Annotated in this window: 111 protein-coding genes and 1 tRNA gene (2 of these 112 running past the window's edge); 42 read left to right on the plus strand and 70 right to left on the minus strand. The window is 69.9% G+C overall.

The genetic code is table 11. The annotated features are described in order from the left end of the window. Window positions 1-287, plus strand: the 3' portion of a protein-coding gene (locus GKS42_RS19120; RefSeq protein WP_154795271.1) for a hypothetical protein. The gene continues 505 nt to the left of window position 1, outside the view; 287 of the gene's 792 nt are visible here — the last part of the coding sequence; its start codon lies beyond the left edge, outside the window; the stop codon is at window positions 285-287. Between the two features lie 63 nt (window positions 288-350). Here GKS42_RS19120 and GKS42_RS19125 read toward each other — a convergent pair whose 3' ends face one another. The 3 genes from GKS42_RS19125 to fdxA all read right to left on the minus strand — a co-directional run bounded on the left by GKS42_RS19125 (window position 351) and on the right by fdxA (window position 3,223). Further along, window positions 351-1,649, minus strand: coding sequence for a citrate synthase (locus tag GKS42_RS19125; RefSeq protein ID WP_154795272.1), 1,299 nt, complete (start codon window positions 1,647-1,649; stop codon window positions 351-353). A 122-nt stretch (window positions 1,650-1,771) separates the two neighbouring features. Continuing rightward, on the minus strand, window positions 1,772-2,899 hold the full coding sequence (gene dapC / locus GKS42_RS19130; RefSeq protein ID WP_154795273.1) for a succinyldiaminopimelate transaminase: 1,128 nt from the start codon (window positions 2,897-2,899) through the stop codon (window positions 1,772-1,774). 3 nt (window positions 2,900-2,902) lie between these two features. Then, window positions 2,903-3,223 (minus strand): ferredoxin, encoded by a 321-nt coding sequence (gene fdxA, locus GKS42_RS19135; protein WP_154795274.1) that lies wholly within the window; start codon window positions 3,221-3,223, stop codon window positions 2,903-2,905. Window positions 3,224-3,352: 129 nt separating this feature from the next. On the opposite strand from fdxA, the gene GKS42_RS19140 reads away from it, so the two are divergent. Then, on the plus strand, window positions 3,353-3,595 hold the full coding sequence (locus GKS42_RS19140; RefSeq protein ID WP_154795275.1) for a putative acetyltransferase: 243 nt from the start codon (window positions 3,353-3,355) through the stop codon (window positions 3,593-3,595). Window positions 3,596-3,604: 9 nt separating this feature from the next. Here GKS42_RS19140 and GKS42_RS19145 read toward each other — a convergent pair whose 3' ends face one another. From GKS42_RS19145 to GKS42_RS19165, 5 genes are all read right to left on the minus strand, one after another. Further along, window positions 3,605-5,797, minus strand: coding sequence for a VanW family protein (locus GKS42_RS19145; protein ID WP_154795276.1), 2,193 nt, complete (start codon window positions 5,795-5,797; stop codon window positions 3,605-3,607). Window positions 5,798-5,906: 109 nt separating this feature from the next. Beyond that, the gene (locus tag GKS42_RS19150) at window positions 5,907-6,425 is read right to left on the minus strand and encodes a flavin reductase family protein (protein ID WP_290368029.1); all 519 of its coding nucleotides are present in this window, start codon (window positions 6,423-6,425) and stop codon (window positions 5,907-5,909) included. Next, window positions 6,412-7,815, minus strand: coding sequence for a PIG-L family deacetylase (locus GKS42_RS19155; protein WP_232847747.1), 1,404 nt, complete (start codon window positions 7,813-7,815; stop codon window positions 6,412-6,414). The genes GKS42_RS19150 and GKS42_RS19155 overlap by 14 nt, the downstream gene beginning before the upstream one ends. A 59-nt stretch (window positions 7,816-7,874) precedes the next feature. Then, complete coding sequence (gene typA, locus GKS42_RS19160) at window positions 7,875-9,803, minus strand: translational GTPase TypA (protein ID WP_154795277.1); 1,929 nt, start codon at window positions 9,801-9,803, stop codon at window positions 7,875-7,877. Between the two features lie 199 nt (window positions 9,804-10,002). Further along, a complete protein-coding gene (locus GKS42_RS19165; RefSeq protein ID WP_154795278.1) occupies window positions 10,003-11,820 on the minus strand; it encodes an ABC transporter ATP-binding protein in 1,818 nt (605 codons plus the stop codon). A gap of 86 nt (window positions 11,821-11,906) precedes the next feature. Here GKS42_RS19165 and GKS42_RS19170 point away from each other — a divergent pair, with 86 nt between their 5' ends. After that, a complete protein-coding gene (locus GKS42_RS19170; protein ID WP_154795279.1) occupies window positions 11,907-12,530 on the plus strand; it encodes a PH domain-containing protein in 624 nt (207 codons plus the stop codon). Between the two features lie 17 nt (window positions 12,531-12,547). Here the strand turns inward: GKS42_RS19170 and GKS42_RS19175 are convergent, their stop codons facing one another. The 3 genes from GKS42_RS19175 to GKS42_RS19185 all read right to left on the minus strand — a co-directional run bounded on the left by GKS42_RS19175 (window position 12,548) and on the right by GKS42_RS19185 (window position 17,221). Further along, window positions 12,548-13,624 (minus strand): ABC transporter permease, encoded by a 1,077-nt coding sequence (locus GKS42_RS19175; protein ID WP_232847748.1) that lies wholly within the window; start codon window positions 13,622-13,624, stop codon window positions 12,548-12,550. Then, entirely contained in the window at window positions 13,621-15,156 is a 1,536-nt protein-coding gene (locus GKS42_RS19180; protein WP_154795280.1) for an ABC transporter permease, read from the minus strand. Before GKS42_RS19180 ends, GKS42_RS19175 begins: the two co-directional genes overlap by 4 nt. Before the next feature lie 196 nt (window positions 15,157-15,352). Further along, the gene (locus tag GKS42_RS19185) at window positions 15,353-17,221 is read right to left on the minus strand and encodes an ABC transporter family substrate-binding protein (protein WP_154795281.1); all 1,869 of its coding nucleotides are present in this window, start codon (window positions 17,219-17,221) and stop codon (window positions 15,353-15,355) included. Between the two features lie 506 nt (window positions 17,222-17,727). Here GKS42_RS19185 and GKS42_RS19190 point away from each other — a divergent pair. Further along, on the plus strand, window positions 17,728-19,947 hold the full coding sequence (locus tag GKS42_RS19190; RefSeq protein WP_154795282.1) for an NADP-dependent isocitrate dehydrogenase: 2,220 nt from the start codon (window positions 17,728-17,730) through the stop codon (window positions 19,945-19,947). Between the two features lie 67 nt (window positions 19,948-20,014). Here GKS42_RS19190 and GKS42_RS19195 read toward each other — a convergent pair whose 3' ends face one another. After that, window positions 20,015-20,422, minus strand: a complete 408-nt coding sequence (locus GKS42_RS19195) for a nuclear transport factor 2-like protein (protein WP_154795283.1) — start codon at window positions 20,420-20,422, stop codon at window positions 20,015-20,017. Between the two features lie 165 nt (window positions 20,423-20,587). Between GKS42_RS19195 and GKS42_RS19200 the strand changes: the two genes are divergently transcribed. Next, window positions 20,588-21,376 (plus strand): helix-turn-helix domain-containing protein, encoded by a 789-nt coding sequence (locus tag GKS42_RS19200; protein WP_154795284.1) that lies wholly within the window; start codon window positions 20,588-20,590, stop codon window positions 21,374-21,376. Window positions 21,377-21,397: 21 nt separating this feature from the next. On the opposite strand, the gene GKS42_RS19205 is transcribed toward GKS42_RS19200, so the two are convergent. Then, window positions 21,398-22,588, minus strand: a complete 1,191-nt coding sequence (locus tag GKS42_RS19205) for an AI-2E family transporter (RefSeq protein ID WP_154795285.1) — start codon at window positions 22,586-22,588, stop codon at window positions 21,398-21,400. A gap of 167 nt (window positions 22,589-22,755) precedes the next feature. On the opposite strand from GKS42_RS19205, the gene GKS42_RS19210 reads away from it, so the two are divergent. Next, the gene (locus GKS42_RS19210) at window positions 22,756-23,814 is read left to right on the plus strand and encodes a hypothetical protein (protein WP_154795286.1); all 1,059 of its coding nucleotides are present in this window, start codon (window positions 22,756-22,758) and stop codon (window positions 23,812-23,814) included. Window positions 23,815-23,875: 61 nt separating this feature from the next. Here GKS42_RS19210 and GKS42_RS19215 read toward each other — a convergent pair whose 3' ends face one another. Next, window positions 23,876-24,460, minus strand: a complete 585-nt coding sequence (locus GKS42_RS19215) for a DinB family protein (protein ID WP_154795287.1) — start codon at window positions 24,458-24,460, stop codon at window positions 23,876-23,878. A gap of 88 nt (window positions 24,461-24,548) precedes the next feature. Between GKS42_RS19215 and GKS42_RS19220 the strand changes: the two genes are divergently transcribed. Beyond that, entirely contained in the window at window positions 24,549-25,982 is a 1,434-nt protein-coding gene (locus GKS42_RS19220) for a glucose-6-phosphate dehydrogenase (RefSeq protein ID WP_154795288.1), read from the plus strand. Here the strand turns inward: GKS42_RS19220 and GKS42_RS19225 are convergent. The 6 genes from GKS42_RS19225 to GKS42_RS19250 form a co-directional block, all read right to left on the minus strand. Beyond that, window positions 25,948-27,051, minus strand: coding sequence for a class I SAM-dependent methyltransferase (locus tag GKS42_RS19225; RefSeq protein WP_168217900.1), 1,104 nt, complete (start codon window positions 27,049-27,051; stop codon window positions 25,948-25,950). The genes GKS42_RS19220 and GKS42_RS19225 overlap by 35 nt on opposite strands. Before the next feature lie 103 nt (window positions 27,052-27,154). Beyond that, window positions 27,155-28,414 (minus strand): MFS transporter, encoded by a 1,260-nt coding sequence (locus GKS42_RS19230; RefSeq protein WP_435529677.1) that lies wholly within the window; start codon window positions 28,412-28,414, stop codon window positions 27,155-27,157. A gap of 128 nt (window positions 28,415-28,542) precedes the next feature. Then, a complete protein-coding gene (locus GKS42_RS19235) occupies window positions 28,543-29,799 on the minus strand; it encodes an MFS transporter (RefSeq protein WP_232847749.1) in 1,257 nt (418 codons plus the stop codon). 118 nt (window positions 29,800-29,917) lie between these two features. After that, the gene (locus GKS42_RS19240; protein ID WP_232847750.1) at window positions 29,918-30,964 is read right to left on the minus strand and encodes a Gfo/Idh/MocA family protein; all 1,047 of its coding nucleotides are present in this window, start codon (window positions 30,962-30,964) and stop codon (window positions 29,918-29,920) included. After that, window positions 30,961-31,971, minus strand: a complete 1,011-nt coding sequence (locus GKS42_RS19245) for a Gfo/Idh/MocA family protein (RefSeq protein ID WP_154795291.1) — start codon at window positions 31,969-31,971, stop codon at window positions 30,961-30,963. The genes GKS42_RS19240 and GKS42_RS19245 overlap by 4 nt, the downstream gene beginning before the upstream one ends. Before the next feature lie 126 nt (window positions 31,972-32,097). Continuing rightward, window positions 32,098-32,508, minus strand: coding sequence for a VOC family protein (locus GKS42_RS19250; protein WP_154795292.1), 411 nt, complete (start codon window positions 32,506-32,508; stop codon window positions 32,098-32,100). A 169-nt stretch (window positions 32,509-32,677) separates the two neighbouring features. Here GKS42_RS19250 and GKS42_RS19255 point away from each other — a divergent pair, with 169 nt between their 5' ends. From GKS42_RS19255 to GKS42_RS19265, 3 genes are all read left to right on the plus strand, one after another. Continuing rightward, window positions 32,678-32,977: a hypothetical protein gene (locus GKS42_RS19255; RefSeq protein WP_154795293.1), complete on the plus strand. Its 300-nt coding sequence runs from the start codon at window positions 32,678-32,680 to the stop codon at window positions 32,975-32,977. Window positions 32,978-33,088: 111 nt separating this feature from the next. Beyond that, on the plus strand, window positions 33,089-33,421 hold the full coding sequence (locus tag GKS42_RS26620) for an SHOCT domain-containing protein (RefSeq protein WP_232847751.1): 333 nt from the start codon (window positions 33,089-33,091) through the stop codon (window positions 33,419-33,421). 50 nt (window positions 33,422-33,471) lie between these two features. Next, window positions 33,472-33,870 carry a VOC family protein gene (locus tag GKS42_RS19265; protein WP_154795294.1) on the plus strand — a complete coding sequence of 133 codons (399 nt, stop codon included), beginning with the start codon at window positions 33,472-33,474 and terminating at the stop codon, window positions 33,868-33,870. A 15-nt stretch (window positions 33,871-33,885) separates the two neighbouring features. Here GKS42_RS19265 and GKS42_RS19270 read toward each other — a convergent pair whose 3' ends face one another. After that, window positions 33,886-34,275 carry a VOC family protein gene (locus GKS42_RS19270; RefSeq protein ID WP_154795295.1) on the minus strand — a complete coding sequence of 130 codons (390 nt, stop codon included), beginning with the start codon at window positions 34,273-34,275 and terminating at the stop codon, window positions 33,886-33,888. A gap of 9 nt (window positions 34,276-34,284) precedes the next feature. After that, window positions 34,285-35,031 carry a nucleotidyltransferase domain-containing protein gene (locus tag GKS42_RS19275; RefSeq protein ID WP_210769221.1) on the minus strand — a complete coding sequence of 249 codons (747 nt, stop codon included), beginning with the start codon at window positions 35,029-35,031 and terminating at the stop codon, window positions 34,285-34,287. Window positions 35,032-35,107: 76 nt separating this feature from the next. On the opposite strand from GKS42_RS19275, the gene GKS42_RS19280 reads away from it, so the two are divergent. Next, the gene (locus GKS42_RS19280) at window positions 35,108-35,896 is read left to right on the plus strand and encodes an alpha/beta fold hydrolase (RefSeq protein ID WP_154795296.1); all 789 of its coding nucleotides are present in this window, start codon (window positions 35,108-35,110) and stop codon (window positions 35,894-35,896) included. Window positions 35,897-35,902: 6 nt separating this feature from the next. Here GKS42_RS19280 and GKS42_RS19285 read toward each other — a convergent pair whose 3' ends face one another. Together GKS42_RS19285 and GKS42_RS19290 are read right to left on the minus strand one after the other, a co-directional pair. Further along, window positions 35,903-36,571, minus strand: coding sequence for a nucleoside/nucleotide kinase family protein (locus GKS42_RS19285; RefSeq protein WP_154795297.1), 669 nt, complete (start codon window positions 36,569-36,571; stop codon window positions 35,903-35,905). Window positions 36,572-36,631: 60 nt separating this feature from the next. Beyond that, window positions 36,632-37,606: an SDR family NAD(P)-dependent oxidoreductase gene (locus GKS42_RS19290; protein WP_154795298.1), complete on the minus strand. Its 975-nt coding sequence runs from the start codon at window positions 37,604-37,606 to the stop codon at window positions 36,632-36,634. Between the two features lie 125 nt (window positions 37,607-37,731). Here GKS42_RS19290 and GKS42_RS19295 point away from each other — a divergent pair, with 125 nt between their 5' ends. Then, the gene (locus GKS42_RS19295) at window positions 37,732-38,334 is read left to right on the plus strand and encodes a TetR/AcrR family transcriptional regulator (protein WP_154795299.1); all 603 of its coding nucleotides are present in this window, start codon (window positions 37,732-37,734) and stop codon (window positions 38,332-38,334) included. Between the two features lie 28 nt (window positions 38,335-38,362). Here GKS42_RS19295 and GKS42_RS19300 read toward each other — a convergent pair whose 3' ends face one another. From GKS42_RS19300 to GKS42_RS19325, 6 genes are all read right to left on the minus strand, one after another. Then, window positions 38,363-38,908: a hypothetical protein gene (locus GKS42_RS19300; protein ID WP_154795300.1), complete on the minus strand. Its 546-nt coding sequence runs from the start codon at window positions 38,906-38,908 to the stop codon at window positions 38,363-38,365. Between the two features lie 116 nt (window positions 38,909-39,024). Next, window positions 39,025-40,152 carry a fatty acid desaturase family protein gene (locus GKS42_RS19305; protein ID WP_232847752.1) on the minus strand — a complete coding sequence of 376 codons (1,128 nt, stop codon included), beginning with the start codon at window positions 40,150-40,152 and terminating at the stop codon, window positions 39,025-39,027. 84 nt (window positions 40,153-40,236) lie between these two features. Beyond that, window positions 40,237-40,908, minus strand: coding sequence for a response regulator (locus tag GKS42_RS19310; RefSeq protein WP_290368030.1), 672 nt, complete (start codon window positions 40,906-40,908; stop codon window positions 40,237-40,239). A 64-nt stretch (window positions 40,909-40,972) separates the two neighbouring features. Beyond that, a complete protein-coding gene (locus GKS42_RS19315) occupies window positions 40,973-42,313 on the minus strand; it encodes a sensor histidine kinase (protein WP_154795301.1) in 1,341 nt (446 codons plus the stop codon). A gap of 258 nt (window positions 42,314-42,571) precedes the next feature. Continuing rightward, window positions 42,572-43,435, minus strand: a complete 864-nt coding sequence (locus GKS42_RS19320) for an AraC family transcriptional regulator (protein ID WP_154795302.1) — start codon at window positions 43,433-43,435, stop codon at window positions 42,572-42,574. A 96-nt stretch (window positions 43,436-43,531) separates the two neighbouring features. Further along, window positions 43,532-43,786 carry a GrpB family protein gene (locus GKS42_RS19325; RefSeq protein WP_168217901.1) on the minus strand — a complete coding sequence of 85 codons (255 nt, stop codon included), beginning with the start codon at window positions 43,784-43,786 and terminating at the stop codon, window positions 43,532-43,534. 77 nt (window positions 43,787-43,863) lie between these two features. On the opposite strand from GKS42_RS19325, the gene GKS42_RS19330 reads away from it, so the two are divergent. Further along, the gene (locus tag GKS42_RS19330) at window positions 43,864-44,703 is read left to right on the plus strand and encodes a DUF4261 domain-containing protein (RefSeq protein WP_154795304.1); all 840 of its coding nucleotides are present in this window, start codon (window positions 43,864-43,866) and stop codon (window positions 44,701-44,703) included. Here the strand turns inward: GKS42_RS19330 and GKS42_RS19335 are convergent. Both GKS42_RS19335 and GKS42_RS19340 read right to left on the minus strand, forming a co-directional pair. Then, window positions 44,700-45,128 (minus strand): GNAT family N-acetyltransferase, encoded by a 429-nt coding sequence (locus tag GKS42_RS19335; RefSeq protein ID WP_232847753.1) that lies wholly within the window; start codon window positions 45,126-45,128, stop codon window positions 44,700-44,702. The two genes, GKS42_RS19330 and GKS42_RS19335, sit on opposite strands and share 4 nt — an antisense overlap. 234 nt (window positions 45,129-45,362) lie before the next feature. Further along, the gene (locus GKS42_RS19340; protein WP_154795306.1) at window positions 45,363-45,830 is read right to left on the minus strand and encodes a hypothetical protein; all 468 of its coding nucleotides are present in this window, start codon (window positions 45,828-45,830) and stop codon (window positions 45,363-45,365) included. Window positions 45,831-45,975: 145 nt separating this feature from the next. On the opposite strand from GKS42_RS19340, the gene GKS42_RS19345 reads away from it, so the two are divergent. Next, window positions 45,976-46,404, plus strand: coding sequence for a hypothetical protein (locus GKS42_RS19345; RefSeq protein WP_154795307.1), 429 nt, complete (start codon window positions 45,976-45,978; stop codon window positions 46,402-46,404). Window positions 46,405-46,435: 31 nt separating this feature from the next. Here the strand turns inward: GKS42_RS19345 and GKS42_RS19350 are convergent, their stop codons facing one another. From GKS42_RS19350 to GKS42_RS19370, 5 genes are all read right to left on the minus strand, one after another. Then, window positions 46,436-47,533: a hypothetical protein gene (locus GKS42_RS19350; protein WP_154795308.1), complete on the minus strand. Its 1,098-nt coding sequence runs from the start codon at window positions 47,531-47,533 to the stop codon at window positions 46,436-46,438. Beyond that, window positions 47,530-48,075 (minus strand): GNAT family N-acetyltransferase, encoded by a 546-nt coding sequence (locus GKS42_RS19355; RefSeq protein ID WP_154795309.1) that lies wholly within the window; start codon window positions 48,073-48,075, stop codon window positions 47,530-47,532. Before GKS42_RS19355 ends, GKS42_RS19350 begins: the two co-directional genes overlap by 4 nt. Window positions 48,076-48,127: 52 nt before the next feature. Continuing rightward, window positions 48,128-49,288: a hypothetical protein gene (locus GKS42_RS19360; protein ID WP_154795310.1), complete on the minus strand. Its 1,161-nt coding sequence runs from the start codon at window positions 49,286-49,288 to the stop codon at window positions 48,128-48,130. 70 nt (window positions 49,289-49,358) lie between these two features. Next, the gene (locus GKS42_RS19365; protein ID WP_168217902.1) at window positions 49,359-49,904 is read right to left on the minus strand and encodes a type VII secretion system-associated protein; all 546 of its coding nucleotides are present in this window, start codon (window positions 49,902-49,904) and stop codon (window positions 49,359-49,361) included. Between the two features lie 144 nt (window positions 49,905-50,048). After that, entirely contained in the window at window positions 50,049-50,420 is a 372-nt protein-coding gene (locus GKS42_RS19370) for a hypothetical protein (protein WP_154795312.1), read from the minus strand. A gap of 182 nt (window positions 50,421-50,602) precedes the next feature. On the opposite strand from GKS42_RS19370, the gene GKS42_RS19375 reads away from it, so the two are divergent. Beyond that, window positions 50,603-51,259 (plus strand): ankyrin repeat domain-containing protein, encoded by a 657-nt coding sequence (locus tag GKS42_RS19375; protein ID WP_154795313.1) that lies wholly within the window; start codon window positions 50,603-50,605, stop codon window positions 51,257-51,259. Window positions 51,260-51,506: 247 nt separating this feature from the next. Further along, window positions 51,507-51,707 (plus strand): hypothetical protein, encoded by a 201-nt coding sequence (locus GKS42_RS19380; protein ID WP_154795314.1) that lies wholly within the window; start codon window positions 51,507-51,509, stop codon window positions 51,705-51,707. A 49-nt stretch (window positions 51,708-51,756) separates the two neighbouring features. On the opposite strand, the gene GKS42_RS19385 is transcribed toward GKS42_RS19380, so the two are convergent. After that, complete coding sequence (locus GKS42_RS19385; protein ID WP_154795315.1) at window positions 51,757-52,494, minus strand: DUF6357 family protein; 738 nt, start codon at window positions 52,492-52,494, stop codon at window positions 51,757-51,759. Between the two features lie 251 nt (window positions 52,495-52,745). On the opposite strand from GKS42_RS19385, the gene GKS42_RS19390 reads away from it, so the two are divergent. Continuing rightward, window positions 52,746-53,381 (plus strand): VOC family protein, encoded by a 636-nt coding sequence (locus GKS42_RS19390; protein ID WP_168217903.1) that lies wholly within the window; start codon window positions 52,746-52,748, stop codon window positions 53,379-53,381. 198 nt (window positions 53,382-53,579) lie between these two features. On the opposite strand, the gene ychF is transcribed toward GKS42_RS19390, so the two are convergent. From ychF to GKS42_RS19405, 3 genes are read right to left on the minus strand one after another with little or no spacing between them, the layout of a single operon-like run. Beyond that, complete coding sequence (ychF, locus tag GKS42_RS19395) at window positions 53,580-54,665, minus strand: redox-regulated ATPase YchF (RefSeq protein ID WP_154795317.1); 1,086 nt, start codon at window positions 54,663-54,665, stop codon at window positions 53,580-53,582. 22 nt (window positions 54,666-54,687) lie between these two features. After that, window positions 54,688-56,277: a hypothetical protein gene (locus GKS42_RS19400; RefSeq protein ID WP_154795318.1), complete on the minus strand. Its 1,590-nt coding sequence runs from the start codon at window positions 56,275-56,277 to the stop codon at window positions 54,688-54,690. Next, window positions 56,259-57,170: an ABC transporter ATP-binding protein gene (locus GKS42_RS19405; protein ID WP_154795319.1), complete on the minus strand. Its 912-nt coding sequence runs from the start codon at window positions 57,168-57,170 to the stop codon at window positions 56,259-56,261. Before GKS42_RS19405 ends, GKS42_RS19400 begins: the two co-directional genes overlap by 19 nt. Window positions 57,171-57,248: 78 nt before the next feature. Here GKS42_RS19405 and GKS42_RS19410 point away from each other — a divergent pair, with 78 nt between their 5' ends. The 5 genes from GKS42_RS19410 to GKS42_RS19430 all read left to right on the plus strand — a co-directional run bounded on the left by GKS42_RS19410 (window position 57,249) and on the right by GKS42_RS19430 (window position 63,209). After that, window positions 57,249-58,979 (plus strand): DNA recombination protein RmuC, encoded by a 1,731-nt coding sequence (locus GKS42_RS19410; protein ID WP_232847754.1) that lies wholly within the window; start codon window positions 57,249-57,251, stop codon window positions 58,977-58,979. 199 nt (window positions 58,980-59,178) lie between these two features. Then, window positions 59,179-60,111, plus strand: a complete 933-nt coding sequence (locus GKS42_RS19415; protein ID WP_154795320.1) for a carbohydrate ABC transporter permease — start codon at window positions 59,179-59,181, stop codon at window positions 60,109-60,111. Continuing rightward, complete coding sequence (locus tag GKS42_RS19420) at window positions 60,111-61,028, plus strand: carbohydrate ABC transporter permease (protein ID WP_154795321.1); 918 nt, start codon at window positions 60,111-60,113, stop codon at window positions 61,026-61,028. Before GKS42_RS19415 ends, GKS42_RS19420 begins: the two co-directional genes overlap by 1 nt. Before the next feature lie 53 nt (window positions 61,029-61,081). Continuing rightward, window positions 61,082-62,464, plus strand: coding sequence for an ABC transporter substrate-binding protein (locus GKS42_RS19425; RefSeq protein ID WP_154795322.1), 1,383 nt, complete (start codon window positions 61,082-61,084; stop codon window positions 62,462-62,464). Window position 62,465: 1 nt separating this feature from the next. After that, window positions 62,466-63,209, plus strand: a complete 744-nt coding sequence (locus GKS42_RS19430) for a glycerophosphodiester phosphodiesterase (RefSeq protein ID WP_154795323.1) — start codon at window positions 62,466-62,468, stop codon at window positions 63,207-63,209. Here GKS42_RS19430 and GKS42_RS19435 read toward each other — a convergent pair whose 3' ends face one another. Continuing rightward, the gene (locus GKS42_RS19435) at window positions 63,210-63,929 is read right to left on the minus strand and encodes an HAD-IA family hydrolase (protein ID WP_168217904.1); all 720 of its coding nucleotides are present in this window, start codon (window positions 63,927-63,929) and stop codon (window positions 63,210-63,212) included. It lies immediately after the preceding gene. A gap of 143 nt (window positions 63,930-64,072) precedes the next feature. On the opposite strand from GKS42_RS19435, the gene GKS42_RS19440 reads away from it, so the two are divergent. Next, window positions 64,073-65,008 carry a sugar-binding transcriptional regulator gene (locus GKS42_RS19440; RefSeq protein ID WP_168217905.1) on the plus strand — a complete coding sequence of 312 codons (936 nt, stop codon included), beginning with the start codon at window positions 64,073-64,075 and terminating at the stop codon, window positions 65,006-65,008. A 32-nt stretch (window positions 65,009-65,040) separates the two neighbouring features. Here the strand turns inward: GKS42_RS19440 and GKS42_RS19445 are convergent, their stop codons facing one another. Beyond that, window positions 65,041-66,048 (minus strand): 4-hydroxy-3-methylbut-2-enyl diphosphate reductase, encoded by a 1,008-nt coding sequence (locus tag GKS42_RS19445; protein ID WP_154795326.1) that lies wholly within the window; start codon window positions 66,046-66,048, stop codon window positions 65,041-65,043. 113 nt (window positions 66,049-66,161) lie between these two features. Here GKS42_RS19445 and xseA point away from each other — a divergent pair, with 113 nt between their 5' ends. Genes xseA through GKS42_RS19465 form a run of 4 tightly spaced genes read left to right on the plus strand, consistent with a single transcriptional unit; the run spans window position 66,162 to window position 69,302 of the window. Continuing rightward, window positions 66,162-67,442, plus strand: coding sequence for an exodeoxyribonuclease VII large subunit (gene xseA, locus GKS42_RS19450; protein WP_154795327.1), 1,281 nt, complete (start codon window positions 66,162-66,164; stop codon window positions 67,440-67,442). Next, window positions 67,439-67,726, plus strand: coding sequence for an exodeoxyribonuclease VII small subunit (locus GKS42_RS19455; RefSeq protein WP_154795328.1), 288 nt, complete (start codon window positions 67,439-67,441; stop codon window positions 67,724-67,726). The genes xseA and GKS42_RS19455 overlap by 4 nt, the downstream gene beginning before the upstream one ends. Continuing rightward, complete coding sequence (locus tag GKS42_RS19460; RefSeq protein WP_154795329.1) at window positions 67,723-68,646, plus strand: carbohydrate kinase family protein; 924 nt, start codon at window positions 67,723-67,725, stop codon at window positions 68,644-68,646. The genes GKS42_RS19455 and GKS42_RS19460 overlap by 4 nt, the downstream gene beginning before the upstream one ends. Next, window positions 68,643-69,302: a carbonic anhydrase gene (locus GKS42_RS19465; protein ID WP_154795330.1), complete on the plus strand. Its 660-nt coding sequence runs from the start codon at window positions 68,643-68,645 to the stop codon at window positions 69,300-69,302. Before GKS42_RS19460 ends, GKS42_RS19465 begins: the two co-directional genes overlap by 4 nt. Before the next feature lie 54 nt (window positions 69,303-69,356). Here GKS42_RS19465 and GKS42_RS19470 read toward each other — a convergent pair whose 3' ends face one another. The 7 genes from GKS42_RS19470 to GKS42_RS19500 all read right to left on the minus strand — a co-directional run bounded on the left by GKS42_RS19470 (window position 69,357) and on the right by GKS42_RS19500 (window position 78,092). Next, complete coding sequence (locus GKS42_RS19470; protein WP_154795331.1) at window positions 69,357-70,625, minus strand: ABC transporter ATP-binding protein; 1,269 nt, start codon at window positions 70,623-70,625, stop codon at window positions 69,357-69,359. 37 nt (window positions 70,626-70,662) lie between these two features. Continuing rightward, window positions 70,663-71,508 carry a carbohydrate ABC transporter permease gene (locus GKS42_RS19475; RefSeq protein ID WP_154795332.1) on the minus strand — a complete coding sequence of 282 codons (846 nt, stop codon included), beginning with the start codon at window positions 71,506-71,508 and terminating at the stop codon, window positions 70,663-70,665. Beyond that, the gene (locus tag GKS42_RS19480) at window positions 71,508-72,479 is read right to left on the minus strand and encodes a carbohydrate ABC transporter permease (RefSeq protein WP_232847755.1); all 972 of its coding nucleotides are present in this window, start codon (window positions 72,477-72,479) and stop codon (window positions 71,508-71,510) included. Before GKS42_RS19480 ends, GKS42_RS19475 begins: the two co-directional genes overlap by 1 nt. Continuing rightward, window positions 72,476-73,747 carry an extracellular solute-binding protein gene (locus GKS42_RS19485; protein ID WP_154795333.1) on the minus strand — a complete coding sequence of 424 codons (1,272 nt, stop codon included), beginning with the start codon at window positions 73,745-73,747 and terminating at the stop codon, window positions 72,476-72,478. The genes GKS42_RS19480 and GKS42_RS19485 overlap by 4 nt, the downstream gene beginning before the upstream one ends. A 211-nt stretch (window positions 73,748-73,958) precedes the next feature. Then, window positions 73,959-75,500 (minus strand): UDP-N-acetylglucosamine 1-carboxyvinyltransferase, encoded by a 1,542-nt coding sequence (locus tag GKS42_RS19490; RefSeq protein ID WP_154795334.1) that lies wholly within the window; start codon window positions 75,498-75,500, stop codon window positions 73,959-73,961. Between the two features lie 117 nt (window positions 75,501-75,617). Then, the gene (gene phoH2 / locus GKS42_RS19495; RefSeq protein WP_154796847.1) at window positions 75,618-76,973 is read right to left on the minus strand and encodes an RNA 5'-3' helicase PhoH2; all 1,356 of its coding nucleotides are present in this window, start codon (window positions 76,971-76,973) and stop codon (window positions 75,618-75,620) included. A gap of 357 nt (window positions 76,974-77,330) precedes the next feature. Continuing rightward, window positions 77,331-78,092 (minus strand): isoprenyl transferase, encoded by a 762-nt coding sequence (locus GKS42_RS19500; protein WP_154795335.1) that lies wholly within the window; start codon window positions 78,090-78,092, stop codon window positions 77,331-77,333. A 185-nt stretch (window positions 78,093-78,277) separates the two neighbouring features. Here GKS42_RS19500 and trhA point away from each other — a divergent pair, with 185 nt between their 5' ends. Together trhA and GKS42_RS19510 are read left to right on the plus strand one after the other, a co-directional pair. Further along, the gene (gene trhA, locus GKS42_RS19505) at window positions 78,278-78,994 is read left to right on the plus strand and encodes a PAQR family membrane homeostasis protein TrhA (protein WP_154795336.1); all 717 of its coding nucleotides are present in this window, start codon (window positions 78,278-78,280) and stop codon (window positions 78,992-78,994) included. 57 nt (window positions 78,995-79,051) lie between these two features. Next, window positions 79,052-80,014 carry a PPK2 family polyphosphate kinase gene (locus GKS42_RS19510; protein WP_154795337.1) on the plus strand — a complete coding sequence of 321 codons (963 nt, stop codon included), beginning with the start codon at window positions 79,052-79,054 and terminating at the stop codon, window positions 80,012-80,014. 22 nt (window positions 80,015-80,036) lie between these two features. On the opposite strand, the gene GKS42_RS19515 is transcribed toward GKS42_RS19510, so the two are convergent. From GKS42_RS19515 to mca, 3 genes are read right to left on the minus strand one after another with little or no spacing between them, the layout of a single operon-like run. Next, complete coding sequence (locus tag GKS42_RS19515; protein ID WP_154795338.1) at window positions 80,037-80,882, minus strand: nitrilase-related carbon-nitrogen hydrolase; 846 nt, start codon at window positions 80,880-80,882, stop codon at window positions 80,037-80,039. Beyond that, window positions 80,879-81,136 carry a hypothetical protein gene (locus tag GKS42_RS19520; RefSeq protein ID WP_154795339.1) on the minus strand — a complete coding sequence of 86 codons (258 nt, stop codon included), beginning with the start codon at window positions 81,134-81,136 and terminating at the stop codon, window positions 80,879-80,881. The genes GKS42_RS19515 and GKS42_RS19520 overlap by 4 nt, the downstream gene beginning before the upstream one ends. Continuing rightward, a complete protein-coding gene (mca, locus tag GKS42_RS19525) occupies window positions 81,136-82,014 on the minus strand; it encodes a mycothiol conjugate amidase Mca (RefSeq protein WP_435529649.1) in 879 nt (292 codons plus the stop codon). Before mca ends, GKS42_RS19520 begins: the two co-directional genes overlap by 1 nt. 93 nt (window positions 82,015-82,107) lie before the next feature. Here mca and GKS42_RS19530 point away from each other — a divergent pair, with 93 nt between their 5' ends. Next, on the plus strand, window positions 82,108-82,539 hold the full coding sequence (locus GKS42_RS19530) for a DUF4307 domain-containing protein (protein ID WP_168217906.1): 432 nt from the start codon (window positions 82,108-82,110) through the stop codon (window positions 82,537-82,539). A gap of 24 nt (window positions 82,540-82,563) precedes the next feature. Here the strand turns inward: GKS42_RS19530 and GKS42_RS19535 are convergent, their stop codons facing one another. Together GKS42_RS19535 and GKS42_RS19540 are read right to left on the minus strand one after the other, a co-directional pair. Next, window positions 82,564-84,015: a hypothetical protein gene (locus tag GKS42_RS19535; protein ID WP_154795341.1), complete on the minus strand. Its 1,452-nt coding sequence runs from the start codon at window positions 84,013-84,015 to the stop codon at window positions 82,564-82,566. Window positions 84,016-84,022: 7 nt separating this feature from the next. Then, window positions 84,023-85,777, minus strand: a complete 1,755-nt coding sequence (locus GKS42_RS19540) for a hypothetical protein (RefSeq protein WP_154795342.1) — start codon at window positions 85,775-85,777, stop codon at window positions 84,023-84,025. Between the two features lie 277 nt (window positions 85,778-86,054). Here GKS42_RS19540 and greA point away from each other — a divergent pair, with 277 nt between their 5' ends. Next, on the plus strand, window positions 86,055-86,534 hold the full coding sequence (gene greA / locus GKS42_RS19545; protein ID WP_232847756.1) for a transcription elongation factor GreA: 480 nt from the start codon (window positions 86,055-86,057) through the stop codon (window positions 86,532-86,534). A gap of 78 nt (window positions 86,535-86,612) precedes the next feature. Here the strand turns inward: greA and ilvA are convergent, their stop codons facing one another. Both ilvA and GKS42_RS19555 read right to left on the minus strand, forming a co-directional pair. Continuing rightward, complete coding sequence (gene ilvA / locus GKS42_RS19550) at window positions 86,613-87,815, minus strand: threonine ammonia-lyase (protein ID WP_154795343.1); 1,203 nt, start codon at window positions 87,813-87,815, stop codon at window positions 86,613-86,615. Window positions 87,816-87,825: 10 nt separating this feature from the next. Beyond that, entirely contained in the window at window positions 87,826-89,049 is a 1,224-nt protein-coding gene (locus GKS42_RS19555) for an AI-2E family transporter (RefSeq protein ID WP_154795344.1), read from the minus strand. A gap of 139 nt (window positions 89,050-89,188) precedes the next feature. Here GKS42_RS19555 and msrA point away from each other — a divergent pair, with 139 nt between their 5' ends. Next, complete coding sequence (msrA, locus tag GKS42_RS19560) at window positions 89,189-89,881, plus strand: peptide-methionine (S)-S-oxide reductase MsrA (RefSeq protein ID WP_232847757.1); 693 nt, start codon at window positions 89,189-89,191, stop codon at window positions 89,879-89,881. Between the two features lie 129 nt (window positions 89,882-90,010). Then, window positions 90,011-90,988, plus strand: a complete 978-nt coding sequence (locus GKS42_RS19565) for a class I SAM-dependent methyltransferase (protein ID WP_168217907.1) — start codon at window positions 90,011-90,013, stop codon at window positions 90,986-90,988. A gap of 76 nt (window positions 90,989-91,064) precedes the next feature. On the opposite strand, the gene GKS42_RS19570 is transcribed toward GKS42_RS19565, so the two are convergent. The 3 genes from GKS42_RS19570 to GKS42_RS19580 all read right to left on the minus strand — a co-directional run bounded on the left by GKS42_RS19570 (window position 91,065) and on the right by GKS42_RS19580 (window position 93,530). Continuing rightward, window positions 91,065-91,466 carry an FKBP-type peptidyl-prolyl cis-trans isomerase gene (locus GKS42_RS19570; RefSeq protein WP_154795346.1) on the minus strand — a complete coding sequence of 134 codons (402 nt, stop codon included), beginning with the start codon at window positions 91,464-91,466 and terminating at the stop codon, window positions 91,065-91,067. Window positions 91,467-91,546: 80 nt separating this feature from the next. Next, window positions 91,547-92,536 (minus strand): acetylxylan esterase, encoded by a 990-nt coding sequence (locus GKS42_RS19575; RefSeq protein WP_154795347.1) that lies wholly within the window; start codon window positions 92,534-92,536, stop codon window positions 91,547-91,549. 103 nt (window positions 92,537-92,639) lie between these two features. Beyond that, on the minus strand, window positions 92,640-93,530 hold the full coding sequence (locus GKS42_RS19580; protein ID WP_154795348.1) for a Bax inhibitor-1/YccA family protein: 891 nt from the start codon (window positions 93,528-93,530) through the stop codon (window positions 92,640-92,642). Between the two features lie 331 nt (window positions 93,531-93,861). Here GKS42_RS19580 and GKS42_RS19585 point away from each other — a divergent pair, with 331 nt between their 5' ends. Genes GKS42_RS19585 through GKS42_RS19605 form a run of 5 tightly spaced genes read left to right on the plus strand, consistent with a single transcriptional unit; the run spans window position 93,862 to window position 98,350 of the window. Next, window positions 93,862-94,821, plus strand: coding sequence for an ABC transporter ATP-binding protein (locus GKS42_RS19585; protein WP_154795349.1), 960 nt, complete (start codon window positions 93,862-93,864; stop codon window positions 94,819-94,821). Continuing rightward, complete coding sequence (locus tag GKS42_RS19590) at window positions 94,818-95,666, plus strand: ABC transporter permease (protein WP_154795350.1); 849 nt, start codon at window positions 94,818-94,820, stop codon at window positions 95,664-95,666. Before GKS42_RS19585 ends, GKS42_RS19590 begins: the two co-directional genes overlap by 4 nt. Window positions 95,667-95,719: 53 nt before the next feature. Beyond that, window positions 95,720-97,081 (plus strand): sensor histidine kinase, encoded by a 1,362-nt coding sequence (locus GKS42_RS19595; RefSeq protein ID WP_154795351.1) that lies wholly within the window; start codon window positions 95,720-95,722, stop codon window positions 97,079-97,081. Then, on the plus strand, window positions 97,078-97,767 hold the full coding sequence (locus tag GKS42_RS19600) for a response regulator (protein WP_154795352.1): 690 nt from the start codon (window positions 97,078-97,080) through the stop codon (window positions 97,765-97,767). The genes GKS42_RS19595 and GKS42_RS19600 overlap by 4 nt, the downstream gene beginning before the upstream one ends. A gap of 34 nt (window positions 97,768-97,801) precedes the next feature. Next, complete coding sequence (locus tag GKS42_RS19605) at window positions 97,802-98,350, plus strand: GNAT family N-acetyltransferase (RefSeq protein ID WP_154795353.1); 549 nt, start codon at window positions 97,802-97,804, stop codon at window positions 98,348-98,350. Here GKS42_RS19605 and GKS42_RS19610 read toward each other — a convergent pair. After that, on the minus strand, window positions 98,332-99,180 hold the full coding sequence (locus GKS42_RS19610) for a hypothetical protein (protein WP_154795354.1): 849 nt from the start codon (window positions 99,178-99,180) through the stop codon (window positions 98,332-98,334). The genes GKS42_RS19605 and GKS42_RS19610 overlap by 19 nt on opposite strands. Before the next feature lie 106 nt (window positions 99,181-99,286). On the opposite strand from GKS42_RS19610, the gene GKS42_RS19615 reads away from it, so the two are divergent. Further along, window positions 99,287-101,335, plus strand: a complete 2,049-nt coding sequence (locus GKS42_RS19615) for a serine/threonine-protein kinase (protein WP_168217908.1) — start codon at window positions 99,287-99,289, stop codon at window positions 101,333-101,335. Window positions 101,336-101,338: 3 nt separating this feature from the next. Here GKS42_RS19615 and GKS42_RS19620 read toward each other — a convergent pair. The 6 genes from GKS42_RS19620 to GKS42_RS19645 form a co-directional block, all read right to left on the minus strand. Next, window positions 101,339-101,412, minus strand: a tRNA-Leu gene (locus GKS42_RS19620). A gap of 58 nt (window positions 101,413-101,470) precedes the next feature. After that, window positions 101,471-102,862 (minus strand): NAD(P)/FAD-dependent oxidoreductase, encoded by a 1,392-nt coding sequence (locus tag GKS42_RS19625; RefSeq protein WP_154795356.1) that lies wholly within the window; start codon window positions 102,860-102,862, stop codon window positions 101,471-101,473. Window positions 102,863-102,872: 10 nt separating this feature from the next. Then, window positions 102,873-103,754 (minus strand): uracil-DNA glycosylase, encoded by an 882-nt coding sequence (locus GKS42_RS19630; RefSeq protein WP_290368031.1) that lies wholly within the window; start codon window positions 103,752-103,754, stop codon window positions 102,873-102,875. A 5-nt stretch (window positions 103,755-103,759) separates the two neighbouring features. Beyond that, window positions 103,760-104,236 carry an aminoacyl-tRNA deacylase gene (locus tag GKS42_RS19635; protein ID WP_154795357.1) on the minus strand — a complete coding sequence of 159 codons (477 nt, stop codon included), beginning with the start codon at window positions 104,234-104,236 and terminating at the stop codon, window positions 103,760-103,762. Window positions 104,237-104,257: 21 nt separating this feature from the next. Continuing rightward, window positions 104,258-105,673: a dihydrolipoamide acetyltransferase family protein gene (locus GKS42_RS19640; RefSeq protein WP_154795358.1), complete on the minus strand. Its 1,416-nt coding sequence runs from the start codon at window positions 105,671-105,673 to the stop codon at window positions 104,258-104,260. A 3-nt stretch (window positions 105,674-105,676) separates the two neighbouring features. Next, window positions 105,677-107,851, minus strand: a complete 2,175-nt coding sequence (locus GKS42_RS19645; RefSeq protein ID WP_154795359.1) for an alpha-ketoacid dehydrogenase subunit alpha/beta — start codon at window positions 107,849-107,851, stop codon at window positions 105,677-105,679. A 181-nt stretch (window positions 107,852-108,032) separates the two neighbouring features. Here GKS42_RS19645 and GKS42_RS19650 point away from each other — a divergent pair, with 181 nt between their 5' ends. From GKS42_RS19650 to GKS42_RS19660, 3 genes are read left to right on the plus strand one after another with little or no spacing between them, the layout of a single operon-like run. Then, a complete protein-coding gene (locus tag GKS42_RS19650) occupies window positions 108,033-108,560 on the plus strand; it encodes a VOC family protein (protein ID WP_154795360.1) in 528 nt (175 codons plus the stop codon). Window positions 108,561-108,614: 54 nt separating this feature from the next. After that, window positions 108,615-109,277, plus strand: a complete 663-nt coding sequence (locus tag GKS42_RS19655; RefSeq protein WP_154795361.1) for a GntR family transcriptional regulator — start codon at window positions 108,615-108,617, stop codon at window positions 109,275-109,277. A gap of 3 nt (window positions 109,278-109,280) precedes the next feature. Then, a complete protein-coding gene (locus GKS42_RS19660) occupies window positions 109,281-109,886 on the plus strand; it encodes a class I SAM-dependent methyltransferase (RefSeq protein WP_210769222.1) in 606 nt (201 codons plus the stop codon). A 196-nt stretch (window positions 109,887-110,082) separates the two neighbouring features. Here GKS42_RS19660 and GKS42_RS19665 read toward each other — a convergent pair whose 3' ends face one another. The 3 genes in view from GKS42_RS19665 to GKS42_RS19675 are tightly spaced (each overlapping or abutting the next) and all read right to left on the minus strand, a layout consistent with a single transcriptional unit that may run on beyond the window. Then, window positions 110,083-110,880: an ABC transporter ATP-binding protein gene (locus GKS42_RS19665; RefSeq protein WP_232847758.1), complete on the minus strand. Its 798-nt coding sequence runs from the start codon at window positions 110,878-110,880 to the stop codon at window positions 110,083-110,085. Next, entirely contained in the window at window positions 110,870-111,604 is a 735-nt protein-coding gene (locus GKS42_RS19670; RefSeq protein ID WP_154795362.1) for an ABC transporter ATP-binding protein, read from the minus strand. The genes GKS42_RS19665 and GKS42_RS19670 overlap by 11 nt, the downstream gene beginning before the upstream one ends. Continuing rightward, a protein-coding gene (locus GKS42_RS19675) for a branched-chain amino acid ABC transporter permease (RefSeq protein WP_232847759.1) crosses the window boundary here: on the minus strand, window positions 111,601-112,331 show its 3' portion. Its footprint extends 349 nt past the window's final position; only the last 731 of its 1,080 coding nucleotides appear in the window; the start codon falls outside the window, past its right edge; its stop codon occupies window positions 111,601-111,603. The genes GKS42_RS19670 and GKS42_RS19675 overlap by 4 nt, the downstream gene beginning before the upstream one ends.

Below are 112,331 nucleotides of genomic sequence, written 5' to 3' on the forward strand. Positions count from 1 at the left end.
TGCGCCGCGGGCTGACCGCACCGGAGGCGATCGAAGTGGCCGAGCGCGGGGTGCCCACCACCGGCGTGGTGACGGCACTGGTGCCCACCGGCCGGGTCCGGGAGGGCCACACCGAAATGGAGGTGCAGCTGCTCGTGAATCGCCCGGACGGCAGCCAGTACCCGGCCACGAAGACGTCGTTCGTGCCGCAGTCGGCGATCACGGCGGTCCAGGTCGGGCGGGTCGTCCAGATGCGGGTGCTGCCCTGGGACGAGCAGCGGATCGCGCTCGCGCTGCCGGTGAACTAAAGCCCCCGGGGAATGAGGCGGGGCCGGTCGATCAGTGATCGACCGGCCCCGCGAGTGTTTGCCTCAGCGCTCGTTGATGCCGAGGTAGTCGCGTGACGGGCTGCCCGTGTAGACCTGCCGCGGGCGGCCGATCTTCGTGGTCGGGTCCTCCATCATCTCGCGCCACTGGGCCACCCAGCCCGGCGCGCGGCCCACCGCGAACAGCGGGGTGAACATGTTGGTGGGGAAGCCCATCGCCTTGTAGATCAGCCCGGTGTAGAAGTCGACGTTCGGGTAGAGCTTGCGCTGGATGAAGTAGTCGTCCGAGAGGGCGATCTCCTCCAGGCGCTTGGCGATGTCGAGGAGTTCGTCGCTCTGGCCGAGGCGGGCCAGGACCTTGTCGGCGACCTTCTTCACGATGGCGGCGCGCGGGTCGTAGTTCTTGTACACCCGGTGGCCGAAGCCCATCAGGCGGACGCCCTTCTCCTTGTTCTTGACCCGGTCCATGTACGTGTCCACGTCATCGCCGCTGGCCTGGATCTCGCTGAGCATCGCGAGCACGGCCTCGTTGGCACCACCGTGCAGCGGGCCGGAGAGCGCGCCGATCCCGGCGGAGACGCTGGCGTAGAGGTTCGCGTGGGCAGAACCGACGATCCGCACCGTGGACGTGGAGCAGTTCTGCTCGTGGTCGGCGTGCAGGATCAGCAGCAGGTTCAGGGCCTGCACGAGCGCGTCGTCGACCTCGTAGGGCTCGCCGTTGGTGGAGAAGCTCATCCGCAGGAAGTCCGGCACGTAGCCGAGCGAGGGGTCCGGGCCGATCATCTCCTGGCCACGGGACTGCCGGAACGCGTAGGCCGCGATGGTCGGCAGCTTCGCCAGCAGCAGCACGGTGGCGAGCTCGACGGCGTGGGCGTCGAACGGGTCCACACTCTCCGGGTAGTACCCGGGCAGCGCCGAGACCGCGGAGGACAGCACGGCCATCGGGTGCGCGTCGGTCGGGAACGCCCCGATCAGGTTCTTGAAGTTGTCGTGCAGGTGGGTGTGCCGCTCGACCCGTTCCGTGAACTGGCTCAGCTCCTCGGAGTTGGGCAGGTCGCCGTGGATCAGCAGGTAGGCCACCTCGAGGAACGTGGACTGGGCAGCCAGCTGCTCGATCGGGTATCCGCGGTAGCGCAGGATGCCTTCGTCGCCGTCGATGTAGGTGATCTTCGACTCGCAGCTCGCCGTGTTCATGAAGCCGGAGTCCAGGGTCACCAGACCCGTCTCCTTCAGCAGGTTCGAGATGACGACGCCGTCGTTCCCCTCGACCGCCGGCACCCGCGCGAACTCGAGTTCATGGTCATCGACCCGGAACGTCGCGGGGCTCAGTGTGGCGTCGGACATCATGTCCCTTCCTTGATTCTGGTTGCCTTCGGGCCGACAGTGCCCGGGCTGAAGAACTTCCGTCTCCAACGTACTCGCCGATCCGCGTGTTTCCCAAACGCCCGCAGGTCGCGGCCGCGGTCCTACCGCATGCTGGACAGCCGCTCGGCTGCCGCCCGGATCCGTTCGTCGGTGGCGGTCAGCGCGATCCGCACGTGCGACGTCGCCGCCTCGCCGTAGAACGCCCCCGGCCCGGCGATGATGCCCGCGTCGGCGAGGTCGCCGAGCGTCGACCAGCAGTCGCCGACCCCGTCGACGGGTCGCACCCACAGGTACAGGCCCGCCTCGGAATGGTCGACGGCGTAGCCCGCCGTGGTCAGGGCGCTCACCAACAGCTCGCGGCGGGCCCGGTAGGTCTCGCGCTGGGCGTCGACGTGGGCGTCGTCACCGAGCGCGGCGATCATCGCCGCCTGGACCGGCGCCGGGATCATCATCCCCATGTGCCGGCGCAGCAGCAGGATCCGTCCGATCAGGTCCGGGTCGCCGGCCGCGAACGCCGCCCGGTAGCCGGCGACGTTGGACTGCTTCGACAGGGAGTAGACGACCAGGAGCCCGGACCGGTCGCCCTCGGCGACCGAGTCCTGCAGAAGGCACGGGACGCCGTCGTCCGTCCACGGCGAGACCCACGGGAGTTGCGCGTAGCACTCGTCCGAGGCGACCACGGCACCGATCTCCCGGGCCGCCCGCACCACCGCGCGCAAGCGCTCGGCGCCGAGGACCTCGCCCGTGGGGTTGCTCGGCGAGTTCACCCAGACCAGCCGCACCGCGGCGTCGCCGGCCCAGGCGGCGGCGTCGTCGGCGACGACCACCTCCGCCCCGGCCAGCCGGGCGCCCACGTCATAGGTGGGGTACGCCGCGCTCGGCACCACGACCTTGTCCCCCGGGCCGAGCCCGAGCAGGGACGGCAGGGCGGCCACGAACTCCTTGGAGCCGACCGTGGGCAGCACCCCCGCCGGGTCGAGACCGGTCACGCCGCGGCACCGGGCGAACCAGTCGACGACCGCGGCCCGCAGGGCAGGCGTGCCGTGCGCCGTCGGGTAGCCGGGCGCGTCGGCCGCGGCCCGGAGCGCGTCCTGGACCACCTGCGGCGTCGGGTCGACCGGGGTCCCGATGGACAGATCCACGACCCCGTCGGGGTGCCGGCCGGCCCGCTCGAGGTACGGGGCCAACGCGTCCCAGGGGTAGGCGTCAGTGAGTTGGACGAAGCCCACGCGTCACTCGCCCTGCGGCGGCAGGGCCGCGATGAGCGGGTGGTCCTTGTCGATCAGGCCCATCTTGGCGGCGCCCCCCGGCGAACCGATGTCGTCGAAGAAGTCGACGTTGGCGCGGTAGTACTCCGACCATTGGGAGGGCACGTCGTCCTCGAAGTAGATGGCTTCGACCGGGCAGACCGGCTCGCACGCACCACAGTCCACGCACTCGTCCGGGTGGATGTACAACGAGCGTTGGCCCTCGTAGATGCAGTCGACCGGGCACTCGTCGATGCAGGCCTTGTCCTTGACGTCCACGCACGGCTGTGCGATCACGTAGGTCATGGATGATCCCTCCTGAACCTTGCTGGCGTCGTCACGACTCGCCCGTCGCACGGGCTGCTCCGCCTAGTATCTCCCATCAGAGGGTGCGGCAGCGAAACGTCGCGCGCTGCCACCCGGAGGGGACGAGACATGGTCGACGACGGCGCGTGCGCTGAGCCGTTCTGGCACGACTGGCAGGTGGGTGAGCGGGTCGTGGTGCGGTACCGGCTGGACGCCGGTGGGGTCAGTGATGCCCTCGGCGAACTCGTCCGGGTGGACGACGCCGGGGTCGAGGTCGCCACACGCCGCGGCCTGGTCGTGGTCGCGGCCGGTGACATCGCGCTGGGCAAACGGGTGCCGCCGGCACCGGTGCCGCGGCGGACCCGCGGCTGATCCGGCGTCTCAGCCGTCGTCGGCGTCCTCGCCCGACGGCGCCGGTCCGCAGACCACCCGGTTCCAGGCCGAGTAGCGGTGGCTGTAGGTGTCGTCGGTGACCACCTCCCCGTCGCGGCTGACGGTGCGGGTGACGTCCACGGAGAACCCGTTCGAACCGCCCGGCTCCGGGATGCAGTTGGCGGAGGTGTTGTAGACGGTCTGCGGCGAGGTGAACGCGTACCGGCCGCCGGTGACGATGTTCACATCGAACACGTCGGTGCCCCACAGCGTCACGACGACCTCGGAGTCGGTGACGTAGGCCTGGATGAGCACGCCGTAGCCGGTGTTGTTCTCCCAGACCATGTCGATGCTCGGATCGTAGACGGTGGCCTCGCGCCCCTCCGGGTACCGGGAGAACCAGCGCGAGTGCGGCTGGTGGGTGATGTCGGTCAGGCCCGCCTCGAACCCGGCGTTGAACGAGGTGGTGGAGACCTGCGACAGCCCTCCGCCGACGGCTTCGCCCTCGAATCCGTTCACGACCACGCCGGAGACGGTGTACCCGTTCGCGGCGGTGATCGGCCGGAGGGCGTCGAGGAGCGAGAACTGCTCGCCCGGTCGCACCAGGATGCCGTTGATGTGTGCGGTCCCGGCGACCAGGTTCGCGGTCCGGGTCGGGTCGTGCGGGTAGGGGGTCGCGAAGGTGCCGATGACCTCGGTGACGCCGAGCGCCTCGGCGTCCGCGGTGGAGAACTCCGCCTCCGTCTGGGTCAGCTCGAGGGTCGCGGTCCGGGCGGCCGGGTCCGTGTTCACGGCCGCGGCGCGCACCCCCTCGGCGAGCGCGGCCGGGTCCAGACCGGTTCCGGTGACGGCCGGGACGATGGTGGGCCCGTTGTCGCCGAGGACGATCTGCGCGTCCTGGGGCGCCTCCCCGATGGAGGGGACCTTCGCCGTCACGAGTTCGGCGAGCGCGGACCCGTCGAGGGTGAGGACCAGGGATCCGGTCGCGTCGTCCATTGCCATGGTGGCGGCCGAGGCGATCTCGGCCGGAGCGAGCTCCGCCGTCGTGTCGTTCAGGGCGACCGTGACCGGCCCGCTCAGCATCGGATCGACCTGCTCGCTCATCGCGGCGGCGATCACGTCGGAGTCCACCATCGGGGACACCGCGTCGGACGGCAGCTCGAGCGGGCGCTGCCCGGTGAGCCACTCGTCGGCGAGGAGCTCGCTCGCACCCTCGACGTCGAGCGACGTCCCGTCCGCGGGTTCGGTGACGACCGGGGCACCGTCCACGAACTCGATGACGCCCTCGGTGGGTGGCACGTCGAGGCTCCCCGCGAGTGCGTCGACGGCACCGTCGAGCGCAGCCTCGTCGATCGTGGACACCGCGGGCCGGTCGCCCAGGCCGAAGACGTGCCCGAGGACCACGCGCGGGTCGAGCGTGAAGCCGGTGATCCGCGCGACGGTCGCCTCGGTGTCGACGTCGAGGCCGGCCGTGGTGGGGTCGAGCTCGCCGGAGACGTCACCGAAGTGCACCGGGACGGGCACGGTCCGGGCCTCGGCGAGACCCTCGTCGAGGGTGCGGACGGCCTCGTCCACCGGCAGGCCGGAGATGTCGACGCCTGCCACCCGGGTGTCACCGGGAACGCGGTCGCCGAGGAACCAGGCCGCTGCCACGTAGGCACCGGCGAGGACGACGATCACGGCGGCAGTCCAGATCAGCGCCTTCTTGGCCCGTCCCTTGCGCTTGCCCTTCGGCTTGCGCCCCTTGCCACCAGCTGCCACTGCGCTCTCGTCCCCTGCTGGTTCATCCGGTCCGCCGGCGGGTTCGCCGGCGACCACGTCATCGAAATCGGCGGCCGGCTCAGCAGCAACGTCCGGCTCAGCAGCAACGTCCGGCTCAGCAGCAACGTCCGGCTCAGCAGCGACCGCCGGCTCAGGAACCTGCGCGTCGATGACCTGGGTCGCCTCGGCATCCGTAGCCTCAGCCGGGGCCGCGGGCCCAGCCGGGGCCGCGGGCTCCGCGACCTGCGCGTCGACGACCTGGGTCGCCTCGGCATCCGTTGGCCCAGCCGGGGCCGCAGGCTCCGCGACCTGCGCGTCGATCACCTGGGTCGCCTCGGCATCCGTTGGCTCGGCGGGCGTGGCGCCCTGCTGTGCCTCTTCGGAGCCGTCGGGACCGTGCGTCCCGGCGGCCGTGTCCGGCGTCTCGTGTTCGCGTCGCAAGCAGATGTCCTTCGTGTCGGCCACCCGACGTGGCCCCCTGGGGCGGTAGTCTACCGGCCGGACCGGCCCGGCCCTTGCCCCCGGTCCGCGACGGCAGGCAACAAAAGCATCACGGAATCGTGGTCATCCGTCCATGGAAATGCAGGACCGCGCCGCCCGACCCGGGCACTCGGGCGGACGCGAGCACCCGCCCGACCACGACGTCATGGGTCGCCGCCGGGCGGATCCACTCCGTCTCACACTCGAGCCAGGCACTCGCGTCGTCCAGGATCGCGGCGCCACTGAGGTCACCACGGTGGTGGGCGACCGTCGCGAGCTGATCGAAGGCCGGCCGGCCAGGCGTGGCGAGCCAGTCGGCCGCCGCGAGCGCGTCGCTGCCGAGGATGCTGACGGCCCACCGGGACCCTGGTTCGACGGACTCCCGCAATCGTGCGTCCGAATGCACGGTGAACAGCACGGTGGGTGGGTCCAGGGAGACAGACACCAGGGACGTCGCGGTCATCGCGAGGTCCTGGTGGCGCTCGCGCACCGCCACCACGCACACCCCGGAGGCGAGCCGGGACATGGTCGCGCGGAACTCATCCCGCGCCTCCTCGCTCACCGCGGGATCCGGCTCAGGCGTCGTCACGGAACCACCTCCGCGGTGCGAACGCCCCGAGGAGCACCGCCAGCATGGAGCCGAGCAGCCACGCGACACCGATCGCGTCGTCGGCCACGACCACATCGCCGCCCGGGCCGAGATACGTCATCGCGAGCACGGTGAGCACCACGCCGAGGCCGTAGCCGAACAGGCCGCGCCCGTCGGCGAACGTCCGCGACAACACCCCCGCGGCGAGGATGGCCGACAGCCCGATGACGAGACCCCAGGGCTCGGACCAGCGATGGAAGGCGGTGCCGGTGGCGCCGAGGATCACCCCGAGCAGCACGGAGAAGACCGCCATCACCGGCGGGTACCAGGACGGTGGAGGTTCCACGGCGCCCTCGGCGTCCGTCCCGCCCGTTCCGGTGGTCGGCGCCAGTAGTCGGTGCAGGTCTTCGGGCGTGCCGTGACCGGGCGCGATCTGCAGTCCGGCACGTGCGGGTATGGGCACCAGGATGTCGTTGCTGAGCGCGAACCACCCGACGGCGTCCGTCGCGTCGACCCGGGTGGCCAGCTGGACCTGGGTGCGGTGGGCCTCCATCGCGGCGACGAGCTGGTCGGCGACCCGGGTGACGTCGACCTCGAGGTCCACCTCGCCGTCGGGCACCACCTGGCTCGCCGTCTCGCCGTCGGGGTCCGGCACGCTCAGGACCTGCCCACCGGTCGCGGTCCGGGGCCTGTCCGGCGCGGCCTGCAGCCAGGCAGCGGCCCGACGTGACGCGTCCGCGCCACGCACCGAGAACGCGACCACCGGCACCGACCACGGACCCGCGAGCTCCGCGGGCGCTGCCGCGACGGCGCCAGTCGGCGCACCATTGCCACCTGCCTGGACGGGGTCCGCCGCCAGCTCGACGGCGCGCATGGTGACCCGATGGATGTGCACGTGATCGGGGTGCCCGTACCCGCCGTCGGGCTCCTCGGTGATCACCAGGTCGGGCCGCAGCGTCCGGATCAGCGCGGCCAGCAGCCGGGCCGGCGTGTCGACTCCGGCAAGTGAGAACGCGTCGGCCGTGGCGTCCGGGGCAGGCACGGCACGCACCGTCGAGCCGGGGGCCCAGGCCATGCCGGAGTCGGTGTAGCCGGCGGTGCCGGGCTCGGCGAGGGAGTCGAGGAAGTGGTGGCGCGTCACGCCGAGCGCGGCCAGCGCCGCGGACAGCTCCTCCTCGCGTACGGCCGCGAGGGCCGGCCCGTCACCCTCCACGTGCTTGAGGTCGGTCGGGATCACTTCGCCGCGCTCACCGCGGGTGGCTGTCACCACGGTGACCTCGGCCCGCCGGGCGAGCGTCGCCAGCACCGCGCCGGCGCCGAGAGTCTCGTCGTCGGGGTGCGCGAACGTGGCGAGCACCCGCAACGGCGGGGCGCTGATCGGATCTGTCACCGGTGCATCTTCGCATCACCTGCTGGGCGCCTGCGCGCCCAGCAGTGCTCCTCTGGCCGTCAGGCCTTACGGGCGCGAGCGGAGGCCTTGCTCCGGTCGTTCTGGTCCAGGATGACCTTGCGGATCCGCACCGACGACGGGGTGACCTCGACGCACTCGTCGTCGCGGGCGAACTCGAGGGACTCCTCGAGGGTGAGCTTGCGCGGCGGGATGACGTTCTCGAACGACTCCGACGTGGCCGACCGGATGTTGTTGAGCTTCTTCTCCTTGGTGATGTTCACGTCCATGTCGTCACCGCGGGAGTTCTCGCCGACGATCTGGCCCTCGTACACCTCGGAGGTCGCCTCGATGAAGAACGAGCCGCGCTCCTGCAGGTTCAGCATCGCGAACGGCGTGGCCACACCGGCGCGATCGGCGACCAGCGACCCGGTGGTGCGGAACTCGATCGGGCCGGCCCAGGGCTCGTACCCCTCGGCGATCGAGGAGGCGATCCCGGTGCCGCGGGTGTCGGTGAGGAACCGGGTCCGGAACCCGATCAGGCCACGGGCCGGGACCAGGAACTCCATCCGCACCCAGCCGGTGCCGTGGTTGGACATGTTCTCCATCCGCCCCTTGCGGGTGGCGAGGAGCTGCGTGACGGCGCCGAGGTACTCCTCGGGGACATCGATGGTCATCCGCTCGACCGGCTCGTGCAGCTTGCCGTCGATCTCCCGGGTGACCACCTGCGGCTTGCCGACGGTGAGCTCGAAGCCCTCACGGCGCATCTGCTCCACGAGGATGGCCAGCGCCAGCTCGCCGCGGCCCTGGACCTCCCACGAGTCGGGACGGTCCGTGGGCAACACCTTCAGCGAGACGTTACCGATGAGCTCGCGGTCGAGGCGGTCCTTGACCTGACGCGCGGTGACCTTGGAGCCCTTCTCCCGGCCGGCGAGCGGGGAGGTGTTGATCCCGATCGTCATCGAGATCGCCGGGTCATCCACGGTGATCAGCGGCAACGGGCGCGGGTCGTCCGCGTCGGTCAGGGTCTCACCGATGGTGATGTCCTCGATGCCGGCGACGGCGACGATGTCACCGGGGTTCGCGACGTCGGTCGGCACCCGGTCGAGGGCCTTGGTGCGTAGCAACTCACTGATCCGCACGTTCTGCAGGCTGCCATCGCGGCGCGCCCAGGCGACCGTCTGCCCCTTGCGCAGGGTCCCGTTGTAGATCCGCAGCAGCGCGAGGCGGCCGAGGAACGGGGAGGCGTCCAGGTTCGTCACGTGCGCCTGCAACGGCGCGTTCTCGGTGTAGCCGGGGGCGGGGATGCGCTCGAGGATGGTGCTGAACAACGGCTCGAGGTCCGGCGCGTCCGGCAGCTCGCCGTCGGCGGGCTGGGTCACGCTGGCGCGCCCGGCCTTGGCGGAGGCGTACACGACCGGGACGTCGAGGATCGCGTCCAGGTCCAGGTCGGGCACCTCGTCGGACAGGTCGGAGGCGAGCGAGAGGAGCAGGTCCTGGGCCTCCGCGACCACCTCGGTGATCCGGGCGTCCGGTCGGTCGACCTTGTTGACCACGAGGATCACCGGCAGGTTGGCCGCGAGCGCCTTGCGGAGCACGAACCGGGTCTGCGGCAGCGGGCCCTCGGAGGCGTCCACGAGCAGCACGACGCCGTCGACCATGGACAGCCCGCGCTCCACCTCGCCGCCGAAGTCGGCGTGTCCTGGGGTGTCGATGACGTTGATGGTCACGCCCTCGGGGTGACCGGCCGCGGCAGCGGCCGGGCCGGCGTACTCCACCGCGGTGTTCTTCGCGAGGATCGTGATGCCCTTCTCGCGCTCGAGGTCACCGGAGTCCATCGCACGCTCGTCCACGTGGTCGTGCGCGCCGAACGCGCCGGACTGCCACAGCATCGCGTCCACCAGGGTCGTCTTGCCGTGGTCGACGTGCGCGACGATCGCGACATTGCGCAGATCGGTGCGCTGCAGCAGGCCAGTCGTGGGCACACTCATCCGCAGTACTCAATTCCGAGAGGGGGAAGGGGGAGGGCACCAATTCATCACGAGGCGCCGTCATCATCCTACCGGTGCCCGCCAGTGGAGTCCTAGGCGACGAGGGCACCAGGGGCGGTGAGTTGGCCCACACATGCCGGCGGGGCCCGAACGGGTTCTCCCCGCTCGGGCCCCGCCCGTGCCGCCGCAGCGGCTGCGACTACACCCCGGTGCCTGAGCTGCGCTGGGTGTCCAAGCCGGCGAGCGGGTCGCCACCGGCGTGCTCGGCCTCGTACTGCTCGTCCGCCGCGAGCTCGGCGGCGGCAGCACTGAGCAGGGCGTCCCGGGTCTCCCGGCGCACCTTCTGCTCCTCGGGGTCGGGCACCGGCACGGCGGCGATCAGCCGCTGGGTGTACGCGTCCTGGGGGTTGTTCACGATCTGCGCGGTTGGGCCGATCTCGACGAGCTTGCCGTGGTGCATCACGGCGATCCGGCTCGACAGCATCTCCACGACGGCGAGGTCGTGGCTGATGAACAGGCAGGCGAACCCGTGCTCGCGCTGCAGCTCGGTGAACAGTTCCAGCACGTGCGCCTGAACCGAGACGTCGAGCGCCGAGGTCGGTTCGTCGGCGACCAGGAGGGCGGGCTCGAGGCTGAGGGCGCGGGCGATCCCGACGCGCTGGCGCTGACCGCCGGACAGCTCGTGCGGGTAGCGGTTGCGCATGCTCCGCGGCAGCTCGACCTGGTCCAGCAGCACCTCGACCCGCTTCGCGAGCTCAGGTCCCTTGATCCCGGTGTGCAGCATCAGCGGCTCCCCGATGGACTCACCGATCGGCAGCCGGGGATTCAGCGAGGAGCCCGGGTCCTGGAACACGATGCCGATGGTCTTGCGCAGCGTGCGCAGGTCCTTGGGATCGATGCCGACCATGTCGGAACCGTTGATCCGAAGTGAGCCGCCGGTCACCGGCAACAGCCCCACCACGGCACGCCCGATGGTGGTCTTCCCGGACCCGGACTCCCCCACCAGGCCGACGACCTCGCCGCGGTCGATGGTCAGGTCGACACCATCGACGGCCCGGAACGCGGGCGTCCGGCCGCGCTTGGGGTATTCGATCTCCATCCCCACGGCCTCCATCACCCGCTCGCCGAACAGGGCCTCGGCAGGTGCCTCGGTGCTCGCGGGGGCAGGCTCGTGCACCTGGGCCTGGCTGTGCGCACCGAGGTGCGGCACGGCGGCCAGGAGCTCCTTGGTGTACTCGTGCTCGGGGTGGTTGAAGATCTTGTCCGCGGTGCCGTGCTCGACCACGCGGCCGCGGCGCATCACGATGATCTTGTCGGCCATGTCCGCCACCACGCCCATGTCGTGGGTGATGAGCACGATGCCCGAGTCGATTCGCGATCGCAGGTCACGCATCAGCTTGAGGATCTCGGCCTGCACCGTCACGTCCAGGGCGGTGGTCGGCTCATCGGCGATCAGCAGCTTTGGGTCACAGGACAGCGACTGGGCGATCATGGCGCGCTGGCGCTGGCCACCGGAGAGCTGGTGCGGGTAGGAGTGGAACCGCACCTCGGGGTTCGGCATCTCCACGAGCCGGAGGAGTTCGAGGGCTCGCTCCTTCGCCGCGGAGGGTCCCATGTCGAAGTGGGTCCGGAGCGTCTCGACGATCTGGAATCCGACCGTGTACACCGGGTTGAGCGCGGTCATCGGCTCCTGGAAGATGACCGAGATCTCCTTGCCCCGGATCTTGCGCATCGTTGGCCCGGTGAGCCCGATGAGCTCGCGGCCGCCGATCTGGGCGCTGCCGGTGGCTCGGCCGTTCGGAGGAAGCAACCCCAGCAGCGACATCGAGGACTGGCTCTTGCCCGAACCGGACTCGCCGACGATGGCGAGCACCTCGCCAGGGTGGACGTCGTAACTGATGTCGATCGCGGCCGGGAACCACTCACCCTCGACGTAGAAGTCGACGTTGAGGCCGTTCACCGACAGGATCGGCGCTCCGGTGCGGGCGGGCGTGTCTTCGGTGGTCTGCGTGGTCACGCGCGCACACCTTCCTTCCTTCGGCGCGCGCGGATCTCACGGCGCTGGCGAGCAGGCACAGGACCTGCGAGTGGGAGCATTGAGCAATGATCGGTCCGACCCTGACGTTCCGCACGCTGTTCGCACGCGTGCTGACCATCGTGATCGCAGTGGTGGCGGCGTGCGCCCTGGTCTTCTTCGTCCTTGACGGCGGCTGGCGCGAACTGGCGCGCTCCGGCCCGGTGATCCTGTTCGTGGTCGCGGGCGTGTGGGCGCTGTTCTGGAACCCCTTGGTCGAGGTGTCCGACGGCGGCGTCACCATCGTGAACGTCCTGCGCACCGTGCACCTCCCATGGCCCACGGTGGCCAGCGTGGACAGCCAGTGGGCGCTGCGGGTGCGCACCCATGACGGCGGCGGATACTCGTCCTGGGCCGTGCCCGCCAGCAGTGGCATGGCGGCGCGGAGCCGCCGGCCCGAGCGCTCCGGCGGCCGCGACGACGTGATCGCCGACAAGGTTCCCGACTCCCGCGCCAGGATCTCCGGTGCGAGCGCGGACGCTGCAGCGCTCGCCATCGGCCAGCGCCTCGCGGCCCTGACCGAGGCCGGTCACCTGACCAGGTCGCGGTCGACCGTCGGCGAGATACACCCGACCGTGACCTGGAACGGTCAGGTCCTGGCGGTGCTTGGCGTCCTGGCCGCGCTCGGCGTGCTGGGACTCACCCTCGGCTGAGAACGTCAGGTTCGCCGTCATGACGCGTGGGCCTGGACCTCGGCCTCGCCACGGGCTGCCGCGCGAGCCATCTTCCGGGCCGACGGGATCCGGCGCTGCCGCGGGTCGAAGGCGTCACGGAGTCCGTCACCGATGAAGTTCACGCACAGCGCGATCGCGATGATGAACAGACCGGGCCACCAGAACAGCCAGGGCCTGGTGTTGAACGACGACTGATACTGGTTGATCAGCTGACCGAGTGAAACGTTCGGCGGCGTGATACCGAAGCCGAGGTAGCTGAGCGCCGTCTCCAGGAGAATGGCCGAGCTCATCAGCAGCGTGGTGGACACGATGATGACGCCGATCGCGTTCGGCAGGATGTGCTTGAAGATGATCCGCGAGTTGCTCGCCCCGGCCACCCGGGCGGCATCCACGAACTCCCGCTCGCGCAGCGAGAGGAAGTCACCGCGCACGAGCCGGGCGAGGCCGGTCCAGGTCACGGCACCGAGCGCGATCGCCAACGGCAACGGGTCCGCGCCACCGAACAGCTTTCCGAGCACGGCGCCGATGACGATCGTCGGGACGGTGATGACCAGGTCCGTCATCCGCATCAACGCGGTGTCCGCCCAGCCCCGGAAGAAGCCGGAGAGGGCGCCGACGAGGACTCCGACGGCGGTGGAGACCAGGCCGACCACGACCATCACGAGCAGCGAGGTCTGCACGCCGCGCATGACACGGGCGAAGATGTCGTGCCCGATCTCGTCCTGGCCGAACGGGTGGGGTCCGATCGCGAAACCTTCCGGACTCCACGGCATCGTCAGCGTAGGTGCGCCACCGGCGTTGACGATCGGGTTGGTCTCGTTCGGGCCGTAGGGCCACCAACCGGAGATGTACCAGGAGTCGGTGAACACCGGGAACCCGATCGAGGTGAGGGCGAGGACGAAGATGAAGGCCATCACGATCAGGCCGGACATCGCACCCTTGTGCCGGAAGAACCGGGACCGGACGATCTGGCCCTGGGACTTGCCCTCGACCTCCTTCATCTCGATGGCGTTCTCCGCCGACTCGACGCGACCGTCGTTCGGGGTCGGATCGGTCATGTTGTTGGAGGTCATGCGTTCACCCGGATTCGTGGGTCAAGGACGGCGTAGATCAGGTCCGCGACGATGTTGGCCACGATCGCCAGGAATGCGACGATCAGCAGGTAGGCCATCACAGGTTCGATGTCGTCTGTTGCCAGCGACTGCAGGAACAGTTGCCCCATGCCGGGTCTGCCGAAGATGCGCTCGGTGATGATCGCGCCACCGATCAGGGTGATCACGTCGAGCGGCACAATGGTCGCGAGCGGGATGAGCGAGTTGCGGAAGCCGTGCCGCACCACCACGGTGCGTTCGGTGAGTCCCTTCGCCCGGGCCGTTCGAATGTAATCCTGGTTCATCACCTCGAGCATGCTGCCGCGCGAGTAGCGGGTGTACCCGGCGAACGAGATCAGCATCAGGGCGAGTGTGGGCAGCAGCAGGTGGGTGTAGGAGTCGAGCACGCCGACCCACCAGTTCCCGCCGAGGTTCGGCGTCCGGTCCCCGATCGTCGGGATCGGCCGGCCGTTGATGGCGTTCGAGTTGTAGTACGGGCCCCAGACGCTCATCACCTGGTCGATGAAGATGAGCCCGGCGACCAGGAAGGCAACGATGCCGCCGGTGCGCGCGGACTGCTTCCAGTCGGGTCCGCGGAACAGGACGCCGATCCCGATGCCGACCGCCGCCGCGAGCAGGCCCAGGAGGGCCACGATCCCCCAGTTCATGTAGTCGGTCAGGTAGTAGAACAGGTAGAACCGGACCGGGTACCAGAGCGCCACGCCGAGCGCGGCACACGTGAGCGCGGTGTACAGAGCACGACGGTTCTTCAGTCCGGTGGACAGGGCGGTCACCGCGAACGCGATCACCACGGAGGTCACCGCCAGGATCACAGGCCCGATGTTGGGCTGCTCCCACCATCCAGACAGCTGCAGGAACGCGAGCGCACCGATCGTGGCAGCGGCACCGATCGCGGCATTGATCAGCCGGCGCCGGAGCACGCCACCGATGGCCAGCTGCCAGAGGAATCCGGCGATCAGGCCGAGGCCGATGATCACGCCCCAAGCGATCCACGGGTCCGCAAGGAAGTCGTTGAAGCCGATCGCACCCCACTGCTTGAGCAGCACGGCGACCCAGAAGGACGGCAGCGAGAACAGCAGGAACGAGACGAACGTGATCAGGTAGTCGAAGCCGCTGTACTGACGCAGCGCGGAGACGATGCCGACGGCCACGCCGAGCACGATGGAGAGCACCGTGGCGGCGCTGACCAGCTGGATGGTCGAGATGATCGCGCCCTGGAGCAGTTCGGAGACCGGGCGGTTCGTGCGCCATGCGGTGCCGAGATCACCGGTGACAACACCGCCGAGCCACTCGAAGTAGCGCTGGACCGCAGGCTTGTCCAGTTCGAGCAGAGCGGTCCGCTCCGCGATCTGGAACTCCTTGTTCGGATCCGTGGAGGTGACCAGATCCTCGAGCGGATCCATCACCAGGTCGACGAGCAGATAGAGAAGGAATGACGAGACGAGCAGAATGCCGAGTCCGATCAGGACTCTGCGGATGATGAACGTCAACATCGTGGAGAGATACCTCGCAACCGGCTCGGACCGCACTTGGCCGTGGAGTCTACGCCGACGCCACGCAGATGCAGTCCGAACCTCTAGGGGTGGGGATCAGCCGAATCGTAGTCGCGTGAGGGGCGCCGGGACACCTGGTCCCGGCGCCCCTCACGTACTACTTGTCAGCCAGAGGCTAGCGCTGACCGCGGTCGAGTCAGCTCGAGGCCTCTTCGGTGGCGGTCGTGCTCCACTCCCAGAAGTTCCAGAAGATGGTCGGCGAGATGGAGATCGGGTCGATGCCCTCGATCTCCGTGTTGTACGCCGTCACACCCGGGAACTGGAAGATCGTGACACCGAACGCGTCGTCGACGAGGTGGGTCTCCACCTCGGCCAGGATCTCGCCCTGGCGCGTCGTGTCGGTCTCGACCTGCAGCTCGTCGAACAGTGCGTCCACCTCGGCGTTGGAGTACCCGCCGAAGTTGTTCAGGCCACCGGTGCGGTAGTTCGCGTCGGACTCCGACACCGCCGTGGAGGTGGACTGCCAGCCGAACAGCGACGCGTCGTAGCCGCTGCTGTCCTCGAGGAGGGTGCCCCAGTTGTCGTCACCGCCGTCGATCACGTTGAACAGGCCGTTCTGGCCCGCCGACTCGGCGATCAGCTGGTACTGCTGCTGGCGACGCACGTTGCTCGCGCCGTACAGCATGCGGACGTCGATCGGGGTCGTGACCCCGGCGTCCTGGAGCAACGCGGTGGCTGCGTCGAGGTCGGTCGCACCCGGGAACTGCTCGGCCATGCCGTTCACGGCAGAGACGACGTCGTAGTTCGGCGAGCCGGGGATCGAGGTGTAGGAGTTGCGGATCTCGGCCTCGGGGTTCAGCGACAGGATGAGCCGGTCGATGATGTCCTGACGCGGGATCAGCTTGAGGAACGCCTGGCGCACGGCCAGGGCCGTCGCCTCGTCGCCACCGTAGGTGGCCGGGTCGAACGGGCCGCCGTTGTCGAACATGAGGTCGACGTGCTCGTAGGTGCCCTCGTCCTGGGTGATGATGTTGTAGCCGTCGCCGAGGGCCTCGAGCGAGGACAGCACGTCCGCGGTGGACTGCGGGGAGATCACGTCGACCTCACCGTTCTCCAGCGCCTGGACCTGAGCCATCGGGTCCTCGTTGTAACGGATGGTGACCCGCTCGACAGACGGCGCGAGATCACCCGTGTAGTCCGGGTTCGCGACCAGGGTCACATACTGCCCGTTGACGTACTCCTCGAGCAGGTACGCACCGGAGGACAGGTACAGGGAGTCGTCGTCCGGAAGTGCGTCACCGAACTGGAAGCCGGTGTTCCAGAACTGCGAGATCGGGCTGAGCGCCTCGGTGTCGCGGTCGTTGACGGCTGCGATCAGCGCGTCCTTTGCCTCCTGCGCGTCCTCGATTTCGAGGGCGTGGCCGGCCACGACGTGGGCGGGCACGCCAACCCCGAAGGCGGTCTCCCAATCGGCGAAGGGCTTGGTGTAGACGAGCGTGAGGCTCTGCCCGTCCTCGGAGATCTCGGGCGTCTCCTCGACCAGGGCGAGTCCGGCGCTGGTGTTGTTGAAGTAGACCCCAGCCTCCACCTCGTCCTCGTTGGTGACGTTGCCCTCCTCGTCCTCCTCGGCCTCCACGGTGTTCATGTGGCCGCTGGTGGCGGCCCAGGTGAGCAGCATGTCCGCAGCGTCGACGGGCGTTCCGTCGGACCAGGTCACGTCATCGTTGATCGTGTAGGTCACGGTGAGCGGGTCGTCGCTGGTCTTCTCATACGTACCGAAGGACTCGTCCTGAACGAGGTTCAGGTCCTTGTCGTAGTAGTTGAAGCCGGCGTTCATCAGGTACAGGACGATCGCGTTGGCCGTCGCGTTACCGGTGGCCGAGCTCGAGTTGTACTCGTAGAACGGCTGGTTCCAGCCGATGTTGATGGAAGTGCCCTCGTCGATGCCGGCGTTACCGCCGTCACCACCGTCAGTGCCTTCGTCCCCGGGCGGGGTGCAAGCACTGAGCACGAGCGCACCTGCTGCGACGGTCGCAGCCAGGGCGGATATGCGCCGGATCTTCAATGTTCCTCCTATGGATGGCATGGAGCCCCCTGTCCCGGACCGGTTCCGGAAAGACCTGATGGGTCTGACGAGGCAGAGCGTCCGCCATGGACACCGGAACTGTACACACGCTCAGTTGCCATCTCGCCCTTTGGTCACAAGGTTGTGGCCGCATCGTTATCCAAGTGAGACCCGAATGCGTCCCTTTCCGGGAAGTGGTAATGAGCCGGAAACGTATCGGCTATGCGCGGGTCATCCGCGCGGATGACTCCCACGTCATCTCTGGGGCGGGTTCCACCGTCGGGCGTCACCACCTCTTGTAGTGCGAGAAGCAATGCCGTGCACGGGGCCCGACGGCGGGCGTCGCCCCGCGCAGTTCGCTGTGGCTCGGGAGTGGGTCGACTCGCCCGGGGCAGCCGGCCGAAGGCCGGTGCCCGCAGGCCGCCAAACGTGGGCGTGACCCACGCGCCGGACACCCGATATCTTGATGTCGAGCGATTCCCCGACCAGCAGAGGATCTTCTTCGTATGTCCACCATCATCTACACCCACACCGATGAGGCGCCGCTGCTCGCGACGTACTCGTTCCTGCCGATCATCGAGGCCTACGCATCGACGGCAGGCGTCGAGGTGCAGACCCGGGACATCTCGCTCTCGGGTCGCATCATCGCGCTGTTCGGCGAGTACCTCACGCCGGAGCAGCGCCTGCCCGACGCACTGACCGAGCTCGGCGAGCTGGCCAAGCGCCCCGAAGCCAACATCATCAAGCTGCCGAACATCAGCGCCTCCGTGCCGCAGCTCAAGGCGGCCGTCGCCGAGCTGCAGGGCCAGGGCTACGCGCTTCCGAACTACCCGGACGAGCCGGCCACCGACGAGGAGAAGGAGGTCCGCGCGCGCTACGACAAGGTCAAGGGCAGCGCCGTCAACCCGGTCCTGCGCGAGGGCAACTCCGACCGCCGCGCACCCGCGTCGGTGAAGGGGTACGCACGCTCGCACCCGCACTCGATGGGCGCCTGGGCCGCGGACTCGAAGACGAACGTCGCGACGATGGACGCGGACGACTTCCGCTCCAACGAGCAGTCCGTGGTGCTCGCCGCCGATGACACCCTGCAGATCCGCCACGTCGCCTCGAACGGCGCCACGACGGTGCTGACGGAGTCGCTGCCGGTTCTCGCCGGTGAGGTCGTGGACGGCACGGTCATGCGTGCGGGTGCGCTGGACGCGTTCCTGGCCGAGCAGATCGCGCACGCGAAGGCGGACGACGTCCTGTTCTCGGTGCACCTGAAGGCCACCATGATGAAGGTCTCGGACCCGATCATCTTCGGCCGCGTGGTGCGCGCGTTCTTCCCGGATCTGTTCGCGGTCTACGGCGAGCAGCTCGCCGCCGCGGGTCTGAGCCCGAACAACGGGCTCGGTTCCATCCTCGCCGGCCTCGACGCCCTGGACCCGGCCACCCGCGCCGGGGTTCAGGCCGCGATCACCGAGGGCTTCGCCCACGGCCCGTCGCTGGCGATGGTGAACTCGGACAAGGGCATCACCAACCTGCACGTGCCAAGCGACGTGATCGTGGACGCCTCGATGCCCGCGATGATCCGGACCTCCGGCCACATGTGGGGCCCGGACGGCGCCGAGGCTGACACCCTCGCGGTGATCCCGGACTCCTCCTACGCCGGCGTGTACCAGACCGTGATCGACGACTGCCGCGCGAACGGCGCCTTCGACCCGACCACGATGGGCTCGGTCCCGAACGTCGGTCTCATGGCCCAGAAGGCCGAGGAGTACGGCAGCCACGACAAGACGTTCGAGATCAGCACGCCCGGCACCGTGCAGGTGGTCGACTCCGCCGGCACCGTCCTGATCGAGCACGAGGTCTCCCCCGGTGACATCTGGCGCGCCTGCCAGACCAAGGACGTCCCGATCCAGGACTGGGTGAAGCTGGCCGTGAGCCGCGCTCGCGCCACCGATTCCCCGGCCGTGTTCTGGCTGGACCCGGCCCGGGCGCACGACGTGAACCTGACCGCCAAGGTCCGCACCTACCTCGCCGACCACGACACCGAGGGCCTGCAGATCGAGATCATGTCCCCGGTCGAGGCCACCCGGTTCTCCCTGGAGCGCATCCGCCGCGGCGAGGACACCATCTCGGTGACCGGCAACGTGCTGCGTGACTACCTGACCGATCTGTTCCCGATCCTCGAGCTCGGCACCAGCGCCAAGATGCTCTCGGTCGTGCCGCTGATCAACGGTGGCGGCCTGTTCGAGACCGGTGCCGGTGGCTCCGCGCCGAAGCACGTGCAGCAGCTGGTCGAGGAGAACCACCTGCGCTGGGACAGCCTCGGTGAGTTCCTCGCCCTTGCGGTCAGCTTCGAGCACCTGGCCACCACCACCGGGAACGCCCGCGCCCAGATCCTCGCGGACACCCTGGACCGGGCGACGGCCACGTTCCTGAACGAGAACAAGTCGCCCAGCCGCAAGGCCGGCCAGATCGACAACCGTGGCAGCCACTTCTATCTGGCGACGTACTGGGCGCAGGAACTGGCCGCGCAGACCCAGGATGCGGAACTCGCAGCCGCGTTCGCCGCGGTCGCGGCAGGCCTGACCGCGAACGAGGAGGCCATCACGGCTGAGCTCCTCGCGGTGCAGGGCTCGCCGGTCGACCTCGGCGGCTACTACCGGCCGGACGAGCAGAAGGCGTCGGCGATCATGCGCCCGTCGGTGACGTTGAACGAGGTGCTCGCCACGCTCGCCTGAGGAGCGCTACGAGGTACGACGGCGGCTGTCACCGTGGGTGGTGACAGCCGCCGTCGTCGTGGTCGCCTCAGCCGTCGTGCTCGTCATGGTGGTCCGCGAACCCCTCCGGTGCCCGGTCCAGGAACGCGGTCACGGAGGAGATCCGGCCGTCCCCGGCGAGCACCAGCACATCGGTGCCTGCCGCGAACGACGTGCCGTCGGCCAGGACGATCTCCCAGCGCAGCCGGACCCGGTCGGTGAGCCGGTCCGGTTCGCCGTGGTGCATCAGGGTCGCCTCGCCCATGTGCGCGACGAACTCGTCACGGAAGCCGCCGAGCGCCTGCGCGCCGATGAGGACGCCGACCGCCGCGTGATAGTCGACGTCCTCGGAGAACACTCCGGCAGCGATCCGGCTCCGCTCGGCCAGGTCCGCCGTGTTCCAGAAGCGTGCGTAGTCGTGCAGGAGCGTGTCTGTGGTGATGGTGCGGGTTCCCATTTTCTCGTCTGCCTCTCGTTCGGCCGGCCCCGGGGTGGAACCGGCGGCTCCACGGTGCGGGTCCGGCCCGCCCTGCGTCGATGACCCGGGAGGTCATGCCGGGCCGGCGCGCATGACCTCTGACGTCATTGCCGCACCTCGCCGGTTGTGGGCAGGCTGGGTGGCATGACCACGACGACGGACGGTGTCGGCCCACTGGTGCGGCGATGGCGGGAACGGCGGCACCGGTCCCAGCTCGACGTGTCCATCGCCGCGGACGTCTCGACCCGGCACCTGAGTTACATCGAGACCGGGCGGTCCACGCCCAGCCGGGACATGATCGAGCGGCTCTGCGACGAACTAGAGGTGCCACTGCGGGAGCGCAACGCGTTCCATCTGGCGGCTGGCCTGGCGCCGGTGCACCGGGAACGGCCGTTCGCCGAGCTCGGCGCGGCCCGGCTGGCGGTCGAGGCCGTGCTGGCCGGGCATGACCCGAACCCCGCCGTGGCGGTCGACAGTCACTGGGACCTGCTCGCGGCCAACGTCGCGATGCGGCGGTTCCTGGCGGATATCCCGGCCGAGCTCGCCGGGCCGCCGCTGAACATGCTGCGCGCGACCATGCACCCGGACGGTCTGGCGAGCAGGCTGCGCAATCCGGCGCAGTGGCGCGCTCACGTGCTCCGGCGGGTCCGCCGGCAGTGGGAGCGCACCGGTGACCCGGCGCTGGCGGACCTGCTCACCGAGCTGGAGTCCTACCCGGCTCCCCCACCCGGCGGGGACGTCGAGACCCCCGGCGCTGACATCGCCGTTCCGATGCTGCTCGCTACCGAGTTCGGCGACCTCGCCCTGCTGTACGCCGTCACCGTGTTCGGGTCGCCACGGGACGTGACCCTCGACGAGATCGCCATCGAGACGTTCTTCCCGGCCGACGAAGCGACCCGCCGAATCCTGGCCGCGGCAGCAGCCGGCGCCTAGCGTGGGTGGCGGCCGCCGACGTCACCCCGGCGACGGTGGATCTGCGGAAGTCGCGAGCGTGGGCTCGCGCTCGGGTTCGAACACGATCTTGCCCACGGCCCAGCCGACCGCGGTGACCGGCACGGCGAGGATGGCGCCCAGGATCCCGCCGAGGATGGTGCCGATCGTCAGGGAGAGCAGGATGACGAGTGGGTGCAGCTTGAGCGACTGCCCCATCACGACCGGCTGCAGGAAGTCGCCCTCGAGCTGGTTCACGGCGATCACCAGGATGACCACGATCAGTGCGGTCAAGGGTCCGTTCGCGACCAGGGCCACTAGCGCGGCGAAGATGCCCGCCACGGTTGCGCCGACGAGTGGGATGAACGCGCCGAAGAACACGACGACCGCGAGCGGCAGCGCGAGCGGGACCCGCAGGACCGCCAGACCGACACCGATGGCGACGGCGTCCACCAGGGCCACCAGCGCCGTGCCCCGCACGTATCCGCCGAGTACCTTGACGGCGGTGGTGCCGATCCGCTCGCCCCGATCCAGTGGCTCGCCGCGCAGCGGCGTGAGGAAGAAGTTCCAGATCTTCTCCCCGTCCTTGAGGAAGAAGAACAGGACGACGACGATCAGGACCAGGCCGGTGATCACCTGGCCGACGGCCGACAGGCCCGCGACGGCCCCGGAGCCGAACTGCGCACTCGTCACGAACTGGGTCGCGGCATCGAGCACGGCGTCCCAGTCGATGTCGAACGAGAGCTGGAACCGCTGCAGGATGTCCTGGAGCTCGGTCAGGCCCTCCCCCGCGGCCACGGCGAGTTCCTCCCACTGGTTCCGCACCGCGAAGACGATGCCGGTGACCACACCACCGATCACCACGACCGCGCCGATCAGGGTCAGCCACGTGGCGAGCAGGGCGGGGACACCCCGTCGGCGCAGCCACGCGACCACCGGGGTGAGCGCCGCGGCGAGGATCAGCGCGACCATCAGCGGGATCACGACCAGCTTGACCTGGATGAGTCCCAGCACGACGATCGCTGCACCCGCGATCAGGATCATCACCTGCAGCGTGCGGATGCTCGACCGTCCGAGGCGGTCGGTCCAGAGGTGGGACATCCCACCCGGCGCGGGCTCGTCCACGACCAGTGACGGCCGACCGACCTCGCCCTCCGTACGCACCCGTGCCGGCCCTCCCGGCTCGCGCTTGCGTCGCCGCCTGCCGATCGCCATGTCTGCCTCCGTGTGCCGGGCGAACCCTTGCCAGTCCGGTCCTCGCCACGCTAACAGCGGCACGCCCCGACGACCCGGCGAGCCGTGCTCGTCGGGATGATGCGCCAGAATCTCCTTGAGAACGTCCGGGACTAGACGCAACCGGCCGACAACTGGGGGGCGCACGCATGTACACGTACACGTACGTCGAGGGCGAGGCATCGGCGGTGCCGGCGTCGGGTCGTGGCGCACGCGGCGCTGACGGCGCCATCGACGTCGAGTTCCAGGGCTGGCTCGGCGACGACCTGCTCGACCTCGTCGACCGGTGGATCGTCTCCGCGCGTCTGGCCGACGCGCTGCGCGCATCCGAACTCACGGGCTACCACTTCGCACCCGTGCACGTCTCGAAGCACCCCGACTGGGATCTGATGAAGCACGAGTTCGAGCTGCCCGAGCGATGGGAGCGGCTCGTACCGACCGGCAGACGCCACGACGGTGACGACTTCGCTACCGAACCCGCGTCGGGACTCATGGTGAGCGGTCGAGCGCTCGAACTGCTGCGCACGTTCCGACTCGATCAGGCCGAGCTCGCCGCCGTCACGGCTCCCGTCCATGCCACCGACGAGGAGGCCGCCGCCGCGGAGGCCGAGCGGCTCGCACGCCTGCGCGCGCTCAATGCCGAGCACCAGAAGACAGCCGCGATCGAGCGTGAGAAGCGGCAGCGGGCGGCCGACGAGCACGCCGCGCAGCGCGAGGCCAGGATCGCCGAGGCGCTTGCGCGGCACCGGGGTGCGCACGGCGAGCCGGTGACGCCTACCGGCGATCTCGATGTGATCCGCGCCAGCATCGGCAAGCCGATCGAGGACGAGAGGGTCACGGCGGTGCTGGCACTCGCGGAGCTGCCGCTCGAGGTCGAGGTGACCCGGGAGACGAAGCGCGAGCGGCTCGAGACCCATGCGTCGCCGGATGAGGGCTTCGAGGCACGGTTCCGCAACGGCCGGCTCGAGCGCGTCGTGCTGTACCCGCGCGGTCGCCGGGGCGCGCCCTACCCGCGTTCGCGCGAACTCATCGACGGCCTCGACTTCTCCGCCGCGACTCCGTGGGCGGTCGTCGAGGCCCTCGGCGAACCCGAGTTCTCGAAGTGGGGCGCGCGCGGAACCTTCGAGTACGTCATCGGCCAGGACACGCTGAACCTCGGGTTCCTGCACGATCTCGTCGACGCGATCGTCGTCCTGCGGAAGAAGTAGCGCCGGGCGTCGTGAGGAGGCTTGCGGTGCCCGCACCCGACGCCGGCCCCGCGGCCCCTCGCTACTGTGCCGCTGCCTGCCTTGCAGCTTCCTCCACGCGGGCGGTGTAGTCGGTCCACCACTGCCGGTTCCCCTCCTCCGGAAGGTTGGTGGCGCTCGCGCGCAGGCCCGCAGCGCCGTCGATCTGCTCGCGCACGATGTCCGCGTGACCCGCGTGCCGGGCGACCTCCGTGGCCACATGGACGAGGATGCGGCCGAGCGTGACCTGGCCGTGCTCGCCCCACCACGGCACCACGCCGGGTGCGTCGAGTTCGAGCGCCGCGATCGTCGCCGCGCCATGGGCGCGCACCCTGGTGAAGATCTCAAGGATCGAGGCCGTCGACTCCTGCGGCGTGGCCCACATGTCCGCGTTCACCTCGGCGTCCTCGGCCATCCACGGCTGCGGGTCGGCGAACGGGAGCCCGAACACGTTGCCCAGGTAGTCCGCCTCCACGCCCGAAACATGCTTGACGAGGCCGAGCAGGTTCGTTCCGCTGGGGGTCAGCGGGCGGCGTAGGTCGTACTCGCCCAGGCCCTCCAGCTTCCAGAGCAGCGCGTCGTTCTGCACGTCGAGGTAGTGCGCGAGTATCTCCTTCAGATCATCCATGCCCGAACGCTAGCGCGGGCGAACGGGAGTTGGGCAGGCCCCGCTCGTCCCGATCGCAGGGCCCGGGCACTCCTGCGACACTGACGAAATGAGCGATGCCACGCCGCCTGGAATCGACAGTGTCAACACCCTCCTCATCCTCGGCGCCTCGGGCGATCTCACCAACCGACTCCTGCTGCCGGGTCTGGGCTCCCTCCTGGCCGCCGAACCGGAACGTCAGGTCCGGGTCGTGGGCGCCGACATCGCCGACCTCTCCGAGCAGGACTGGGCGGAGCGCGTCCGGTCCTGCTTGGGCGATGCCGGGGTGCCTGCCGCCGCTGCCGGGGCGATCGCCGACCGAGCCCGGTACATCCGGACCGACGTCCTGGACGCCGATGCGCTGGCCGGGCTGCTGGACTCCGTCGACGGGCCGACCGTCCTCTACTTCGCGCTCCCGCCGCGCATCTCGGTGCAGGTCTGTGAGCTGCTCGAGAGACGCGGCGTGGACCCAGCCACCCGGCTCGCCCTGGAGAAGCCGTTCGGCACCGACCTCGCCTCGGCCCAAGCGCTGAACGCCCAGCTGCTGAAGGTGGTCGAGGAGAACCGGATCTTCCGGGTGGACCATTTCCTCGGCCTGAGCTCGGTGCTGAACCTCTTCGGCGTGCGGTTCGCGAACCGGCTGCTGGCTCCGGTGTGGACGTCCGAGCACATCGAGAAGGTCGTCATCCGCTACGACGAGGACCTCGCCCTGGAGGGCCGGGCGGGCTATTACGACCGAGCCGGTGCCCTCGTGGACATGATCCAGTCGCACCTGCTGCAGGTGCTCGCGTACTTCGCCATGGAAGCACCGGAGACGTTGGACGCGGAGCAGGTCCGGTCCCTCAAGGCGCAGGTGCTGCGGGCCACCAGGATCTGGGCCGACGATCCGGCCGGCTCGTCCCGGCGGGCCCGGTACACCGCGGGCACCATCGAAGCGCGCCGGGTACCGGACTACGTCGACGAGGAGGGCGTCGATCCGGCCCTGGATACCGAGACCCTCGCCGAGATGATCGTCGAGATCGACAACGAGCGGTGGAGCGGAACGCCCTTCGTGCTGCGCAGCGGCAAGGCCCTGGGCGAGGCCGTCAAGCAGATCGAGGTCTTCTTCCGCGAACCGGGCCACGTACCGACCGGCCTGCACGGCACCGGCCATCCGGACATGCTCGTGCTCGGTCTGAAGCCTGCCGAGATGCTCATCTCGATGTCCGTCAACGCCGAGGGAGACCCGTTCGACCTCGAGCAGAAGGACCTCCGCGCGACCCTCGGCGCGTCCCGGATGCTGCCGTACGGCGAGGTCCTGGACCGCATGCTCGACGGCGATCCGCTGCTCTCGATCCGTGGCGACGTCGCGGAGGACTGCTGGCGGATCGTGGCCCCGGTCCTGACCGCGTGGCGGGCCGGCGAGGTACCGATGCAGGACTACCCGGCCGGGTCCGCTGGGCCCGAGGGCTGGGGCGCCGTGCCGGGCGTCAGCGACCGACCCGCGCCAGGACCTGTCCGGTGACGTCGCGCAGCGCTCGCAGCGGGCGGGTCAGCCGCCACGAGGTCGACGCGCGCAACGCATCGAGCTCCTCTTCCAGTTGAGTCACCCGCGCCGAGACCGACGCACGTGTCTCTGCGAGTTCGGTGCGCAGGTCCGCCCGCTCCCCGAGCAACGCCGACCGCTCCGCCCGCAGTTCGTCCGCCTCGGCTGCGGTCAGGCCCCCGCAACCGATCAGCACCTCGTCGCGGACGCGAAGGAGCTGGGCGAGCCGGTCCCGCGCGGCGGGTGGCGTCGCGCCGGCTTCCAGAGTGACGAAGAACTCGAAGCCGAGTGATTCCCCGCCGAGCACCTGGACGAACGGCTGATAGCCGAGGTCCCGGAGGTCGTCGAGGAGGAACTCGAACGAGGCAGGTGTGAACCGCCACCGGTGCGTGTCGTGATAGACGTCCTGACGGTCGCCGTCGGCGATGACCTGGGCTGCTCCCTCAAGGGCGGGCAACTGGAGTCCGATCGTCCCGGTCTGCCCCGGCCACCAGGCGACCTGCCCGTCGAGGGTGCACGCGTACGCGGTGTGGTCGAGGAGGCTACCGGGCGGGTGGAAGGTGGTCGGGCGCAGGTGCGCGTCGACGATCTGACCGAGCGTGGACGGCGGCTTGAAGTGGTCGAAGCACCAGCGCAGGTCCGGCACCACCAGGGCCAGGCGGCCGCCCGGGCGCAGCATCGCGGCGCAGTCGTTGAGAAAGCCGATCAGGTCGACGGTGTGCTCGATGAAGTTGGATGCAATGACGTAGTCGTAGGTCCCCGGGGCATCCACCACGTCGGCGAGGCTGCCGCCGGACCAGAGGTGGTCGACCTCCTCGATCCGCTCGATGAGGGCCTCGTCGAGCCCGTAGCCGCGGTACTTGGCGATGAGTTCCTCGCGCGGAGCGTGGTCGATCACGCGCACGTCGTACCCGGAACTCTTCGGCACGAGCGGGTTGTAGGACGGCCCGATCTCAAGACCGCGGCCAGCGAGGTCCACGCCCGCGAGCGCAGTCTGCGTGCGGACGTCGGCGGGTGGAGTGTCCCTGGCGGCGGCAGCGTCGGCCATAGCGCTCATCCTGGCACTCGAGGCGTGGGGATTCTCGTACCTTCGGGTCGCGGGTCCGTGTCGGCTGCAGGCCCCTGCGACGGCGAGCGCCGGTGTACGAAAACTACCCGGCCGGGTCAGCAGGCCCGGAGGGCTGGGGTTCGGTGCCCGCTCGCGACTCCGGCGCGGCGTTGACCTGGGCACCGGCGGCGAGCATCGCGCGGCGCCCCACAGGCACCAGCACGGCGATCGCAGCCACGGCGACCAGGAGTCCGCCGGCGGCGACCAGGAGGAACTCGACGCTGTAGATGTCCGCGAGTGGCCCGAAGACCGCCATGCCGAGCGGCATCGACACCGCCATCACGATGCCGACGAAGCCGAACACCCGGCCCTGCCGCTCCGGCTCGACCGTCTCCTGGAGGATGGTGAACGACGGCGTCGAGAAGAACGGCACGAACAGGCCGAATCCGAACATGAAGGCGAAGAAGACCCACAGGTTCGGGGCGAGCCCGAGTGCGGCGGTCAGGCCGCCGAACATGAAGGTGGAGGCGACGACCATCGCGATCTTGTTCTTGAGCCCACCCCAGGCCGCGATGAGCGCACCGCCGAGGGTCATCCCGATGCTGAACGCGAGCTCGTTCGCGGTGAGCTTCCAGACCTCCTCCCCGAACGTCCGCACGATCATCAGCGGGGTGAGGTAGCTGGGCCCCACCACGAGCAGGAACACGATGGCGTAGAGCGCGAGGAGCCAGCGGATGAACGGGTGGTGCGCCACGTACCGGACGCCGCCGACGAGGTCGTCGAAGTAGCCCGGCAGTGGCCCGTCGGAGTCGCTGCGGACGATGCGGGGCACCGAGAGCGCGAGCAGGAACCCGATGCCGATGGCCGCCGTGGTCACATCGACGAAGAAGATCGCCACGATCGAGAAGTTCGCGTACACCGCCGCCGCGGCCGCAGGTGCGAGGAGCATCATCGCCGACTGGATCGTGCCGTTCAGCCCGTTCACGCGCATCAGCTTGGAGGTCGGCACGATCTGCGGGATCAGCGCCGAGACCGCGGGCATCTGGATGCCGGCGCCCACCGATCGGATCGCCAGAGTCCCGTAGATGAGCCAGAGGTGCTCGAACCCGGACAGCATCAGGAGGGCGAGCGCGAGCGTGGTCACCGCGATCGATGCGTCGGCGGCCATGATGAGCCGCTTGCGATCCAGCCGGTCTGCCCACACGCCGCCGAAGATCGAGACGATCGCCTGCGGCAGGAAGCCGAACACGGAGGCCAGCGCCATGACGGTCCCGGACTTCGTCTCGAGGGTCAGGTGCCACATGATCGCGTACTGGACCAACATCGACCCGAACAGGCTGACGGTCTGGCCGCTCAGGAAGATCGTGGCGTCCCGGCGCCAGGTCGGCTTCGCGGCGACGTCGTCGGCAGGGCCGGCGTCGTCCCGCGCTCGTTCGGCGGACCGATGGACATGCCTCCATCGTCGTCCCGACCACCGTCATCGGTCCATGGCTAATTCCGGGACTCGTCACTCACCGGGTCAGTTCGACCCCCGGTCGGTGCATCGGCGAGCGTGTGCCGTCGCGGCGATCGCCCGCCCGAGCGGCCGTGCACGAACGTGTAGAGCGCGCCGGCGAGCATCATCACGCCGGCCAGTGACAGGTACATGGTGCTGAAGTCGGCGGCAGCGACGATGGCGCCGAGCACCACGGGCCCGATGCCGGTTCCGAGGTCGAGGGCGAAGAAGTAGGTGGAGGTCGCCAGCCCGACCCGGTACGCGGGGGTCCTGCGGACCGAGATCGCCTGGATCGTCGAGGTCAGGTTCCCGAACCCGAACCCGAGCAGGACGGCGGCGATCAACATCATGGTGGTGTCCCGTGCGCTCGCCAGCACCACCATCCCGGCGACCATCGCCACGAGCGCCGGGTACACCACGACGTTGTCACCGCGCCGGTCCTGGGTGCGTCCGGCGAACGGCCGGGTGAGCAGCAGCACGAGCGCGTACACGGCGAAGAACAACGCGGCTGCCGTGGCGATGTCGAGGGACTCGGCGTAGGAGTTGAGGAACGCCAGGACCCCAGAGTAGGAAAGGCCCCCGAGCGCGATCACCGACACCACCGGCAGGACGCCCGGCTCCACGAAGGTGCGCGGGTGCCACCCGCGGGTCGTCGCCCGTTGCTCCGGTGTGAGCTCGAGTTCCGGGAACCGCAGGAACAGCGAGGCGATCAGCGCCAACGCGGAGAACGCCACGCAGGCTGCGAACAGCAGCTCGTAGTCCCCCCACTGCAGCAGGGTGAGCGCGATGAACGGCCCGATCGCGGTGGCGAGCGTCTGTGCCATCCCGAGGAACGCGGTGCCCTCGCCGCGACGGGCCGGCGGGATGATCGCCTGCGCGCCGGCCACGATCGCGGTGGCGCCCGAGCCCATCGCGAAGCCGTGCACAAGCCGGACCGCGATCAACAGGCCCAGGTCCTGCGCGGGGATGTACAGCGCCGACATCACCACGTACACGACCAGTGCCGAGATGATGAGCCGGCGCCGTCCGACGATCTCGAGCAGCTTGCCGGCGGACAGGCGCGCCACCACCGCCCCGATGATGAACGCGCTCGAGGCGAGGCCGGCCAGACTCGCGCTCGCCTGGAACCGTTCGACGGCGTAGAACGCCATCGTGGTCATGAGCAGGTAGAAGATCATGCCCATGAAGCAGCTGGTGACGATGGCGAGGATGAAACTGCGGGTCCACAGTGGCCCGGTGATGCGGTCGGTCACGGCGCTCCTTCGCTTCGACGCCGCGACCCCCGATACGCGGCGTCGCTCGCAGCCTAGGCAAGCAGGGCGCGCGGACTCCCACTGATGCCATGAGTTGCCGCCGAGGCGGCCGGCCGGCTCAGAGCCTGACCGGCTGGCCCGCCTCGACCGACCGCTGCGCCGCCGTGACGATCGCGAGCGTGCGCGCACCCACGGCGCCGTCGGGCTGCGGGGTCCGGCCGGTGCGCACCGCGTCGAGGAACTCGCCGAGCATCCGGGCGTCCAGGTCCGCTCCGAAGCCGGCCCAGACCTCGCCGTCGGCGTCGTAACCGGCCACGTGGGCCGCGAACGGGTCGATCCGCACCGACCCGGCGGTGCCGTGCACCTCCAGGGTGAGCCCGCCCCAGTTCGGCGCGGACTCCGGGTGACTCCACGAGCAGTCGATCGTGGCGATCACACCGGAGGGGTACCGGATCGACACCACGCCCCCGGTCTCCACGTCCACGCCGGCGTCGGGCCGCAGGATCCGGTTCGTCACGGCGTGCACCTCCTCGGCCCCCTCGCCCAGGAGTGCGTCGATCAGGTCCGCCACGTGCACCACGTGGTCGAGGAGCGCGCCGCCGCCGGACCGGGCCGGGTCGGTGAACCAGGACCGCTGGGCGAGCGGCATCTTCCCGTTGTTGGTACCGAGGATCGAGTAGATGTCGCCGAGCTGACCGGCGCGGACCCTTGCCACGAGGTCGGTGAAAACGCTCGCGAACCGCACCGGGTACGCCGTCATCAGGATCACGCCGGCCGCGTCCGCGGCGGCACGCATGGCCGCGGCGTCCGCGTCGGAGGTGGCCAGCGGCTTCTCGCAGAGCACGTGCGCGCCGGCGGCGGTCGCCAGTTCCGTCAGCGCACGGTGCGAGGTGTTCTCCGCACAGATGACGACGGCGTCCGGCGCCTTCGCGAGGAGCGTCGCCACATCCTCGACGTAGGTGACGCCGTGTTCCGCGGCGAACGTCGCGCCGCGCACGGTGCCCGGGTCGTAGGGCCCGGGGTCGGTGCCGAGCACCTCGACGCCCGGCGTCGCAGCGAGGATCCGCGCGTAGGAGGACGCGTGGGTATGCGCGAAGGACAGGATGCCAACGGTGAGTGGCGCGATCGTCGGGCTCATCTCGATCGGCCCCGGTGCGGTCGTCATCGCAGGCTCCCCTCGGTGCTCGGTACCGTCATTTCCGTGGGCAACTCCACGACCTCGCCGCTCGCGGCCGAGGCCAGCACCGCCTCGGCGATGGCCACGGCGCGGACGCCGTCGACGCCGCTCACGGACGCCACTGCGCCCGTGCTGATGGCCGCCCAGAAGTCGGCGAGCTCGGCCGTGTACGGGCTCTCGGAAGCGTCCGTCGCCGGAAGGTAGCCACCCGCGTTGGCCGGGCCACCGAGGTGGACCCGGGCGGAGTCGGCCCGAGCCATGTCGTACCGGAGCAGGCCACCGTCCCCGGCGATCTCGAACGAGGACGTGAACGGCAGCCCGGGGTGCCCCCAGACGCCGTAGACATGGCTGATCGCACCCGAGACGTGGGTGAGCGTCACCGCGGCACTGGCGACGCGACCGCCGTCCCCGGCCCGCGCCGTCGACCGCGCGAACACCCGGGCCACCGGCCCGGCGAGCCACTCGGCCTGGTCGAGGTCGTGGATCATCTGGTCGAGCACGATCCCGCCGGAGCGTGCCTCGTCGAAGAACCAGTCCGCCTTCGGCGCCGCGCTCATCCGGCGGAACCGGGCCACCGCGACCGTGCCGATCCGCCCGGCGCGGATCGCGGCGCGTGCGGCGGCGTACTCGGGGAAGTAGCGCACCACGTGGGCGGGGAACAGCCGCACCCCCGCCGCCTCGGCGGCCTCGACAACGGTCGTCGCCTCTGCGGAGGTGCGCGCGAGCGGCTTCTCGCAGACCACGTGCCTGCCCGCACCGATCGCGGCGAGGGCCAGCTCGGCGTGGGTGGCGGTGGGCGTGACGATGTCCACCAGGTCCACCTGCGGCCACAGGTCCGCGAGGGTGTCCGCGGTGCGGAACCCGAACCTGTCGGCGAGGGCCTGCGCGCCATGCTCGGAGTGCACCACCACGTCCGCGCCGAGGGCCCGCCAGCCGGCGGCGTGCACCCCTGAGATCCCGCCGGCACCGATGAGGCCGACGCGGGGCGCGTTCACGCCTTCCTCACCGCGGGCTCGCCGCCGATCAGATGGGCGACGTCCCGAGTGGACGCGGACAGGTCGAGCTGGGTCTGGCGCACGAGGCTCACGCAACCACCGTATCGAACCGTGAGCGCCCGTGGGTCACTGAATGAGACAGAAGGGATGACCCGCCGGATCGAGATAGACCCGGAAGCCGCCGTCCTTCGAGGGCTGGTGCTGGTGGCGCCGGGCACCGAGGGCGAGCACCGACGGTTCGGAGGCGTCGATGTTCGCGACGGTGAGGTCGAGGTGGACCTGCTGGGGGTGGGCGCCCCCGGGCCAGGTCGGCGTGACCCAGTCCTCGATCCGCTGGAACGCGAGGGTCGGGCGCCCGTCCGGACGCTCCGGGCTCACCCCGCCGCCGGGCGGCACCAGGTTGACCCAGTCCCGGTCCGCGCCGGGCTCTATGGGCCAGCCGAGCAGCTCGGAGTAGAAGCCGCCGAGCGCCAGCGCGTCGGGGCAGTCGAGGATGATCAGATCGAGGACCGGCTTCGCGATCGGTGCGTCAGTCATGCCGGCGAAGGTACCGCCGACTCCGGACGTATCCCGTCCGGATGCGTCGCGGTAGCGCGCAAGGCGTTCCCGGACGCCGGCCACACGGTCATCGACGACGGTCACCACCTGCATCCGGGCCCGGGAACCCTGGGATCGGTAGCCGGGACCACCACCTAGCCTGGGCTTCGTGACCACGATCGAGCCCTTGCCACGCTCGTACCTCGACGCCCGCCGCCTCGCCGACCCGAGTATCCGAATGCGCGTGGTCACCCGCGGCGACGCCGCCGAACTGCCCGAGGACCCGCACGAGCTCGTGCCGGGCGCGTGGAGCCGCGGCGCCATGGCTGCGGCCGTCCTTGGAACGGCCCTGATCACCGTGGGCTTCGCCGTCGGCATGTGGTTCGTGGCCACGAACCCGCCCCCGGGCTCCGGGACCGGCTGGTTCATCGGCTGGAACCTCTTCCCGTGGTTTTCACCCTCCCCGTGATCCTCACGTGCGGCTACTTCCTGACCCGCTCACGCCGGGCTCACGCCTTCGCGGCGGACTACGGCCGGCTCCGCCAGGGCACGACGCGCGTCGAGGGGAACCTTGCGCGACGTGGCGATCGGCACGTCCGAGGCCACGATCACCGGCCTGGTGGCAGCCGTCGAGGTCACATGGCACCGGCAGGCCCGGCGCATCGTGGCGAACGGTGACGCACGCCTGCTGCAGACCGAGGTGCCGCGGCTCGGCACCCGCGTGCAACTGTGGCTGAGCCCGGAAGGCGCCGTGGTCGTGATGCAACTGGCCGCGGGGGCGCCGGCCGGCCCAGGGCCGGCGGAAGCCCCGGTGGGAATCGGCGATCAGCTCGCGGTCCTCGCCCGGTTGCGGGCGCACGGCAGCCTGAGCGAGGCCGAGTTCGCGGCGGCCAGGCGGCAACTGCTCGGCTAGCGCCGACAAGGCGGGTGGAGAACGTCCGGAATGGTCCCTAGTCTCGCGGCATGGCCGTGCACTGGACCCTCGGTGGTGACGCGAACGACCCGCGACTTCTCGCGGACTTCTGGTCGGTGGCCCTCGGCTACATCGCCGAGCCAGGCTACGACGATCCCGACGGCGCCTCGATCATCGACCCGGACGGGCACGGCCCCGCGATCGGGTGGCTGCGCGTGCCCGAGGGCAAGAGCGCGAAGAACCGGCTGCACATCGACATCCGGGTGGCCGGCGAGCCCCCGTGGGACTGGGTCCGGCGGGCGGAACTGATCCGCGCGAAGGTGTTCGAGCTGACCGCCGCGGGCGCCACCCGGGTCCGCGACGAGCAGTACCGCGACGACGACGGCCGGACCATCCTCGGGCACGTGGTGATGACGGATCCCGAGGGCAACGAGTTCTGTGTCGCCTGACGAGGGACTGTCGGGTCAAGGGGCGACGCGCTGGACGAACTGGATCGGATGGCCGTCCGGGTCCTCAACGAACGGCACCCGAAGTCGCCCGTCCTGGAACGGGTGCGGACCCTCATGGTCTGAGGCCCCCGCTGCCAGCGCGAACGCGTACGCACCGTCGACGTCGTCGGTCCAGATCGTCACGCACGCCCGGTGCCCGGAGGTCACCGGGGTGAGCCCGTGGCTGCTCGCGGCCGGGCCGGGCAGTGCCAGACCGAGCCCGAATCCTCCGAGCGTCATCTCGATCTTGACGGGCGCCGTCGGGCTGGACCGGAGCGTCTCCGCGAACGAGAAGTTCGCGTAGAACGCGGCGGCGCGCTCGCAGTCGGCGACGAACAGGATCACCTGCGGGTCGTAGAACTCCACACCGCGACGCTACTGCGTGAGGGTGAGCGCCTGAAGGGCGGGGGCGAGCCGATCGGCGAGTCCCTCGTCGTGACGGGCGGCCTCCTCGGCCAACGCAGCCAGGCCGGCGGCGTGTGCTCGGCGCAGTTCTTCCGGTTCGACGGCGCAGGGCCGGGTCGCGGCGAGGGCGTCCAGTTCGCCGACGGGCAGCCGGTCGACGCCGCGGCCCTGGTGGGGGTTGAGTCCGTGGCGCAGGCACGCGAGCGAGATCAGCCGTTCGCGGATCCCGTCGAGCATGATCGACGCCTGCCAGAGCCGGTCGCGGGCGACTGCGGAGCGGGAGTGCAATGCGTGCAGCCAGGCCATGGCGATCAGATCCGCCGGGTCCGGCAGGTTGGGCTCCGTCGCCCGGGTGGGCGTGCCGAACAGCACCCGGAACCCTGGCTCCGTGGCCCGGAAGGATTCACGGCGCCAGAACGAGAGGTCCACCTGGAGGGAGTTCGCGAGCAGGAATACCCGGAACAGCGTGCCGGCGCCATGGACGTCGAGGGTGTCGGCGACGTCCTGCTCGGCGCGCAGCCATGCCGTCCACTCGTCCGCGACGTCGGCTGGGTCCACGCCGTCGGCGATCTGCAGGGCCAGATCGATGTCGGACCACCGGTCCTGGCCACCGGTCGCCGCGGATCCGACCAGGGCCGCTCCGACGACCCGAGGGTCGGAGCGGGCCCGTTCCCCCAGGAGCCGGCCCAACTCGTCCCGGAACTGCGTGGTGAACATGGGAGCAGATGGTAGGCCCATGCGACGTCCGTCGAGCCGGGACCGGTAGCCTCGAGGTCCCCGACGAAGGCGTGGCATGCCCTTTCTGGACATCGACGGCACTCCGATCTACTACGAGACCCACGGCGACGGACCGGCCCTCGTCCTGATCCATGCGATCAGCTCGGGCTCCGACATGTGGCGGGCGCAGGTGGACCACTTCTCGGCCACCCACCGCGTCGTGGTGTTCGACGCCCGCGGCGTGCACCGCTCGGGCCCGATCACCGGATGGCGCCACATCCGCTCCCGCATCGCCGGCGACGTCACGATCCTGCTCGATCACCTGGGCATCGCCCGTGCCACCGTGTGCGGGGTCAGCTTCGGTGGAGTGATCGCCCAGCATGTGGCGGCCCGGCACCCGGACCGGATCCGGGCCCTGGCCATCGTCGATACCTACTCCGACTCTCGTCCGACCACGGTGGGCAAGGCCGCCTGGCTCGCCTCCGTGTATCTCGGGTCGGTGTCCAACCTGTTGCCCGGCAGGTTGCTAGCCGACATCATGCGGAAGCAGTACGCACGGTGGCCGACGGCGGCCCGGTACCTCGCCGAAGCGGTGCGCCGGCCGCGGGCCTGGGACGGCTTCAAGACCCGCAATGCCATCAACTTGGTCAACTACCTACCGGCGCACGCGGCGGCCGACTACCCGCTGCTCGCTGTGGTCGGAACCGAGTCCTGGCCGCGCTCGATGACCTTCATGGACGAGTTGAAGCGCGCCGTACCGCGGACCGAGCTGGTGCGTGTCCCGGACTCCAACGACCCGACACCGCTGTGCCGTCCGGAGGCGTTCAATCGGATCCTCGGCGACTTCCTGGGTCGGGTCGCCTGAGCCGCGTCACCGGTCGGGGTGTATCCCGACGATCGCGGGGTGGATCCTCCGTGGCGCCGCGTAGTCGGCGTTGTCGACGACATACGTGGCGCGCTCCCACGGGTGCGCGGCGGCGAAGTACAGGCGCTGACCGCCGACGTAGCGCCGCATCGTCGGATGCTCCGGATCCGGATTGCTGCCATCGCGAGCCGCCATCCGCGCTGCGCTCACGGTGAAGGGCACATCGAGGAAGGCAGAGGCGTCCCAGACCGGGACGAGTTCGTCGCGGTGAAGGAACAGTCCCTCCACGACGATGACGGCGTCCGGCGGAGCGAACTCCGACTCGGCCGTGATCGACCTCTCGGACTCGAGGTCGTACACGGCCGGGCAGTACCAGCCGGTCCCTCCGGGGCCAAGAGGATCCAGCACTCGCGCTCTGAGTGCCGGGTAGTCGTAGGTGTCCATCCAATAGCCCTCGGGTGATGTGCGCCCCTTGGCGTGCCTGATCGCCGCAGGGTTGAGGAAGGCATCGGCGTGGATGAGAACCGCCGGCCGCCGTTCTTCGAGGTGCGAGGCGAGCAGGGTGGCGAACGAGGTCTTGCCACTTCCGTCGACACCGTCGATGGCCACCAGCCGGCGCCCTGCGCCGAGTCGCCGGAGCAGGTCGTCCGCAAGCCACCCGACGAAGGAGTCCATGTGGTCACTATTCCAGGGCCTGCCCCTACCCGGGCAGGCAGGTCGCGCGGTTCGCCTCGCTCAGCCGACCTGGGCAGCCACCAGCGCACGGACCTGCCCCGCGTCCATCGGACCGAGGGCACCGCTGAGCGAGGCGGCCAGGTCTTCGTACGGGTCGGTGACCGGCAGCTCACTAACCGCGATGGCCAGCCGGTCGACCGTCCACGGCTCGGTGCCGGAGCTGATGGCTTCCGCCGCGGACCACCCGCGGTTGATCGTCACCGTGGTCCCGCGCACGCTCAGCACCTGGCCGGTGAGCGGACAGTCAGCAGCCGCGAGGTACGCGGCGACGGGCGCGATCACCGCCGGGTGGTTCGGGTCGAACGCACCCGGGGCCGCCGGCGCGGTGGGCATGCCGGGGACGCCGGCCGTCAGCCGGGTGCGGACCATCGAGGGCGACAGGCAGTTCACCCGCACGCCGACGACGCCCAGTTCGAGTGCGTGCACGGTGGTCATCGCGGCCACGCCCGCATTGGCCGCGGCGTAGTTGGACTGCGTGGGCAGCGGGTTCAGTAGCCCCGACCCGGACGCGGTGTTGATGATGCTCCGGTCCTCCCGGGCTCCCGCCGCATCCTGCTCACGGAAGTACCTCGCCGCCCAGTGGCTGATCGCGAAGGTGCCCTTCAGCTTCACCGCGACGACAGCGTCGAACGCGGCCTCACTCAGGTGACCGAGCGCGCCACCATGCTCGATCCCGGCATTGTTGATGACCACGTGCAGGTCGCCGAAGGCCCCGACCGCGGTCTCGACCACCCGGGCGGCACCTGACCAGTCGGCGACGCTGTCGACGCTCGGCACCGCTCGGCCGCCGGCGGCGACGATCTCGTCGGCGACCTGCTGGGCCACCGACCGGTCACCACCGCTGCCGTCCGGTTGCACGCCCGGATCGTTGACCACCACGGCGGCACCCTCCGCGGCCAGGTAGCGGGCCTCCTCCCGGCCGATCCCGCGGCCTGCTCCGGTGACCACCGCCACCCGCCCGTCCAGACTTCCCATGTCCGCTCCTCTCCTTGGCTCCCACCGCACCGCTCTGCGATGCTCGGACCACCGTCACGGGTGGGCCGCGCGACCTCAAGGGGCATGCCTGCGCAGTGTCGGGTACCACGACGGAAGGGGCCGGAGTGTCCGGTAACGACGAGGATCTACGGGTCCGCCGCACCCGGCGGATGCTGCGCGACGCCCTGGCGGACCTCGTCGCCGAGCGCGGCTATGAGGCAGTCTCCATCACCGCCCTCACCGAGCGTGCCCTGGTCAACCGGACCACCTTCTACGCCCACTACCGCAGCAAGTACGACCTGCTCCTCGAGGTCGTCGGCGGGACGTTCCAGTCGGTCCGCGAATACCCGCTGCTGCAGGATGCGGCCGACCCGTGGCGACCTGGGAAGGTGCCGCCCGCGTGGCTGATCGACTTCCTCACCGACCTCGATCGGGACGCTCCCTTCTACCGCGGAGTGCTCGGCGAAGGCGGTTCCGAGCGGCTGCGCACCGACCTGCGCACCTACTTCGCGGGCCTGCTCGAGCAGCGGATCAGCCGGGCCGCTGTCCCGCACGAAGGGGCGCGGGTGCCGCCGCGGGCCGTGGCGATGATCCTGGCCGCGGCGGGACTCGGGTCGCTGACCTGGTGGCTCGAGCAGGATCCGCGCGACCCTCCGGAGCAGGTGGCGACCTGGTACCTGGAGACCGTCGCTCCCGGTGCCCTGCGCGTCATCGGGATCGGCTTCTGAGTCCGGCGCTTCCGCGGAAGCGCCCGAGTCACCAGGGCGATCCGAACCGAACGAGGAACACCACGGCCGACACCACGGCGAACGCCAGCAGCGAGACGCCCATGACGGGTCCCACCAGGCGACTGGTGACCTCGTCGGACCGGCGCAGGCGGGGCAGCAACACGAACAGGGCGGCAGCCTGGATCAACCCCAGCAACGCCAAGGACCAGTCCCCGAGGAACAATGCGAGCGGGATGAAGTGCAGCGCCACGACGAGCGCGACCCACCATGCCATCCAGCGGCTCTGCGACCGCCGGGCCAGGACCAGGCATCCGGCGCCGGCGAGCAGCACCTCGAGACCGACCACCACACCGAACCACTGGTAGCGACCGTCCAACGCTGAGCCGTCGCCGGCGTGCAGCGCAACGGAGTAGCCGAACCCACCGGCCAGGATCGCACCCAGCCCCGACGCGACGCCGAGGCGCCACCGCCAACGCGGTGGCGGGTCCTCCTGGCCCCACCCGAACCACACGAAGGCCATCAGCCCGAACCAGGCGATCGTGAAGGCATGGTCACGGGTGAAGTCGGTGAGCATCCCGCCACGCTAACGTCGGCGACCACCCAGGGCGACCGGCCCGGTCGACCCCGGGCGACGCCGTCGTCCACTCCGCCTTGGCGGTCATCGCCTCGGCCCGTGACGGATCCCGGCCGCTACACCAACCCGGCCCTGAGGGAGCCGGCGAGCGGGCAGGCCCAGACGTCGATGTTCCCGCGGCCGACACGATTGATGTACCGCCCGACCTCCACGTAGGACCGGGCAAGGGAGGTCTCGTGGTACTTGATGTCGAGCCTCTCGCAGTGCTCGCGGACCATGGGGGCGACCTTGCGGAGGTTGGGGCGCGACATCGAGGGGAACAGGTGGTGCTCGATCTGGTAGTTCAGCCCGCCCAGCAGGGTGTCGACGTGACGGCCACCACTGATGTTCCGGCTCATGAGCACCTGACGGCGGAGGAAGTCGATGCGGACCTCCTTGGGCACCATCGGCATCCCGATGTGGTTGGGGGCGAAGGACATGCCCAGGTAGAAACCGAACACCATCACCTCGACAGCGATGAACGCGAGGGCGATCGGCCACGACATCACGAGGAACGCGAACGTGACCAGCGTCGCCTGCCGGATCACGATGAACGCGATCTCGGTCCAGCGGCGGTCAACGGGCTCGCGGCTCAGCAACCGCTGGAACCCGGCCAGGTGTAACTGCAGTCCCGCCAACGTCATGATCGGGAAGAACCACACACCCTGGTAACGGGAGAGCCAGCGCTGGAACGCCGTCGAGCGGCTGCGGGCATCCTCGGGCGTGTAGGCGACGGTGCCACGACGGACGTCGGGGTCGCGGCCGGCCTGGTTCGGCGTCGCGTGGTGCTTGCTGTGCTTGATCTGCCACCAACCGAGGCCCATGCCGACGAACAGGTTGATCACCACGAGTGAGGTCCACTCGTTCAGCTTCGGGGACGTGAAGATCTGACGGTGCGCGGCGTCGTGACCGAGGAAAGCGATCTGCGTCATGAGCACCGCAACCAGGAACGCCATGCCCAGCTGCCACCAGCTGTCGCCGATCATGACCGAGGCCCAGGCCAGACCGCCCAGCAGCAGCGGGTACGCAACCATCCGGGAGATGTACCACCCGTGCGAGCGGGCCATCAGCCCCTCGGCCTTGACCCGCTTGGTCAGGTCCGTGAAGTCGCTGAGGTGCCGGGTGTTCCGCTCCTTGCGCACGCGCGGAGCCGTGGCCGGGGTGGCCTGATCCGCCGGCGCGTCCGCGACCATGGTGTCAGTCATATAGCCATCGTCGGGTCTCAGGGGCCCGGTGTCGTCACCCGCACGGTTCGACCTTGGGTAGTACCCAAGAGTGACGCAGCCGCCTCAGGACCCGACGGCGATCAGCCCGCCCTCGTAGGCCGCGACGACGATCTGGGTCCGATCCCGCAGGCCGAGCTTCATCAGAACCCGGCTGACGTGGGTCTTGACCGTCTGCTCTGCGAGCACCAGCTCGGCCGCGATCTCGGCGTTCGACAGGCCCCTCGCGACCAGCTTCGCCACCGCCAGCTCCCGGTCGGTCAGCTCCCTGAACCGAGCGGCGTCGGCGTGTGCGCGTGCCGGCTGCGACACGAACTCCGCGATGACCGATCGCGTGATCGACGGGCTGAGCAGCGCGTCCCCGCCGGCCACCACGCGCACCGCGTGGATGAGGTCGGCGGCGGGCGCGTCCTTGAGGAGGAATCCGCTCGCACCTGCCCGCAGTGCCTGGAACACGTAGGAGTCGAGGTCGAACGTGGTGAGGATGATGATGCGGGGCTCGACGTCCTTCAGCGCCACGATCCGCCTGGTCGCCTCGATCCCGTCGACCTCGGGCATACGGATGTCCATGAGCACCACGTCCGGCCGAGTGCGGGTCACCAGCTCCACGGCCTCGGCCCCGTCGGAGCCGTCCCCCACCACCGTGATGCCCTCCTGGGCGTTGAGCAGCGCGCCGAACCCAGCCCGGACCATCGCCTGGTCGTCGACGATCGCAACCCGGGTCTCGTCGTGGTCCACGTGTGTTCCGTTCTGATCGGGGGCTCAGGACGAGGATCTCACCTTTCGGTCCTCCGGACCGAACTCAGCCCTCGATGTCCGACGGCGGAGCCGGGGCTCCGTCGTCGGGCTCGCTCTGTCGGTCGGTGGGCTCCCCCGCCAACCAGCATGGCAGCATCGCGTGGACCACGAAGCCGCCCTCCGGCGTGGGCTCGGCGGTCAGCGAGCCCCGGACGAAGCTGGCGCGCTCGTGCATGCCGCGGAGGCCGAACCCATGGCCCTCGGTGGCGCGGACCGATGCGGTCGGCGCCGAGTTCAGCACCTCGACGAACACATGCTCCGGCGTGATCGCGATGCTGACCTCGATGTCGCTGCCGGGTGCGTGCCGCAGCGCATTGCTCAGCGCCTCCTGCACGATTCGGTAGACGCTCAGCGAGGTCGCCTCGGAGACGCGCGGGTCGTCGAGCTCACCCTCGACGTGCAGGCGCACCGACTCCGCGCCTCGGCGTGTGCTCTCGATGAGGGTCGGGACGAAGCTCATCGTCGGCTGCGGAGCGAGCAGGTTCTCGCCGTCCTCCTGCCGCAGCACGGCCAGCAGCCCGCGCATCTCGACCAGCGCGCTCCGCGCGGAGTCGGTGATGTCGTCGAGCTCCGCGACGACCTCAGCGGGGACGTCCTCGATCCGGTACTGCAACGTGGAGGCCTGGATGGAGATCACCGACAACCCATGGGCCACCACGTCGTGGAGCTCCCTGGCGATCCGGTTCCGCTCCTCCATCAGCAGTCGACGCTCCTGGGCGGTGGCCGCGATCTCCTGCTGCTTGAGCAGCTCAGCGCGGCTCTGCTGCCACTGGTGGATGAGAATCCCGAAGACGACAACGAGCGCGCAGACCGAGATCGCCGTGATCACATTGGTCGCGAACCGCCCCCATCCTCCGGTGTGCCACGGCAGCGCCGCGAACGTGGCCGCCACCACGGGGAGCACCGCCCCTGCCACCGGCAGCAGCCACTTCTCCCGCACCGCGAGGATGAACACCATCAGCGCACAGGTCACGATCGTGATGACCGGCATCGGCCACGGCCGATCCCCGTGCCCCATGGCCGTGAGCAGGGTCGTCGCAGCCACCGCGACCGTGGCAGCACCGACCGCGAACCACGGCCTCCCCAGCGCCCACACGAGGGTCGCCGCATGCAGAACGGCGACCACGATCGCGATCGCGACCACCGCTCCGTACATCGCCGGCATGGTCGAGGCATTGACGACCAGTACGGCGATCATCGACAACCACACGAGCGCGCGGATCCAGCTCTGCGACAGCAGCCTTACCCCGATCCGGTGCAGCAGTCGGTCGATGCGCTCGAGCACGTTGGCCGGGAACGCCGCCCGTTCCGGCGTGCCCACTGCCGTCTGCCCGCGTGCCCTCATGTGCTTACGGTCTCGCAGATCGGGCGGACTCGTCACCAGGCGGACCCGCCGGTCGGTCGTCACAGCAAGTACGGCAAGCCACCTGATGCGCCGAGAGCGGTGGTCCCGCCGAATCCGGGCCGGTCGGGGTGCTGGCGCCGGTGCGGTCCTGCACCGGCTGCCGCCGCGACGATGACGGTCACGGCTGCGCCGGGACCTGCAGGGCGTCCGACAGCACCTGCCAATGGCGACTGTGCGCCCACGAGCACACGGCTCGCGTCAGGCCCTCTCGACAGGCAGCCAGAGCTCGCAGGTGGCATGGGTCTCGGTGAGCTCGAGGTAGCGCAGGATCGATGGTCCCGGGCGCAGTCGCCAGGGGTTGGAGGGGAACCACTCCGTCGCCGTCGCCGCCCAGAGCCGCTGCAGCGCTTCGGGGAATGGACCACGGGAGGAGAAGACCGCCCAGGTCCCAGCCTCGACGGGAACGACATCGAGGTCCTCCGGTGGCACGGTGGCCGCGTCGAGTGCGACCCCGTGGAGGTAGGTGAGCATCGACCCTTCCGGTGCGTCCGGCTCCGTACCGGAGGTGACCGCCAGGATGCCCGCGGGCTCGGTGTTCGCGAGCGCCTTGAGTCGTCCGTGTTCCTCGGGTGCGATGGCGGCGACGTGCTCCTGGATGTGCGGGTTGACGCCCTCGTAGATGAGTGGGACCTGCGCCGCGTGTCCGGCGAGGACGAACTCGGGTCGGGCTGTGATGGTGACGTCCATCGGAGTGCTCCCTTCGACGCTCAGGCGGAACCTGAGCGTTGGTTGTGTGCTGAGCGGACCACCGTGCCTGCGTGCAGCTGCGGGGCTGGTGCCGTGCACTGCTCGGAACGCTCGCCCGAACGCCTCGACCGATCCGTAGCCGTATCGCACGCCGACCGCGAGCAGGTCCGGGTCACCGGCCGCGAGGTCGGCACCGGCGAGGGTCATCCGACGTCGGCGTACGTACTCCGACAGCGGCATCCGCGCCAGCGCCGAGAACATCCTGCGCAGGTGGTACTCGCTCGTGCCGTGCTCGCGGGCGAACCCGGCGACGTCGATCGCCTCGCCCGGGCTCCGCTCGACGAGGTCGACCAGGGCGTTGAGGGTGCCGATCATGTGGTCCTCCTTTCGGTGACCATCCTCCGCAACTGCCGCGAACCGCACCCGATCATCGTGGCCAGGTTCGATCAGCCGTGAGGGCCGGCGATGAGGTCACTTGTGGTCCACGGATACTGGCTGGAGCCCCAGTCGGCCGCGTGCCGCATCGACGATCTCCTGCACGAACCCGGTCTTCGCGGCGTTGTAGGAACTTGTGCCCTCCAGAGCCGCAGCGGCCGCGCTCCGCTTGAGCGCCTCGTGACGTCGACGATCACCCGGATGCTCCAACAGCCGGTCGCGGAAGAAGCGCTGGTGGACGGTCTCCCAGCCGCGCGTGGGAAGGAAGTCGATCATCGCGGAACGGGACACGTCTGTGACGCTAGTTCCCCTGCGTGAATCACGTGCTACCCCGCCCGGATACGATGCCCGCGACACGAAGGGACCACATGGCCGCGCAGCTCGCCTTCCTCATCCAGGACGCACCCGACGACTCGATCACCGAGGCGGCGCTGAGCAGGCAGTTGCTCGCCGACTGGCCGGACCTCAACCCGACCCTTCTCAGCACCGATCACTCCGGGACTCCGACCGCACCCACTGCGGGATCCGCCCCGATCGTCCTGCACTACGACACGACGATGATCGCCGTGATGTCTGTACCCGCCCCCATCGGCGACGACCTCACCGAGATCGCCCAGCACAGCCGGCTCTGGCCGAACAGCGCACCGGTCCCGGTCGACTACACCGGGCACTCGATCGTCAGCGTGTTCGACGCCGGTGCCACCGGGCATCGCGCGGCGACCGAGCAGGCCGTCCTGTTGTCGAAGGTGATCGCCTCCCTGATCGCGCTCAGCGACGGCATCCAGGCCGTCTACTGGGGATCCGCCGAGCATGTCATCCTGCCGGCGCTGTTCCGCGACCTGGCCCTCAACACGCTCCCGACGCCGCTGCTCCTTGCTTGGGTGGCGATGAACGTGGGCACCCGCCCCGACGGCGTCCTGACCGGCCATACGCTGGGCTTGGAGCAACTCGGCGTGATGGACATAGAGATCCCGAAGAGCCCGGAAGATGCCTCGGGTGTGCTCGACCGTCTCGTCGGCATCGCCGACTACCAACTGCAGAACGGTCCCGTCATCGGCGACGCAGACACGATCGGGTCCGTCGCCGCGGCCCAGATCATCGCGCGGCACACGCCGTCGGCCATCGGCGACGAACGGACCGTCCTCTCGTTGAGCTTCGTCTCGAACGAGCCGCCGGCTCGCAAGCGTGGGCTGTTCCGCCGAGGCTAGTCGAGCTGCTTCCTGAAGAAGGCCGCCGAATCCTCGTAGCCAAGTGCTCCGTAGAACTCTCCGGCTCGCCTGGTTGCGAGGGCGATGTAGGCCGCGCCGGCGTGCCTGGCCCATGACTCCGCACGCTCCATCAGCAAGCGGCCCACCCCCGCACCTCGCTCTGGTTCGGCAACCATGACCTCCTCGACCCAGGCAACCGGGGCGTTGGCGAAGAACGTCTGATGGTGATTCGCCAGGAGGTACCCCACGGTGCGACCGTCGCCGACCGCGACAAGCGCAACCATGTCGTCATCGCTCAGCACAGCCGAGAACGCCGCGTCGAAATGCTCGCGGTGGGGCCGGTAGGACACCGCGAACCGCTGGACCAGCATCCAGACGGCATCCCGATCACGGTCGACTGCGGGCCGAACCTCGAACGTCGTCAACTCCACGCCTCCGAGACTACGGTCCATCGGCCGGCCGACCTCGAGTCGAACGCAATGGCTCGACGGACCGATACTGGTCGGGTGGAACGATGGCGAACGGCTACCCGGTTTCCGGCGGTGCTCGACGCGCTCAGCCTGTCCGAAGCCGATCCGGCCACTCGTCGATTGGTAGCCGCATTCGGAGGCACTCCGGTCAAGGTCAGCGAACGGTCTGTCGGCGAGCCTGCGTACTGGTCACGACGGCTTTGCTTCGCATCCGGTGGGGAGATCATCCTTCACGACGACTCGGTCGTTGCCGTGCTCCTGAACCTCACATCGGCGCCGGTCGGTCGGCACCGGCTCGACCTGTCGGAGTGGATCGCCGGTGTCGACAACGACGCCACCCTCGGCGCGCTCAAGAAGGCCATGGGTGTTCCGCGCCACTTCGCAGGGCTCGGAACGCCGTACTTCACGATCGACGGCGGCTACGCACGGTTCAACTTCAGGGACGACCGCGGCTGGAACGATGCCGGAAACCTGGTCAGCATCACGATCACCGTGGACCAGCCCGGTCTGGCCTGCCGTCCTGAGGACGACGACTGCGGCACCTGCAGCGATCTCCTCGTTCGCAGGTCCGACTCGGACGGCGGTGTCGACGTGGGCGGCACCACCCGATCTCTCGCCGCGGCACTCGCGGCCGGTCTGCTCATCCAGGATGGGCATTGGGTCAAGCTCGCCGACCTGCGGCCACTTCACGCCTCGGCACTCATGGAGCGGGTGGAGAGCCAGCTCATGTGCACCACCTGCAAGCGGATCATCTGCTTCACGCTGTTCCGCGACTCGCCCCCCGACCTTCGGTTACCACGTCATGAACGACGCGAGGCAACGACCACTCGAAGCGATCCCGCCGGTCGAGCAGTGGGGCGACGTGACCCGGATCGCGCAGGACCGCCACGCCATGCGCTACGTGGACCACGAGCCCGGGGCCTGGTTCCTCGTCGAGCAGCAGGGCATCTTCTATCTCGACGCCAGGTACACCATCAACTCGATGGTCGACGATTCCGCGTTGATCCGCCTCGCCGAATCCGAGCTCATGGCATACCAGAACGGTGGCCACGACTACCTCTCGGACCTAGCTGGACGCATCGACAAGAGTGGCCCGCACCGGGAGAAGTCTCCGTTCTCGGAGAGGGACCTGTTCCGCGGCCGGGACAGCAAGAAGTACCGCACAGCCGTGGCCGATGCGATCGTCAACCACACCTGGCTCGCAAGGCAACGGCGCGCTCCTTCAGCGTGACCCGACGGGCAATCGCTGCAACCGCTCGAACTCAGTCGTGGGTACCGCTGTCCGGCGGTCCTGTGAACAGGCGCCTCGCGTCGCTGCGCAGGCGGGGCGTGCGGATCTGCTTGCGGAGGCGGCCGAGGGTGTCCTCGCTGCCGATGGCGAAGTACAGCGTGCTCAGTAGATGGTCGCGGGCACGCATCGCCTGCCGGCTCTCGTGCGGGTCCAGCGCGCCGATCCGGTCGAGCAGGTCGTCAACGCCGCGGTGGTCCGCCAGCGGCCGGGGCCGTGACTCCGCGACGGCGGCGGCTACCAGGCAGTGCAGCTCGTCGACCTCGGGGAGCACACCGGCGGCATCCCGGCTGAACAAGGTCACGAGGTCGTCGTACCCGTGGGCAGGGGGCTCGAACGCGTGGAGGAGGAAGCCGTCGCCGATCCGCTTGTCGCCGCACACGGCGACGGCGGCCCGCCAGCCCGCGTGGACAGCAACGCCCTGGACGAGTCTCGTCTTCAGGCGCTGCATCGCCGCGCGGTCCTGCCGCGCGTCGTATCGGCGCCAGTTGCGGAAGAACGCGGCGGAATCGCCGTTCGCGGCGTGGCAGGAGGCGATCTCACGCCATCCCAGGTACTCCCACTCGGGCGACATGCGTGCCGCGACCTGCTCGGCCGCTGCCACGTCGCCGGTCATCAGGTTCACCTCCACGAGCCGGAGCAGCAGGTCGCGGACCACGAGCCCGCGGTCCATGGCCGGCAGATCCGTCCGCTCGGCCGCCGCGACCAGCCGCTCTCCGTCGGTCGGAGTGACGACGCCGTGCAACAGGAGGTCCAGCAACACCCTCGGCAGCCCGCTGCGCGCCATCACCCTGGATCCGCCTCCGGCCGACGAGGGCACATACGCCCCTCGGTATGCCGACGAGGGCACATACGCCCCGGGCGTCCGTTCCGCCGTCCGGAGCAGTCGCTGCCGCAGGACCTCATGGTCTGCGGGCAGCGCGGCATCCAGTTGCCCGATCAAGGGGGCCAGACCGGCCGGCAACAGGTACGGCGGGGACCGGAACTCGAGGCGATCAGCATCCGACCAGCGGTAGGACAGCGCGCGGATCCCGAGCTCGCGCACGCCGGCACCGTCACGCCCGAGGGTCATGCCCGATCCCGTCTCAGCAGGCTGTACACCCATGAGTCGGACACGTCACCGTTGACGATGCAGTCCTCGCGCAACGTCCCCTCGCGCACGAAGCCGAGCTTCTCGAGCACCCGAGCCGATGCCACGTTGCGGGTATCGGTCTCGGACTGGACTCGGTTGAGGTCGAGGGTGTCGAAGGCCCACTGGAGCAGGACGCGTGCCGCCTCCGTCGCATAGCCGTGGCCCCAGGCATCCTCATTGAGGCAGTAGCCCAGGGAGGCGCTTCGCAAGTCGGGGTTCCAACTGTTGAAGGTGCACCAGCCGACGAACGCCCGGTCGGACCTGCGCTCGATCGCCACGCGCACGCCGCTGCCGTCTTCCGCCATCCGACGGCATCCGGCCATGAAGCGCGCCACCGGGGCCCGGTCGGTCCACGGCGGAGAGTCCCAGTAGCGGAGCACGTGGGCGTTGCTCTGCAACGCGAAGAGGTCGTCGGCGTCGGCGTCGGCGAAGGGGCGCAGGCGCAGTCGATCGGTTTCCAGGGTCGGGGTCGAGAGCGTCATGACATCACCGTCGCACAGGTGCGAGCACCGCCGACCATGCCGTCGACCCCACTCAGGTCGTCGTGTCGCGCAGGTCGACGCGAGTGCCGTCTGCGAGGTAACCCTCGACCGGCCGGAGCAGGTAGCCGTCGGCGATCGAGTCGGTCCGGTAGAACGACTCGAACAGCTCTGCTGCCTCGTCCGCGGTGAACACCTCGTGCTGGGCGATCCGCTCCGTCGTACGCGGCAGCCTGATCTCGACACCGGGCGGATCCTGCCCGGTGTTCGGGCGGCCGACGACCGAACGCACCGACCCTGCCCCGAGCTCGGTTCCTCCCGGACGGCAGAACTCGAGCACCATGGCCTCGGCGGTCCCGGCAGCCTGCATGTACAGCGACGTCGAGTGATCATCCGGCGCCCCGGCCGGTGGGCGCGCAGTCAACACCACGGCCCACGGGTCGGTGCCGTCCATGGACGACAGGTGGTGGCCGATCCTCCCGGGGTGATGCTCACGTGCCAGATCGGTTGAGGTGCTGCGCTGCGACTCGTGATGAACCTGCAGGTTGTGCGTTGGGGTCAAGCTCGCGGTGAACGCCGCATAGGCCTCCGGGCCTTTGGCGTACGCGGACAGGTACTTCAGCACATCCACCGTCGAAGACATCGGACCGCGCTCGCCGCGAGCGGTCGCGCCATCGGAGACGAGTGCGGCCTCCGCCGCACGGTCGGCTGCGATCAGGGCGGTGATCGTGCGCACCAGTTCCTGTCCGGTTGCACGACGTGTGCCGTCCTGCTCCAGTGCTGCCGCGAAGTCGGCGACCTCGGGGTGCGCCGTGATGAAGTCGCTGCGGACCCGGTCGAACTCGTCAAGCACCGGATCCCAGTCGGGGGCCCCACTCACTCCCACTTCCCGGGAGCCGCGGGCGATCCGCATCGGCCGGACCTGGAAGGCACCGGTGACGTGGTGGTTGATCCGCTTCTGCGGGCCCATCACCACATCGGGTAGGAATGCGGCCCAGAGGATCTCGTCGACAGCGAGTGGCTTGATGTCGACGGCCCAGTCGATCACCAGCCGTTCCGGGTCCCGGTCAGGGTGGACCAGGTGCGCCTCGATGGATGCGATGTAGACGTCGTCGAGAACGAACGCGATACCGCTGACGAACCGCATCCCGCGGCGACGGCTCGCGGGACGGAGCGCGTCCAGCCACGCCTTGGCCGCTGGTGATCGCTTCGCCACGCTCTCACTGTCTCACGGCTGCCGACACCGAAGTCCGGTCGGTCCATGGGCGGACGCCCGTGGACTCTGGTCATGTGCTCCTGATGTCGGCCGGATCGAGGGTGACCGAGACCTCGGATCCAGGGTTGAGCGCGATCCGCACACCCTCCGGCAGTGCCTCGGCCAGCTCGACGCCGCGGATCACACCATGCGCGGTGTGGCCCGACGCCGTCGCCTTGCCTGCGTCGGTGAAGGCATAGGCGAGACGACCGCCGGCACCGGCCGGAGCGAGGAAGATCCCACCCTCGGGACGACTGAAGATGACGACGTCGGCCGAGGCGAACTCACGGTCCAACTGCTCGCCCGGCAGATGTCCGGCCAGCGCCAACTGCAGGATGCGCTCAAGTTTGGTGGTCGGCGCAGCCCACCCACGTGCTAGCGGAGACGGGACGTGCCGAGGATTGGGGGTGAACTCCTCGCCCAGCTCACCGTTCTCGTCCACACGCCATGCTCCTACGATGCCCTGCGGCGGCACACTACCGCCCACATCGAACTCGGGATCGACCGCGTAGACCCACCCGCCAGGGTTCGCCCGGGCCTCGGCTCGAAGTGCGTCCGTGATAGGCGGCGTGGTCACGAACGGGTCCCATCCATGTCGAGAACGGTCACTTCGCGCCAGCGTGGTGCGGGTTCGCCACGGCAAGATCTGTGGTCTGTCACGACCCGACAGTATGACCCACGATCACGGGCGCTTGTCGAAGTCTGCCCGGTCACGACCGAGTCAGTCGAATTGCGGACGCAGCTCTTCGCGGATCTGCCGGTAGTTCGCCGGCTTCACTGCCCACCGTGCCTCATCCGTGTCCTCGAACGTGACCTGGTACTTGCCTGTCGTCCGGTCGAACTGCACGAGGATCTTCACCGGCAACGGGTCACCGACCTTGTACTGGTTCCCGAGATACGCATCAACCGCCGATTCGATGCTCGACCAGTCGCAGGCCACGGCTGTGATGACGCCGCCGGGCGAGTAGGCGTACCCGTGCACGCTGCGATAGCCGTCGCCGAACTCCAGGATCATCGCCAGCGAGTCCCAGTCCTCCGCCACGGGCCCGCGCAGCTCGCTGGCCAACGACGGCCCATTCATGGCCTCGATCAACGATCGGACGAGATCGACTGTGACGTCATTCGACATGGTTCTCCTCGGGTCCGGATCGGACGGGCTGATGCAGAACCTGGACGTCGCAGCGGAACTTCACCGCGTCTGGCAGACCCTGACCATGCAAGGCTACGGCTACGTACGGGGACGATACTTTCGGGCGCAGGAGAAACGGAATCAGCATGCAGATCGTGTTCAAGGACATCATTGCCGGCGATATCGACTCGGTCCGGCGGCGGCTGGCGAAGGATGCTGGTGTAGTCACCGTCGTCGCGACGGCACCTCCGAAGAAGTACGCCGGGCAGTCGCCTCTGCAGGTCGCGTATCGCCATGGAGAGTTCGAGATCGCAGCGCTCCTGCTGGCGCAGGGCGCAGACCCGAACTTCATCGAACACGGCGACCGAGAGCCATGGGCGATGCCAGTCCTTCACCACGCGATCAAGGCAGCCGTGATGCGTTCTCGCTGGCTGCGACCGACCTGGCGCGAGGAGGCGCCGTGGCAACTGCGCAACACCACCGAACGAGCCGACGCCGCGTACGCCGCACTCCAGCTGCTCCTCGAGTCCGGGGCCGACGTCCAGGCCCTGGACTCGTACCGCAACTCGTCACTCGGACGAGCCGTGTTGGACGCACGACAAATTCTGCCGCAGTACCGCCACAACGACCCCGAGTGGGTGGACCCGAAGCCTCTGAACCCGGAACTCGTCGACGATCTCACCCGTGTCTTCGACAGCCTCGTGGCACAGGGCGCGGACCCGAACCGCACTGAGCGAGACCTCGGCGGATCCCTGGCCGACCACTATCGTGCCGAGCCCGTCGCCCAGTTCCTCCAGGTGTGATCCGAGCCGCTCGTCCGACAACCTGGTCACGTCGCCAGGGAGGAGACATGGCACGCTACGGGCCGTTCGCAGAAACGACTCCGCGTGGGCAGACGGGTGGCTCGATGATCGACGTCGTCCGGTTCCTGATCATCTGCGCTTGATGCTGGGGCACCTGAACGGTGCGGAGAGGTACACCTACAGCATCTAGCGGGGCGCCGATCCGGAGAGCATCGTCGGGTTTCGCGATCACGCGGGCGAGTCGCTCATGCAGGCGGCCGGTTCCGCCGACGCGATGACGGTGGAGGTGCGGATTCCCAGCCCCGTTGGGGAGGGCCATCTGTATACGGTCGGTCGCCCGGAGCCCGTGGACGGCACGACCACCCTGATACCGATCAGTGACACCCGAGCTGTGCGGGTGTTCTCGAACGGAGTATTCACCGCTGACGAGGCGGCCGTGATCTTCTGAAGGACACTGCCCCACCACGGTCCCGACGCCGACGCAGTCCCGCCTCGCGTCACGCCCACTTTTCGAGCTCGAGGTCGACGCGAGGGTCGCAGCGCACCCACACCTCACCTGAGGGAGCACTGGCCGGGGTCTCGATCAGGTGAAGACCTAGAGCCTCGACCGTCTTCAGCAATTCGCCTCGGGCCGCGCCCGCCTCGGCGGCCGTCCGGCTGTCGAAGAGTACGTAGTACCCGTCTGAATCGCCCAGGTACTCGTTGTGCCCGGTGTCAGCCCAAGTCTTGCAGAACTGATTCAGGGCCTTCTTGTCGAGCTTTGGCATCGCGGCAGTCTCGCGGCGCCTCAGTTCGCTTTCACGCATTTCCCGCACCCAGGCGAGCTCGAGGTTCTCGAACGAGTCGTCCGGCAGCAGACTCTCACGATCGGACGTCCACGGACCATGGTCGTCGAGAGCGGCGTACCCGCTATGGGCGAAGCGCAACTGCAGGTCGGTGGCATCGGTGCGGCGCTCGTATCGGCGGTAGCTGACCTCGGGGCTCTCGCCATCGCGCACACGTCCGACGATGCCGTGCGCGGTCTCGATGATCAGCGCCTCATCGGTGAGCACGCGTTCGAGACGAAATGTCGAATTCTCTTCGCTCAGGTGTTTCTTGACAAAGGTGTTGAACGCCGTCGCGAACTTGAGATGGTCACGATCGCCCATCGCGAAGGAACGCTTGTGTCCTTGCGCATCCCGAAATACAAGCGGTCTCTCGGCCATCAGCACCTCTCGAATTGCTCCTGCGGCCACGGGTCGACCGATTGTAACCGCAACCCAACCTCCGACATATGGAGCCATCTGCGAGCGCGCCCCGCCCCGGCCGAGCAGCCGCCGGCCACGGCCGTCGGGCGCTGACCCGCGTTGAGCAACGGTTCAGGGAGACGAGGACACCAGGTGCTCCACACATTGTCTCCTGAGCACCGAGCCGGTAGCGTGAACTCAGCGCGGCCGAGGCGCAACTGGAGAGTCCGGAAAGGGCCATGCCCACTCGTTCATCGATCATGGGTGAACTCGAGAACCTCAGGAAGCGCGCGAAACACCTCGTACGCCAGCACCGTGCCGGCGTCTACCCGGTGGCCGCACGCCTGCGCCTCTCATTGCCTCGGTTTGCGGGACTGACCGATCGCGAGGTGCTCGCTGCAGAGTTTGCTCTGCACGAGGCGCAGGAGGTCGTCGCGCACGAACTCGGGTTCACGTCGTGGTCCGACCTGAAGGAGAACCCACCGATGCCCGTCACCGATACGTCCGCACCCCGGCTTCAGCGAGCGAACGCGCAGGTGTTCGTCACCGACTTCCCACGAGCATTGACCTTCTACCGCACCCTCCTCGGATTCGAGATCGTCTTCATCTACGGCGAGCCTGCGTTCTATGGCGAGGTCCGCCGCGGCGACGCCTGCCTGAACGTGCGCCACCTCGACAAGTCACCTTTCGTGGCAGGTGTGCGAGAGCAGGAGCAGTTGCTGTGCGCATACGTTGCGACCACCAACGCCAAGGACCTCTTCCTCGAGTTCCAGGCTGCGGGCGTCGACTTTCAGGAACGACTGCAACTCAAGCCGTGGGGAGCCTACGAGTTCGTCGTCCGCGACCCGGACGGCAATCTCATTCTCTTCGGGAGCCCGTCGGCCAAGCCGTCCTGACGGGCTCCCGCGCCCCCGTTTCACATCCCTCGTCCAGCGGGCAGTACGGTTGGCTTGAGCCTGCCCAAGCCACACCTACCCGGTAAGGGTGTGGCCCGCCCACCGCATGGAGAGGGTGGCCGCCCGTTCGAGCCGGGCCAGGTCCGGGAGACTCACCTCTCAGTGGGAGATGTCGGAGCCTCCACCACCGCAAGCCCGCTACACGTTGAAGCGGAACTCCACCACGTCGCCGTCGGCCATCACGTAGTCCTTGCCCTCGATCCGCACCCGGCCCCGCGCCTTGGCCTCGGCCATCGACCCCGCGTCCACCAGGTCCGCGAACGAGACCACCTCGGCCTTGATGAAGCCGCGCTGGAAGTCGGTGTGGATCACGCCGGCGGCCTGCGGGGCCGTCCAGCCCTTGTGGATCGTCCAGGCCCGGGACTCCTTGGGGCCGGCGGTGAGGTAGGTCTGCAGGCCGAGGGTGTCGAACCCGACCCGGGCGAGCTGGTCCAGGCCGGCTTCGTCCTGGCCGTTCTCGGCGAGCATCTCGGCGGCCTCGTCCGGCTCCAGCTCGACCAGTTCGGCCTCGAACTTGGCATCCAGGAAGATGGCGTCGGCGGGTGCCACGAGCGCGCGCAACTCGGCCTGCATGGCCTCGTCGGCGAGTCCGTCGTCGTCGGTGTTGAACACGTAGATGAACGGCTTCGCGGTCATCAGGCCGAGGTCGGCGACGATCTCCGGGTCGAGGCCCGCAGCTGCGCCGCCGGCGGAGATCGTGGTGCCCGCCTCGAGCAGGGCGAGCGCACCCTTCGCGGTCTCGAGCACCTTGGCATCGGTCTTCTTGCCCTTGACCTCCTTCTCGAGACGCGGGATCGCCTTCTCGAGGGTCTGCAGGTCGGCCAGGATCAGCTCGGTGTTGACGGTCTCGATGTCGTCCTTCGGGGACACCTTGCCGTCCACGTGGACCACGTCCGGGTCCGCGAACGCCCGCGTCACCTGGCAGATCGCATCCGCCTCGCGGATGTTCGCGAGGAACTTGTTGCCCAGCCCCTCCCCCTCACTGGCGCCCTTCACGATGCCCGCGATGTCCACGAAGGACACCGTCGCCGGCAGGATCCGCTCGCTGCCGAAGATCTCGGCGAGGACCTTCAGCCGCTCGTCCGGGAGGGGAACCACCCCGATGTTCGGCTCGATCGTCGCGAACGGGTAGTTCGCCGCGAGCACGGTCGCCCGGGTCAGCGCGTTGAACAGGGTGGACTTGCCGACGTTGGGCAGGCCGGCGATGCCAATAGTGAGAGCCACGGAATAGCAGTGTACGGGCCGCTCACGCGTAGGACATGACCTGCTGCAGCAGCTCGGGCCCACGTCGGTCGAAGATCCGAGCACCCCACCGGATGCCGAGCACAAGCATGACGACGCCCTCGACCACGCCGACCAGCAACGTGAGCCAGCCGAGCAGCGTGCTCGAGGTGATCAGCGCCGCGATCGCGAGGGCGACGAACGGCAGGGACACCACCACGGTCGCCATCGACCCGACCAACTGGGACACGAGCGTGGCCATCGCCGCCCCTTGAGGCTGCTTGAACGGGCTGTCGCCCGGCTTGGGCACCGGGTACAGCAACCGGGCCGACGTCACGCTGGACACCCCGAGCGAGACCCCGAGCGCACCGAGACTCGCCCCCAGCACCACCGGGGCCAGGTCCCACCGGCCGGTGAAGCCGAGCGAGAAGGCCGCGAAGATCGCAACCACCGCCACCGCGGGAGGCCCGACGGCGAGTGCCCGGCCCGTGCGGTCGTCTCGCCCTGACACGCCGGTCGAGACGTGCAGCGCGAACGCGCTGCTGTCGTAGGCGATGTCGGCGGAGATCGAGTAGCCGAGGATCCAGGCGGTCAGGGGGGCCAGGATGAGCAGGATCTCCGACGCGGTGCCGCCGGCGGCCACGAGCAGGACCACCGGCAGCAGCGGGAGGACCGCGATCGACGCCGCGTAGCGGGGGTCGCGGAACCAGTAGGTCAACGCCCGGGCGGCGACGGCACCCGCGGGCGTGGCGGGCATCCGGTCGAACCAGCCGAGCCCCTTCGACCGGCCCTTGCCGGCGCCTGACGTCGGCGGGGTGACCAGGGACCTGGCCAACGAGACGTCCCAGAGCCACCACAGCAGGCCAAGGGTGAGGCCGGCGATCAGCAACCTGACCAGCACCAGCGGCCATACGCCGTCGTGCACCGCCCCGGCGAGCCCCCACGGGGCGCCGAGCGGGGTCCACGCGACGACCGCCGCGACCTGATCGAGCAGTGCCGGGATCGCGTCGAAGTCCGCGCCGGAGGCCTCCAGGCGGGCGGCGCCCCACGCGATCGCGGGGCCGACCAGCACGATCGGAACGAAGGCCGCGATCGTCAGCACCTCCCGGTAGCGGCGGGACTCCAGCAACGGGCCCAACGCCGTCGTGATCGCTCGGGAACCGACCACGCAGAGCGCGACCGCGAGCGCGCCCCCGACCAGCGCCGCGAGCAGGGCGAGTGGTTCGCCCGCCCAGGCCAGCGCCATGCCGAGGACCAGGACCACCATGGAGAAGCCCGGCACCGACGTCAGGCCGGCCGCGGTGAGCCCTGCGAGCAACGTGCGCCGGGGCACCCCGTAGGTCACGAACCGCTGCGGGTCGAGGGTGGCATCCACACCGAAGGCGAAGAGCGGGATCACCCACCAGCCGAGCACGATCACGGCCCCGACGATAGTGACGACGTCCGCGGTGATGTGCGGGTCGGCGGAGACGCCGGTGACGGTGCCGAAGATCGCCAGGCCCACGATCCAGACCGCGTAGGCGGCCGCGGCGATGAACCCGATGAGCTGCCAGACGCTGCGCTTGAAACTGTTCGCCATCAGCGTCAGCCGGAGCCTTACGAAGAGCGCAACCATGACAACCCCTCCGCCGACTGCCGGCCACCGACGAGGGCCACGAACCGGTCCTCGAGGCTCTGCCCGGCCCGGACCTCGTCGACGGTGCCGGCGGCGAGGATGCGCCCGGCCGCGATGATGGCCACGTGGTCGCACATGCGCTGCACCAGGTCCATCACGTGCGAGGACACCACGACCGTGCCGCCGCTGCGCACGTACTCGCCGAGGATGTCCCGGATGTTCGCCGCGGAGACCGGGTCGACGGCCTCGAACGGCTCGTCGAGCACGAGGATCCGCGGCGCGTGGATCAGCGCCGACGCCAGCGCGACCTTCTTGGTCATCCCGGCCGAGTAGTCGACGACGAACGTCTTCGCGTCCGCCGCGAGGTCGAGGGCGCGCAGCAGGTCCGCGGTGCGCTCGGCGACCACGGCCCGGTCCATCCCCCGGAGCAGGCCGGCGTAGGTGATCAGCTGCTCGCCGGTGAGCCGGTCGAACAGGCGCACCCCGTCGGGCAGGACGCCGAGCGCCTTCTTGCCCGTGACCGGGTCGGACCAGAAGTCGGCGCCGTGCACGCTGACGGTGCCGAAGTCGGGGCGCAGCAAGCCGGTGGCCATCGAGAGCATCGTCGTCTTCCCGGCGCCGTTCGGGCCGACGATCCCGTAGAACGAGCCGCTCGGGACGTCGAGGTCGACACCGGCGACGGCGGCCTTGTCACCGAATCGCTTCCAGAGACCGCGGATCGAGAAGGCGGCGGCCGGGTCGGGCGGTTGCTGGGGACCCTGTGGCGCGGCCGTCGTGGGTGCCGGACCGGGCTGCGGCGACGCGGTGGGGTCCCGGCGCGGTGTCCCGGGCTGCGGCGGGGCGAACGGGTTCGGCTGGACCGGACCCTCGGACGGCGGCAGGTGGACTGACATGCGGTCCACGGTATGGGGTTGGGGCCCGACGGCGCACCGCACCCTCGCCTGCGAGCGCGTCAGTTCCGCGCTTTGTCGGTGACCGATGCGAGAGTGGTGGGCATGGACGTCATCGGGGTTCTTCTGGTCGTCGCGGCACTGCTCGTGGGCGCGGTAGCGGGATGGCTCGCGGGACGGGCCGGCGGCGCGGGTCTGCGGGAGCGGCTCGCCTCGGAGCGCCGGTCCGCGCAGGCCCAGGTGGCGACGCTGGAACGCACCCACGCCGAGCGGGTCGACGCGCTGGAGCGCGCCGGTGCCGACCAGGTCGCCACCCTGGAGCGCGCCCACGCCGCCCGCCTCGAGGACGAGCGGACCGGGTTCGCGGAACGGCTCGCGGCCCAGCAGGAACACTTCACGCAGCGGCTGGAACAGGAGTCCGGGGCCGCCCGGGAACGACTGGATGCCGAACGGGCCGACGCCCAGGCGCGCCTCGAGGCGGAGCGCGCGGCCGCCCGGGAACGGCTCGAGGCAGAGCAGGCCGTCACGAAGGAGCGGCTCGACGAGATGCGCGCGGACTCCAAGCGCCTCTCGGACGACTTCGAGGCGCTCTCCCGCAAGGCCCTGGACGCGAACACGCAGGCGTTCCTGGCGCAGGCCGAGGAACGGTTCAAGCGCGCCCAGCAGGCCGGGGACGCCGAACTGGCCAAGCGCGAGGAGGCGGTCAAGGCCCTGGTCGAGCCGCTGAGCCGGACGCTCGGCGAGGTCAAGGCGGAGATGACCAGCGCGGAGAAGGCCCGGCTGGAGGCGCACACCGTGCTGTCGGAGCAGGTCAACCACATGCGTACGTCCTCGGAGTCGCTGCGCAGCGAGACCAGCCAGCTCGTGACGGCGCTGCGGGCACCGCAGGTACGGGGCCGCTGGGGCGAGCTCCAGCTGCGCCGGGTGGTCGAGGCCGCCGGGATGGTCGAGCATGTCGACTTCGAGGAGCAGGAGACCGTCGCGACCGATGACGGAGCGCTCCGCCCGGATCTGGTCGTGAAGCTGCCCGGGGGCAAGCAGGTCATCGTGGACGCGAAGGTGGCCTTCAGCGGCTACCTCGAGGCGATGGAGGCCAAGGACGACGCGGTTCGCGCCAAGCGCCTGCAGGCGCACGCCCGGCACGTGCGCACTCACATCGAGAGCCTCGGCGCGAAGGCCTACTGGGAGCACTTCGAGCACACGCCGGAGTTCGTGGTCATGTTCCTGCCCGCCGAGACCTTCCTCAATGCGGCGCTGGAGCAGGACCCCACGATCCTGGAGTACGCGTTCGAGCGGAACGTGGTGCTGGCCACGCCGGCCACCCTCGTCGCGCTGCTGCGCACCGTGGCCTACACGTGGCGCCAGGAACTGCTCGCCGCCGAGGCACAGCAGGTGTTCACCGTCGGGCGGGAACTGCACAAGCGGCTCGGCACCATGGGCAAGCACCTGGAGACGGTGTCCAAGCGACTGAACTCGACCGTGGACGCGTTCAACAAGCTCAACGCCTCGGTGGACTCCCAGGTCGTCACCCAGGCGCGGCGGTTCAGCGCCCTGCAGGGCCTCGAGCCGGCCCTGGACGTGCCGCCGCCGCTGGAGATCCTCGCGGTGCCGGTGCAGAAGGCCGATGCGTACGACACCCCCGAGCTGACCAGTGGGCCGAGGCGGCGTGGTGGGTCGGCCGACGCTCGTGCGCGGGCCGAACGCGACCTCGTGCTCGCCTCCGACTCCGACGACCTGCTGGACCTGTTCGATTCCGGTTCCGAGGACGAGTCGGACGAGTTCGGCGGCGGCCGGCGCGCCTCGGGGGCGTAGCGCCGGCGTCGATCCGGTGAGCACACGGGCCGCCCGCCGCTGCGCGGGCGGCCCTTCCCATGTGCTCGCTCCCAGAGCCGGCGCGCGCACATATGAGCGCGGTCGCTGGGGCCTTCCTGACCGCAACTAGCGTTCCTTGCGGTTTGCCTCTCCCGCCTCGGTTCGAGGGCGATGGTGCTATGTGGAAGGAAGGCTCCGGATGACAGGACTCGCGACGTCCAAGGCACACTCGACACCTCGGATGTCGGCCACCTACCGGAAACGACACAGGCGGGGCGTTGCGCTGTTCGCGCTGTTCGCCTTCCCGAATCTGGCGCTCATCGCCGTCTTCGCCTATTGGCCCGTGCTGGAGAACCTCTACCTCAGCCTGACCCGGTGGGACTTCATCGGTCCGGCACCGGTCTTCATCGGCCTGGAGAACTACGTCCAGTTGTTCACCTCCGCCACGTTCCTGGACGTCCTGCGGATCACCCTGATCTGGGTGGTGGTCGTCGTGGGCGTCAGTCTCGTCCTCGGCATCGCCCTCGCGTCCCTGTTCTCGATGAAGCTTCCCGGCACGACCCTGGTCACCGGCATCGTGTTCGCTCCGCACGTCATCGCCGGTGCCGCGATCGCTGCCGTCTGGCTGTTCATCTTCGACCCGAACTACGGGCTGGCCAGGGTCTTCTTCAACGCCGTCGGCCTCAACTCGCCCTCCTGGATCACGGACGCCGCGTGGGCGTTGCCCGCACTGCTCATCGTCTCGATCTGGAAGGGGGTCGGGTTCGTCTCGATCGTCTACCTGGCCGGGATGCAGGGCATGCCTTCGGATGTGCTCGAGGCCGCCCGGCTGGACGGTGCGAACCGATGGCAGCTGTTCCGCCGCATCATCCTGCCGTTGCTGTCCCCGACCACGTTCTTCCTGGTGATCACGCAGACGATCGGCGCGTTCCAGGCCTTCGACGTCATCGCCGTGATGACCGGCGGAGGTCCGGCCTCCGCCACGACCACGTTGAGCTGGTTCATCTACGACCAGGCCTTCAACCGGTCGAACGTCGGCTACTCCGCGGCCGCCGGCACCGTGATGTTCGTGCTCCTGATGGCCATCACCATCCTGCAGTTCCGGTTCGTCGAGAGGAAGGTGCACTACTGATGGCGGCACCGACCACCACAGCCAGCCGTCCGCGCAACTCAGACGTCGCGGCGCCGACCCCGGGCCTCACCAAGCGAAGGAGGCGCCAGGGGAGTCTGGGCCGCAGCTGGTGGGGCTTCCTCCTGCTCGCCGCCGCGGCTCTGGCATTCATCATCCCCCTGTACATGCTGGTGACGACGGCGTTCAAGACGAACGCTGAGATCTATGCGTGGCCGATGAGGTTCTTCCCGTCCGAGTTCACCTGGACCAACCTCCGCACCGCGTGGGAGGTCGCGCCGTTCGACGCGTTCATCAAGAACTCGGTGCTGGTGACGTTGATCGGCTCGGTCGCCAAGGTGACCCTGGCGGTGTTCACCGCCTACGCCTTCGCCTTCCTACCCTTTCCTGGGAAGAAGGGCCTGTTCCTGGTGATGCTCGGGGCCCTGATGGTGCCCGGCCACGTGACGCTGCTGGTGAACTACATCACGATCGGGAACCTTGGCCTGATCAACACGTATGCGGGACTGATCCTGCCCGGGGTCGCGTCGGCGTTCGGTACCTTCCTGCTCCGGCAGCACTTCATGTCCCTGCCCGGCGAGGTGTTCGAGGCCGCCGAGCTCGACGGTGCCGGGCACTTCCGCACGCTCCGCTCACTGGTGGTGCCGATGTCGGTGCCCGCCATCGCAACCGTCGCGCTCGTCGCCGTCATCGATGAGTGGAACAGCTTCGTCTGGCCGCTGATCATCACGAACTCGGTGAACATGCGCACGTTGCCGATCGGCCTGATGTACCTCAAGGCCAACGACGGCGTCACCTCCTGGGGCGTGCTCATGTCCGGGACGCTCATCGTCGTCCTGCCCATGCTGCTCGTCTTCCTCTTCGCGCAGCGCTACATCGTCACCGGGCTCACCGGGGCAGCGGCCGGTGGAGGCCGCTGACCCACGCCACGCGGCACGCCCTGCACGTCCATCCCCACACCACTAGGAGACCCATGCACCCCCGACCACACCGCCGTGACCGCGCCCGATCAGGGCTCACCCGCCGCCAGCTGCTCGGCGCCGGCCTCGTCGCAGCGACCACACCCGCCCTCGCCGCCTGCTTCAACGGTGGCACCGGTGCCGCCGAGGACACCGTCTACGGCCAACCCAGCGGAGACATCCCCGACGAGTTCAGGGACCGCCAGCGGGTCGTGCTGTGGAGCAACTGGACCTCGCACAACGCGGAGGTGCTGCAACGCAACATCGACGCCTTCCACGAGGCCCAGGCCGACATCTTCTGCGAGATCCAGATCTTCGAGGGCTACGACAACGTGGAGTCGAAGCTGGCCGCGAGCCTTCAGGCCAAGCAGGTCCCGGACATCTCGGTACTCAGCGACGTCGTCTGGAACAGGTTCTACCTCAACGAAGCCCTGGAACCACTGACCGGATACTTCGACGAGAGCTTCGGCACCGACGCATTCCACGAGAAGTTCATCGCCGAGGGCACGGTGAAGGACGATGTCTGGTGGGTCCCGTTCGGCCGCTCGACACCGCTGTTCTACTTCAATCGCGACATCTTCGCCGACGTGGGCCTGCCGGACCGTGCGCCGGAGACCTACGAGGAGTATCGCGACTGGGGCATCGAGCTCAAGGGCTACCGCAGGAACAGCACCGATGTGGCGATGCGGGCCTACAGCGGCACCGACGACTGGTACTTCCAGGGCTCGTCATGGGCGTTCGGCGGTGGCTACTCCGACGGCCTGGACATGCTCTTCACGAGCGAGGAGACGATCGCCGCACTGGAGTATGACCGGGCCTTCATCCACGACGATGGCCTGGGCTACCTGGCCGCCGACCCCACCGGGGACTTCATCTCGGGTGCCGCAGCCACACTGCTGCAGTCCACCGGTTCCCTGACCGGCATCGACGAAGCCGCCGAGTTCGAGTACGGCTGTGGCTTCCTGCCAGAGCAGGCGACCACCGGCGTACCCACCGGAGGCGGCGGGCTGTCGATCCTTCGGTACGCGTCGGACGAACGGAAGCAGGCTGCCTGGGAGGTGCTGAAGTTCCTCAGCACCGGCGCGGCGTCGGTCGACTGGACCCTCGGGACCGGCTACCTGCCGACCACCAGGGCGGCGCTGGAGTCCGACGAGGTACGCCAGAAGGCGGACGAGAACCCGAACTACCAGGTCGCCATCGACCAGCTGGAGATCGCTCAGGGACCCGACGTCGTCCGGCGGTATGTACCCGAGTGCGTGCCGGAGGCCAACGGCGTCATTCAGGCGGTCTACTCCGGCGGCAACGACCCGGAGTCCGCGCTGACGGCCATGCAGAGCAATCTTGAGGCGGCGATCGACCGAATCCGTAGCCAGTACGAAGAACGAGTGGAAGGTTGAGATGACCCTGCTGATCGTCGGCCATCGCGGTGCAATGGCCCACAAGCCCGAGAACAGCCTCGAGTCCTACGCACTGGCGGAGGAGGTGGGTGTCGACGAGATCGAGCTGGACGTGCGCCTGAGCAAGGACCAGCAGCTCTTCCTGTTGCACGATGCGACGCTCGACCGCACCGCCGGCGACGACTCCGCACGCGAGCGAGGCCCCGCCGCCGAGCTGACCCTGGCCGAACTGCAGGCCGTCGTGCTCGACTCCGGACGCGGGGTGGTCAGCCTCGCGGAGATGTACGACGCCACCTCCACCGTCATCCAGCTCGAGGTCAAGGACCCTGCGACGGTGCCGTTCCTGGCGGAGTTCTTCGCCGCACGACCCGAGGACGCCGCACGCACGATCGTCACCGGGTTCGACCCTGACGCGCTTCGTCAGGCCGCGGAGCTGATGCCGCAGATCGGCCGGTGCATCATCGTCAAGACCCTCGCCGACGCCGAACGGTTCGACGGCGGCCTGGCCGGCCTGCTCGAGTACACCGGCTCGACCAGATTCGCGTGCGGGTTCCCCGGTCTGACCAAGGAGACGGTCGAGGCGATCCAGGGGCGTGGCCTCGATGTACACGTGTGGATGCTGCGCACCCTTGAGGACATGCGCGCCGCCGTCGCCCTCGGTGCCGACGGCACCACGTCGGACGACCCCGCGCAGGCCCAGCAGTGGTACCGCCAGGTGCTCGACGAACGGAAGGCCCGGGTCTGATCAGCGCAGCGCCACCAGCAGGCTGAACCCGGTGTCCGTCGCCCGGGTCCGAAGCACCTCGAAGGAGTCGATCACCAGGTGAGCATGAGGCGAGAGTTCCGCCGCGCGGTACGTACCCGGGACCCCGAGGGCAAGGCAGCCGGCGCCGCGAGCGGACCGCAGGCCGGCGACCGTGTCCTCCACGGCGACCACGACCCCCGCGCAGCCGCGGGCGCGGAGGGCGGCCAGTCCCTTGCGGAACGGCTCGGGATCGGGCTTGCCGGCCGTCACGTCGTCGCCGGTGACGAAGAACGCCGGACGCGGCAGACGTGCTGCTCCGTAGCGCGCGCGGGCGACCTCACGCGGCGCGGACGTGACCACACCCCAGTGGCCCTCGGGCAGCGAGTCGACGAAGGGCCGAACCCCAGGCAGTGCCTTCAGCTCCTGGCCGGGTCGGGACTCGATCTCGACCAGGCGCGCCGCCGCCCGCTCCCTGTGGTCCGGGTGGATCCCCGCAGCGACGACGACGGCCTGGGCGGTCAAGCCGTGCAGCGTCGCCGGCAGCCGCGGCACACCGAACTCGTCGGCCACCATCCGCCAGGAGGCCTCCACCGCCGGGACCGAGTCCACCAGTGTGCCGTCCATGTCGAACAACGCACCGGCCGCGGCGACCTCCCGGCCCGAACGCAGGTCCGCAGCGAGCGCGTCGAGCTCATCCTCGGTCATGAACGGCCCGCTCACGCCACCACCACCCGCTCGGGCCTGGGGGTGCGTAGCGAGGGTCGGTCGGTGGAGCGCTGCATGGCGTCGGATCTCCCTGGGTCGGGTCGGGGCGGATCGCCCGAGCCTAGATGGGATGCTCAGTCGTGCCCTACGGTGCACTTATGAGCAGGGAACTGACCATCGACCAGCAGGTCCTGCACGTCTACGTCGCCATGCAGAACCTCGCGCACGGACGATCCGTGAACGACATCGCCGCCGACATCGGCAAGTCACGGTTCGCGACCGCACGAATGGTCAAGCGAGCCCGCGCCCTCGGTTTGATCGAGGTGCGCCCCACGGTGTCCGCCCCGGTTGACGTCGGGTTGTCGGCGCAGTTGACCCAACGCTACGGTCTGCGCGCGGCGCTGGTGGTGGCCACGCACTCCTCCGACGTCGTCGAGGCCCGGGACGCGATCGCACGGATCGCGGCCCGCTTCATCGTCGACAACGTCGCGGAGGACGACATCCTCGGCTTCGCACCGGGCCGGACCCTGGTGCTCGCCTCCCGCCTGATCGAGCGGCTCCCGTCTGCCGACGTCGTCCAGCTGACCGGGGTCGGTGCGCCGCGCCTGGAGGACGGGGTCGAGGTCATCTCCAACATCGGTCGCCTCACCGGTGGGGCGACCCACCCGCTGTACGCGCCGGCGGTGCTGATGAAGGACCCGGAAGCCACGCTGTTGCTCAAGCACCCGTCGATCCAGCGGACGATGCGCCGGTTCGACCACATGCAGAAGGCATTCCTGACCATCGGCGGCTGGCCGGAGGCCTCCTGGATGGCGCGTCAGCTGCTCGACCTGGGTGAGCGCGAGGAGTACGAGGAGAAGGGCGTCGTCGCCGAGATCGGGACGATGCTGCTGGACGCCGACGGCAACGCGGTGAGCGGCCTGGAGGAACGAATCGTCGGGATCTCCGAGGAGCAGCTCCGCAACGTCGAGATGCGCGTGGCGATCGGTGGCGGTCCTGGCAAGGAACACGCCGTGCTCGCGACCCTACGGGCCGGCGTCGCGAACCACGTGATCACCGACATCCGTTGCGCCAAGGCCGCTCTCGCCGCCTGAGCAGACCGGTCGCGGGTCGGTCCGGACCTCTGTCAGAGCGGGGCGACGTCCATGGTCGCGCTCTGCCCCGGCACGCGGCTCTGCCCGGCGTTCCTCAGGTCGGCCCGCAGCTCCCGGGGCAGCGAGAAGATCAGGTCCTCGGTGGCGGTGCGCACCTCCTGCACATCGCCGAAGCCCCACTCACCGAGCCGGGCGATGACATCACGGACCAGTACCTCCGGCACCGACGCCCCGGAACTAAGGCCGACCGTGCCGGCACCCTCGAACCAGGCCGGGTCCAGCTCGGCGGCGGTGTCGACGCGGTGCGCGGCACGGGCACCGGACTCGAGGGCAACCTCCACCAGGCGGACCGAGTTCGAGGAGTTCGCGGAGCCCACCACGACGAACACGTCCGCGTCGGGGGCGATCTTCTTCACCGCGACCTGACGGTTCTGCGTGGCGTAGCAGATGTCGTCGCTCGGCGGGTCCGCGAGCTTGGGGAACCGCTCGCGCAGGCGCCGGACCGTCTCCATGGTCTCGTCGACGGACAGCGTGGTCTGGGACAGCCAGACCAGCTTCTCCGGGTCCCGCACGGTGACGTCGTCCACGGCGTCCGGGCCGGTCACGAGGTGGACGTGATCGGGCGCCTCCCCCGCGGTGCCCTCGACCTCCTCGTGACCCTCGTGTCCGATCAGCAGGATCTCGATGTCCCGGCCCGCGAAGCGCACGGCCTCCTTGTGCACCTTGGTCACCAGCGGGCAGGTGGCGTCGATCGTGACCAGGTGGCGCTGGGCCGCCTCGGCGTGCACGGCCGGTGCGACGCCGTGGGCGGAGAAGATGACCCGCTCTCCAGGAGGCACCTCGTCGGTCTCGGAGACGAACACGGCGCCGCGGGCACTGAGGCTCTCGACGACGAACTTGTTGTGCACGATCTCCTTGCGCACGTACACCGGAGCCCCGTAGTGCTCGAGCGCCCGCTCGACCGCCTCGACGGCCCGGTCAACACCTGCGCAGTAGCCCCGCGGGGCGGCGAGCAGGATACGTCCGGGAGGGGAGGTCACCTGAGCGAGTCTACGTTCTGGGGCCCCGACGGCGGCCGGGACCAGCCGAGCCCGGGCGGGCCGCACCCACCCGGAGTGACGCCGATGTCCCCGCCGTAAGGCACCCTAGGATCATGAGCAGTCCCCCGAACGGCCCCGGCGGGTTTCCCGCCAAGGCGCTGGACACCACCGCGGAACAGCCCTGGCCGGTGCGGCTGCTCGCCGCGAAGATCGCCGACTACGTCGACAAGATGGCCCCGGTCTGGGTCGAGGGCCAACTCGTCCAGGTGAACAGCCACAACGCCTCGGCCAGCGCCTATCTGACCCTGCGGGACACCGACGTGGACATGTCGCTGTCCGTGACCATGCTGAAGCGCCTCCTCGCGGCCCGCGGGGAGGCCATCAGCGAGGGCGCCCACGTCGTGGTGCACGCCAAGCCGAGCTTCTGGACCAAGCGCGGCACGCTCAGCCTGCGGGCGAGCGACATCCGCGCCCTCGGACTCGGCGAGCTCCTGGCCCGGATCGAGCACCTCAAGAGGGTCCTGGCCGCCGAGGGTCTCTTCGACGCCGAGCGCAAGCGGCCGCTGCCGTTCCTGCCCGGGCGGATCGGGCTGATCTGCGGCGCGAACGCGAAGGCGAAGCACGACGTGCTCGTGAACGCCCGGGCCCGCTGGCCTCAGGTGCACTTCGAGATCCGCGAGGTCGCCGTCCAGGGCCCGCACTGCGTGCCCGAGGTGAGCCGAGCGATCGCCGACCTGGACTCCGACCCCGACGTCGAGGTCATCGTGATCGCCCGCGGCGGTGGCTCCGTCGAGGACCTCCTGCCGTTCTCCAACGAGGCCCTGGTCCGCGCCGCCGCGAAGTGCACCACCCCGCTGGTCTCGGCGATCGGTCACGAGACCGATGCGCCGCTGCTGGACCTCGTCGCCGACTACCGCGCCTCGACCCCCACCGACGCCGCCAAGCGGATCGTGCCGGACGTCGGCCAGGAACTGGCCCGGATCGCCCAGGCCCGGGACCGGATGGCGAACGCGCTGACCCGGCGCCTGCGCACCGAGGGCGAGCGCCTGACCCTGCTCCGCAACCGCCCGGTGCTGGCCGACCCGGCCTCGATCGTGACGCCCCGGCTGCGCGCGCTGGAACAGACCCGCACGGCCGGGCGGGCCGCCATCGGGCGCCGCCTCGACAGCGCCGGGGCGGACCTGACGAACCTCCGGACGGCGCTGCGCACCCTCTCCCCACAGGCGACCCTCGAGCGCGGCTACGCCGTGCTGCGCACCGACGACGGCGCGGTGGTGCGTTCGCCCGACGAGGTCACCGTCGGGCAGGACCTCTCCGCGCTGGTCGCGGCCGGGCGGCTGGGGGTCACGGTGCGGACCGCCGGCACACGCACCGGCGAAGAGGTGATTGGATGAACGCCGTGAACAACCCGGACGTTGCCGAACTCAGCTACGAACAAGCACGGGACGAGCTCGTCGAGGTCGTCGGCCGCCTCGAGTCCGGCGCCGCGAACCTCGAGGACTCGCTCGCCCTCTGGGAGCGCGGCGAGGCCCTGGCGGACCGCTGCCAGCGGTGGCTTGACGCCGCCCGGGACCGGCTCGCCGCCGCCAAGGGCGACGCGACGGTCTCGCTCGTCGAGTCCCCCGCCGACGCCGGCGCGGACACCCTCGAGGACGCAGATGAGGAGACCGAGTCATGACGCATGCGCTGGTGATCGGCGAGGCCCTGGTCGACGTGGTGCACGCGGCCGACGGCTCGGTGAGCGAGCACCCAGGCGGCTCGCCCGCGAACGTCGCGCTCGGCCTGGCCCGGCTCGGCCGGGACGCCGAGCTCGCCACCTGGTTCGGTGACGACGCCCACGGCGCCCTGATCCGCGATCACCTCACCGGCAACGGGGTGCGCCTGGTGCCCCGCTCCGACCGCGCCGAACGCACGTCCACCGCCGTCGCCACGCTCGACGCCGACGGCACCGCCAGCTACACGTTCGACCTCGATTGGCGGGTCCCGGAGGTGTTGCTCGACGCCGACATGGTGGCGCTGCACCTCGGCTCCATCGGCGCCACCCTGCAGCCCGGCGCCGCGGCAGTCGCCGAGCTCGCCGCGGCAGCCCGCGAGTTCGCGACCATCAGCTACGACCCGAACGCCCGGCCCTCGATCATGGGCACCGCCGAGCAGGTGCTGCCCACGATCTCCGCCCTCGTGGCGGGCGCGGACCTGGTCAAGGTCTCCGACGAGGACGTGGCCTGGCTCCGGCCGGGCCGCGACGCCGAGGACGTGATCCGCGACTGGGCAGCCTCGGGACCCGCGGTTGTCGTCCTGACCCGCGGCGGGGAAGGGTCGTTCGCCCTCACCAGCGCAGCGGTCGAGGTCACCATCGCCTCACCCCGGGTGCAGGTGGTGGACACCGTGGGCGCGGGCGACTCCTACATGGGCGGGCTCATCGACGGGCTCTGGACCGCCGGCCTGCTCGGTGCCGGCCGACGGCAGGCGCTGCACGCCATCGACGCCGACACGCTGCGGGCCGTGATGGAGCACGCGGGGGCGATCGCGGCCATCACGGTCTCCAGGGCCGGCGCGAACCCACCGAACCGCAACGAACTCGAGAATGGTGCCCGATGAACCGACGTCCCACCCCGGCCCAGGCATGGGCCGAACTCATGGCCGGGAACACCCGCTTCGTCGAAGGGCGGATGCAGCACCCGAGTCAGAGTGTCGAGCGGCGCGCCGAGGTCTCCACCGAGCAGCACCCCTTCGCGGTCCTGTTCGGTTGCTCCGACTCCCGGGTGGCGGCCGAGATCATCTTCGACCGCGGCCTCGGTGACATGTTCGTGGTCCGCACGGCCGGGCACGTGGTGGACACCACGGTGCTCGGGTCCATCGAGTACGGGGTGGACATCCTCGGTGCACCGCTCGTCGTGGTCCTCGGCCACGACCAGTGTGGCGCGGTCGGTGCGGCCAGCCACGCCCTCGCCACCGGCGAGCTGCCGTCCGGCTTCGTCCGCGCGATCGTGGATCGGGTGATCCCGAGCCTGGTCACGCGCACGGACCCGTCCTGGTCGATCTCCTCGTTCTTCGGCGACGGCGAACGGACCGTGCGGATCCCGGACGCCGACGAGCTGCGCCGCGAGCACGTGCGCGCCACGGTCCGGATGCTGCAGGGCTACTCGGCGAGCCTCGCCGAGGGCGTGCGCCAGGGACGGTGCGCGATCGTCGGCGTCGAGTACACCCTCGCCGACGGCCGCGCGTCCGTGGTGGAGACCATCGGCTCGATCTGACGCCCGACGGCGGCCGGTCGCCGTCGGGACCGGCTCGCCTCCGCTCGGCTCACCTCACGAGGCCGTGGCGTCCTCGCGTGCGGCGCGCTCCTTCGCCCGCGCCGTCGCGCGCTGGCGAGCCTGCGCGGCCTCGGCGTCGATGGCGGCCGCCTTCTCGTCGTCGCGGGTGAGGCTGTCCTGGGTCTCCGGGTCGAACACATGCACCGACGCCGGGTCGAACCAGAGTGTGGCGGCGTCGCCGTCACGGATGCTGCTCAGTGAGTCCAGTGCCACCACGAGCTGGGTCCGCATGCCCTCGCCGTCGAGTTCCCGGTCGAGCTCCTCGAGCTGCTGCTGCACCGCGGCGTCCGTCTCGAACGGCACGTAGGCGTACAACTCGGATCCGAGCCACTCGGTGACGTCCACGTCGGCATCGAACGTCACCCCGTTGCCGCGCTTGTCCTGCGCCACCACGTCGGCGTCCTCGAACGCGTCCGGTCGGATCCCGACGATCACCAGTTCCCGGTCCCCGATCGCCGCACGGAGACGGTCGTCAAGCGGCACCCGCACGAACGGCAGCACCAGATCGGTGCCGTCGACTCGGCCGGGCAGGAAGTTCATCGGGGGTGAGCCGATGAACCCGGCCACGAACAGGTTCACGGGCTGGTCGTACAGGGCACGCGGGCTCGCGACCTGCTGCAGCACACCCCTGCGGAGCACGGCCACCCGGTCGCCGAGCGTCATGGCCTCGGTCTGGTCGTGCGTGACGTACACGGTGGTGGTGGCCAGCCGGCGCTGCAGCCGGGCGATCTCGGTCCGCATCTGCCCGCGCAGCTTGGCGTCCAGGTTGGAGAGCGGCTCGTCGAAGAGGAATGCCTGAGCCTGGCGCACGATGGCGCGTCCCATCGCGACCCGCTGCCGCTGGCCGCCGGAGAGGTTGGCCGGCTTGCGGTCGAGGTGCTCGTCCAGCTCGAGCAGCGCGGAGGCGTTGCGGACCCTGCTGTCGATCTCGGAGTCCGAGTACTGGCCCTTGGTCAGCCGTAGCGGGAACGCGATGTTCTCGTAGACGGTCAGGTGCGGGTAGAGCGCGTAGTTCTGGAACACCATGGCCAGGTCGCGGTTGCGTGGAGCGAGGTCGTTGACCCGCTTGCCGCCGATCTCCAGGTCGCCGGAGGTGATGTCCTCGAGGCCCACGATCATGCGCAGCAGGGTCGACTTCCCACATCCGGACGGGCCCACCAGGATCACGAACTCGCCGTCCGCGATGTCCAGGCTCACGTCGTTCACGGCCGGGAACCCGTCGCCGTACTTCTTCACGATGTGGTTCAAGGTGATCGAAGCCATCTCCGATGTCTCCTTCTACTCGTTCGCGTCAGGGCGGTCAGCCCTTGACGGCTCCCTGGGTCAGTCCGGCCACGATCTGTCGTTGGAACAGCAACACCAGCACGATCACCGGAATGGTGACCACCACCGCGGCCGCCGAGATGGCGCCGGTGGGATCCTCGAAGTAGGACTCCCCGGTGAAGAACGCCAGTGCGGCAGGCACCGGTCGAGCGGCGCTGGTGGAGGTCAGTGAGATCCCGTAGACGAAGTCGTTCCACGCGATGAAGAACGCGATCAGGGCCGTGGTGAACACACCGGGCGCGGCCAGCGGCACGATCGCCTTGCGGAACGCCTGCATCGGGGTGGCTCCGTCGACCTGCGCGGCCTGCTCCAGCTCCCAGGGGATCTGCCGGAAGAAGGCCGCCAGCGTCCACATCGAGATCGGCAGCGTCAGCGAGAGATACGGGATGATCAGCCCGGCCCAGGTGTCGTACAGCCCGATCGAGCGCCAGATGTTGAACAGCGGCGTCACGATCGAGATCACCGGGAAGATCGACACCCCGAGCGCGGTGGTCAGCACGAGCCGCTTTCCGGGGAAGTCCAGCCGGGCGATCGCGTATGCCGCCACGGTGGCCAGCACCACCGCGATCAGCGTCGCGATCAGCGAGATGCCGATGGAGTTGCGCAGGGCCGGCAGGAACAGGTCGCGGGCGGAGCCGTCCGGGCTGAGGATCTGCGCGTAGTTCTCCCACGTCCAGGTGGTCGGCAGGAACTTGCCGGAGGTGAGGTCGCCCGGCAACTTGAACGACGTCGCCAGGATCGAGAACACCGGGAACAGCGCGTAGACGAGTACCAGCACCGTGATGACGGCCCACCACATCTTCTGGCGTCCAGTGAGAGCCATCAGTTGCCTCCTCGCGCACTCGAGAGGTCCACTTTGAAGAGCTTGATCGCCACGAAGCAGATGGCGACCACGGACAGGAAGAGCAGCACCGAGACGGCGGAGCCGAGTCCGATCTCGAGGCGCCCGATGGACGTTCGATAGGCAAGCAGGGAGAGCACGGTGGTGCCGTTAGCGCCGTTCGTCATGACGAACACGTTGTCGAAGATGCGGAACGCGTCCAGTGCCCGGAACAGCACGGCCACCATGATCGCGGCCTTCATGTTGGGCACGATCACGCGCTTGAACACCTGCCAGCTGGTGGCCCCGTCCACCTTCGCCGCTTCCTCCAGCTCCCCCGGGACCTGCGCGAGGCCGGCGAGGAGCAGCAGCGAGATGAACGGGGTCGTCTTCCAGATCTCCGAGGCCATGATCACGAACAGGCTCGTCCCCTGGGAGGCGAACCAGTTCAGGTCCTCGCTGACCCCCGGGACCCAGTCGAACCAGGAGTTCACGTACCCGGAGCTGATGTCGAAGGCGTAGAACCACGCGAACGCCGAGACCACCGTGATGATGCCGTAGGGCACCAGGATCGCCGTGCGAAGTGCGCCGCGCAGGTTCTGGATGGCTCGGTGCATGACCAGCGCGAGGGCGAAGCCGATGACCAGTTCGACCAGGACGGTCACCACCGTGATGAACAGAGTCACCCCCATCGCGGACCAGAACACCGGGTCGGTGAGCACGACCGCGTAGTTGCCGAACCCGACGAACTCGTTGGCGTCGGGGGCGGTCAGCCGGATCCTGGAGAGGGAGTCGATGAACGCCTGCACGATCGGGTAGAGCGTCACGGCGACCATCACGACGAACGCCGGCGCCGCGAGCATCAGACCGAGCCGGGCCTCGGATCGGGCCCGGTCGCTCGCGCGCGGCTTCCGGCGCGCGGCGCGTTCCTTGACGTCGGGACCGGTCGCAGGCCCGCTCGCACTGTGACTCACAGCAGACGCTCCCCTCGCAGGACGGCGGTGATGAGCTCGGTGGCCGCTTCCGGAGACGTGTCCGGGTTCACGTCGGAGACCGGGTACCAGGTCTCCTGCAACCCGGTGCTGATCTCGTTGTAGAGCGGCGTCTGCGGCCGTGGCGCGGCCTGCTCGAGGGAGTCCCGGATCATCTCGTACATCGGGAAGGTCTCCTGGACCTCGGCATCCTCGTAGGCCTCGGTGTTCGAGGCCGGGTTCCCGTCGTTGACCATGTAGAACGCCTGGTGCTCGGGGGTGACGATGCACTGTGCGGCCTCGAAGGCCAGGTCGGTGTGCTCGCTGAAGGCACCGACGCCGAGGTTGATCCCGCCCACCGGGGGTGCGGAGTCCGTGCCCTCGGTGACCGCCGGGTAGAGCGCCCAGCCGAAGTCGTCGAGCACGGACTCCTCGAGCAGGCCGTCGTCGACCGCCTGTTGGGTGGAGGTCCACACGAACGGCCAGTTCACCATGAAGGAGGCGTCATCGCCCTGGAAGAGCCGCAGCGACGCGGACTCGTCGGAGGTCGGCAGGCCCGGCCCGCCCAGGCCCTCGCTGCCGATCTGCCCCATGATCCGCGCGGCCTCGCGCCCGGCGTCGGTCTCCAGACCGAGTTCGGTGTCCTCGGCGCTCGAGCCGGGATTCGTGATGATCTCACCGCCGGCCGAGGCGATCAGGGCGTTGATCCAGACGGTGAGGGACTCCCCCTTGATGCCCTGGACCGCGAGGTAGAGGTCCTGGTCGGTGGCCACCTCGATCAGCTGGTCCCAGGTCACCGGCTGCGACATGTCCAGCCCGGCCTCCTCGACCACGGACTCGCGGTACCAGAGCAGCTGGGTGTTGGCCCAGAACGGGATCGCGACGAGCTCGTCGTTCCAGGTGGCCGAGTCCAGCGAGCCCTGCACCACGTTCTCGGAGACGGCTTCGGCAACATCGTCGGGGATCGGCGCCAGGAAGCCGGGCTCGGAGAGCTCGGGGATGAACGGCGGGTCCAGGCTCATCAGGTCGATCGAGCGGTCCTCCGCGGCCAGACGTCGCGCGAGCTGCTCGCGCTGGGCGGCGGCATCCCGCGGCAGCAGCACCGTCTCGATGGTGTACGCACCGTCCGCCGCCTCGGTGCACTCGGCAGCGATCTGCGCCTGGCCACCGTTGTCCGAGTTGATGTACCAGTTCAGCGTCGGTGGGCCATCGTCGGGCGCACACGCGGCGAGGGTCGCCACGAGTGCTGCTCCGGCGGTCGCCGCAACCATTCGGTTTCGTCGCACCAGACCTCCCCAAAGATCGCGTCATCGACTGATCTCAGGCGACAGCCAACACCCGATCGGGCGAGCGCGCACGTCGAGCGCCGGCCCGTACCACCCGGACCGGAGGGACGCACCACGCAGGCGAGTGCCCGCGATCACGCTCACATCCGTCGAGGCGTGAACGAGATCGCGGGCACCGGCGCAGGCCCGCGGGTGGTCAGTCCCGGAAGGTCTCGATCTGGGCGCCGAGCTCGATCAGTCGCTCCTGCAGCTGCTCGTAGCCGCGGGCGATGATGTCCACCCCGCGGAGCACGGAGGTGCCCTTCGCGGCAAGCATGGCGAGCAGGATGACGACGGCGGGACGCAGCGCGGGCGGGCAGCTCACCTCGGCGCCGGACCAGTGGGTCGGGCCGTTGATGTCGAGGCGGTGCGGGTCGAGCAGGCGCACGTCCGCGCCGAGGCGGGTCAGGACGCTCAGGTGGATGGCCCGGTTGTCGTAGACCCAGTCGTGGATCAGCGTGTGCCCCGAGGCGCAGGCCGCGATGACGGCGAAGAACGGCAGGTTGTCGATGTTCAGCCCGGGGAAGGGCATCGGATGGATCTTGTCGATCGGCGCCCTCAGCTCACTCGGCTTGACCGTCACGTCCACCAGGCGGGTTCGTCCGTTCGCCGCCGGGTACTCCTCGGAGAGCACGTACCGCAGTCCCATCTCGGCGAGGGTGGCGAGCTCGATCTCCATGAACTCGATCGGCACCCGGGCCACGGTGATCTCGGAATGCGTCACGATCCCGGCCGTGAGCAGGCTCATCGCCTCGATCGGATCCTCGGCCAGGGCGTAGTCGACGTCCGAGTCGATGTCGGCGAGGCCGTGCACCGTCAGCGTGGTCGTACCCACTCCGTCGATCCGCACCCCGAGCAGGTCGAGATAGAAGCACAGGTCCTGGACCATGTAGTTCGAGCTGGCGTTGCGGATGGTGGTCACCCCCGGGTGCCGGGCCGCTGCCATGATGGCGTTCTCGGTGACCGTGTCACCGCGCTCGGTGAGGACCACCTTGATGTCCTGCGGGCGGTCCGGCGCGACGGTGGCGTGGTAGGCGCCGGAAGTGGCCACCACCTCCAGCCCGAACGGGCGCAGCGCGATCATGTGCGGCTCCACGGTCCGGGTGCCGAGGTCGCAACCGCCGGCGTACGGCAGCTCGAAGTCCGGATTCCGGTTCAGAAGCGGTCCGAGGAACATGATGATGCTGCGGGTGCGCTTCGCGGCATCGGCGTCCATCGCGTCCAGGTCGAGGTGGGCGGGCGGGACGATATCCAGGTCGTGGCCGTCGGCGGACCAGGTGACCTTGACCCCGATGGACCGGAGCACGTCCACGATCCGGTCGACCTCGACGATCCGAGCCACACCGCGCAGCCGGGTCCGGCCCTGGTTCAGGAGCGAGGCGCAGAGCAGGGCGACCGCACCGTTCTTGGACGATTTGACCGTGATCGTGCCGGAGAGCTGCTGACCGCCGGTCACCCGCAGGTGCGAGGCCCGCGGCGCACCGATGGAGAGCAGATCGGCCTCGAGGGCGCGGTTGATCCGCGTGAGAAGCTCGACGGAGAGGTTCTGACTGCCCTGCTCGATCCGGGCGATGGCGCTCTGGGAGGTGTTCAGGCGCTCGGCGAGCTGGCTCTGGGTCAAGCCCTTGTTCTGACGAGCCCCACGGATCAGGGTGCCGATCTCGGCGACGGAGGTATCGGTCTCTTCAATCACGGTCATGGCGTCACGATATCTCACATCTGAGATATTGCGAGGTTCAGTGAGATGGAACACAGCGCGTGTCGCCAGATCGGGTGCCGACCTCATGCGCTGCACGCATGAGGTCGGCACCGGAGATCAGGCTTCGATGCCCTCCAGCAGCTCGGTGACCAGGGCCGCGACCGGGGACCGCTCGGAGCGGGTCAGGGTGACGTGGGCGAACAGCGGGTGCCCCTTCAGTGCCTCGATCACGGCGGCGACCCCGTCGTGCCGCCCCACCCGGAGGTTGTCCCGCTGGGCGACGTCGTGGGTGAGGACCACCCTCGAGCTCTGCCCGATCCGGGACAGCACCGTGAGCAGCACGTTGCGCTCGAGCGACTGTGCCTCGTCCACGATCACGAAGGCGTCGTGCAGGGACCGGCCACGGATGTGCGTGAGCGGGAGCACCTCGAGCATGCCCCGGTCCATGACCTCCTCGACGACCTCCGAGGAGACGACCGCGCCGAGGGTGTCGAAGACGGCCTGGGCCCAGGGGTTCATCTTCTCGGCCTCGCTGCCCGGCAGGTAGCCGAGCTCCTGGCCGCCGACGGCGTACAGCGGTCGGAACACCATGACCTTCCGGTGCTCGCGCCGCTCAAGCACGGCCTCGAGCCCCGCACAGAGGGCCAGCGCGGACTTCCCCGTCCCCGCCCGGCCCCCGAGGGAGACGATGCCGATCTCCGGATCGAGCAGCAGGTCGATCGCGATCCGCTGCTCGGCGCTGCGCCCGTGCATCCCGAAGATGTCCCGGTCGCCCCGGACCAGCGCGATCTGCTTGTCCGGCGTGACCCGCCCGAGCCCCGAGCCGCGGGGCGAGTGCAGCACCAGGCCGGTGTGACACGGCAGGTCCCGGACGCCGTCGCCCATCGCCAGGTCCGCGATGGAGAGGTGCTCCTCACCGAACAGCGTGGCCATCTCCGACTCCGTGACGGACGCCTCTGACATGCCCCGCCAGCCGGAATCGACCGCCAGCTGGGCGCGGTATTCCTCGGCCCGGATCCCGACGGCCGACGCCTTGACCCGCATCGGTAGGTCCTTGGAGACCACCCGGACAGTGAGCCCCTCGGAGCGAAGGTTCGCCGCGACGGAGAGGATCCGGGTGTCGTTGTCACCCAGGCGCAGGCCCGAGGGCAGGATCGAGGGGTCGGAGTGGTTCAGCTCGACCCGGACGGTGCCGCCCGCCTCGCCGACTGCGATGGGCTCGTCGAGCTTGCCGTGCTTGACCCGAAGGTCGTCGAGGATCCGCAGCGCGCTGCGTGCGAAGTAGCCGAGTTCGGGGTGGTGGCGCTTGGCCTCCAACTCGGTGATGACGACGATCGGCAGCACCACGTCGTGTTCGGCGAACCGGTAGATCGCGCGCGGGTCGGACAGCAACACAGAGGTGTCGAGGACATAGGTGACGCGTGCGCCGTCGGTGCCGTCAGGGGCGGTGTGGGGATCGGGGACCGGCAGCACGCCGGGGAGTCCCTCACCGCCCTTCGATGTGCCGGGGATCGGATCGTCGAACGCGAGGGACTCACGGGTCACTGGTAGCTCCTCCAGATGGACCTGCTCCGCTGCGCATTGCCGCGCTGCGGGTGCGGGGTGAGGGCGGTCGGCCCGACGAGGGGCCGGCGGCCCCTCTCCCACCTGAGCGTGTGCTCCATGGGCTGGCCTCCCGGTGGGTGACCGGAGTGCCACCCAGTGATGACCACGCTACGACCGCACCGGAGCTACGCGTGGGAGCGACGCGGCGTGGCGCGGCGAACCGCGAAGAGTTCACCTCCCGGACACATTCGGGACGTCCGCAGCCCGCCGTGACCCGCGCTCTCGTCAGCGACCGAGGCGCCGCTCTCGCTCACCGAAGGAGCGCAGGGCGCGCAGGAAGTCCACCCGGCGGAAGTCCGGCCAGTAGGCCTCGCAGAAGTAGAACTCGCTGTGCGCGCTCTGCCAGAGCAGGAAGCCACCGAGCCGCTGCTCCCCGGAGGTGCGGATGACGAGGTCGGGGTCGGGCTGGCCCTTGGTGTAGAGGTGCTCGGCGATCTTGTCAACGGTGACCGCGTCGGTGAGGTCCTCCAGCGAGCGTCCCTGCTCCGTGTACTCCTTGATCAGCGAGCGCACCGCGTTCGCGATCTCGTGGCGCCCGCCGTAGCCGACGGCGATGTTGACGTGCACCCCGTCCACGTCCGCGGTGAGGGCCTCGGCCGCGCGCAGCCGGTCGGAGATCTCCTCCGGCAGCAGGTCCAGCTCCCCGACCATCCGCAACCGCCAACGTCGGGTGGTGGCGAGCTTCGCGACTGTGGCGGCGATGATCTCGAGGAGGTCGGTGATCTCGGCGGGGTCGCGCCGGAGGTTGTCGGTGGAGAGCATCCACAGTGTGACGACCCCGACACCCACCTCCTCGCACCAGGTGAGCAGGTCGGTGATCCGGTCCGCCCCGGCCTGATGACCTTGCGCCGTCTCCAGGCCCACCGAGCGCGCCCAGCGACGGTTCCCGTCCAGCATCACACCGATGTGATGCGGTACCGGTCGGCCGTGCAACTGGTTCGCGAGCTTGCGCTCGTAGATGCCGTAGAGGAAGTTCGGTGGCCGCATCTCGGTTTCCGCTCCTCCTCGCGTGGGTGCCTGCACCCGATCGTCCCTCGCACCGTCGGGGTGCAGGCACACGCTACAACTCTCGACCGGTGCGCGGACCTACGCTTGCGTAACCTACGATGGCGTAAGGACTGTTGCCTCCAACGGTACGACCCAGCCTGCACCGAGACGAAGAAGGGGCCTCCATGGCACGCACCAGAGCGCACCGACGCCGGCCTCCGGTGAGCGTCGACGCCCCCGTGGCCTCCCCCGCCGTCCCGGCACCCGAGGCCAAGCCGCGGCTACGTGGCTGGATCCACACGATCATGGCCCCCATCGCGCTGATCGTCGGCATCGTCCTGGTGGTCGGCTCGACCACGCCGGCGGCCAAGATCAGCACCGCCGTGTTCGCGCTCACCACGGTGATCCTGTTCGGCACCAGCGCGATCTACCACCGCGGCACCTGGTCACCGAGGGCATTCGCGGTGCTCCGGCGGATGGACCACGCGAATATCTTCCTGGTCATCGCCGGCACCTACACGCCGCTGGCGGTCCTGCTCCTGCCAGCCGGCACGGCCACGCTGCTGCTCTGGCTCGTGTGGGGCGGCGCGGTCGCCGGACTGCTCGCCAGGATCTTCTGGCTCGGCGCACCACGGTGGTTCTACGTGCCCGTCTACGTGGCGCTCGGGTGGGTGGCGGTCGGTTTCCTGCCCGCGTTCTGGACGAACGGCGGGCCGGCCATCGCCCTCCTGGTGATCGCCGGCGGGCTCGGCTACACCCTCGGCGCGGCCGCCTACGGCTTCAAGCGTCCGAACCCGATCCCCACCTGGTTCGGATTCCACGAGATCTTCCACACCGGGACCGTCATCGGCTACTCCGCTCACGCTATCGCGATCGGGCTGGCGGCGTTCTCGGCGGTGTGACCGACGCGCCACTAGGCTGTGCCCACCACCACCGCCGCGCCGCCGAGGGAGATCCGCATGGCCAAGGACGCTGACTGGGACGAATCACCCGTGGAGTCGCTGCGCGCTGGCCGGGACTTCACGCTCGCAGACCTCGACCGGGACGCCACTCCCGGCTGGTCGGCGGGCAAGGCTGCGGCTGAGGTGGCCATGGCCGCCCGCGGTGAGGAACTCTCCGACCTCCAGGAGCGCCTGTTCGCCCACGGTCGCACCGGCGGCGACCGGTCGGTCCTGCTCGTGCTGCAGGGCTTGGACACCTCCGGCAAGGGCGGGATCGTGCGGCACGTGCTCGGGATGCTCGACCCGCAGGGTGTCGCCCTCGCGTCGTTCGGCGTGCCCACCGAGACCGAGCGCAAGCACCACCACCTCTGGCGGATCCGCCGGGCCCTCCCGCCGGCCGGGCGCATCGGCGTGTTCGACAGGTCCCACTACGAACAGGTGCTCGTGGTCAAGGTGGACGGGCTGGAGCCCGCCCAGGAGAACGAGGGCCGCTACGCCGAGCTGAACAGGTTCGACCGGCAGGTGATCAACTCCGGCACCACCGTGATCAAGGTCGCCCTGATGGTCTCCCACGACGAGCAGGGCGCGCGGCTGCGGGAACGGCTCGAGCGCCCCGACAAGCACTGGAAGTACAACCCCAGCGACGTGGACACGCGGCTCAAGTGGAACGAGTTCCAGGACGCCTACCAGGAGATGTTCGAACGCACCTCCACCGAGGCTGCGCCCTGGTACGTCGTTCCGGCCGACCACAAGTGGTACGCACGGATCGCGGTCACGGAGTTGCTGTACCAGGCGCTGGTCGGCCTCGACCTGTCCTGGCCCGAAGGGGACTTCGACCTCGAGAAGGAGAAGACGCGCCTGGCCGCCACCATGGCGGACCCCGGCTACCAGGCCCAAGAGAACGAGGACAGCGGCGGGCACGGCAAGAAGGACAAGAAGGACAAGAAGGACAAGAAGGGGAAGAAGGGCAAGAAGAAGTAGGTGCCCTCGTGGTCGACCGTTCCTAGCGGTCGACCTCGGTCACGTCGGCAGGCACCACCCGGTAGCGGCGGTGCCGCAGGCTTGGCACCGCGTCGCGGACGCTGCTCACGACGGCGGAGTCCAGGTCCGCGCGCAGCGTCACCGTGTCCGCGGCGTCCGCCTCGGCGACCGGCACCCCCAACGGATCGATGACCGCGCTGTGCCCGCTGCGGCCGGGACCGCTCTGGCTCGCCAGGAGCAGGTAGCTCGTGTTCTCGAGGGCGCGGGCGCGGGCCAGGGTCTGCAGTTGTGCCACCTTGCCGTCCCCCGCGGCCCAGGCCGCGATCACCACGAGCGCGTCCACGCCCGCGTCGGCCAGGACCCGGAACGTCTCCGGGAAGCGCAGGTCGTAGCAGGTGGCGATGCCCACCTGGAACCCGTCGACGTCGAGGACGAGCGTGTTCTGCGGCCCGGGCTCGCCGGGAGCGAGCACGTCCGACTCACGAGTTCCGAACGCGTCGAACAGGTGCACCTTCACGTAGCGGCCCAGCACACGCCCGTCCGGACCGATCGCGACGGCGACGTTCGATGCCCGGCCCGGGGCCGCCGTCGGGCCGCCTGCGACCGGACCGGTCTCGATCGTGCCGACCACGACGTGCACGCCCGCGGCCCGCGCGGCGTCGGCGACCGCCCGCACGAACGGACCGTCGGCCGGCTGGGCCAGGTCGAGGCTCAGCCGGGGCGCCCAGCCCGCGGTGTACTCGGGCAGCACCACCAGCTTCGCCCCGTCGGCGGCCGCGTCCGCGATCGCCGCGACGGCCAGGCGGGCGTTCTCCTCGGGGTCGACCCCGGCGCTCAATTGCGCCACGGCCACCGGGAGCGTGCTCATGGCCGCGCGCCGTCCGGCGGGTCGGTGGGGTCAGCGGTGCCGGCGGTGCCGGTCGCGTCGCCGTCGGTCCGTTCCTGGGTGGCCGCGTTCGTCCGGGCGCGCCGCATGTGCTTGCCGAGGGACCTGGCCAGGAAGAACAGCACCACGGCGAGGAAGAAGAACACGGCGAAGCCGCCCACGCCCGGCGTGACGACGCTCGGGTCCGGGATCTCGTCGGCAAGCACCTGCGGCAGCACCGACACGGCCGAGGCCATCACGCCGTCTCCCTGATACCGGCGAAGAGGTCCGTCTCGGGGACGGCCGTCTCGACCCGGGACCGGGCCAGTTCGTACTCCTCGAACGGCCACGCCTCCCGCTCGATCTCCCGCAGCACGGCGAAGAAGAAGCCGTCGGGGTCGATTTGGGTCGCATGGGCGAGCAGGGCCCGGTCGCGCTGGTCGAAGTAGTCGGCGCACTCGATCCGGGTGGTCACCTTGTCCGCGCGGTCGTCGCGGTCCCCCCAGCGCTCCAGCCAGTCGGCGTACGGCGACTCCTTGCCTGCGGCCAGGGTCGCCTCATGGATCGCGGTGACGCGGGCGCGGGAGAAGCCGTGGTCGTAGTACAACTTGGCGATCTCCCAGGCCGGACCGGCACTGGCGAACGCGTCCGGGTCGGCAGCGGCGTCGAAGGCCGCGGCCGAGACCCGGTGGGTCATGATGTGGTCCGGATGTGGGTAGCCACCGTTCTCGTTGTAGGTGGTCATCACGTGCGGTCGGAACTCCCGGACCACCCGGACGAGGGCCTCGGTGGTCACCTCGAGCGGCTCGAGGCCGAAGCACCCCGGCGGCAGCGGGGGCAGCGGGTCGCCCTCGGGCAGGCCGGAATCCACGAAACCGAGCCACCGCTGCGAGACGCCGAGCGCGGCCGCCGCGGCAGCCATCTCCCGGCGCCGGTAGCCGGGCATGTCCCGGAGCACCTCGGGATCGTTCTCGAGTCGCGGGTTCAGGATGTCACCGCGCTCGCCACCGGTGCAGGTGACGACGAGGACCTCCACGCCCTCGGCGGCGTACCGCGCCATGGTCGCCGCGCCCTTGCTCGATTCGTCGTCGGGGTGGGCGTGCACGGCCATGAGCCGCAGGTTCTGCGCAGCCAAGTGATCCTCCTGGGATCGGCGGTGGGACAATGGGCACGAAGGCGCGCGGCGGAACTCCGCGCGCGGGCGACCCCCAGTCTAAGGATGGTACGCGTGGTGCAGGCACCGGCCCGGGCCGAGAACGAACCTTCGTCGGCCCTGCTCGCGGACCGTTACGGCCGTCGGTCCGACGGCGGTGCGCGCCGACTGCGGGCACGTGTCCTGATCGGGGTGCTGGCCGCCGCCGGGATCGCGGTCCTGGTCTGGATCGCCATCGACATGTTCGCTCCCTCGGTGGACAGCCGCGACGTCGGCTTCCACGTGGTGGACTCCGAGTCGGTTCGGGTGACCTTCGACGTCACGAAGCCGGCCGAGCGCACCGCGGTGTGCACGTTGGAGGCGCTCAGCACCGGCTACGGCCAGGTCGGGTTGCTCGAGGTTGAGATCGGGCCGCAGTCCGCCGACACGGTGCGCATCACGTCCGAGGTGGCGACCAGCGAACTGGCCACCACCGGCCTGGTCCGCGCCTGCACCCTCACCGACTGAACGGCCCCGCCGGCCGGCTTGGGCTCAGGCCCAGTGCTCGGCGACGAACGCGACCCAACCGGCCTCGTCGAGTTCTGGCCCGCCGAGCGTCCGCGCGGCCTGCGGCAGGGTCTGGTCGTTCCGTTCGGCCGTCTCCGCCAACGCGTAGGCGTTGATCCCGATCGTCGTCGCGTAGGAGTAGACCGTCGCCGCGATCGCGTAGGCGCAGTTGGAGGTCTCCTCGTCCACGAAGTCGGTGTCCACCGGGAACCGACCCGTGAACCGGGTCAGGTAGCATTGCCTGATCCGCGACCCGATCGGGGTGTCCCAGTTGCCGAACACGCCGTGCGGGGCGAACTCCCTGCCGTCGCTCTCGAACCGGCCCTCCAGGAACGTCGCCCAGCCCTCGCTCACGGTGGGGTCCCGACCGGTCCGGTCCGGCAGCATCGCCGCAGCCATGGTGTGCGCGAACTCGTGCGCCATCGTCGAGTGCAGGAAGGTGTCCCCGTGGAGGATCCCGCTCGGTCCGATGGTGACCACACCGCCGGCATCCCCGCCCGTCGCGACATGGGCACCGAGCCCTGCCGTGGCGGCGGGGCTGGCCAGGGTGAAGTTCGTGCCCGACCGGTCCGGCCACCAGTCGGAGATCGGTGCGGGGTCCGAGGACGAGAACCAGCGCTCGAAGCGCGCGGTGTCCTCGGTGATGAACAGCGGCATCCGCTGCACCGGCGCGTAGCCGCGTTCGTGTTCGTACGCGTCGATGACGTAGGCCGCGGCGGACTCGGCCAGCGTGGCGACCCGGTCGACCAGCGCCGACTCGTCCTGGTACCCGGCGATCACGGCGTGCTCGGTCTGTACCACGTACAGCGGTTCGACGTCCCACGGTGCGACCTGCTCGTACGTGCCCCACTCGCTGATCACGCCGCTGGTGCCGCCGTCGGTGACCCGGATGGTGGCGCTGTACCGCAGGCTCTGCACGTAGGTCAGCCCGGCGTCGGGATGATCGGTGCCGGCGGGCACTCTCGGCGAGAAGGTCATGGCCGCACCCAGGGTCACCGTGACAGTGACGGTGTGGTCCGCGTACCCGACGGACTCCGGCCCGAGGATCGAGAGAGCACCCTCGGACCAGCCGATCCGGTCCATGTTGTCCCACCAGAGGTTCAGCGGCTCGACGGCGGCCCCTTCGACGTGGGAGAAGAACGCCGCCCGGTTCCGGCTCGCGAGGGCGATGTTGAGCGCCTCCTCCAGGTCCGATCCCGTGAACGACCCGCTGCTCGGGTCCTGGTCGGCCGCTGCGGTCGGGCCGGTCGGCGGCGAAGGGCTGCCGACGGTCGGACCGTCTCCGGCACCCTTCGCGAGGTCGATCAGCGTGAACCCGATGACCGGCACCCCGATGACCAGCACCAACAGCATCGCGACGATGCGGACGGTGTTCGACCGCGTCCTACGTGGCGGCGGGAGCGCGGCCGGGGCGGGTGGGGTCTGCTCGTCGGGCATGCGGGTTCTAGCCGAAGTTCGACCCGAGCCAGCCGGCCCATCCGTCCTCGGTCAGCTCGACGTCTCCGATCTCGTCCGCCGTCTCGGTCAGGGAGTCCCCGGTCTCGAGGGCAGTGTCGGACAGCTCGAACACGTCGATGCCGAGCGAGTCGGCATAGGCGTAGACGCTGCCACTGAGGGCGTAGGCGCAACTGACGTCGTCGACGTCGTCGAAGTCCCGCGGCGACGGGAACGAGCCGTCCAGGTCCGCCACACAGCCCCGGAGCACCCGGCCGGTGTAGCTCAGCCGGGTGGCGTACGTGCCGTGCCCCTGGAACAGCGACTCGTTGTACGTTGCCCAGCCCTCGGTGACGATGGGCCCGGCGTAGGCCGCCCGGGGCACGTTGACCTCATGGATCGCGTGGATGAACTCGTGCGTGATCGTGTCCTGGGTGTCCGCGATCCCGTACGCCAGTCCGTTGGGTCCGACCGTGACGATGCCGCCGGCCGTGGCGTCCCAGCCACCGGAGGCGATGTCGTCCGGGACACCGGCGCTCGGGAACGGCCGCGACTGTGGGAACAGGGTGCCCGCGCGGTCCCCGGTCCAGCCGTCGATCTCGTCCGGGTTGATGAACCAGCTGTTGAAGCGGTCCATGTCATCGCTGTAGAAGGAGAGGAACCGCTGAGCGTTCGCGACCCCGGTCTCGCTCTCGTACCGGTCGACGACCCAGCGCGCACTCTCCTCGGCCGCCTCGGCGACGGAGTCGACCAGTTCCGACTCGTCCTCGTAGCCGGCCACCACCGAGTGCTCCGTGATCACGGCGTAGAGCGGCTCGAGGTCCCATGGCGCCGGGTCGTCCTCGACCTCCCAGCCCGTGATCAGCCCGCTCGCGCCGTCGTCGCTGACGGCGATCGTGGCGCGGTAGTCGTTCACCGGTGCGTAGGCGCGGCCGGCGTCCGGATGGTCGGAGTCGGCCGGGATGGTGGGCGAGCCCGCGGTCACCGCGCCGAGCTGGACGCTCTGGATGGCGGTGTTGTCCCGGTAGTTGGCGTTCTGCAGGCCCTGCATCGAGAACACGCCACGGCTCCAGCCGAGGACCTCCATGTTGTCCCACCACAGCGACAGCGGTGCGACGGCGTCGCCGCCCACGTAGCTGAAGAACAGTTCCCGGTCCCGCGTCGCGAGCGCGGCGTTCAGCTGTTCGCCCAGGTGGGTGCCGGTGAAGCGACCGTCGGGCTCGGTGTTCGGGCGGCCGTACCCGTCGTCGGTGGGCATCGTGTCCGGGTCGGGATCCGCCGTCGGGCCGGCGTTGCGGTCCTGGATGAAGACCAGCGAGGCGAGCACCACGAGGGCGACCACCAGGACGGCGCCGAGGGCCATCACCCAGCCGGGCAGCGGTCCGCCGCGCCGGCGCGGCGGCGGTGGTGCCTGCTGGGGGAACTGCGGCGCCGGGTAGGCGGGCATGTCGCGGTAGCGGTACCCGTAGGACGGTGTCGGGCCCTGGGGCTGTGCCGACGGCCTGGCTCCGCCCGGTGGCGACCAGCCTCCGGTCGCGGCGCCGGACGGGGCCGGTGCCGCCGACGGCGCTGCGACACGCCGAACGGGTTCCGGGAAGTGAGCGCCCGGCCGCGGCGCCGGCTGGGCCTGGACGTACGGGCTCGGCGGGCCCGGCGGGATCCACTGGGGCGGCGCTGACTTCTCGGGCGTGCCGGGCGTCGCCGCACCATCAGGATCGTGCGGACGAGCCGGATCGGGCCCGGGTGGCGGTGCCACGTGACTCATGGCGCGCCCCCTCTCGATTTCGGCTCCATCGAGGCCCTGATCGGCCGCAGCCAGCCTATCGCGACGGGTCGGTGGCACCGCTCGATCCGAGGTCTCAGGACATGGATCGAACTATCCATTGGCCACGAGAATGCGCCCGACAGGTATAATTGACCTTTTCCACCGCCCCGGTGCGGTCCGCAACGGCATCCAGCCCGGGCAAATGGAACTCTCGCCCGCCTGTGACCTGACCGTCGTGGTCACGCGCTGGGGCTCGAACGTAGATGAAGGAGGAACCGTGTCCGAAACCACGTGGCTTACGCAGGACAGTTACGACCGTCTCAAGGCCGAGTACGACCACCTCGTGGGCGAGGGACGGACCGAGATCGCCGACAAGATCGAGTCTGCCCGCGAAGAGGGAGACCTCAAGGAGAACGGCGGATACCACGCCGCTCGCGAGGAGCAGGCGAAGCAGGAGGCCCGCATCCGACAGCTCGACGAGCTGCTCCGCGGCGCCCAGGTCGGCGAAGCCCCGGCCGACGACGGCATCGTCGAGCCCGGCATGGTGGTCACGGCCACCGTCGGCGGCGAGAAGATGACCTTCCTCCTCGGATCCCGTGAGGTCGCCGGCGACACCGACCTCGACGTCTACTCCGCGAGCTCTCCCCTCGGCACGGCCATCCTCGGTCACAAGACGGGCGAGACCGTCGAGTACAAGACCCCGAACGGCACGACGGTCAAGGTCAAGATCACCAAGGCGAAGCCCTTCGCAGGCTGACCGCCCCGTCGGGCCCGGCCCGACGACGCCCCGCTGCCCGCTCGACCACCCGGTCCGGCGGGCAGCGGCGTCTGCGGCCTACCGCACCCGATAGCCGCGGTCGGTGAGCGAGCGGACCACGTCGGTGCAGTGCTCGGGCCCCTTGGTCTCACACTCGACCGCGATGTCCACCTCGTCCACGGCGAGTCCCGCCGCCGTGCGGACGTGCGCCACGTCCAGCACGTTCGCCCCGAGACCGGCCAGGTCCCGGAGCAGGCCGGCGAGGTTCCCGGGGGTGTCCGGCACGCGCACGTGCACCTGCAGGTAACGCCCGGCGGCCACCATCCCGTGCTGGAGCACCTTCATCAGCACCAGCGGGTCGATGTTGCCGCCGGAGAGGATCACCACGATCGGCCCCTCGTGCACGCCGGGCCGGGCGAGCAGGTCCGCCACGCCCGCGGCGCCCGAGGGCTCCACGACCAGCTTGGCCCGTTCGGCGAGCAGGAGCATCGCGCGGTTCAGGTCCTCCTCGCTGACCAGATCCACCTGCCGCACCTCACGGCGGACGATCTCGAGCGGGATCCTCCCGGGCTCGCCGATCGCGATCCCGTCGGCCATGGTCTTCATCGTGGCCAACGCGACCGGGTGCCCGGCGCTGATCGAGCCCGGGTACGCTGCCGCCCCCTCGGCCTGGACGCCCACCACCTCGATGTCGGTGCCGAGGATCTCGTGCAGTGCCGTCGCCACCCCGGCGAGCAGGCCGCCACCGCCGGTGGGCACCAGCACGGTGCGCACGGTCGGGACCTGCTCCGCGATCTCGAGGGCGATCGTGGCCTGGCCGGTCACGATGTCCTCGTGGTCGAACGGGTGGATGACCTCACGTCCGGTCCGTTCGGCCTCCGCGCGGGCCTCCTGGAGAGCCTCCCCCACGGTCGCGCCGTGCAGGCGAACCTCGGCCCCGTAACCGCGCGTCGCCGCCAGCTTCGGCAGAGCGGCCCCGACGGGCATGTAGATGGTCGCGGGGATGCCGAGCATCCGGGCAGCGAGGGCAACCCCCTGGGCGTGGTTGCCGGCACTCGCGGCGAGCACCCCGGCGGCCTTCTGCTCCGGGGACAGTCGGAGCATGCGGGTGTAGGCGCCGCGGATCTTGAACGAGCCACCCGTCTGCAGGTTCTCGCACTTGAGCCAGACCTCGGCGCCTGCGATCGCGCTCAGTGCCCCGCTGTACTGGATCGGGGTCCGCTGGATCACGCCCTCGAGCTCGGCGGCAGCAGCCCGGATCCTCGCGAGGTCGACGGTCACGCTCCCGTCCTCATGTCTTCGCCCTCACTTCTATCAGGTCCGGGTCGGCGGTGCCCGGGTGGTTCAGGTAGTTCATCACCGCGTTGACGACGGCGACGATCGGCACCGCGAACAGCGCCCCGACGATCCCGCCGATCAGTGTGCCGGTCGCGACCGCGAGCAGCACCGCGACCGGGTGCAGTTTGAGCGCCCGGCTCATCAGGACCGGCTGGAAGAAATGGCTCTCGAGCTGCTGCACCCCGAGCACGATCGCCAGCATGATCAGCGCTCGGAACGGTCCCTGGTCCACGAGGGCAACGGCAACGGCAACGGCGCCGGTGAGCACGGCGCCGATGATCGGGATGAACGAGCCGAGGAAGACCAGGATGCCGAGGGGCAGTGCCAGCGGCACCCCGAGGAGCCAGGCACCCAGGCCGATGCCGACCCCGTCGATGAACGCGACGACGATCTGGGTCCGCGCGTACACGCTCAGGCTGGTCCAGCCCCGCATCCCGGCGCCGGCGACCCGCTCCCGCGCGACCTTGGGGAACAGCCGGACGATCCAGCCCCAGATCGTGGTGCCCTCCTTGAGGAAGAAGAAGAGGCAGAACAGGGCGATCAGGGCACCGGCCAGCACGTGCCCGACGGACGTGGTCACCGACAACGCCCCGGACAGGATCGAGTCGATGTTCGTGGAGAGCTGTTGCTGCAGGGCATCGACGTAGGAGTTGATGGTCTCCTCGCTCAGCGCGAGGGGGCCCGAGCTCAGCCAGGCGATCCCAGTCTCGATCCCGTCCCAAGCGGTGTCGGCAAGGTCGGCGAACCCGCTGATCACCGACCTGCCCGCGAGCGTCAGCAGCCCCCCGAGGAACAGCACCACCAGCAGCAGGGTGGCGACCACCGCCAGCGTCCGCGGCAACCGGACCCGGTGACTCAGCCAGTTCGTGACCGGGGACAGCAGGGCGGTCAGCAGGGCGGCCACGAGAACCGGGATCGCGACGGTCTTGATCTGGACGAGGGCCACACCGACCAGCGCCACGGCAGCCACGATCACCACCAGGCGCCAGGACCACGCCGCAGCGGCGGTCACCGGCGGCGGTACCGGCCCCTGGTAGGTCTTGAGCACCGGCGCCCTCCGCTCGGGCTCATCGGTGGGGAGGTTCTGCCCATCGACGTCCTCCGGCACAACCGGGCTAGATTCAGGAACGTGCCCGACCTCAGGGTCTGCGGCACTGCCGCGGTCATCGTTCGACATGGTGTCCTTCCAAGGTTCCGGCCATCAGACTACGGCCCACCGGGGCCGGAACAGGTGACGTGAGCGCAGTGTTGTCAACTGTGCGCCGGATCGGCGCAGCGACGGAAACGAGGTACCACGGATGATCTTCGGAGCACGCATGCAAACGGCGATGGTCAGCCGCGAGGACGCGATGGAGGGCCACGAGCGTCCGCTCTACCAGGTCCCGGCGACCCACACGGTGCTCGGCACTCCGCTGCAGGGCCCCTGGCCCGAGGGCACTCGGACCGTCTTCCTGGCGATGGGGTGTTTCTGGGGTGCGGAACGGATCTTCTGGCGTCTGCCCGGCGTCGTGACCACCGCGGCCGGCTACATGGGCGGCTACTCACCCAACCCCACCTACGACGAGGTGTGCACCGGCCGTACCGGGCACACCGAGGCGGTCATCGTCGCCTACGACCCGAAGCAGATCTCCCTGGAACGGATCCTGGCCGAGTTCTGGGAGAACCACGACCCGACCCAGGGCAACCGCCAGGGCAACGACGTGGGCACCCAGTACCGCTCGGCGATCTACTGGAGCGACCCGGCCGATGCGGCACTGGTGCGCGCCAGCCGGGAGGCGTTCAACACCGTGGTCCGCGAGCACGGCTTCGGCGACATCACCACCGAACTCGCCCCGGCCGCGGACGCGGGCACCTTCTACTACGCCGAGGGCTACCACCAGCAGTACCTCGACAAGAACCCCGGTGGCTACTGCAACCACGGCCCGAACGGGATGAGCTGCCCGATCGGGATCCTGAGCCAGGACCAGGTACCGGCCCAGACCGACATCGTGCCGCCGTCGGCGTCCTGATCCGAGCGAGCGCCGCCCGTGCCGGCGATAGCCCGGACGGCGCGGCGGGTCGCCATGCAGATGTCCGGTCCAGGGCGCAGCGACCGGCTACTGTGGCGCCGAACGCTCTTCGACGAGGAAAGGCCAGACGTGGCAGACTCCCCCCATTCGGACCGGGTGCTGAAGTTCTCATCGGCGCCGTCACTCGAGGCCCTGCCGGAGGCGATCGACGTCGCTGCGGCGACCCCTCCGAACCCGCCGCAGGAGATCCAGCAGAAGTTCGTCGGCCTCTCCTACGAAGCCGCCTACAGCGAGGCCGAGACGTTCGTGAAGGTCGTCGACCAGATGGCCACGAAGCACACCGGATCCGGTGTCGCCGACGCGAAGCGCATCATCGACTTCGGCTCGGGCTGGGGCCGCATCTCCCGGTTCCTGCTCGCGAAGACCGAGCCGACGCACATCCACGCCCTCGACGTGGATCCGGAGATGACCACGCTGGTGAACGTGACGCTGCCCGGCATCAACGCGATGACGGTCGACCCGTTCCCACCCACGGTCCTCGGGCGGGGAAGGTTCGACCTCGCCGTGGCGTTCAGTGTGTTCTCGCACCTGTCCGGCCCCGCGCACGAGGCGTGGGCGAAGGAGTTCGCGCGCGTGGTGCGGCCGGGCGGGGTCGTGGCGATCACGGTCCTGGACGACCAGTTCATGGGTCAGGTCGCCGGTGCCCGGGCGGCCGTGGAGGCGGGCGAGGCCGACGACTTCGCGGCGTCGCTGGCGACGACGTTCGAGGATGTCGACGCCGCGCGCGCAGGCTTCGACCGGGGCGAGATCCAGTTCGCCGGCAGCGGCGGCGGCGAGGTTCGCACCGGCGACTACTACGGCTGGGCAGCGGCGCCCGTCGAGTACGTCAAGCGGGTCTGGGGTTCGGCCGGCTTCTCGATCGTGGAGTGGGTGCCCGCGAACGTCCTGTTCCCGCAGGCCCTGGTGATTCTCGTCCGTGGCGAGGACGCGGCGGACGGCGCCGCCGAGCCGGCCAGGAACCACTCCACGCCCGGCGCGGTCCCGGTGACCCGCCGCATCCGCTCACAGGTCGGGCGAGTGCTGCGTCGTCTCGGTCTGCGCAAGTAGCCAGCTACACGAGAACGGGGCCGCCCGGACCATCTGGTCCGGGCGGCCCCGTTCGGCGTTCGCGTCGTCGATGCCGTCAGGAGGCGCCGATGATGTCCACGACGAACACGAGGGTGTCGGTGCCCTTGATTCCGGCGCGCGGCATGCCGTTCGGGCCATACCCCTCGTGCGGGGGGATCGAGACGAGCACCCGGGAGCCGATCGGCTGGCCGACGAGGGAGTTGTCCCACCCGGCGATCACGGCGCCGACGCCGATCGGGAACTGGATCGAGGAGCCGCGGTCGTAGGAGTTGTCGAAGATGCCGCCGCCCCAGATCTGGCCGAGGTAGTTGACGTCGATCGTCTGACCGGCCTCGACGAGAGCGCCGTCACCCTGGCTGATGACCTGGACGGCCAGATCGGCGGGCGCCGCGTTCTCGGGGAAGCTCAGTGCCGGCTTGTCGCCGAACGAACCAGTAGCCGTGGGCAGGGAAGTCATGGATCCTCTTCTCGGATTCGGTGTCAGTGATCAGTGCCAGCCTAAACGCCCGACGGCGGACCTCGCCCCGGGCGATCGCCTCACCCGAGCAGGTCGGCGAGCCAGCGCAGCTGCGCTGCGACCTGGAACCCGGCGCCACCCTCGTGGCCGTTGTAGCCGTACACCTCGATCTGCTTCGAGACGGCCGCCGGCACCCCCGTGCCCGTGCCGTAGGCGTTGTAGGCCGCGTACACGGTCGACGGCGGGCACACCGGGTCCATCAGCGCGACCGAGTACAGGGCCGGTGCCTGCGCGCGCTTGGCGAGGTTCACGCCGTCGAAGTAGGAGAGCGTCTCCCAGACCCGGTCCACGGACAGCCGGTGGACGGCGAGGTAGTTGGTGATCTCCGCATACGGCAGGTTCGCCGTGATCTCGACGGCGCGGCGGAAGTACTGCAGGAACGGTACGTCGACCATCGCGCCGGCGACGTCCGGGACCAGGGCCGCGGCCGCCGTCGCGATGCCGCCACCCTGGCTGCCGCCGGAGACGATCACGCGGTCCGGGTCGACCCCGGGCAGCGCGCGTGCCGCGTCGACGGCGCGGGCGGCATCGGTGAACACGCGCCGGTAGTAGTACTGGGCCGGGTCCGCGATGCCGCGGGTCAGGTAGCCGGTCGCCGCCGGGTCGCTTCCGACCGGGTCCGGGGTGTCTCCGCCGTTGCCGGAGTAGCCCTGGCCACGGGTGTCCATCTTCAGGTAGGCGTACCCCGCGGAGGGCAGCAGGGACTGCTCGTGGGGCAGCCCACGCCCACCGCTGTAGCCGATGTAGTTGACGACGATCGGCAGCGCGTCGGTGACGCCCGCGGGGCGGGCGTACCAGGCCTTGATCGGGTGTCCGGCGAAACCCGGGAAGGTGACGTCGAAGACGTCCACGTGGGTGAGCCCGGAGTCCACCTCGGTGACCACGACGGGGGTGGTGTGGGTCCGGGCCTCGGCAAGGGTGCCGGACCAGAACTCGTCGAAGTCTGCCGGTTCGGCGACGTCGGGACGGTAGTCGATGAGCTGCGCGTGCGGCAGGTCGAAGAGCGGCATGCGCTTACCGTAGCGGTGCACACGGCACCGGCGGTGACGACAACGGCGCGCCACCCCACGAGGGGTGACGCGCCGGTGACGGGCTACGCCGGGCTGGACCGGATCAGTTGCTGCCGCGCAGGATCGCGAGGATCCGCAGGAACTCCAGGTACAGCCAGACCAGGGTGATCGTGATCCCGAAGGCTGCGGACCAGGCCATCTTGGCCGGGGCGCCGTTCTGGATGCCCTTGCTGATCGAGTCGAAGTCCCAGATGAGGTTCATCGCGGCCAGACCGACTGCGAACAGACCGATGATCAGGCCGAGCGGGATCCCGAAGACCTCCTGGCTGCGCAGGCCGAATCCGTCCATGCCGCCGAACACCATGAGGCCGAGGTTGACCAGGGAGAACACGAGGTACGAGGCGCCGGCGATGAGCAGGAAGCGGGTGAACTTCGGGGTGACCCGCACCTTGCCGCTCTTGAACAGCGCGAGCGTCACCGCGAACGTCACGAACGTCGCGAGGACCGCCTGGATGACGATGCCGGGCCACATGGTCTCGAAGACACCCGAGATCATGCCGAGGAAGGCGCCCTCGAACGCGGCGTAGCCGATGATCAGCGCCGGGCTCGGTTCGCGCTTGAACGCGTTCACGAGGCCGAGCACGAATCCGCCGATGAGGCCGATGAACATGACCGGCATGCGCATCTCGAGCGGAACGGCGAACCAGGCCAGGACCGCGACGCCGATGACGACCGCCAGTACCCCGCCCGTCTTCATGATCACGTCGTCGTAGGTGAGCCGACCGGTCTGCGCCGGGCCGGCGTCGGGACCGTAGTAGGACTGCTCGACGGACGCGAACTGCGGGTCGTAGCCCTGGGTCGCCGTCGCACCGTAGGGCTGTGCGTTCGGCTGGCCGTAGCCGGGCTGAGCCTGCTGCCCGTACGGGTTCACCGGCGGGTAGCTCGGCTTGCTCTTGCCGAACTCCGCGGAGTTCGTGAAGAAGGGATTTGCCATTCAATGCCTCCGAAGGTCGCGCCGCCCCGGCCACCTTCGCGGCCGGCCCGACGTGCATGGGCCGTCATGTCCCATCCTAGGGGCACGTACCCGGCGGACCGGCTAGTGATCCAAGAGATGGTTCCACACCGTAGAACGCCCGCGTGCCCGCGCGTGTTCCCGAACGCCACACCCCGATCGGCGATCTCCGCCGATCGGATGAGGCTCTCACCCGAGTGGGCGAGAGGAGATCGCGCGAAGATCCGTCTGACGCAGGTGGGCGTGGCCCGCGCGAGGTCCTAGCGTTGAGCCCAGCACCCCAAACCGTCGACCCGGAAGCGAGGCTGGCCCGATGATCGAGGCCCACGGCCTGACCAAGAAATACGGTGACAAAGTCGCCGTCAACGATATCTCCTTCACCGTCAACCCCGGTCGCGTGACCGGGTTCCTCGGGCCGAACGGCGCCGGGAAGTCCACCACCATGCGGATGATCGTCGGTCTCGACCGGCCCACCCACGGCTCGGTGACCGTCAACGGCAAGCCCTACGTCCAGCACCGGGCACCGCTGCGCGAGGTCGGGGCACTGCTCGAGGCGAAGGCCGTGCACTCCGGCCGCAGCGCGACCAATCACCTGCGCGGCCTGGCCGCGACCCACGGCATCTCCAAGGCCCGGGTGCACGAGGTCATCGACATGACCGGCCTGGCCGCCGTGGCCGGCAAGCGGGTGGGTGGCTTCTCCCTCGGGATGGGCCAGCGGCTCGGGATCGCCGCGGCGATGCTCGGCGACCCGCGCACCCTGATCCTGGACGAGCCGGTCAACGGTCTCGACCCCGAGGGCGTGAAGTGGGTGCGCACCATGGTGCGCTACCTGGCCGACGAGGGCCGGACCGTGTTCCTGTCCTCGCACCTGATGAGCGAGATGGCGATCACCGCCGACGAGCTCATCGTGATCGGACGGGGCCGGATCATCACCACCGGCGCCGTCCAGGACGTCATCGACGCCGTGACGAAGTCGAGCGTGCGGGTTCGCTCGCCGCAGGCCGAGGACCTCGTGGCCCGGTTGCAGGGCGCTGACGTGACCGTCACCTCCCTTGAGCCGTCGCTGTTGAAGGTGGACGGACTCTCGGCCGAGCAGATCGGCGAGGCAGCCGCCGCGGGCGGGTTCGTGCTGCACGAGCTCACACCGATGCGGGCCTCGCTCGAGGAGGCCTACATGACCCTGACCGCAGACGACGTGGAGTACCACTCCCACGGCGCCGGCGAGGAGACCGCACCCGCCGTCGTCGCCGAGACCGAAGGGGCGAACCGATGACCGCCGCCACCGCCACCGCGCCCGTGAGCCCAACCGACGCGAACGGCTACCACCTGAGCTTCGGGCGCGTCCTGCGCTCGGAGTGGATCAAGTTCATCAGCCTCAGGTCCACCGTTTGGGTGGCGGTCGCAACCGTCGCGGTCATGGTCGGCTTCAGCCTGCTGATGGGCTTCGGGATGACTCAGATCGTCCAGAATCCCGAGAGCATGGGAGGGGAAGCCAGTCTCGGAGGCACGGGCACCGTGATCGGCACCAGCGTCGCCACGACCGGCTACGCGTTCGGCCAGATCGTGGTCGCGGTGCTGGGCGTGCTGATCATTACCGGTGAGTACTCGACCGGGCAGATCAAGTCCACGCTCACTGCGGTACCGACCCGGCTGCCGGTCCTTGCTGCCAAGGGCGCGATCGTCGCCTTCACCTCCTTCGTGCTCGGCGCAGTCGGGGTTGCGGTCTCGGTGCTGGTCACCACACCGATGCTCTCCACGTACGACCTTCAGGTGGACCTGAGCGATTCGGCCAGCCAACTGAGCCTGCTCGGCGTGCCGCTGTACATGACGGCCATCGCGCTGTTCGCGTTCGGGGTCGGCACCCTGCTGCGGCACGCGGCCGCCGGAATCGCGAGCGTCCTGGGGATGCTGCTGCTGCTGCCGATCCTCGGCTCGATCCAGATCCAGCTGATCCAGGACATCGCCCCGTATCTGCTGGGCACGGCCGGCGCACGCATCATCGAGGGTGAGCAGCTCGGTGCGGTGCTGACCCCGTGGGCCGGCTTCGGGGTCCTCATGATCTGGGTGGTCGCCGCGCTGACGGCCGCCGCAGTGCTCCTGCGTCGGAGGGACGCCTGAGCACTCAACCAGAGGAGGCGCCGGCGGGAGATCTCCCGCCGGCGCCTCCGGCTGTGCCCGCACCCACCGGCGGGCGAGCCTCCCGTCGGATCGGCGCGGACCAGGCCGAGGTTCCGTTCTCGGAACTGCATGCCCGCCGGCTCGGACCGATCCGTCGCTACTTCGCGGGACACCCGGTGGCCATGGATCGCGTGGTCGTGGCCTGGTTCCTGGTTCCCGCCCTCGTCTCGGCGTTCTTCGTCGATTCGGACGGGATCCTCCTGGCCGTACTCGCCGTGCTCGCCGGGGTCGCCCTGTTCTGGCGGCGGCACGCCCCGCTGCGGGTCCTGGCCGCGCTGACCACCCTCTCGGTGATCGCGATCGGCGCGACCGGCTCCAGCGGCGGGTTCGAGCTCGCACTCGCGTTCGCCATCTACGCCGTCGCCACCCGCTACCCACCACGGATCGCCTGGCTCGCGCTGATCTCGGCGAACGCCGCAGTCGCCGCGGCGCTGCTGATCTGGGGGCAGCTGACCAGCATTGACCCCGAGCTCACACCGCTCGCGAACGCGCTCGCCGGCATCGTGGTGACCGCCGGGTTCACCCTGGTGGCCCTCGCGATCGGCACCAGCGTCGGCAACCGCCGCGACCACGTGCAGCGCCTGATCGATCGCGCGAACCAGCTGGCCCTCGAGCGGGATCAGCGCGAACTGCTCGCGGCGGCCACCGAACGCGCCCGGATCGCCCGGGAGATGCATGACGTCGTCGCACACAGCCTGTCCGTCATGATCGCCCTGGCCGACGGCGCCGGAGCGAGCCTGACCCGGTCCCCCGATCGCAGCGCGGAAGCCCTTCGGGAACTGTCCGGCACCGGCCGGGCCGCCCTGGCGGACATGCGGCGCATCCTCGGTGTGCTGCGGGAGGACCCGGCCGAGCGCGCGGTGCCCGGACCGACCGGCTCGACAGGGCCGGCAGGGTCGAACACCGCCGACGCCGCCGGATCCGGTGGCGACGCCGCTGCCCTGCCGATGGCCCCGCAGCCGGGCGCGCCGGCACTGAGCGACCTCGTCGCCAGGTTCCGGGCCACCGGGCTGCCGGTACACCTGACCTTCACCGGTCCCGCGCTGCCAGATGACGCCGGGCTGCAGCTGACGGTCTACCGGATCGTCCAGGAGGGGCTGACGAACGTGCTCCGGCACGCCCCGGGAGCGTCCTACATCTCGGTCACGATCGCGCGCCGCGACAACGCGGTCACCGTCAGCGTGCGCAATGATGCTGGGAGCGGGCAGACCGGGCCCGCCGGCAGCGGCAAGGGCCTGGTCGGGATGCGGGAGCGGGCCGCCGTGTACGACGGGACCATCGAGGCCGGCCCCGATGCCGGCGGTTGGCGGCTGCGCGCCGTGCTGCACTTCGAACGGAAGGAGGAGGATTCATGACGGGGATCTCGGTGCTGCTGGTCGACGACCAGTCGCTGCTGCGGATGGGGTTCCGCCTCGTCCTCGAGGCGGAGGATGACATCACCGTCGTCGGGGAGGCCTCCGACGGCGCCGCCGGGGTCAGCATGACGCACTCGCTGCGCCCGGACGTGGTGCTGATGGACGTCCGGATGCCCGGCGTGAACGGGATCGAGGCGACCGCGTCCATCGTCGCCGAGCAGCCGGACACGAAGGTGATCATTCTCACCACGTTCGATCTCGACGAGTACGCGTTCGCGGGCCTGCGGGCCGGAGCCAGCGGGTTCCTGCTCAAGGACACCGAACCGGCCGAGCTCGTCGGCGCGATCCGCACCGTGGCCTCCGGGGACGCCGTCGTCTCCCCCAGGATCACGCGGCGAATGCTGGAGATGTTCGCCACCCAGATGCCGGAGGGCGCTTCCGGCGAAGCCTCCGGCGTGGCCGGGCAAGGCGCGGACGGGCCGCTCTCCGACCTGACCCACCGCGAGCACGAGGTGCTCCTGGCCATCGCGGAGGGCCTGTCGAACGGCGAAATCGCCGAACGACTGTTCGTGTCCGAGGCGACAGTAAAGACGCATGTAGGTAAAGTGCTGGCGAAACTGGGGCTACGCGATCGCGTCCAGGCCGTGGTCTACGCCTACGAGACCGGTCTGATTCGTCCCGCCTGATCCGTAACCGAGTGGCAGTGAAGGAAGGACATCGATGAGTGAGGAGTCCCGGCGGGGACCGGTGGGCGTGCGCGAGGCCGGGCCTGAGGATTCCGAGTTCCTGGTGGACATGCTTCTCGAGGCGTTCAATTGGCGGGGCGAGGAGCGGTTCACCCGCAAGCAGATCCTGAAGGACAAGTCGACCTCGCTGTATGTGGCCGGCTGGCAGCGCGCGGGGGACATCGGCGTGATCGCCGTCGACCTCGCCGGCCCGAGCGGACTCCAGATCCCGATCGGTGCCGCGTGGCTGCGCCAGTTCCCGGCCCGCAACCCCGGCTACGGGTTCGTCGCCGAGGACGTGCCGGAGCTGTCGATGGCGGTGGTGCCGCACCAGCGCGGCCGCGGCATCGGCACCGGTCTGGTCCGCTCGCTGATGACCAAGGCCCGCGACCAGGGCATCCGCAGGATCAGCCTGAGCGTCGAGGACGGCAACCCCGCGCTGCGGCTGTACTCCTCGCTCGGCTTCACCGAGGTCGGACGCAACGGCGACGCGACCACCATGGTGGCCACGCTCGACTCCTCGACTCAGGTCGTCGGGAAGTAGACCACCCGCAGGTCCCGGCCGAGGACGACCTCGAACCGGCCGAGGACCTGGTTGGACTCCCCGACGAGGTACACGACGTGTGTGCCGCCCGCCCGTTCCTGCGGCAGCTCGAGCACGTAGTACCTGCCCGTCGCGCGGGCCACCGACGCGAACACGGCGAGCTCGGTGTCGCTCGCGTTGACACCACCGCTGAGCTGCTCGAGCGCCTCCCACTCCTCGTTCAGCGCGAGGCGCAGGAACCGGTCCACAGCCCCGGTGGGTGAGTTCAGCCCGATCCCCGAGTCGCGCACGATGTCGGTGCCGTCGCGCGCGACGGCCCACACCGCCGTCAGGCCGTCGTCACCCCAGCCGATCAGGAACTCGGCCTCGGCCTCGCGGGTGGCACCGCCGCGCTGGGTGATCGTGGTGACGAGGTCGACGGCGGCAACCGGTCGGGAGTTCTCCTCACCGACGACCGTGGTGCCGGTGATCTCGACGCTCACGCCTGTCGGCGTGGTCGGGGACTGCGTCGCCAGGCGCACGAGCTCGGCGCTGGTCGCGGCAGCGAACGCCTCCACCTGGTCGCCCAGCCCCAGGGCCTGATCCAGCTCCGCGACGGCGACCGTCGGGGTCGCGCCCGCCGAGATGATCGTGGTGGCGTCGTCGCCGGAGACCAGGAACGCTCCGTACAGCTCCGCGAGCAGGGTCTGCAGGTCGGCCGTGGCCCCATCCGGGTCGACGGCGGGGGTCGGCTCCGGGCCGAGCGCGGTGGTCGGCGAGTTGGCACAGCCGGCCAGCGCCGCCAGCAGGAGTGCGGCGACGCACGCCATCGAGGAGCGCCTGAGGCCCATCGGTGTTCTCCCCCATATGATCGGACGCGTCATCGACGGACACGCGAGCCCAATCTAGCCGGTCCGCCGCACGGTTCGAACTGACATGAGTCCCCGGGGGAGGTACATGACCGAGCAGCGCATCCAGCCGCCGCCCGAGATCTCCGGCTATGTCTACAAGTACCCGATCGGGCACGGCGGGTTCTCGGACGTGTACCTGTACCAGCAGCTGATGCCGCGACGGGACGTGGCGATCAAGGTGCTCCGCACGGACGCTCTGACCGACGCGAGCAGGCGCCAGTTCAGCGCCGAGGCGAACCTGATGGCCCGGTTGTCCAACCACACCAACATCGCCTCGATCTACTCCTCGGACGTGGACGGCGACGGCCAGCCCTACCTGGTGATGGAATACTGCTCGGGCGGCAGCCTCGGCGAGCACTACCGGAACTTCCCGTTGTCCGTGAAGGACGTGCTCACGCTCGGCGTGCGGCTGAGCAGTGCGCTCGAGGCGGCGCACCGCGCCGGGATCGTGCACCGCGACGTCAAGCCGGCGAACATCCTGCTCACGGAGTACGGCGTGCCGGTGCTGTCCGACTTCGGCATCTCCACGATCGACGAGGACTTCCCGGACGCCACGATCGCCCGGGCCCAGGTGTACGCGACGGTCGCGGCGGGGGCCAAGGACATCGACACCTCGGACTCCATCGGGCTGAGCCTGCCGTGGGCGGCACCGGAGACGCTCGCCGAGCCGCCGACGTCCGACACCCGGTCAGACCGGTACTCGCTGGCCGCCACGCTGTACTCGCTGCTCGAAGGCCGGTCCCCGCACGAGGTGCCGGGCGGTCCGAACGGCGCCTCCCACCTGACCGGGCGGATCCACACCGGTTTCGTCGCCCAGATGCAACGTTCCGACGTGCCCCCTTCGCTGCGGGCGCTGCTCCGACGGGGGCTGTCCTACGACCCGGACGCCCGGTTCGACAGTTCCATCGCGATGGCCCAGGCGCTGCAGGACGTGCAACGCGAGCTGGGATTCGAGGTCACCCCGCTCGAGGTGCCGAAGGGGGCCGCCCCGGCCCCCGAACCGCCGGATCCGGGCGAGACCCGGGTGCGCCCACGGGCCGCGCACGAGGTGGTGCGGATGCCCGTGCCGGAGGGCCACCAGACCCTCGCGCCCGGTGAGGTGCTGCCCGATCCGTATCAAGCCGCGGCTGTCGGCCCGCTTCCGTCGAGTCCTGCGACACCGCCGGCGCCCACCGCAGGCGCGGCGTCGGCGCCGTCGGCACCCGCCGCGGCACCGCCATCGGCCGCCCCGCCCACGGCGCCCTACGGCTACGGCGCCCCCGGTGCCACCCCGCCGGCACAACGCGAGCCCTACCGACAACAACCCGCACCGGCCCGCCCGAACCCGGCCCCCGCCGTCGGCCCCAACGCCCCGAACCACGGCGCACCGCAGGCCGCCCCACCCCAGGGCGGGCCAGGACACGGCGCGTACCCGAACGGGTCCGGCCGGCCGACGAGCCAGTACCGGGCGCCCGGCGCGCCGGACGCACCGCCCGACCCCGGCAGCTACGCCGTCTCCGCCCCGTGGCAGGGCGCGACCGGGCAGTCGTTCGGGCAATCGTCGGGCGGCTACGTGGGCGGGTTCGTCGGCACCCCGAGCCGCGGGCGCGGCCGGGCCGTCCTGATCGTCATCGGCATCGTCCTGGTCATCGCCGCCATCAGCTTCGCCGCCTGGCGGCTGTCGCGCCCACCGGCGAACTACGACGGCCGGGCCATCGACAATGTCGAGGTCACGCCCAACAATGGCGGCGCGTACGTCGTGACGGTGCCCTCGGGCCTCGCCGATCCCGAGGACGTCGAGTTCCGCGTCATCGATCCCGGCGCCGGCGACCCGGTCGGCGCAGGCGACGACGTGACGATCTCGACGGACTACTCGGGCTGGTACGACCAGATCGAGATCACTCTCAACCCGACCGAGACGCTCTCCTACGGCGCCGAGGTCACCATGCCGCGCGACGACCTCATCGACGCCGTCGGCGACGACGTGCCGGACCTGCGCGAGGGCATGATCCTGCTGGTCGCAGCGCCTGAGGCGTACTTCGTCAACGTGGCCCCGCAGCTCGAGGTGAACTCGAGCTCGGCCCAGCTGGTGCTCATCCTGATCGTCGAGCCCTGAGCGTGCCCCCACAGGGACTCGAACCCTGACTGTGCCGATTTTAAGTCGGCTGCCTCTGCCGATTGGGCTATGGGGGCCGGCGACACCCGCGAGTCTAACGGCGCACTCGCGGGGTTCCCGGGCCCGCCCGCGGCCCTACTTGCCGGCCTGGGGCCGCTTGCCCGAGCTGGCCGCCGCGGCCTGGAACGCCTCGCGCGGGGTCTGCAGGCTGCCGAGGGCGACCGTCTCACGGCTGAACACCAGGGCCATCGTCCAGTCCAGGACGATGCGGGCCTTGCGGTTCACGGTCGGCATCGCCCACATGTGGTAGGTCCGGTGCATGAACCAGGCGACCGGTCCACGGAACTTGATGCCGAAGATCTGCGCGACGCCCTTGTAGAGACCGAGCGAGGCGACCGTGCCGATGTTCTTGTGCGAGTACTCCTCGAGCGGCTCGCCGGTGAGGTACCGGACGATGTTGTCGCCGAGGTGGCGGGACTGGCGGACGGCGTGCTGAGCCGTCGGCGCGCAGAACTTGCCGGGTTCACCGGTCGAGAGGTCGGGCACCGCGGCGTTGTCGCCCGCGGTCCAGGCACCCTCGACGACGGTGCCGTCGACGTCCGCGACCTGCAGGGTGGGCAGCGCACGCACCCGGCCGGCCTCGTCGAGCGGGAGGTCGGAGCTGGTCAGGACCGGGTTCGCCTTCACACCAGCGGTCCAGACGAGCGTGTCCGAGTCGAACTCGTCCCCGTCGGAACACACGATGTGGTTGTCGACGGCGGAGTTCAGGAACGTGTTGATCTTGATCTCGATGCCTCGCCGGCGCAGCTGCTCCAGGGCGTAGCCGCCGAGCTCCTCGCCGAGCTCGGGCAGGATCCGGTGGGCGCCCTCGATCAGCACGAACCGCACGTCCTGCATCCGGATCGAGTCGAAGTCCTTGACGGCCTGGCGGACCATGTCCTCGACCTCGGCGATCGCCTCGATCCCCGCGAAGCCACCACCCACGAACGTGAACGTGAGCATCCGCTTGCGGGCCTCGGGGTCCCAGGTGGACGCGGCGACGTCGAGCTTGTTCAGGACCCGGTTGCGCAGCGCGATCGCTTCCTCGATCTGCTTGAATCCGATCCCGTTCTCGGCCAGACCGGGGATCGGCAGCACCCGGGCGACGGCGCCGAGAGCCACGACCACCTGGTCGTAGGAGATGTCGTACGGCTCACCCTCGGTCGGGTTGATGGTGGCGCGCCGGTTCGCGTGGTCCAGCGCGGCCACGGACCCGGACAGCAGGGTGCTGCCGCGCAGCAGGCGCCGGTGCGGTGCGACGACGTGGCGCGGCTCCAGCGAGCCGGCGGCGGCCTCCGGCAGGAACGGCTGGTAGGTCATGTACGGGCGCGGGTCCACCATGACGATGGCGGCCTCGCGGCGTCCGAGTCGCTTGCGGATCTGCATCGCCGTGTACAGGCCCACGTAGCCGCCGCCCAGGATGAGGATCCTGGGGACCTTACGGGTGCGGCCGGCCGCGGACGTGAACGTGGGCATGGTGGCGCTCATAAGGTCAACCTTAGAGCGGATGGGGCCCGTCGGCGGTGTGTGATTGCGCACCACCGAGCCCGTCGCGGCAGCGGGCCAGCACGTCGTCGAGCATCGCCTCGGTGAGCCGTCCGGTGAAGGTGTTCTGTTGGGAGACGTGATAGCTGCCGACGACGGCGAGCTCGCGGGTGGCCGGAGTGGTGACCGGCACCGTGACCCCGTGCCCGAAGCCGGGCCGCGGCCTCGGGATGCCCCAGCCGAGATCGGACAGCGCCGCGAACGTGGCCTGCCAGGCGATCCCGCCGAGGGCGAGGATCGCGGTGAGTCCGTCGGACAGCAGGTCGAGCTCGCGGTGCAGCCAGGGCGCGCACGCGTGCTTCTCGCCGGGTGTCGGCTTGTTGTCCGGCGGGGCGCAGCGCACCGTCGCGACCATCCGCGCCCCGTGCAGCTCGAGCCCGTCCCCTGCCGCGACCGACGCCGGCTGGGTCGCGTAGCCGGCCCGGTGCAGCGCCGCGAAGATCCAGTCGCCGGACCGGTCCCCGGTGAACATGCGCCCGGTGCGGTTCGCCCCGTGAGCGGCGGGCGCCAGGCCCACGATCAGGAGGGTGGCCTCGGGATCCCCGAAACTCGCGGCGGGACGCCCCCAGTACGGCTGGTCCGCGAACGCCCGGCGTTTCGTGCGGGCCACGTCCTCGCGCCAGGAGACCAGCCGCGGGCAGGCCGAGCAGACGCTGCAACGGGCGTCGACCTGGGCCAGCGTGGCGCGCTCGGCGAGCCGTACGACGTCAGCGGGAGTGCGCGCTCGCGGGGTGCGCGAGGACGCCGGATCACCGGGCCACCCGGAGCCCGGCGGGACCGGGGAGGCGAAGGGCTCGCCCGTGACCGGGTGGGGCAGCACCTCCCCCGGTCCCACGGCGCTCAGGCCTCCGGATCGGTGACGTCCGCGACCCGGGCGCCGAGAACGCGGATGGCGTCGTCGCCGTCGACCGTCGCGGCCACTCCGAAGGCGCCACCGCCGATCGAGATCTGCCGGCCTGCGACCCGGTCATCGGCGATCACCGGCCATGCGGTGCTGGCTCCGAACGGCGTGATCGTGCCGCGCTCGTACCCCGTGACCTCGAGGGCCCTGGTGGCGTCCGGCATGGAGAGCCGGTTCACGCCGAGCAGGGTCCGCAACTTCGGCCATGAGATGGTCCGATCCCCCGGTACCAGGACGAACAGGTAGTCATCGGAGGCCCGGCGGACCACCATGGTCTTGACGATGTCCCCCGGCTCCACACCGCGGGCCGCGGCCGCCTCGGCGAGCGAACCGACCCGTCCGTGGGTGGTCACCGTGAACGGGATGCCGGACGCCTCGAGCGCGTCGATCGCCGGCGTGCGAGGGGGATCGGTCATCCGCTCACTGTAGCCACGGACTCAGACGAGCATGCTCACCGGCTCCTCGACGACCCGCGTGAACGCCGCGAGCCACTGCGCTGCCAGTGCGCCGTCGGCGATCCGGTGGTCCGCGGACAATGTGCAGGTCATCACCGTGGCCACCGCGAGGGCACCGTCGGTGACGACCGGCCGCTGCTCGGCGACGCCGACGGCGAGGATCCCCGCGTGCGGCGGGTTGATGATCGCCGCGAACTCCCGCACGCCGTAGCTGCCGAGGTTGGAGACGGTGAACGAGCCGCCCTCGAGCTCGTCCTGGCGCAGGCGGCGCTCGCGGGCCCGGGTGGCGAGGTCGGCGATCGCGGCGCTGAGCTCACGCAGGCGCATCCGCTCCACGCCCCGGATCACCGGCGTGTACAGCCCGTGGTCGGTGGAGACGGCGACGGCGATGTCCGCCCCGGTGAACCTGCGCACGGCGTCGTCGGTCCAGATGGCGTTCAGGTCCGGCACTCGTTCGTGCGCGGCGGCGACCGCTCGGACCACGAGGTCGTTCACGGAGACCCGCCGTCCGCCGTCGGCGTTGATCCGACGGCGCAGGTCCAGCAGGGCGTCGACGCGGACCTCCGCGGTCAGGTAGTAGTGCGGCGCGGTCGCCTTGGACTGCGTCAGGCGGCGGGCGATGGCGCGCCGCAACTGGGTGTGCGGCACGTCGGTGAAGGCGGCGGCTTTCGCCGACCGGTCCTGCCCGACGGCGGTCGCCGGCTGATCCCGGACGGTGTCCGTCGTGTCCGTCGTGTCCGTCGTGTCCGTCGTGTCCGTCGTGTCCGTGGTGTCCGTGCTGGCCGTGGCACCTGCCGGGCTCGCGGCGGCCTCGACGTCGCGGCGCACGATGCGCCCGCGCGGCCCGGAGCCGCGCAATGAGGCCAGGTCGAGGCCTCGGTCCCGAGCCAGCTTGCGGGCGAGCGGGCTCGCGAAGATCCGTCCGACCCGAACGGCGGGCGCGTCCGCAGCCGAGGCATCGCCGCGCGCGTCCGGCGCGGCACCCGACCCGCCATCCGCGGCGACCCGACCACCCGGGTCAGTTCCGCCGTCGGGCCCCGGGGCACCGTCCGACCCACCACCCGCGGCGACGCCACCACCCGGGCCCGCTCCGCCGTCGGGCGTCGGGTGATCCTGGCCCACCTGAGCGAGGAACGCCTCGAGCACGGCGGCGTCCTCGGCGGGGGCGAGCAGCACCGCGATGGGTGCGCCGACGTCGACTGTCGCGCCGGCGGCCACGAGCCGGCGCCCGAGCACGCCGTCGGACTCGGCCTGGAACTCCACCACGGCCTTCTCGGTCTCGATCTCGGCGAGCGGCTGGCCGACGCGCACGCTCGCGCCCTCCGCGACGAGCCAGGTCGCCAGTACCCCCTCGGTGGCGTTCGCGAGGACCTCCGGCATCCGCACGATGGTGGGCATCGTTCACACCTCCATCGTCGCGACGCGCTCGAGGGCGGCGAGCACCTCGTCGGTGCGGGCGATCGCGGCACGTTCGAGGACCTTGGAGATGCTCGGGGACGCCTCCGACCCGTGCACGCGCTGCACGGGCTGGTCGAGCCAGTCGAAGAACCGCCGGTTGATCTCGTCCGAGAGCCACCCGCCGTAGGATGTGCCGACCGCGCCCTGCTCGACGATCAGCACCGCGTTCGTCTTGCGGATCGATTCGCCGACCGTCTCCCAGTCCAGGCTGGCCCGGTCGAGCCAGCGCAGGTCGATCACCTCGGCGTCGATGCCGTGCCGCTCGACCGCCTCGAGCGCGTGGTTGACCATGCTCAGATAGCTCAGCACGGTGAGCGCACCACCCTGCCTGCGCACGGACGCCCGGCCGAGCTCGATGCGGTAGTCGAGGTCGTCGACGGGCACCGGGCCGGTGGTCGGGTACAGGTCCACGTGCTCCAGGACGAGCACCGGGTCATCCAGCGCGAGCGCGGTGTTCATCAGGCCGATGTAGTCGAACGGGGTGGACGGCGCCACGATCCGCCAGCCGGGGCTGGTCGCGAAGATCCCGGCCGGGTCCATCGAGTGCTGGGAGCCGTAGCCGCTGCCCGCGGCGACCTTCGTGCGTAGCACCAGTGGCACTGCGCTGGTGCCGCCGAACATGTGCCGGGCCTTGCCGATCTGGTTGAAGACCTGATCGGCCGCCACCCACATGAAGTCCGGGTACATGAACTCGACCACCGGGCGGAACCGGCCGTCAAGGGCGATGCCGCCGCCGAGCCCGGCGAACGCGTTCTCCGAGATCGGGGTGCCCAGGATCCGGCCCGGGAACCGCGCGGGCAGACCCTTGGTGACCCCGTTCGTGCCGCCGGCGAGCTTGTGCACGTCCTCGCCGAGCACCACGTACCGCTCGTCGGTCTCCATGCGGCGACCCATGACGGCGGCCGCGCATTCGACGAGGCTGCGCTCGGCGAGTTCCCCGGTGTACTCGGCCGGCTCCAGCGTGCGACCACCCTCGAGCTCACGGGCATCGCCGCGGACCCCGACGTCCACGAAGGTGCGCTCCGGCCACAGCCCGGGCCGGATCCGGCGGCTGCCGGGCTTGCCGTCCGGGTCCTCCTCGAGCAGTTCGGCGGCGACCTCGGCCATCACCCCGGTGGCCTGTGCGCGCACCGCCGCGTCGTCGGTGAGCAGGCCGCGCGAGGTCATCTCGGAGGCCACGCGCGCGAGCGGGTCCCGCGAGCGCCAAGCGGCCTCCTCGTCCTTGCTGCGGTAGCCGAACGCGCTGCCCGGGTAGGGCCCGTTCTGGTGGAAGAACCGGTAGACCTCGGCCTCGATCACGGCCGGTCCGTTGCCCGCGCGCAGGTGCGCTAGGGCCTGCGCGGTGGCGAGGTGCACGGCGAGCGGGTCCATCCCGTCCACCCGCCAGGCGGGGATCCCGAAGCCGGGACCGCGCCCGGACAGCCGCGGCTCGCCGGTGGCTTCGGCCACGCTCGTCGAGACCGCGTAGAGGTTGTTCTCGATGAAGAAGCACAGCGGCAGGTCCCACGCCGCGGTGAGGTTCATCGACTCCAGCACCGACCCGATGTTGACGGCCCCGTCGCCGAAGTAGGAGAACGTCACGTCGTCGGTTCCGGCGTGCCGCTGCGCCCAGGCGTTGCCCGCGGCGAGCGGCACTCCCCCGCCGACGATCGCGTTCGTGCCGAGCGCACCGGCCTCGTGCCACTGCAGGTGCATCGACCCCCCGCGGCCGCTGCAGAAGCCGGGTGCGAGGCCGAGGATCTCCGCGAGCGTGCGGCTCAGCACGGTGCGGAGGTCGGCGCTGACGAGCCCGGCGAGGTCGAGGCTCGGGCTGACGTGCGAGATCGCCTTCGCGAGGAACTGATGGTGGCCACGGTGGGACCCGTTGACGCCGTCCGAGGAGCGCAGCCCGACGATGGATCCGACCGCACCGCCCTCCTGCCCGATGCTGGAGTGCGCCGGGCCATGCACGAGGCCCGCGCCGGCGAGTTCCAGCACGGTCTCCTCGAACGCACGGATCAGGTGCAGCTGGCCGAGCATCGTCGCGAGCAGCGCCGGGTCCGCCTCGTCCCAGTCCTGCGGCGTGCTCCGCACCTCGACCCACGGGACCGAGGCGGTGAGCGTTGTGACCTGCGGCATCGCAGTTCTCCTTCGACGGTGGCGTGGAACGAGTGGACCGCCCTCAGGATATGACCCGATTGGATCCAATAACAAGATGAACGACGGGCTCAGTCGGCAAATCTAGCCTGGCCTGGTCCGATATGGATACATTTGGGCGAGCTACCGCTCGCAGCGCGGTGGGTGGACAGAGGAGGTTCCCATGGCACTACCCGGGCTCGTCGGCACCGAGCACATCGGTTTCACCGTCCCCGACCTGGAGCAGGCGACCCGGTTCTTCGTGGACGTGATCGGCTGCGAGTGGTTGTACTCGCTCGGCCCGTTCGAGGACCAGCACGGCACCTGGATGGCCGAGCACCTGAACGTTGAGCCGCGCACCGTGATGGTCGAGAACCGGTTCTTCCGGTGCCGCACCGGGCCGAACTTCGAAGTCTTCGCCTATGACCCGCCCACCCCGGCGGCGCCACAACCCCGCAACAGCGACATCGGCGGGCACCACCTCGCGTTCTACGTCGAGGACCTCGACGCCGCGGTCGCCTACCTGCGCGAGCAGGGCATCCGGGTGCTCGGCGAGCCGACCGCGAGCTCGCGCCACAACACCGGGCAGCGCTGGGTCTACTTCCTGTCCCCCTGGGGCATGCAGTTCGAACTCGTCAGTTACCCGGGCGGCAAGGAGTACGAGAAGTCGGCGACGACGCTACTTTGGCACCCGGCACATCCGAGCGACTGACCCGACCGAACCGGGTCGACCGGGCCGACCGAACAGCACCGAGAAGGGAGCGACGTGGCGAGCATTCCGCGGGCGGACGCCCTCGCGTCCCAGCGCATCGTCGCGGGCCTGCGCGCGCAGATCCTGGCCGGCGACCTCGAACCGGGCGCCCGGATCCGCCAGGAGGACCTCGCCGAACGGTTCGGGGCGAGCCGGCTCCCGGTCCGCGAGGCCCTGCGTCTGCTCGAGGCCGAGGGCCTGGTGCGCCTGGTTGCGAACACCGGTGCGTGGGTCGCCAGGCTGAGTCTGACCGAGTGCACGGAGGCGTACCTGATCCGCGAGCGCCTGGAGCCGCTGCTGCTGGCGGAGTCCATCCCGTCCCTGAGCGAGCCCGCCGTGTCCGAGCTGGACCGGCTCGCCGACGCCATGGAGTTCGCGGACCTGGAGACGTTCCTGGTGCTGGACCGCCAGTTCCACATGCTGTCCTTCAGCGGCGCGGCGTCGGAGTCGCTCGCTGCCCAGGTCCGCCGGCTCTGGAACACCACCCAGCACTACCGGCGGGCGTTCGCCATCCTCGTGGACGTCACCCACAGCCACCTCACCCATCACGAGCACCACCTGATCGTCGACGCGATCAGCCGCCGCGACCCCCAGGACGCCGAAGCGCTGGCGGCCCTGCACATCCGCCGGACCCGCAAGGCGCTGGCCGAGCACCCGGAGCTGTTCGACGTAGCATGAGGCGTGCGCACGCCGAGCAAGTGGGAGCAGAAGGTCAGCCAGAACCCCGAGCACTCGCACTGGTACGTGCAGCGGTTCCGGACCATGGCGGCGGACGGCGCAGACCTCGCCGGTGAGGCGCGGCTGATCGATGCCATGCTGCCGCGCGGGTCGCGGGTCCTCGATGCCGGCTGTGGGCCGGGCCGGGTCGGCGCGTTCCTGGCCGGGGCCGGCCACGAGGTCGTCGGCGTGGACGTCGACCCCGTGCTCATCGAGGCGGCCCGGGCCGATCATCCCGGCCCGACGTGGCTGGTCGGTGACCTGGCCGAACTCGATCTCCCGACGGCGGGGGTCGCCGCGGGCTTCGACGTGATCGTCTGCGCGGGGAACGTGATGACGTTCCTCGCCTCGGGCACGGAGGCGGAGGTGCTGCGCCGGTTCCGCGGGCACCTGAACGACGGCGGCCGTGCCGTGATCGGCTTCGGCGCCGGGCGAGGCTATGAGTTCGAGTCGTTCCTCGCCGACGCCGCGACCGCCGGCCTGGCAGTGGACACCCAGTTCTCCACGTGGGACCTGCGCCCGTTCGCGCCGGACTCGGACTTCATCGTGGCGGTCCTCAGCCGGGGTTGAGCCCAGGCAGGCTCCCTGCCGTCGCCACCTTGCCCCGCGGCGGCTGCCACCCTCCACTGACATCGCACCCCAGCCGCTGAGATCGCACCCCAGCCGCTGAGATCGCACCCGAGCCGCTGAGATCGCACCAGGTCTCGGTGCGATCTCGGCGCGGCACGTGCGATGTCACGGCCCCGGGGTGGCGCGCCCGGGCGGGCTACGTCCGCTCGTGCGGGCGCCCGCCCAGGTACAGCGCGGACAGCTCCGGGTCCGCGAGCAGGTCCGCGGCCGGGCCGGTGATGTGCAGCCGGCCGAGGTCGAGCACACAGCCGATGTCCGCCGTCTCCAGGGCCCGGCGGGCGTTCTGCTCGACCAGGAGTACCGCGGTGCCGGCGTCACGCATGGTGACGATCTGCTCGAACACGGCTGCGGTGGTCTTCGGGTCCAGACCCATCGACGGTTCGTCGAGCAACACCACCTTCGGGTCCACCATGAGCGAGCGGGCGAACTCCACCTGCTTCTGCTGGCCACCGGAGAGCAGGCCCGCGAGCGAGGTCCACCGCTCGCCCACCACCGGGAACAGGTCCTTCACGAACGCGGTCCGCTCCGCGGTCAGAGCCCGGTCCTTGACCGAGTAGGCACCGAGGCGGATGTTCTCCTCGACAGTCATCTCGGGGAACACGCTGTGTCCCTGGAGCACATGGGCCAGGCCACTGGCCAGCCGCTCCTGCGGCCCTTGCCGGGTGACGTCGACGCCGTCGACCAGGACCTCCCCGGCGCGCGGGGTGAGCATGCCGCTCGCCACCCGCAGCACGGTGGACTTGCCCGCGCCGTTCGGGCCGACGAGGCACACGATCGTGCGTGGCGGGACCTTCACGGTCAGCCCGCGCAGCACCAGAGCGGCCCGGCCGTAACCGGCCTCGATCCCGTTCAGCTCGAGCAGGTTCGGGACCTGAGTCCCGGCCGCGGCCACCTCGGCCGCCGGCACGGGCGGCATCGACTGTTCAGACGCCAAGGTAGGCCTCCAGCACTCGCGGGTCCGCCTGCACGTGGGCCGGGTCGCCCTCGGCGATCGGCCGGCCCCGGTCGAAGACGACCACGTGATCGGACAGGCTCATCACCAGCTCCATGTTGTGTTCGACGACCACGAAGGTGCGCCCCTCGGCATTCAGCTCCCGGATCAGTGCTGAGATCCGCCCGATCAGGGAGGGGTTCACGCCTCCGGCGGGCTCGTCCAGCATGATGATCTCGGGATCACCCATCAGCACGCCGGCGAGCTCAAGCAGTTTCTGCTGCCCGTAGGAGAGGTTGCGCGCCTCGGCGTGCTCGAGGTGATCGATGCCGACCCGCCGCAGCCACACCCGGGCCGCTGCGACCGCCGTCGGGTTCTTCGCGGAGCCCAGCGCTCCGGTCAGGGACGGGTTCTTCACCGCGACGAGCAGGTTCTCCAGCACGGTCATCCGCGGGAAGATCCGGCACACCTGGAAGCTGCGGCCGAGTCCGAGCCGGGCGATCCGGTCCGGGGAGGACCTGGTCACGTCGTGGCCGGCCAGCGTCACCGTGCCGGCATCGGCTCGGATCATCCCGGTCACACAGTTGAAGAAGGTGGTCTTGCCGGAGCCGTTCGGCCCGATGATGGCGTTCACCTTGCCGGGTTGGAAGGACACGCTCGCGTCGACCACGGCGTGCACGCCGCCGAAGGACTTGCTCAGGTTCGCGACCTGGAGGGTGACGGTCATGGTTTGCTCGCCTCCTCGGCGTCCCGCTCGGCGGCCAGGTCCGCCGCGCTGATCTCCCGGATCGAGGATGCCTGCGGCCCGAACCGGGCGAACAGGCCCTTGACGGCCGGGATCACGCCCTCCGGCATGAACAGCACCACCACGGCGAGCAGCAGTCCGGTCGCGACCAGGTGGAACTGGGTGTCTCCGTACTGGGCCTTGAAGAACTCGATCGCGATGCCGACCACCAGCGCACCGAGGAGCGGGCCGAACAGGGAGCGCACGCCCCCGAGCAGCGACATCAGCACCATGTACGCGCCCATCATGATCGAGAACTGGAACACCGGGTCCAGGTCGCCGAACCAGAGCGCGTAGAGCCCACCGCCGAGGCCGGTGAAGAACGCGGACAGGATGAACGCGACAAGCTTGGCGCCGGTCGTCGGCACCCCGAGCGAGCGCGCCTTGTCCTCGTCCTCCCGGACCGCCTTGAGGCCCATCCCGAACCGGGACCGGTCGATGGCCCACCAGGCCAGGAGCATCACGGCGAGCAGGCCGAGGTAGATGTAGTAGAACGTCCGGTGGTGATCGGTGCGGATCAGGTCCGGGAACGGCCGTGGCAGCGAGAGCCCGCCGGAGCCGCCCGTGATCGACCCCATCGACTGGAACATCAGCAGCAGGATGAGCACGAACGCGATCGTCACGATCACGAACGACGCGCCCCGCACGCGCAGGGCCGCGATCCCGATGG

Source organism: Occultella kanbiaonis (genome assembly GCF_009708215.1).
GTDB classification, from domain to species: Bacteria; Actinomycetota; Actinomycetes; order Actinomycetales; family Beutenbergiaceae; genus Occultella; species Occultella kanbiaonis.

Coding starts and splice junctions, on each gene's coding strand:
- GKS42_RS19575 (WP_154795347.1), bottom strand. CDS start 92,536: ATGCCGCTCTTCGACCTGCCGCACGCGCAGCTCATCGACTACCGTCCC.
- GKS42_RS19290 (WP_154795298.1), bottom strand. CDS start 37,606: ATGGGAAGTCTGGACGGGCGGGTGGCGGTGGTCACCGGAGCAGGCCGC.
- GKS42_RS19275 (WP_210769221.1), bottom strand. CDS start 35,031: ATGTTCACCACGCAGTTCCGGGACGAGTTGGGCCGGCTCCTGGGGGAA.
- fdxA (WP_154795274.1), bottom strand. CDS start 3,223: ATGACCTACGTGATCGCACAGCCGTGCGTGGACGTCAAGGACAAGGCC.
- GKS42_RS19215 (WP_154795287.1), bottom strand. CDS start 24,460: ATGGATGATCTGAAGGAGATACTCGCGCACTACCTCGACGTGCAGAAC.
- GKS42_RS19475 (WP_154795332.1), bottom strand. CDS start 71,508: ATGGCTCTCACTGGACGCCAGAAGATGTGGTGGGCCGTCATCACGGTG.
- GKS42_RS19430 (WP_154795323.1), top strand. CDS start 62,466: ATGACCCTGCTGATCGTCGGCCATCGCGGTGCAATGGCCCACAAGCCC.
- GKS42_RS19225 (WP_168217900.1), bottom strand. CDS start 27,051: ATGGCCGACGCTGCCGCCGCCAGGGACACTCCACCCGCCGACGTCCGC.
- GKS42_RS19590 (WP_154795350.1), top strand. CDS start 94,818: ATGACCGCCGCCACCGCCACCGCGCCCGTGAGCCCAACCGACGCGAAC.
- typA (WP_154795277.1), bottom strand. CDS start 9,803: ATGAGTGTGCCCACGACTGGCCTGCTGCAGCGCACCGATCTGCGCAAT.
- GKS42_RS19585 (WP_154795349.1), top strand. CDS start 93,862: ATGATCGAGGCCCACGGCCTGACCAAGAAATACGGTGACAAAGTCGCC.
- GKS42_RS19180 (WP_154795280.1), bottom strand. CDS start 15,156: ATGTTGACGTTCATCATCCGCAGAGTCCTGATCGGACTCGGCATTCTG.
- GKS42_RS19515 (WP_154795338.1), bottom strand. CDS start 80,882: ATGAGCACGCTCCCGGTGGCCGTGGCGCAATTGAGCGCCGGGGTCGAC.
- GKS42_RS19265 (WP_154795294.1), top strand. CDS start 33,472: ATGGCCGTGCACTGGACCCTCGGTGGTGACGCGAACGACCCGCGACTT.
- GKS42_RS19125 (WP_154795272.1), bottom strand. CDS start 1,649: ATGTCCGACGCCACACTGAGCCCCGCGACGTTCCGGGTCGATGACCAT.
- GKS42_RS19600 (WP_154795352.1), top strand. CDS start 97,078: ATGACGGGGATCTCGGTGCTGCTGGTCGACGACCAGTCGCTGCTGCGG.
- GKS42_RS19605 (WP_154795353.1), top strand. CDS start 97,802: ATGAGTGAGGAGTCCCGGCGGGGACCGGTGGGCGTGCGCGAGGCCGGG.
- xseA (WP_154795327.1), top strand. CDS start 66,162: ATGAGCAGTCCCCCGAACGGCCCCGGCGGGTTTCCCGCCAAGGCGCTG.
- GKS42_RS19670 (WP_154795362.1), bottom strand. CDS start 111,604: ATGACCGTCACCCTCCAGGTCGCGAACCTGAGCAAGTCCTTCGGCGGC.
- GKS42_RS19625 (WP_154795356.1), bottom strand. CDS start 102,862: ATGAGCGCCACCATGCCCACGTTCACGTCCGCGGCCGGCCGCACCCGT.
- GKS42_RS19210 (WP_154795286.1), top strand. CDS start 22,756: ATGTACACGTACACGTACGTCGAGGGCGAGGCATCGGCGGTGCCGGCG.
- GKS42_RS19300 (WP_154795300.1), bottom strand. CDS start 38,908: ATGCTCACCGACTTCACCCGTGACCATGCCTTCACGATCGCCTGGTTC.
- GKS42_RS19640 (WP_154795358.1), bottom strand. CDS start 105,673: ATGCCCACCATCGTGCGGATGCCGGAGGTCCTCGCGAACGCCACCGAG.
- GKS42_RS19485 (WP_154795333.1), bottom strand. CDS start 73,747: ATGGTTGCGGCGACCGCCGGAGCAGCACTCGTGGCGACCCTCGCCGCG.
- trhA (WP_154795336.1), top strand. CDS start 78,278: ATGGCACGCACCAGAGCGCACCGACGCCGGCCTCCGGTGAGCGTCGAC.
- GKS42_RS19420 (WP_154795321.1), top strand. CDS start 60,111: ATGGCGGCACCGACCACCACAGCCAGCCGTCCGCGCAACTCAGACGTC.
- GKS42_RS19535 (WP_154795341.1), bottom strand. CDS start 84,015: ATGCCCGACGAGCAGACCCCACCCGCCCCGGCCGCGCTCCCGCCGCCA.
- GKS42_RS19540 (WP_154795342.1), bottom strand. CDS start 85,777: ATGAGTCACGTGGCACCGCCACCCGGGCCCGATCCGGCTCGTCCGCAC.
- GKS42_RS19520 (WP_154795339.1), bottom strand. CDS start 81,136: ATGGCCTCGGCCGTGTCGGTGCTGCCGCAGGTGCTTGCCGACGAGATC.
- GKS42_RS19635 (WP_154795357.1), bottom strand. CDS start 104,236: ATGACCGATCCCCCTCGCACGCCGGCGATCGACGCGCTCGAGGCGTCC.
- GKS42_RS19200 (WP_154795284.1), top strand. CDS start 20,588: ATGACCACGACGACGGACGGTGTCGGCCCACTGGTGCGGCGATGGCGG.
- GKS42_RS19305 (WP_232847752.1), bottom strand. CDS start 40,152: ATGACTGACACCATGGTCGCGGACGCGCCGGCGGATCAGGCCACCCCG.
- GKS42_RS19315 (WP_154795301.1), bottom strand. CDS start 42,313: ATGAGGGCACGCGGGCAGACGGCAGTGGGCACGCCGGAACGGGCGGCG.
- msrA (WP_232847757.1), top strand. CDS start 89,189: ATGCAAACGGCGATGGTCAGCCGCGAGGACGCGATGGAGGGCCACGAG.
- GKS42_RS19470 (WP_154795331.1), bottom strand. CDS start 70,625: ATGGCTTCGATCACCTTGAACCACATCGTGAAGAAGTACGGCGACGGG.
- GKS42_RS19240 (WP_232847750.1), bottom strand. CDS start 30,964: ATGACGACCGCACCGGGGCCGATCGAGATGAGCCCGACGATCGCGCCA.
- GKS42_RS19340 (WP_154795306.1), bottom strand. CDS start 45,830: ATGCCCATCCTGGATGAGCAGACCGGCCGCGAGTGCCGCGGCGAGAGA.
- GKS42_RS19580 (WP_154795348.1), bottom strand. CDS start 93,530: ATGGCAAATCCCTTCTTCACGAACTCCGCGGAGTTCGGCAAGAGCAAG.
- GKS42_RS19645 (WP_154795359.1), bottom strand. CDS start 107,851: ATGCCGCAGGTCACAACGCTCACCGCCTCGGTCCCGTGGGTCGAGGTG.
- GKS42_RS19415 (WP_154795320.1), top strand. CDS start 59,179: ATGACAGGACTCGCGACGTCCAAGGCACACTCGACACCTCGGATGTCG.
- GKS42_RS19440 (WP_168217905.1), top strand. CDS start 64,073: ATGAGCAGGGAACTGACCATCGACCAGCAGGTCCTGCACGTCTACGTC.
- GKS42_RS19320 (WP_154795302.1), bottom strand. CDS start 43,435: ATGATCGGCACCCTCAACGCCCTGGTCGACCTCGTCGAGCGGAGCCCG.
- GKS42_RS19205 (WP_154795285.1), bottom strand. CDS start 22,588: ATGGCGATCGGCAGGCGGCGACGCAAGCGCGAGCCGGGAGGGCCGGCA.
- GKS42_RS19400 (WP_154795318.1), bottom strand. CDS start 56,277: ATGGTTGCGCTCTTCGTAAGGCTCCGGCTGACGCTGATGGCGAACAGT.
- GKS42_RS19380 (WP_154795314.1), top strand. CDS start 51,507: ATGCAGGCGGCCGGTTCCGCCGACGCGATGACGGTGGAGGTGCGGATT.
- GKS42_RS19190 (WP_154795282.1), top strand. CDS start 17,728: ATGTCCACCATCATCTACACCCACACCGATGAGGCGCCGCTGCTCGCG.
- GKS42_RS19425 (WP_154795322.1), top strand. CDS start 61,082: ATGCACCCCCGACCACACCGCCGTGACCGCGCCCGATCAGGGCTCACC.
- GKS42_RS19390 (WP_168217903.1), top strand. CDS start 52,746: ATGGGTGAACTCGAGAACCTCAGGAAGCGCGCGAAACACCTCGTACGC.
- GKS42_RS19460 (WP_154795329.1), top strand. CDS start 67,723: ATGACGCATGCGCTGGTGATCGGCGAGGCCCTGGTCGACGTGGTGCAC.
- GKS42_RS19140 (WP_154795275.1), top strand. CDS start 3,353: ATGGTCGACGACGGCGCGTGCGCTGAGCCGTTCTGGCACGACTGGCAG.
- GKS42_RS19615 (WP_168217908.1), top strand. CDS start 99,287: ATGACCGAGCAGCGCATCCAGCCGCCGCCCGAGATCTCCGGCTATGTC.
- GKS42_RS19555 (WP_154795344.1), bottom strand. CDS start 89,049: ATGTCGAACGATGACCGCGGCAGTGCCGCAGACCCTGAGGTCGGGCAC.
- GKS42_RS19455 (WP_154795328.1), top strand. CDS start 67,439: ATGAACGCCGTGAACAACCCGGACGTTGCCGAACTCAGCTACGAACAA.
- GKS42_RS19490 (WP_154795334.1), bottom strand. CDS start 75,500: ATGACCGTGATTGAAGAGACCGATACCTCCGTCGCCGAGATCGGCACC.
- GKS42_RS19220 (WP_154795288.1), top strand. CDS start 24,549: ATGAGCGATGCCACGCCGCCTGGAATCGACAGTGTCAACACCCTCCTC.
- GKS42_RS19405 (WP_154795319.1), bottom strand. CDS start 57,170: ATGTCAGTCCACCTGCCGCCGTCCGAGGGTCCGGTCCAGCCGAACCCG.
- GKS42_RS19355 (WP_154795309.1), bottom strand. CDS start 48,075: ATGACGCTCTCGACCCCGACCCTGGAAACCGATCGACTGCGCCTGCGC.
- GKS42_RS19345 (WP_154795307.1), top strand. CDS start 45,976: ATGAACGACGCGAGGCAACGACCACTCGAAGCGATCCCGCCGGTCGAG.
- GKS42_RS19350 (WP_154795308.1), bottom strand. CDS start 47,533: ATGACCCTCGGGCGTGACGGTGCCGGCGTGCGCGAGCTCGGGATCCGC.
- GKS42_RS19510 (WP_154795337.1), top strand. CDS start 79,052: ATGGCCAAGGACGCTGACTGGGACGAATCACCCGTGGAGTCGCTGCGC.
- GKS42_RS19175 (WP_232847748.1), bottom strand. CDS start 13,624: ATGACCTCCAACAACATGACCGATCCGACCCCGAACGACGGTCGCGTC.
- GKS42_RS19250 (WP_154795292.1), bottom strand. CDS start 32,508: ATGACTGACGCACCGATCGCGAAGCCGGTCCTCGATCTGATCATCCTC.
- GKS42_RS19650 (WP_154795360.1), top strand. CDS start 108,033: ATGGCACTACCCGGGCTCGTCGGCACCGAGCACATCGGTTTCACCGTC.
- GKS42_RS19375 (WP_154795313.1), top strand. CDS start 50,603: ATGCAGATCGTGTTCAAGGACATCATTGCCGGCGATATCGACTCGGTC.
- GKS42_RS19195 (WP_154795283.1), bottom strand. CDS start 20,422: ATGGGAACCCGCACCATCACCACAGACACGCTCCTGCACGACTACGCA.
- GKS42_RS19330 (WP_154795304.1), top strand. CDS start 43,864: ATGGCCGCGCAGCTCGCCTTCCTCATCCAGGACGCACCCGACGACTCG.
- GKS42_RS19570 (WP_154795346.1), bottom strand. CDS start 91,466: ATGACTTCCCTGCCCACGGCTACTGGTTCGTTCGGCGACAAGCCGGCA.
- GKS42_RS19465 (WP_154795330.1), top strand. CDS start 68,643: ATGAACCGACGTCCCACCCCGGCCCAGGCATGGGCCGAACTCATGGCC.
- GKS42_RS19280 (WP_154795296.1), top strand. CDS start 35,108: ATGCCCTTTCTGGACATCGACGGCACTCCGATCTACTACGAGACCCAC.
- GKS42_RS19285 (WP_154795297.1), bottom strand. CDS start 36,571: ATGGACTCCTTCGTCGGGTGGCTTGCGGACGACCTGCTCCGGCGACTC.
- GKS42_RS19610 (WP_154795354.1), bottom strand. CDS start 99,180: ATGGGCCTCAGGCGCTCCTCGATGGCGTGCGTCGCCGCACTCCTGCTG.
- GKS42_RS19500 (WP_154795335.1), bottom strand. CDS start 78,092: ATGCGGCCACCGAACTTCCTCTACGGCATCTACGAGCGCAAGCTCGCG.
- GKS42_RS19170 (WP_154795279.1), top strand. CDS start 11,907: ATGATCGGTCCGACCCTGACGTTCCGCACGCTGTTCGCACGCGTGCTG.